We start from the raw sequence: 114084 nt of genomic DNA, 5'->3' as shown, positions 1-114084 counted from the left end.
TTGCGCTGCGGAACGCCACGGTCGGATTGCCGTGTTCGTCGACGAGCTCCTCGATGAAGCGCGCGGTCTGCCGGCCGGCGAAATCCCGGACGAACTCGGAATCATAGCGCTCCCGGCGACGGCTATTGTATCCGCGACTGTTCGTCGACCTGACTGCGGCGACCAGTGGGGGCGGAGCGAACATCTCCCAATTCGGAGGCGGCGCGGCGAACTGTTCGCGCGTCCGCGGCTGAAAGCCGGCCGCGATCAACTTCTTGCATTCGCGCTGGTACCGCGTCTCGACGCGGTCGTTCTTCCACGCCTCCAACGACGGGACTGGCTTTCCCGCCTTGTGCAGGCGCTCGCAGGCCCGCCGGTACATGGCGTCGAGCTTTTCAGACTTCTTCCGGCGGTGGTCTTCGACCACCTCACGGTCCGCCTTGGCGCGCGCCTTGGATGCCTCGGCCTGGGCGACGCCATGTGCCTGCAGGTCGCCGGCCCACTTCTGCCAGCCGATCTCGGTCTCTGCGGTAATCCTGGTGGTCGTGGCCACCGGTCCCCCGATGCGATGCGGCACGCCTCCGCGCATCAAAGTGATCGTCGGCACGTGGACGAACGGTTCCGCGGGCTTCTCAAATCGTGGCGTGGACTCGGGACGAGTTTCGACTACGTCCCCGACGCGCCAGTCGCGCGCGCGCACGTAGTCGCCGCCATCGTATGACTGGCGCGCGAGTCCTTGATCGGCCCTCGCGTCCAGCATGACTTGAATGCGCTCGAACGCAGTCATGCCGCCGGCGGTCGCCAGGGCGTGCGTCAAGGATTCGGAATCGGTCGGGGCGATGCTCATGCTGGTCTCGGTCGATCCAGCAGACAGCATCCAGCTGACGCCCGCAACATGCAAGCGAATCCTTGCGAGCGGCCGCCGAATTCGTTGGACGGCGGTGGATAGGATGGCACCAGCACCGGCGCTTGGCTCGCGGCCGCGCCGACGACGTTTCTAGATTCGTAATATCGACGTTTCTAGAATCGTAATGTCGCTTGCCACGGGCGCAGGCCGATATGATGGCAAGGAACCGAGACCGCGTTCGTTGATATCGCTAACGGATTTCCGCGGCGAATTCGAGTCTTTGAACATCAGGGAGTCGAATTGTTCAGGCCTCGTCTTCCTGTCCGAACCAGTGATCTTGCGGCTCGGAGACCCACTTCTCCGGCGCCGACTGGCCGAACAGCAGCGCGTAGAGGCGATTGAAATCAGCCCACTTTGCGCCGAATTTCATCGAATTCGCGTTCATCTGCTCAAGCGGCGACGGGGCGTTTTCCACAAGCTTTCCCTTGGAATCGACTTTCGGGTTGCGGGGATCGGCCTGCACCCAAGCGATGAGCAGCCCCTCGACGTAGGCCGATCTTGACATGTTCCGCTCGTCTGCGCGCTTCTGCAGGATCCTGATCAGGTCCGAATGCACCCTCAGCGTCAACCGTTCGTGCTTGATGTCCTCCTCGGCGACCTTCGGCCCCGGTTTTGCGCGCGTCCTGTTTTTCGAATCCTTAACCATGGCGACCATGAGTCCTTGATTTTTTGCGCATCTTGTTCGACAAATTACACCAATGATGGCAACTCGGCACCCGATGGATAACACGTCTCAAAAGGATTCGTCGAGGCCGCCCGGCCCCCATTTCCGAGCGTGGTTGCTGGAGCGTATCGCCGAGGACCGCGCCGAGACGGCGCCGCCGCCGGCAGAGGAGGACGACCGATGACGAAGCCAGATCACCCTGCCCTCGTCGCCTTGATGTCCGCGCGCTGGGACGATGCGTTCGGATATCTGCACCACGTCTCCGAAAAGACGCTCGGCCAGGACCGGGCCCAGCGGCTGCTCGACGTGTGCGGCGACCGCCGCCTGGTTCAAGCCGAGATCCATGACACCGTCGATGCCCTCTACGCGGTCGGCACCCGCGATGCGGGGCAACTGGCGCTGGCATGGGGAATGCTGACGTGCAATCCGCGGATCCCGGCGACGCTCCACCGCGTGCTGCCGCAGCTCCAGCATGCGCTCGATGCCGCCGATCTCGATGCAGATCTGGACGTCGACGTGCGCGAGCGCCTCAGGATCTGGTGGGCCGCTGGCGCCGGCGACTACGTTAAAGTGACGCGCTCGATGTTCGCCGTGGCCATCGCCGTGCTCGCGGGAGAGATCGAGAAGGAGTCCGCGCTGGAGCCGGCGCATGCGTTCGAGGCTGACGTGGAGAAGTGGCTCAGGACGACGTACCCGGGCGGCCCGACGCTGACGGTGATGACGGCGGCGAAGGCGACGAAGCTGAACGCCGGCAACAAGCAATTCAATGCAATCCTGGATAAAGCCCTGCCGCTGGTATGTGCGCGCAACCTGGCGGAAGCGCAGAAGCGCTTGGGATATGAGTTTCCTCACGCCGCTGCGGCGCTGACCGCGCTGTTCCGCGACCTGCGCGAAGGCGAGCCAATCAAGTTGCGCAACACGATCCTATTGGGCCCACCAGGCTGCGGGAAGTCTAGGCTCGTTCGCAAATGGGCGCAGGCCGTGTCGGGAGGACAGCAACATGTTCACCGCGTGGATGCCGCGGCGTCAGGAAACGATTCACATTTCGGGGGGGTGTCAAAATCTTGGTCATCCACGGAGGCGAGTGTGCCCGCGCGCGCGGTGCTGGCTTCGATGACGGCCAATCCGATGATCATGATCGACGAGCTCGACAAGGGTTCGCCGCGCGGCGGATTGAACGGCACTTTATGGGAAAGCCTTGCTGGCATGACGGACAGGGAGACCGCGTCACGTGTGCGCGATCCCTCGCTCGATGCCGAGCTTAACCTAGGCGCCGTGAATTTCCTCTGCACGGCTAACGAGGTCTCGCACCTGCCGGATTACCTCAAGGATCGCTTCCGCATCGTTCGCGTGCCGGCGCCGCGCCTGGTCGACCTGCCGCTGCTGGCCGCCTCGATCGTCGACGCCATGCTGCTCGAGGAAGGCGACGAATGGGCCGGCAGCGTGGCGCCGTTCGCCCCCGACGAGCTGCGGGTCATGGGCAAGGCATGGGCCGCCGGCGGGTTCTCGATGAGGAAGCTGCAAAAGATCGTCGCCGCGACGCTCGAGGCGCGCGACGCCTGTTCCATGAGGCACTGATGTCGAACACCGGATGGAAAGAAGACCTGGCCCGCGATCTCGAATCCTACGCCATCGGCGAGGAGCCGTCGGCGTTCGAGCAGCTCCGCGCGCCGACGATCGAGAACTGGACGACCGAGGTGCGGCGGGTCGGCAAGGAGTTCAAGCTCGTCGTCAAGGGCCAGGCGCGCAAGCATCCGGACTACGACGACGGTGAGGACATCTGCACGGCCGCCGCGTTCTGGTTCGATCGGAAAGAGCGCTTCGTCCGGACCGCGCATCGGCTCTACATGCTCGGCGAGCAGCGCGGCGACGAGATCCCGATCGACGGGATCGGCGCATGATGGTCGCCGCCCTGCTCGGATGTGCCGCCATGGCGCTGCTCGCGGTCGTCGCCGGCGTGCTTGCGGAGATGCCATGGCGGCGTCGCCTGGCGGACGCGGGCCGTTCGGATCGCCGATCTGACGGCCGACGAGCGGGCGCTGTTGCTTGGCATGCTCGTCAAGCACCACCGCGAGAGGATGGACTGATACAGATGACGATTGTTCGCAGAGACGGTGAGACCGACGAGGACTACATCGCTCGTAGCCGAAACCATGCCTTCCAAGCCGGGCATCGAGATCATCGTGGCATTCGACCCGGGCCCGGATGATCCGATCCTCGCCAACATCAGACTGGCGCCGGACGGCACGGTCCGCGCTTGGCAGGTCGTTGGCGATGGCGGCGAGATCGAGTTCAAGGCCACGCCGATTCCGGACTGGGAGGCGCTCGGCATGTTCGCGACGGTCGAGCTGCTCGCCAAGATGTGCTGCGTCGTTCAGGGAGGCTCCGCGTGAGCGAAGATTATCTCTCGCTGAAATGGGGCTCGCTGAAGTCGCTCCGCATGCGGACCCAGGCCGTCGAAGAGGCGTTCCGTTGCTACGACGAGACCGGGACGCACCACGGCAGCGCGATCCTGCATAAAGACAGCTCCGAGCAGAAGTCGGCGCTGTGCGACCTGATCGACGCCGTCGCGGCGGCCGGCGGCCAGATCCAAGACGAGTGGACCTGGAAGTTCATGACGGCGGACGAGGCGAAGCACTACGTGCTCGGCGACAAGGCTCGCGCGCAATCGCTCGCAGGGGAGGTCATCGCTCGGAACGTGATGCGATCACTCCTGAAGAAGGGCTCCGAGGAAGACGAATGAGCGCGCATTCAGTGAAAGTTGTTCACTCAGAAGTCGTGAACGGTCAATTGGTTATCGTCGTGCAAAGGCGAGGCATGATGAGGAACACTCTCGCGCAGATCGAGCGCGCGGTGTCGGAGGCGCTCGGCGGCGCACGCGTCGCCGTCCTAACCGAGCGCCAGTGGTCGGCGCCGTAGGGTACCGACGACGGCTTAGCTTCCCATTCGTTGCAGGGTTTCCGAAGAAGGAATTGGGACATCGCGCCCTCCCAAAGAAGGATTTGGGACCGAAAAGAAGGATTCGGGACGCCCGCGCTGTCGCTGAGGGGCGACTTTTCCCGGACCGCTCGCCAAACATTGTCAAAAAGTCGCCGCTTGGCAACATCACTTGCAGTCCTCCGTCTCCCGCAGAACCGCCGCCCACCAAGCCTCCTCGTCGTCGTCGGAAACGCGGCGCCGCTGCGCCTCCGCGATCCGGCGCGCCGTCTCCTCGATGCGCGCCTGCTTCGGCGTCGGAAAGCGCCAGTCCGCGGCCCGTCGAGGTCGCGGCCGCGCAGGCGCTCGAGGCGTGCGGCGGCGACATGCTCGCGGCCATCAAGGCGCTGATCGTGGGCCAACAGCATGCTCGAGCAGGAGCTGGCGGACGTCTACGCGAAGGCCTCGCATGCCTTCCTGCGCGGCCGGCGGCTGCCGAAGCGCAAGGTGTAGAACGGATCGTGAAATGGCGGCAGCGACCTCAATGAAATCAATGGTCCAAATGTCTGTTTCCTATTACGGCGCGTCCGGCCGGTGCCGAGGCGCACGTGATTTTCGCATGAAGAATTGGGCCCCGACATCATGCGAAAATCACAAGGACTCTTGGCTGGTGTAGAAATCGGTATCGAGTTGGAGAAATCCGTATTCTCGGTGGTTGCGGTCTAAAATTCCGCACCGAGATCTTCGCGCACTTTTCCCCCTGGCTGCCCCCGGAGCCACGGAGCGTGTCATCGCGAAGGATCGCCAAGCGGTTTAGTTCAATGATGTGAAGGAGATGCTTGGTGGGCGCACCAGGGCTCGAACCTGGGACCCGCTGATTAAGAGTCAGCTGCTCTACCAACTGAGCTATGCGCCCGAAAGGCGGTCAATGCCTTGCGAGGCCGGTCGTTTAGCAAAGCGATCCGGGTCTGGCAAGCGATGCGAGGCATGTTTTCCAAGGTTCTTCCACAGCCCCCGGAAAGGCTAAAAGCCGCTGGATTCCAGCGGCTTCGCAGAGGTTAATGCCCGGGAAATCCCGGTTCGCTCAGAGCCGGCCTTCCCGGTCGGCGCCCTCGTCCCGGTCGCCGCCGCGCATGTGGTCCATGCCGTGATCCATCATGCGGTCCATGCGCTCCCTGAAATGGTGGGGCGGGCCGTCTTCGCCGCCGCCGAACGGGCCGCGATGGCGGGTCAGCAGGGCAAGGCGGCGCTTCTGGCCGTCATCGAGGCTCTTGTAGAGCGGATCGGCGGCATCGGCGATCTTCTTCAGGGCTGCCGAGCTCGCGCCCATGTCTTCGGCGCGCTCGCGCAGGCGGGCGACCGGGTCATCCGGCTTGTCGGGATCGCCGGGACCGTTCATCCGCGCATTGGCGCGGTCGAGCCGCAGCTTGGCGAAGTCGCGGACCGCGGCCTCGACCGGCGGCCACAGCTTCTCCTGATCGGCGTTGAGCCTCAAGCCGGCATGGACGGCAGCGATACGCGCGTCGACCAGGGCGGCGCGGTCTTCCGGGTTCATGCGGATGTGGTGGAAGTGCTCCATCCACGGGCGATGAAATTGGGCATAGACCGCGCCCGAACCGGCGATGCTGAGCACGGCGATGGCGGCGATGGTGAACTTCTTCATCCGAACCTCCTCTGGAAGGATACCCTGAAGATGAGCGTCGGAAGGCCCGTGCGCAACTTACAACTTGGACAGGAAGGCCCGTTCTTACGGGATCTAACGCCTATTAATCTTGGTTCAGCCGCAACCGGAAATCGTTCGCAACAAAGAGCTTCCGTGCGGCTCGCACGGAAGCCTCGTCCATCGTTCATCCAGACTAGTTGGTCGTGCTGTTAATTAGTAGTGCTCCTGGCTTCCTTCTGGAATTCGTCGATCAGCGGCTGGCCGACGCGGCTCGCGGCGTCCTTGTAGACCGGCTCCATCGCCTTGCGCATCGCTTCGTCCTGCTCGCTGGTGAGCTTGATGATTTCGCTCTTGCCGCTCTTCTTGATCTCGGCGAGCGCGTCGTCGTTTTCCTTCTGCGACTGCGCGTTGTTGAAATCGGTCGCTTCCTTCATCGCCTTCGCGAGCTGGTCGCGGATGTCGGCCGGCAGGTCGTCCCAGAACTTCTTGTTCACGATCACGACGTAGCCGATATAGCCGTGATTGGTCTCGGTGATGTACTTCTGCACCTCGTGCATCTTCTGGGTATAGATGTTCGACCAGGTGTTCTCCTGCCCATCGACCACGCCGGTCTGCAGCGCCTGATAGACCTCGCCGAACGCCATCACCTGCGGCAGCGAGCCGAGCGCCTTGAACTGGGCCTGCAGCACGCGCGAGGACTGGATGCGGAACTTGACGCCCTGATAGTCCGCCGGCGCGATGAGCTTCTTGTTGGCGCTCATCTGCTTGAAGCCGTTGTCCCAATAGGCAAGGCCGGTGATGCCCTTCGGCTCGAGCAGCTTGAGCAGCTTTGCCCCGAGCGGGCCTTCCGTCACCTTCCGCAGCGTCTTCAGATCAGGGAGGATATAGGGCAGGTCGAACACCTCGAACTCGCGGATGCCGAGCGGGCCGAACTTGGAGTTGGACGGCGCCAGCATCTGCACGCTGCCGAGCTGAAGCGCCTCGAGCTCTTCCTTGTCCTTGTACAGCGTCGAGTTCGGATAGACCTCGACCTTGACCTTGCCATTCGTGTACTTCTCGGCGAGCTCCTTGAATTTTTCCGACGCCTTGCCCTTCGGCGTGTCGGTCGCGACCACGTGGCTGAATTTGATGATGATGGGGTCGGCGCTGGCTTGGCCGGCAAGGCCAAGTGCCAGTGCCGCGATGGACGCCGCGATCGCGAAGGTACGCATAATCTCTCCCTGTTGTTATTTGGGCCGCCCGCGCGCGGACGGCCGATCTTTATGCCGACAGCACCAATAGCGGCTCGCGCATCGAGCCGCTATTGGCCGTTCGCAGGGCAGCTATTCAACGCGAATGCCGCTGCACTCCCTCTCCCGCAAGCGGGAGAGGCGAAAGGCCACTCACAGCAGAGCGCTTCTCAGCTCGCCGCGGCCGTCGTCACGGTGTCGCGCTGGCGCTTCATGACGATCTTGTTGAGCGCGCCGAGATAGGCTTTGGCGGACGCCACCAGCGTGTCCGGATCCGCCGCGCGGGCCGTCATCGAACGTCCCTCCTGCGACAGCCGCACCGAGACTTCGGCTTGCGCGTCGGTGCCTTCGGTCACGGCGTGGACCTGATACAGTTCGAGCTTGGCCTCGTGCGGCACCAGGCGCTTGATGCAGTTGAACACCGCGTCCACTGGACCGTTGCCCTCGGCTTCCTCGATCTTGATCTGGCCGTCGACATCGAGCTTCATGGTCGCGCGCTGCGGGCCATGAGTGCCGGCGATCACGGTGAGCGAGGTCAGCTTGATGCGGTCGTGCGAGGCCGCCATCTCCTCGTCGACCAGCGCCTCGATGTCCTCGTCGTAGATGTCCTTCTTGCGGTCGGCGAGCGCCTTCATCCGCGTGAACGCATCTTCCAGCTGGTTCGGGCCGAGCTTGTATCCCATCTCCTCCAGCTTGTGCACGAAGGCATGACGGCCGGAATGCTTGCCCAGCACCAGCGAGGACTGCTTCAGGCCGACCATCTCGGGCCGCATGATCTCGTAGGTCGAGGCATCCTTCAGCACGCCGTCCTGATGGATGCCGCTCTCATGCGCGAACGCATTCCGGCCAACGATCGCCTTGTTGTACTGGACGGGGAACGAGGTTGCGGCCGACACCACCTTCGAGGCGCGAGTCAGCTGCGTGGTGTCGATCTTGTTCCAGTAGGGGAATTTGTCGTTGCGCACGTTGATCGCCATCACGATCTCTTCGAGCGCGGCATTGCCTGCGCGCTCGCCGATGCCGTTGATGGTGCATTCGACCTGGCGGGCGCCGCCGACGACGCCGGCCAGCGAGTTCGCGACCGCCATGCCGAGGTCGTTATGGCAGTGGACCGAGAACACGGCCTTGTCGGAGTTCGGCACGCGCTCGATCAGCGTCTTCATGAAGTGGGTGTATTCCTCCGGCACCGTGTAGCCGACGGTGTCGGGGATGTTCACCGTGGTCGCGCCGGCCTTGATGACGGCCTCGACGATGCGGCACAGATAATCCATCTCGCTGCGGGTGCCGTCTTCGGCCGACCATTCGACGTCGTCGATCTGGTTGCGGGCGCGCGCGACCATCGCGACCGAGGTCTCGATCACCTCTTCCGGGGTCTTGTTCAGCTTCACCCGCATATGCAGCGGCGAGGTCGCGATCACGGTGTGGACGCGGCCGCGTTTTGCAAACTTCACGGCCTCGGCGCAGCGGTCGATGTCGGCCGGGTGCGCACGGGACAGGCCGGCGATGACGGCATTCTTGGAGCGGCGGGCGATCTCGCTCACCGCCTGGAAGTCGCCCTCGGAGGTGATCGGGAAGCCGGCCTCGATGACATCGACGCCCATATCATCCAGCAGTTCGGCAACCTCGAGCTTCTCCTCGAAGGTCATGGTGGCGCCGGGGCATTGCTCGCCGTCGCGCAAGGTGGTGTCGAAAATGATGACGCGGTCCTTGTCGGACTTGTTCACGGAGGCCATTCTAAATTCCTTTTGAGCTTTCGCGCCGTCAGTCTTAGGGGCGCCTGAGGTGTCCGGTGATCTCGACCAACCCCTGAGTGCCCAGGCGCGCAGCGCCCAGCCGGCCCTCAGGGGCAGCTAAGAAGAAGCCCGCCAAGAAGCAGGGTGGGCAGCGCGGCCGGGATCGCGGCGGCGGCCAGAGCCACCTCCCCAGAAATCCCATCGATTTGGCCGCGAATCAGCATTGCCAGACCCTTTTGAGCCCCAAATCCTCGGTCAAAACCGTTGACGGTTGGTTGCCGGGAGGCTCAGTGCACCGTTTCTAGACGACAAATGGCAGCAACTGCAACGCCAAAAGATGGTCAGGGGGACTGACCTGGTTGGGGGATGATTGCGTCGGAGCGACCATATCGATCCCCGTCATCCTGAGGCGCGAGTGGCGCGATGCTAAAGCATCGCGCCGGGAGCTCGAAGGATGAACGGCCTAGCTGGCGCAGCCGGGCCGTCGCCCTTCGAGGCTTGCCCTGCGGCGCGTTGCGCCCCAGGGCGCGCACCTCAGGGTGACGGTCATGGTTGGTGGCTGCTCGCAATGACGGCGTGTGAGGCGGCAGCCTCGCCCCCCAAATGACGCTGTCATTCCCCGCGAAGGCGGGGAATCCAGTACGCCGCGGCTCCTCTGCTAATCATTGCTGTCTCGGAGTACTGGATCGCCCGGTCAAGCCGGGCGATGACGGCGGGTGTGTAGACGCAAACACACCCTCGCCTTCTCGCGGCGTGTTTCGCCCGAGTTTTGCTTCGCGCTCGCTCCCTCTGCAATCAAAGGGCGCAGGGAAGGCCGGGTGCCGGCAGGCACCCGCGGTCTGCTGCGCGAAGATGTAGCGCAAAGAGACCGCACAGCAGCATACAGGTGGTGCCGAACACACGGCCTTCCCTGCGCGATGGTCGGACGGCTTATGCCGTGCTCTCCCGGGAGCCGAATTCCTTCTGGCCTCCCTCGCCTTGCGGAAGGTACCGGCACCGCGCCGGTTGACGCTGCTGCCGCATCCGCAAGACTTGACCGTAGCGACGACGGCCGGGACCACACGGTTTTGCCGTACGCAAGCTTTCCTGTTCCGCCCAAAGGCGATGCAGGACATCAAGCGCCGTTCGTACAACGCGGCTTGCGAGATCCTCACGAGGCTCGGCTCAATCCACTGCCCCGCCCTGGTCCCACATCCGCGACGACGCTGCCCACGTCCACCGCAGCCCGATCCGCGGCTCGTGACGACGTACGACCGCCCCTTTTCGCCGGATCAGGATGGGCGAAACATACGACAAATCCGAATTTCGGTAAAGTGGAATATTTTGGGTGGGCGGGATTGACAGGCGAGCGAAACAGGGGCGAGGGCAGGCCCTCTCTCCGCCGTCATTCCGGGGCGCGCCGCTTGGCGCGAGCCCGGAATCCATTTGACCGCACAACATGAGGCAAAATGGATTCCGGGCTCGCGCTTCGCGCGCCCCGGAATGACGGCCGGATCTCTTGTTGGATTGCGCTTCCGCCTTCGCTCTGCGAGCTTCGGCGGACAAGTCGCGCGCACCGGATGACGGTCGAACCTTTTGTTGGGTTGCGCTTCCGGCGCCCAGCCTATCCCACCCGGCGCGCGCGGGCCCTGCTCTCCCAGCGATCCAGCATCAGACCGAGTTGACCAAGCTCGCCGGTAGCCCCATGCGCAATCTGATTGGCGGCGGTCGCGTCGTTGGTGTTGGCGGGCGCATTGGCGTTCAGCCAATCCGGCTGCGCGTAGTCGCTCCAACGGCGGGCTTCCGCACGGCGTTTGCGAGACTGCCGATCGCGCAGGAAATAGCCCGCCGCAAACGCAATCCCGAGCAGCACGATCAATATGACAACTTCCACAACCAACTCCGACCTTTCGCCCCAAACAGTTTTTGCGAAGCATCGCATGCGAGGTCAAGGCTTGACATGAGCGAAGCTCGCTTCCCGCGAACTGCAGAGACAGAACGAACTGCCGGCCGCCCAAACGCAGCCGCAATGCAGCCATGTTTCGACCTCGACACGCCAGATTGTCTCGTAGAGGATGCGAACCTTCCTCTCGCAACCAGGCGCGGACCGGACTAACCTTGCACCTGCTCGGCCGGATCAACCGGCCAGCCAACATGATCCGGGAGGACGCGAATGACACGCCAACAGCCGCGTGAGCAGGATGCTGCGCTTTCACGACGAACGCTGGTTCAGGGCCTTGCACTCGGAGCCGCGGCCACGATGGCCGGAACAGGCTCGGCGCTTGCCCAGAACGGCCCCGCCGCCCCGCCGACGACCATCACCACGCCGCCGCGCGACTTCAGCCCCCGCGGCGCACCGACCACTTATTTCTGGGACCCCGATATCATCGCGGTCGATCCCTCCTTCGAGGACCTCGCGCAGCCCAACACCGCGATCAAGCGGCTCCATACCGGCCTGTTGTGGGCGGAAGGCCCGGCGTGGAGCGCGCAAGGACGCTATCTGCTCTGGAGCGACATTCCCAACAACAGGCAGATGCGCTGGAGCGAGGATGACGGCCATGTCAGCGTATTCCGCATGCCCTCCAACAATTCCAACGGCAACTCGTTCGATTTCCAGGGGCGCCAGCTGTCCTGCGAACATCTGACCCGGCGGGTGACGCGCTACGAGCATGATGGCACCGCCACCGTGCTCGCCGATAATTACAACGGCAAGAAGCTGAACTCGCCGAACGATGTCGTCGCCCATCCTGACGGCAGCTACTGGTTCACCGATCCGCCCTATGGCGGCCAGCTTTACGAGGGCGAGCCCGACGGCCCGGGCGGACCGAGCAATGCGGCCGGCAAGCTCAATCCGAAAATCGGGCAGCCGGCCGGCTTCGCACCTGGCAAGCGCGAGCTGCCGACCAACTGCTATCGCATCGACCCCTCAGGCCGCGTGGATCTCGTCGTCACCGAAGATCAGGTGCCCGACCCGAACGGCCTCTGCTTCTCGCCCGACTACAAGAAGCTCTACGTGGTCTCGACCGGCAAGGGTCCCGGCGACACCGGCGCCGGCGGCAAGGGCGAAGTCTTCGTGTTCGATGTCGGCAGCGACAACAAGCTCTCGAACCAGAAGAGGTTCAGCGACTTCATGATCGACGGCGTGAAGTGCGGGCCGGACGGCGTGCGCTGCGACGTCAACGGCAATGTCTGGGCCTCCAGCAATGCCGGCCGCGCCGTCGGCTATAGCGGCGTGACGGTGTGGTCGCCGGAGGGCAAGCTGCTCGGCCGCATTCGCCTGCCCGAAGTCTGCGGCAATGTCTGCTTCGGCGGACCGAAGCGCAACCGCCTGTTCATGGCGGCGAGCCAGTCGCTGTACGCGGTATACACGGCGACGCAGGGTGCGGGACCGGGCTGAGCGGGTGTAAGCTGAAGTGCGACGAGGCGCCGGCGTGCCCCGCCGGCGCCGACTTGTTTCGAATGTTCATCACCGACGGGTGAACATAGAGGCAAGAGAGGTGACTTCCGCGCGAAGCGCGTGATAGTTGAAGCATGGCAGATAAAATTCGCGTCGTTGTTCTCTATGGCGGCAGGTCCGGTGAGCACGAGGTCTCGCTGAAATCGGCCGCCTCCGTGCTCCGGCATCTCGACCGTGCGCGCTTCGAGGTGATCCCCGTTTCCATCGACAAGACCGGCCGGTGGCAATGGAACGATCTTGCGGCGATCGACCCGGCGCAGCCGTCCTTGCCGATCCTGCTCGATGCACCCGAGATGCGGCTCGCCAGGGGCGCTGACGGAGGCGGCGTTCTCGTGCCTGTTTCCGCAGGCGCAGGCGGCCCGATCGAGATCGACGTCGTGTTTCCAGTCATGCACGGTCCCCTGTGCGAGGATGGCACCGTGCAGGGCCTTTTGGAGCTGGCCGAGGTCGCCTATGTCGGATCGGGCGTTCTCGCCTCCGCCGTCAGCATGGACAAGGACGTCGCCAAGCGGCTGGCTGAATTCGCCGGCGTTCCGGTCGCGCCCTATCGCGTGCTGACGCGTAAAGCCTTCGCCGCCGATCGCCCCGCCTCTCTCGCCAGGGCGATCGAGGGCCTGAGCCTGCCGGTGTTCGTCAAGCCGTGCAACATGGGCTCCAGTGTCGGCATCCACAAGGTGAAGACGCTGGATGCGCTTGGGCCCGCGCTCGATGATGCGTTTCGCTACGATCTCAAGGTGCTGGTCGAACAGGGCATCGACGCCCGCGAGATCGAGGTCGCCGTGCTCGATGGCGAGATGCTGTTTGCGAGCGTTGCCAGCGAGCTCAATCCCAACGCTCAGCACGAATTCTATTCCTACGAGGCCAAATATCTGGATCCCGACGGCGCGCGCGTCGATCTTCCGGCCAGGCTCGATGCAGCCCAGATGGCGCGCGTGCGCGCGCTCGCGGTGCAGCTGTTCGCGGCGCTCGAATGCAGCGGCCTTGCGCGCGTCGATTTCTTCCTCGATCGGCAAACCGGCGAATTCTGCTTCAACGAGATCAACACGCTGCCCGGCTTCACCTCGATCAGCATGTATCCGAAGATGATGGAAGCTTCAGGCGTGCCGTATCGCGAGTTGCTGACGCGCCTCGTCCATCTGGCGCTGGACCGCCATCAGCAGCGTCATGCGTTGGAACGCGGCTATTCGAGCTAGGTTGTTTTTGGCAGCCCCAGGCTTACGGCGGGAAACAGGCCATGCGCGTTGTGATCTGCGGCGGCGGCGTAATCGGGGCCTGCACCGCCTACTTCCTCCGCCGCCACGGCGCCGAAGTCATCGTCGTGGAGCGGACCGGAGTCGCGGCTGCGGCCTCCGGCAAGGCCGGCGGCTTTCTGGCGCGCGACTGGTGTGCGGGCACGCCGCTCGATGCGCTGGCGCGGCGCAGCTTTGCCCTTCACGCACAACTGCCCGGGGAGATTGCCGGCGATTGGGGCTATCGCCCGATGAATGCGTATAGCGGCTATGTCGCGACCGATGACGATGCGCGTCGGACTACGTCGTCCGCGCTCGACTGGCTGAGCGATAGTATCGTCCTCGCGCAACGCATCGGCACGCCCGAGTCGACCGCGATCGTTCACCCCAGAAAGTTCACCTCGGCCGTGATGAATGCGGCGATCGCGCAAGGCGCCGAGCTTCGCCATGGCCGCTTTACTGGCATCGCGCGCGACGCAGATCGCGGCGCTGTCAAGGGCGTCGGGGTGGAAGACGATGTCATCGAAGCGGATGCCGTCGTGATCGCAATGGGGCCCTGGTCGCTTCTCGCTGCAAGCTGGATGAGTCTGCCAGCCCTCCATGCCCAAAACAGCCCGAGCATTTTGTATGACACAGGCACAAAGGTCTCGGCAGACGCCTTGTTTCTGGATACGGAGATCCACGGCCACGCCACCAGCATCGAGGTGTTTCCTCGCCCGGACGGCAGCACCTATGTCACCGGCTTCCCCGACACCTCTGCCTTCCCCACTGATCCGGCCGACGTGAAGCCCGATCCGTACAGCATGAAGTGGTTGCAACAAATATCGGAGCAACTGTCGCCGCTGTTCCGGCCGGAGAAGATCATCGCGAAACAGGCCTGCTTTCGTCCGGTGACGGCGGACGGCTTGCCGCTGATTGGCCGCGTGCCGCAGGATGAAGGGCTCTATGTTGCGACCGGACACAGTGTCTGGGGTATCCTGAATGCCCCTGCAACCGGCGAAGCGCTGGCGGAGTTGATCGCCGAAGGCGCAACGCGCAATGTCGACCTCGCGCCATTCGATCCTGCCCGGCTCAAGCCACTCGATCTGCCGCGGCGGCGATGGCGATGAATGCCGGCGCGCCTGCGATACACGCGCATGCCCATCGACGAAATCTGCATGCCTGCGTGCGGAATAACGCTCTGTCCTGCCCGTTATTTACGCAGCTAGACTTTAGTCCCCATCGTACACTCCTGAATACAGTTCCACTTGCCGAGGATTCTCTCGCCGTTATAGTCGCGCACCAATAGCTCAAAGAAGCTTGGTTCAAAGGGAGAGAACAATATGAATAAAGCACTCTCTGGTGCATTGCGATGTGCGTTTGGTGCCGCCGCTGCGGGCGTGTTGTTGGCAGGCTCAGGTGCGGCCTTTGCAGCCGATCCGATCAAGATCGGCGTGATCGCGGAGGCGCAGGCCATCGCCGGCGCATCGATCCCGCAGGCGGCGCAGCTCGCCGCCGACGAAATCAACGCCAGCGGCGGTGTCGACGGCCGCAAGATCGAAATCATCGGCTACGACAATCACTCCTCCTCGGCAGATTCGGTGCGCGCGTTCCAGCGCGCAGTGAACGAGGACAAGGTCAATGTCGTCATCGCCAGCTATATCAGCGAAGTGGTGCTGGCGCTGGAGCCCTGGGCCTCGCGGCTGAAGACGCCGTTCGTGACGCCGGGTGCTGCCTCCAACGAGATCAGCAAGAGCGTCCACGCCGATTACGAGAAGAACAAGTACACCTTCCACGGCTATCTGACCTCGGCGGCACTGGCGCTTTCTGTGTGCGACGGCGCCAAGGATCTGCTCGTCGACAAGATGCACATGAAGACGGCGGTCATCATGAGCGAGGACGCCGCCTGGACCAAGCCGCTCGACGTCGGCTACGAGGAGTGCCTGCCCAAGGTCGGCCTGAAGGTGCTCGACCACATCCGCTTCTCGCCTGATACCACCGACTTCACCCCGATCTTCAACAAGATCGAGGGCGCCAAGCCCGACGTGATCATCACCGGCATCTCCCATGTCGGCGTGCAGCCGACGGTGCAGTGGAAGAACCAGCAGGTGCCGATCCCGATGTTCGGCATCTCCTCGCAGGCGACCAACGAAACCTTCGGCAAGGACACCAACCAGGCCGCCGAAGGCGTGCTCTATCAGGGGGTCTCCGGGCCCGGCGTCGCGGTGACGCCGAAGTCGGTGCCGTTCGCGGAGAACTTCAAGAAGAAGTACGGCAATTACCCGTCCTATGCCGGCTACACCGCCTATGACGAGGTCTATTACATCGCCGACGCCGTGAAGCGCGCCGGCTCGCTGGATGCCGACAAGCTGGTCGATGCGCTGGAGAAGACCGACTGGGAAGGCACGATCGGCCGCGTCCAGTTCTATGGCAAGGACGATCCGTTCACGCACTCGATCAAGTACGGCAGGGGCCTGATCACCGGGCTGATGCTGCAATGGCAGGACGGCAAGCAGAGCGCGGTCTGGCCCAAGGAGGTCGCCAAGGTCGACATCAAGTTCCCGAGCTTCATCAAGCTCAGCAACTGATCGGAACAGCTCCCGGGACCATCGCCCGGGAGCTTCCACTTGCGGCGCAGCACCTTTCCTCAAAGCGGCAGCCTGACTGCCAGCCCACAGACCGGATTGCCAATCTTCAATGCGAGCTTTCCAGATTCTGATCGATGGCTTTGCCATCAGCGCTCTCTACGCTCTCGGTGCCACCGGCTTCACACTGATCTTCGGCGTCTCCGGCGTGCTCAACCTCTCCCACGGCGCCATCATGGTGGCGGCGGCGGTGGCGGCATGGGCCGCCGCGAGCATTCTGGGCGTCGGCACCTATGCCGGCGCACTTGTTGGCGTCGGCGTCGCTCTCCTCACCGCTTTCCTCACCTACTTCGCCGTCGTGAAGCCGATCCAGGATTCCCGGCGCATCCCGAATGAGGAGAAGGAGATTTTCGTACTCACCGGCACCCTGCTCTGGGGCATCATGATCCAGGAGCTGATCGCCTATTTCTTCACCAACAACGCCAAGACCGTGCTGCCGATCGTCGAAGGCGTGGTCGATATCCTCGGCGTCCGTACGCCCACGAACGAGATCTTCACCGCGATCGTGTGCTGCCTCGTCATCGCGCTGTTGTGGCTCCTGGTGAACCGCACCCGCACCGGCAAGGCTGTGCTGGCGGCCTCGATGAATCCGCGCGGCGTGACCCTGCTCGGGCTCGAGCTCACCAACATCTATATCGTGGTGTGGGCGATCTACGGCATCCTCGCCGGCATCGCCGGCGTGCTGCTCGGCATGTTCTTGGGGGTCAGCTCCTACAGCGTCGGACCGTTGACCGCGAGCGCGTTCTCGATCGTGGTGCTCGGCGGCCTCGGCAGCGTCTCCGGCTCGCTGATCGCGGCCTTCGTGGTCGGCTATCTCGAAACGCTCACGGCCTATCTGGTCTCGCCGGCCTATCGCACCATTCCGGCGCTGCTGCTGCTCGTGTTCGTGATGTACATCCGGCCCCAGGGCCTGCTGGGGAGGCGCTGAGATGGCCGGATTCTTTACCTCGCGCCTGTTCTTCGTCTCGCTGGCGCTCGTCATCATCGCGGCGACGCTGCCGCTCTACGTCTCCGGCTACGTGCTCGGGCTGCTCACGGTCGCGTTCTATTTCGGCGTATTCGCGATGGCCTGGGACCTGCTGTTCGGCTTTGCGGGCGAGGTCAATTTCGGCCCGACCTTCCTGATCGGCGTCGGCGCCTACACGGCCGGCATCCTCAATGCCCAGCTTGGCTGGTCGGTCTATCTCTGCATCGTGCTCGGCGCGCTTGCCTCGGTCATAGCGGGCCTCGTGCTGGCGCTGCCGGCGCTGCGCGTGCGCGGACCGTATTTCGGCCTAACCACGCTGGTCGCGGTGCTGATGCTGCAAAACTTCGTCGTCGTGTTCGCCGACCTCACCGGCGGCGAGATCGGTCTCACCATCCCTGACGTCATCACCATCAATGCCGGCGCCAATTACTGGATCGCGCTCGGCTTCATGACGATCTCGGCGGCGATCCTCTACGGCCTGTCGCAATCCCCCGTCGGTCTCGTGCTGCAAGCCAGCGGCCAGGATCCGGTGCAGGCCGGCGCGCTCGGCTTCAACATCGTCAAGCACAAGCTCGCCGCCTTCATCGTCAGCGCGTTCTTCTCGGGGCTGTCAGGCGCGCTGCTGGTGTTCTACTTCGGCACCGCCTCGGTCGGCACCGTCGTCGACGTCGCGGTCGGCGTCAACGTCATCGTCTCGGCCGTGCTCGGCGGAAGGCGCACCGTGCTCGGCGCGGCGCTGGGCGCGATCTTCCTGATCGTCGCCGGCGAGTTTCTGCGCCCGACCGGCGAGCTTGCGACCTTCATCGTCTCGGCGGTGGCGCTGCTCGTCGTCCTGTTCTTCCCCGGCGGCTTCCTAGGAGCGGCCCTCTCGCGCGAGGCTCGCTCGTAATGGATCAGAGGCTTTCCAACCGGCCCGTGCTCGAAGTCCGCGGCCTCACCAAGCGCTTTGGCGGCCTGACCGCGGTGAAGAACCTCAACTTCGACGTCAACAGCGGCGAGATCTTTGGCCTGATCGGGCCGAACGGCTCGGGCAAGTCCACCGCGATGAAGAGCGTGATGGGCATCGAGCGCCCGACCGCGGGCGACGTCGTGTTCGAAGGCGAGAATGTCGCCGGCCTGCCCGCACACAAGATCGCGCGCAAGGGCTTTGGCATGGTGTTCCAGCACTCGCGGCCACTGAACCGGCAGACGGTGCTGGAGAACATCATGGTGGCGCTGCTGCCGGACAGCCTGTTCATGCTGTTTCCGGACAAGGCGCTGGTCGAGCGCGCCAAATGGATCGCCGACCGCGTCGGCTTGGGCTCCGTGATGAACCGCCGCCCGCCGACGCTGCCCTTCGCCGATCTGCGCCGGCTCGAGCTTGCAAAAGCGATCGCGCGCGACCCAAAAGTGGTGCTGGTCGACGAGCCCTTCGCCGGTCTCACCCGCGCCGAGGTGGACGTGTTCTCCGACCTGATCCGCAGCTTCCGCGATGACGGCCGCGCGGTGATGCTGGTCGACCACAACGTCAAGAGCGTCGCGGCCCTGGTCGACCGCGTGCTGGCAATGTATCTCGGCGAGGAGATCGTCACCGGCAGGGCCGACGAGGTGATGCGAAACGAGACCGTGCGGCGGGTCTATCTCGGCGGCGCCATCGAGACCCATGCGCGGCCCGAGACCACTTTCAAGGACAAGGTCCCGCTGCTCCAGGTCGAGAATGTCAGCGTCCATTACGGCAAGGCGCAGGCGCTGGAGAATGTCTCCATCCACATCCACGAGGGCGAGTTCGTCTCCATCGTCGGCCTCAACGGCGCCGGCAAGACCACGCTGTTCAACACCATCTCCGGCTTCCTGCCCTACACCGGCGAGATCGTCCGGGGCGGCGAGAAGCTGCGCGGCACCAGCCCCGCCAAGATCGCCCGCAGCGGCCTCGTGCAATGCCCGGAGTCGCGCGAGCTGTTCGGCGAGATGACGGTGCGGGAAAACCTCGATCTCGGCGGCCAGCATCTGGACGACGCCAAGCGCGCAGCACAGCTCGCCTGGCTGTTCGAGCTGTTTCCGATCCTGAAGGAGCGCCAGGGGCAGATGGCGCAAACGCTGTCAGGCGGCGAGCAGCAGATGCTGGCAATCGGCCGCGCGCTGATGATGCAGCCGCAAATCCTGATCCTGGACGAGCCGACGCTCGGTCTTGCGCCCGTCATCCTCGAGCTGCTCTCCAAGGCGCTGGAGAAGTTGCGGCAGACCACATCGATCACCGTGCTGCTCGGCGAGCAGAACGTGACCTTCGCGCTGCCCCATGCCGACCGCGTCTATGTGCTGGAGCACGCCAGGATCGTCTGGGAGGGCGATCCTGGCCGCTTTGCCGCGGAGGCCGGCGCCGATTTTCTTTGAGTTCGCGTCTCAACAAAAAACGAAAGGGAAACGACCATGCGATCATCGACGGCTTTGAGTTCCGCCTTCCTCACCTCCGCTCTGGCGCTATGCCTCGCAGCTCCCGCCTACGCGCAGTCGAACGACCCGATCAAGATCGGCGTCATCGCCGAGGTGCAGGCGATCGCAGGCGCGGCGACACCCGGCGGCGCGCAGATCGCCGCCGACGAGATCAACGCCAAGGGCGGCATCCTCGGCCGCAAGGTCGAGATCGTCACCTATGACAACAAGAGCTCCTCGGCCGACTCGGTGCGCGCGTTCCAGCGCGCGGTAAGCGAGGACAAGGTTTCTGCCGTGATCGCGAGCTACATCTCCGAGGTTGTGCTGGCGCTGGAGCCCTGGGCCGCGCGGCTGAAGATGCCGCTGATCACGCCGGGCGCCGCCTCGAACGAGATCACCAAGGCGATCCACAATGACTATGAGAAGAACAAGTACACCTTCCACGGCTATCTGACCTCTGCCGCCCAGGCCCAACTCGTCTGCGACGCGGCCAAGGATCTGCTGGTCGACAAGATGCACATGAAGACCGTCGCGATCATGAGCGAGGACGCCGCCTGGACCAAGCCGCTCGACGTCGGTTACGAGGCCTGCCTGCCCAAGGCGGGGCTGAAGGTCGTCGAGCATGTGCGCTTCTCGCCTGACACCACCGACTTCACACCGATCTTCAACAACATCGAAGGCAAGAAGCCTGATGTGATCGTGACAGGCATCTCCCATGTCGGCGTGCAGCCGACGGTGCAGTGGAAGAACCAGCAGGTGCCGGTGCCGATGTTCGGCATCAGCGCGCAGGCGCTGAGCCCGACCTTCTGGAAGGACACCAACGGCGCCGCCGACGGCGTGCCCTCGCTTGCGGTCGCGACGCCCGACGTCGCCGTCACCTCGAAGACCAAGCCGTTCGCGGCCGCGTTCAAGGCCAAGTTCGGCGCGCCGCCGGCCTATACCGGCTACACCGCCTATGACGAGGTCTACATCATCACCGATGCAATCAAGCGCGCGGGATCGACCGACCCGGACAAGATGGTCGCCGAACTCGAGAAGACCGACTACGAAGGCACGATCGGCAAGATTCAGTTCTACGGCAAGGATGACGAATTCACCCACGGCATCAAGTCCGGCCCGGGCGCGGTGACCGGCCTGGTCTTCCAGTGGCAGGACGAGAAGCAGGTCGTGGTCTGGCCGGAGAAGATCGCGGAAGGCAAGCTGAAGTTTCCGAACTTCGTGAAGCTGTCGCAGTAACAGGCCTAAACGCCAGATCACCTGCGCGATGCCCGGGCCCTCCCGGGCATTTCGTTTTTGTCCGTTGATGCGAACCATCTTGCAAATTCGACAAGGTCGATCAAACTAACGACCGCACGCAGGCCACCTCAAGAACTTGCGGCTCATCAAGGAGGACGCATGCTTCCCTATGTCGCTCACGATCCTCGCTTCGAGAAGCTGGTCATCGGCCATGTCAATCTCGAAAAGCTCTTCACCGGTTGCCGCTGGGCCGAAGGTCCCGCCTATTTTCCGGCCGGGCGCTACCTGATCTGGTCCGACATTCCGAACAACCGGATGATGCGCTTTGACGAGACCGACGGATCGGTGTCGGTGTTCCGCGCGCCGAGCTTCAATTCCAACGGCAACACCACCGACCGCCAGGGGCGGCTGGTGAGCTGCGAGCATTTCATGCGGCGCGTCAGCAGGACCGAGCATGATGGCTCGATCACCGTGCTGGCCGACGCGTTCGAGGGCCGCCGGCTGAATTCGCCGAACGACGTCGTGGTCAAGTCGGACCATTCGATCTGGTTCTCCGACCCGACCTACGGTATCGACAGCGACTATGAGGGCCAGCAAAGCCCGTCCGAGATCGGCGCCTCCAACGTCTATCGGATCGATGCCAACACCGGCGCCATCACGCGCGTCGTGTCCGACCGGGTGCAGCCGAATGGCCTCGCCTTCTCGCCGGACGAGACCCGGCTCTACGTCGCCGACACCGGCGCGACCCATGTGCGCGGATTGCCGCCGACGATCTGGTCGTATGAAGTGAGGGGGCAGACGGTCGGCGAAGCCTCGCTGTTTGCGACCTGTCCGGACGGGCTCTATGACGGTTTCCGCGTCGACGTCCATGGCAACATCTGGACCTCGGCGGGCCGCAGCGTGTTCTGCTACGCGCCTGACGGCACCCACATCGGCACGGTCCCGGTCGGCGAGATCGTCGCCAATGTCTGCTTCGGCGGCCCGCGCCGCAACCGCCTCTATATCTGCGGACAGACCTCGCTGTATTCGATCTATCTCAACACGCGGGCGGCTGTGTAGGGCGTGCGAGGCTACACAGCTTCTCTCGCTGCATATTGCTCGCGTGGGGCTGCCTGATACGTGCCAGCGTGCGACGCGCTCGATCGCGCCTCGATGTGGTCTGCCACAAACTCTGCATCACGCCCGATGCCGACGAACCGGCCCGAGCCCCAGGTGTAGAGCCAGGGCAGGCCGATCACATAGGCGCCGTCGACCGACGTGACGCCCCGCTTGTGGGTTGGATAACCGGTGCCGTCGAACATCGGCAGGTCGACCCAGGACCAGTCGGAGCGGAAGCCGGTCGTCCAGATGATGCTCGTGATGCCGCTCGCTGCGAGATCGAGCTCCGTGGGCACCGCGGCGGGGGTCCACACGGGCTCGTAGTGAGGCGTCTCGGGCGCGGCGATCCTGTTCCTTGCGATGTGCTCGTCGATCATCCGGCAGATGCCATTATAGACGCGATCGGCATTGTCGAGATTGACCTGGAGATCATCGCCAAGCTGCAGGCGCGTTCCACGACCGTCCTTGAGGCGACCGTAGAGCTTCATGCCCTCGAGCGCGAATTTGCGCAGATCGATGTCACGGCCGCCGTCCCTTCCGGTCAGGTAATGGTTGGCGTTCTTGCGGACCCCCTCTTTCAACGAATGCTTGTCGACCGGCAGGTCGTACTGGCCGAGATCGTCGAGCCAGTCGACGGCGTCGCGGCCGCGATAGAAACGCGGGCACCGCGGCGCGCTGCCGACGGCGAGATGCACCTTGCGGCCGGCCAGGTGCAGATCCTCCGCGATCTGGCAGCCCGACTGCCCGCTTCCCACCACGAGGATCTCGCCCGGCGGCAGCTGATCCGGATTGCGGTAGGCGGAGGAGTGGAGCTGCATGATCGACGAATCGAGCCGGTCGGCAAACGGCAGCACCTTGGGAACGTGATATCCGCTGACCGCCAGCACGACGCTGTCAGCAGCGATCTCGCCCATCGTCGTCTCGAGCGTGAAGCCGCGATCGGATTGCCTGAGTCGCGTGACGGCGACGCCTTCGCGGACCGGCGCATCGATGCGCCTGGCGAAATCCTCGATATATTTGACGATCTCGTCGCGCAGCATGAATCCATGCGGATCGCTGCCGGCATAAGGAAATCCCGGCAGCTTGCATTGCCAGTTCGGCGTCACCAGGCAAAACGCGTCCCACCGCTGCGTCTTCCAGGAATGCGCGATGGTGTTTTTCTCCAGCACAATATGCGCGATGCCATGCGCCTTGAGCTGCGCGCTCATCGCCAGGCCGGCCTGGCCGCCGCCGATCACGACGACCGGATAGTGAGTGTGAAGGTCGGACATGATCAGCTCCTGCTAGTCTTCAAACGAGACGATGGTGACGGAAGCGCCAGGCGTGGCCTCGAACTGTGCGGCCGCGGCCTCGATCCGGGCGAGTTGACCGAGCGCACGCGAGCAGAGGAAGCCGTACTTCTCGCGGACGCGCTCGGCCGCGATCGTCAGCGCGACGCGGCTGCGCTCGCGGAAATCGTCGAGCGCGTAGGTCGTGCCGGCGACGAAGTGGTCCTTAATGACGAGCGAGGGCGAATAGCAGGCCTCGATCCGCTCATCGGGCCAGCGCACGTGGAAGTGCAGCTCAGGCATAATGCACCTCTCGCATGTCCTGATAGGTCGTCATGTGGGCCTTGGCGGTGCGGCGCCAGTCGTGAAGCCGGGCGACCCTGGCGCCATTCGCGATCAGGCGCGAGCGCAGCGGCTCAGCGAGCGCGCTGAGGGCGGCATCCGCGATCGAGCCGGGATGATGCGGATCGCACCAGGCAACATCGTCCGCGCCGAGATATTCCGTGAACGGTGCGAGATGCGAGACCACCGCGGGCACGTTACTCGCCATCGCCTCCAGCACGGCCAGGCCAAAGCCTTCGCGCAACGACGGGAACAGCAGCACGTCGGCTAGACGAAACAGCGATGGCATCTCGGCATCCGCCAGCGGACCAGTTTCGATGACGGTATCAACAGGCAAGCCCGCATCGCGCAGCCGCGATTTGAACTGCTCTCGATACGTGCCATGATCCAGCAGAGAAGCCCCGCCGGCGATGACGAGCTGCGCGGACCGGTGCACGGCGTGCACCTGGCGGAAGGCCTCGAAAATGCCGAGCGTATTCTTGCGCTGCTCGACGCCGCCGATGGAGAGCAGGATCGGGCCTGCGCGAAGGCCGATCCGTGCACGCAACACCTGGTCGCCAGGAGCGACAGTGGGCGAATAGCGCGCCGTGTCGACACCATTGCCGACCAGCGTCGCCGCGCGCGACATCTCCGCCTGCAGCTGCGCCTGCCAGAACCGGCTGACGACGAACAGGCCGTCGGCGTGGACGATCGAGCGACGGTCGAGCTCGCTGAGCCGCTCGTCGGCGAATGCATCGATGTGATGAACGGTGCGGACATAGCGCTGGATCAGGCCGCGCTGTTTCAGCGTCGCGAGCGCATTGCCGGAGATGCCATCCTGGGCGTGGAAGACGTCGAACTGGCGGTGCGCTGGATCCTCGAAATAGCTGACATAGTCGGCGATACGCGCCTCCACCATCGCGACGACGTCGCCCGAGACTGATGATGCAGGCACCGAGCGCGTCGCGGCGACGCTGCGGCGGAAGAAGCCTTTGCCTGTCGGGTCCGGCGCATGCGCGACCGGCCTATGTCCGAGGTCGGCAAGGGCGTCCGCCAGCGCGAGCGCATGCACCACGCCACCTCTTGGATTGGTGGAGTGGGTAAGGATCGCGATGCGAAGCCGGGGCAAGTCGCCGCTCATGCCACGCTCCGCTGCTGATGGCTCTGGCCTGGCCCACAGCCGATCAGCGGCTGCGCCGCAAAATCCCAGACCGTCGCACGAGCGGAACCGGCGCTGATATCCACCGATGTCCCGGCGCTGACCTCTCCGATCGCGGCGGCCGCGATGCCGCGCCGCTGGAAGCGCGACAGGATCTCGTCGACGTCTCCGGGCCTGGCTGACAGCAGATAGCCGAAGCTCGGGAATGTCAGCAGCCAGCGCTCGAGCGGCGCGCTCGCGGGAATCGGAATCGCCTCGACGTCCAAGGTGATGGCGACCTGCGAGCACTCGGCCAGCATCGCCGCGGTCCCGACGATGCCGCCCTGGCTGATGTCCTTGGCGGCGAGTGCGAGCCCGCTTTCTGCGATCGACGGCAGGATCTCCAGATCGCCCCGCAATCGCTCCGCCGGCGCGTCGGTCGCCGCCTCCCAATTGGCGAACGGCTCGCGGTAGCGGCCGCGCAGATCGATCGCCGCGATGAGCTTGTCGCCGGGCCTGGCGTCGAAGCTGGTGAGAAGCCGCCTGGCGCGGCCGAGGATCGCGACGGCGAACTGGCTCTGGCTGCTGCGCACATTGGTATGCCCGCCGATGACGGGCACGCCGAATGTCTTCGCCGCAGCCTTCAATCCTGCGAGAATGGGCGCGGCCTTGTCCGCGCCATTGGACCAGATTGCATTGACGATGGCCGTCGGTCGTCCACCCATCGCGGCGACATCGGAGATGTTGACCATGGCGCCGCACCAGCCGGCGAACCAGGGATCGGCAGCGACGAATTCGTTCATGAAGCCTTCGATGGCGAACAGGGTGTAGCCGTCACCCTCCGGGATCGCCGCGCAATCGTCCCCCACCGCGATGGCGTCGCTGCCCGACAGGTCGAGAGCAGCTGCAACGGCCGCGATGTCGGCCTTGGCGGCGATGCCGCGGCTTTTGCGGAGCGTTTCGGCGAGGCTTGCGAGCGCGGCGTCCGTCAGCATGATCAGGCCGCCAGCTTTGCCAGTGACAGGAAGCCGGTTTCGGGCGTGCGGAACGGCGGGTAGTGATCGAGGTCGGCCTCCATGCGATGATGCGGCCGGCCGTGGAGCTCGAACTCGCCCAGGGAATGCCAGTGCATGTGCTGGAACAGCAGCGCGTTCTGACTTTGCACATTGGCAAGGAAGCGCCGGCAACCGCGCGCATGCGCGGAGGACACGGCGAGCCGGATCAGGCCGGCACCGACTGCGCTGAGACGCCGATAGCTCTTCGCAACGGCAAGGCGGGAGCCCCACCATACATCCGCCTCGTGCTCATCGGCGTGAATGCGCACGGTGCCGACGACCTCGTCCTCGGCGACACCGAGCAGCGACACGGCCACGAGCGGAATGGCTGAAACGTCGATCGCATCGCGATCATCGCCCGCAAACACGCCCTGCTCGTCGCAGAACACCTTGCGCCGCAGGGCTGCGGCAGCGTTGCGCTCCCAGGCTTCGGTTGCGAACTTCACCTGGAATTCCGGTGCAACGAACGGCTTGAACGGCTCGAACATCATGCGCTTGCTCCGCGTTCGTAGGTGGACAGGGCCGAGCAGGCGCCGCATTTGCCGCAGCCTGCCTTGATATCGGTGGCGCGCAGACCGCCGGCGCGCAGCATCTCGGCGAGCGGACGCAGGATGTCATGCATGAACGCCGCGGACGGCGTCGGATGACTCTCCAGCGGAGTGCCGGCGATCGGCACGAACGGCACGACGAAAGGATAGACGCCGAGATCGATCAGCCGGCGCGACAGCGCGAGAATTTCGGACGGCTCGTCGCCAAGTCCCGCGAGGATGTAAGTCGAGACCTGACCGCGGCCGAACACCGGAACGGCCGCGGCAAACGCGTCCATGTATTGCGCGACCTGGACCTGCGCCTTGCCCGGCATGATCCTTTGCCGCACGGCGGGCCCGATCACCTCCAGATGCATGCCGAGCGCGTCGACGCCGGAACTCTTCATGCGCTCGAACCAGGCAAAATCATCCGGCGGCTCGCACTGCGCCTGGATCGGCAGGTCGACGGCGGCTTTGACGGCCTGCGCACTCTCGGCAAGGATGCCGGCGCCGCGATCGGACGTGTGCGGCGTGCCCGTCGTCATCACCATGTGCCTGACGCCGTCGAGCTCGACGGCGACCTTGGCGACCTCGGCGAGCTGCGCCGGCGTCTTGCGCTCGACCGTGCGTCCGGCCGCGAGCGACTGGCCGATAGCGCAAAACTGGCAGGTCTTGGTGCGGCTCTGGTAGCGAATGCAGGTCTGCAGCACGGTGGTGGCGAGCACGTCGCGCCCGTGCAGGGTCGCGATCTTCCAATAGGGAATGCCGTCCTCGGTGGTGCGGTCGTAGAATTTCGGCCGCAGCGGAAACGAGACGTCGGCCAGCACCACGCCGTCGCGCGAGATGCGGCTGCGCCCGGCCGCGTCCGGGCGCTCGACGAGATAGGGACTCTCGAAGGCCGGCGCGTTGTGGACCGGGATCATCACGGTGGCGCCGTCGATCGTGAACGGCGTGTGATCCGACGGCCCGGCGCCGCCGCGGCGGCTGGTTCCCCCGGTCTTGGGATCAGCGAGCCGGACCCCGAAGGACTGCAATTCGTTGATCAGCTGCTCGGTCGGCATCGCCATCGGAATCGCCTTGGGCTGCGGCATCTGCGGTCTCATCTGATTGGTCTTTCGGAATGGGTGCGAGGCGGTTCGGGTGAAAGCCGTGCATCGGACGCGCAGGCGCGTCGTTCAGCACCAGCGACAGCAGCTCGGGCCGGGCGTAGTGGCCGACCGAGTCCATCATCCGCTTGCGCTTGGTGATCAAAGCGAGATCGAGATCGGCGACAAGGATGCCCTCGCCGCTGGTCAGTGGCGGCACCAGATGATTGCCTTCGGGTGAGACGATCGCGGTCATGCAGCCGCCGCGCAGGCCCTTGCGCAGGCCCTCCTCCGGCGAGATTTTGGCGATCTGCTCCTCGGTCAGCCAGCCAGTGGCGTTGACGACGAAGCATCCGCTTTCCAGCGCATGATGCCGGATCGTCACCTCGATCTGGTCGGCGAAGACCTGCCCGACCAGCGAGCCCGGAAACTGGGCCGCGTGAATCTCTTCATGCTGGGCCATCAGAGCGTAGCGGGCGAGCGGATTGTAGTGCTCCCAGCAGGCCAGCGCGCCGACACGGCCGACCGCGGTCTCGACCACCTTCAGGCCGGCGCCATCGCCCTGCCCCCAGATCATGCGCTCGTGAAACGTCGGCGTGATCTTGCGGCGCTTGAGGAGAAGCGCGCCGTTCGCGTCGAACACGAGTTGAGTATTGTAAAGCGAGCCGTGATCGCGCTCGTTGACCCCGAGCACCACCACCATGCCGTGGCGCTTGGCCGCCTGCGCAACGGCATCCGTCACCGGACCAGGCACGACGACGGCGTTGTCATAGAGCTGGATGTGCTCGGCGCCGCTGAGGACCGGCGGACGGACAAAGGAGAAATACGGGTACCAGGGAACGAACGTCTCCGGAAAAACGGCGAACTGGACGCCCTTGCCCGCCGCCTCCGCGATGGCCGCCAGAATCCGGTCGACCGTTCCGGTCGGCGTGTCCAGATCCGGCGCGATTTGAATCGCGCCAGCCCTGACCGTGCGTTTCGCTGTCACTGTATCCTCCCTCGTCCGTCGCGTGGGCCGACCGAGGTCAGACGGTCCAGGTGTGGAGCATGAACGCGTCGTCCCTGCGGTGAAGCAGGATGAGGTCGAGCACATCGAGCGGGTTGATCGGCCGGATGCCCGGAATCAGCGACGGCTCGCCATGGCCGTAGAGCGCCTGCAGCGCGAACCGGCAGGCATAGACCTTGCCGCCTTCGTCCATGAATTTCGCGAGCTGGTTGTTGAAGTTCTGCGCGCCGGGGAAGGCCTCGTCGCCGATCTTCGGAAAGCCGCGCTGAATGCCGAGCGTGACACCGGGACCGTAAAGCAGAACCGAGGTCTCAAAGCCCTTCCGCTTCAGGCGCAGCGCCTGCAGAATATTGACGAGGCCGATCGAGCCTTCGAACGCGACGGTGTGGAAGGTGACCAGCGCCTTCTCACCCGGCTTTGCTTTGACGTCCTCGAAAACCTTCTCTTCGTAGTCGACAAGAAAGTCGCCCTTCTGACGTGCGGGCATGTTCACTGCTGGCATAGACACCTCCTGTTCACGTCCGGCCCTCCCGGATCGAGATCAGGTTTTGCAATCAATGTGCCAAGCAGCGTTCTGCACTACAAATCATCAAACCATACAATATGCATTCACTTATCCATTCAATGTTGAATGGAGACCTGACTGGATTTGATGGTGCTCGCGTGATGATCAAAAAATATTGCCTTAAAAATACTGGGCAGCGCGCTCGATCTATGTGCAACGCGCGCAGCCGGAACGCCTCGCCAAGGTGATCAAAAAGCGCAATACAATTGCCTGGACGCTCGCAACAATATACAGTCAATTCTACTGACGTAATTGACCGGAACCGAGCAATGGCCGACTGGCGCCCCGATCTCTCGAACAGCGACAAGCCGCGCTATCTCGCCATCGCCGACGCGATTGCCGACGACATCGCGGCCGGACGACTGGTGATCGGCGACCGCCTGCCGCCACAGCGGAAACTGGCCAAGCGCCTCGACGTCGATTTCACCACCGTCGCGCGCGGCTATGTCGAGGCGCAAAAGCGCGGGCTGATTGAATCCAAGGTCGGACAGGGAACCTTTGTTCGCGACAAGCCGCGGCCGCGGCGTTCGGCGACAAGCTTTCCGCCCCGCCCCGTCGACCTCTCGATGAACCTGCCGCCCGAGCCCGACGATCCTGAATTGATCGAGCGCATGCAGGCCGGCGCTGAACATGTGCTGCGCGACATCGCATCGCTGCTGCGCTACCAGGGCTTTGGCGGCACGCAAGCCGACAAGGACGCCGCCTCGAGCTGGCTCGGCCGCCGCGCGCTGGTGCCGGCACAGAACCGTATTTTCGTCTCGCCGGGCGCCCATCCGGCGCTGCTCGGCATCCTCTCGATCCTCGCAAAGGCAGGCGAGGTGGTGCTGTGCGAGGCGATCACCTATCCCGGGATCAGGTCGATCGCCGCGCAGCTCGGCATCACCCTCGTCGGCCTGCCGATGGATCAGGATGGCATCGAGCCGCAGGCGTTGACCGATGCCTGCAAGAAGCTGAAGCCGAGGGCGATCTACCTCAATCCGACGCTGCAGAATCCGACGACGCTGACAATTCCGGATTCGCGACGGCGCGAGATCGTCGCGATCGCCCGCCGCTTCAAGCTGCCTGTTATCGAGGACGACGCCTATGGCTTCATTCCCGAGCATGGCCACGGCCACGCGCCCTTCGCCGCGATCGCGCCCGATCTGACCTGGCACGTCGCGGGACTGGCCAAGTGCATCGGAGCGGGCCTGCGCGCCGCCTATGTCGTCGTGCCCGATACGCGCTCGGCCTGGCCGTTCGCTTCGGCGCTGCGGTCAGCGACCGTGATGGCATCTCCCCTGACCGTGGCGATCGCGACGCGCTGGATCGAAGACGGCACCGCGGACACGATGTTGCGGTTCATCCGCGCCGAGACGTCGGCGCGGCAGAAGCTCGCCGCCGAAATCCTGCCCAAGGGGTCCTATCGCGGCGATCCCCTCAGCTTCAACCTCTGGGTCGAGCTGCCGACGCCCTGGAGGCGCTCGGCTTTCGTGGAGCATATGCGGCAAACCGGCATCGGCGTCGTCGCAAGCGACGCCTTCGTCGTGGGCGATCCACCGCCCGAGGCCGTGAGAATATGCATCGGCGGCCCGTCAACGCGAACGCAAATCAGGGGCGCGCTCGAATACGCCGCTCACGCGCTGGCCGAAACGCCGGCCCTGGCGTCGCCGTTCCTCTGATCGTGCAGCGTCAGCTCGTGACACGCTCGCCGCGGCCGTAGACCAGCAGCATGAAGATGATGACGAGGCCGTAGATCACCTGGCGGCCGGCCTCGGGCATGTCCATGATCGAGAGCACGCTGTTGAGCAGCACGATCAGCACGACGCCGATCAGCGTGCCGAGATAGCGGCCGCGGCCGCCCAGGATGTTGGTGCCGCCGATCACCACCGCGGCGATCGATGGCAGCAGATAGGCATCACCCATGCCCTGATAGGCCTTGGTGGAGTAGCCCGCGAGCAGGACGCCGGCGAGCGCCGCGGCGAGGCCGCAAAGCACGAAGCAGATCACCGTGACGCGGCGGGTGTCGACGCCGGCGAGATACGCGGCCGCCTCCTTGTTGCCGATGGCGTAGACGTAGCGTCCGAGCGCCGTGCGCTGGAGGATGATCGTGACGATCACAGATACTGCGGCCCAGACGAACAGGGCGTTGGGAATGCCGAGCGTGCGGTCGCCGGCCAGCATCCGCATCAGGTCTGTCGCAGCCGTCTGCGGAGCGTAGCCGCCGGTATGCGCGACCATCAGGCCGCGCATCACCGCATTGACGCCGAGGGTGAAGATCATCGAGGGCACGCGCAAGTAAGCGACCCCGATGCCGTTGATGAGACCGACCACGAGGCCGACGCCGAGCCCGACCGGAATGGCGAGCGGCCCGCCGATCGATGTCGCCATCATCGCGGCCGCGGCGAGCGTCCACGGCACCGACAGGTCGATCTGCGCGATCAGGATCACCATCATCATGCCGGCGGCGACAATGCCGAGGAAGGCGCCGATCTGGAGCTGCTGCAACAAATAGGTCGGCGACAACAGCGGCGCGCTGCCGAAACGGGCAACAGTATAGACCGTGCCGGCGACCAGGATGACGAGGATGAACAGCGCCGCGATCAGGATCGGACGGTCGTCGCGGGAGAGTCCGAGGGACGCGGTCGTCATCGAAACAGCTCCAGCGTATTCTTGACGCGCAGCACGCCGAGCGCGCCGATGCAGACCGCCCCCAGCAGGATCAGGCCCTCGAACAGCGGCTGCAACAGCGGCGCGATGTCGAAGATGCGGAAGAAGAACGAGATGACGCGCAGCACCATGGCGCCGAAGATCGAGCCGATGGCGCTGCCGGTGCCCCCTAACAGCGAGGTCCCGCCAATGACGACGGAGGCGATCGAGTTGAGCGTATAGGCGCCGGCCTGTGGGATGTCGGCATTGCCCGAGGAAGTCTGGATGGCGAGGAACAGCCCGCCACAGCCGGCAAAGAAGCCGGCGAGCGTGAAGGCCGCGATCTTGGCGCGGTCGATCGGCAGGCCGGACATGTAGGCGGCGCCCTCGGCCGAGCCGACCGCATAGACGGCGCGGCCGAGCACGGAGCGGCGGAACGGCACCCAGACCAGGAGCGCAATCAGGATCAGCAGCACGAACGGCACCGGGATCCAGGCCAGGGGCGCGAACCACGCCGCTGCGCCATCGTTGAAAATATGGACGGTCGCGGCGAAATCGCCGAGCGAGTTGGTCAGCGCCCAATTCAGATCCTCGTCGATCTTGCCGCCCGGCGTCGGCCGCAGGAACAGCGCGATGCCGATATAGACCGCGCCGGTCGCGAGCGTCGCGATGATCGGCTGGATGCGTCCATAGACGACGATACAGCCGTTGATGAAGCCGGCCAGCGCGCCGGTCGCAAGGCACACGACGATCCCGAGCAGGATGCCGCTCACCCCGCCGGGAAAGGTCCCGAGGCCGAGATGCAGGCCGAAAATGTCGAGATGCAGCGGCGTGCCGCCCGCCGCCCCCGTGAGCAGGTAGCTCGCAAAACACCCCACCATGGTCATGACGGCGCCCACGGAGAGATCCAGCCCCGACGCCAACACCGGCACGGTCTGGGCCATCGCCAGCATGGCGAGCGCAAAGATCTCGTCGCCGTTCTGCACCAGAACCGCCGACGAGAAGCCCTTGGGGTGCGCGAGATTGTAGAGCAGATAGAGGATGGTGAACAACAGGACGGCGGTGACGATGCCGATGTTCTGGCGAACCCGGATGGCGATATCGTCAAGCATGGGCGGCTCCGGCAGCGTCCGGCGTCGCCGCGTCGATATTCAGCGCGCTCGCGATGATGTTGGTCTCGGTGAGCTCGTCACCTTCGAGCTCGCGCACGATGCGCCCGTCATACATGATCGCCACCCGGTCGCAGCAGCCGATGAGCTCGTCATAGTCGGTCGAGTAGAACAGGATGGCGGCGCCCTGGTCGGCGAGCTCGCGCATCAGCCGGTAAAGCTCCTGCTTGGTGCCGACGTCGATGCCGCGCGTGGGATCGTTGAGCAGGATGAGTTTTGGCTCGGTCATCAGCCATTTGGCGAGAACGACCTTCTGCTGGTTGCCGCCTGACAGCGTGGAGACCGCATCGCCCGGCGCGCCGATCTTGATCTGCAGCCGCGCGATGGCGCGCTTGATCATGTCGCTCTCGCGCGCGCGGTCGACCAGAGGGCCGGTTGAGATCGCATCGAGCGAGGCGATCACCAGATTGTCCGCGATCGACATCGGCAGCATCAGGCCCTCGGTCTTGCGATCCTCCGGCACCAGCGCGATGCCGACCGACTTCGCCGCCGCCGGAGACCCCGGCCGCACCTCGCGGCCTTCGACGATGATCTGCCCGGTGACGCCGCGCAGCACGCCGAACAGCGCCAGCAGCAGGGATTTCTGGCCCTGGCCATCGAGCCCGCCGAGGCCGACGATCTCGCCGGCGCCGACGTGGAGCGAGATGCGATCGAGGCGCCGGTCCCAGCTCAAATTCTCGATATCAAGCACCGGCGGCGGCGATCCGCGCGGCGGCTTCGGCGGATATTGGGTCGCGATATCGCGCCCGATCATGAGCTGAACGATATCGGCGGTCGAACGCTTGCCCTTGTCGAAGGTCTCGATATGGCGGCCGTTGCGGAACACGGAGGCGCGGTCGGCCAGCGCCTCGACCTCGTGCATGCGGTGCGAGATGTAGAGAATGGCAACGCCCTCGGCCTTGAGCCGCGCCAGCATGGCGTAGACCTTCTCGACGTCGGCGCTGGTGAGGGCCGAGGTGGCCTCATCCAGGATCAAGAGCTGCGGCTTCTTGCCGAGCGCCTTGGCGATCTCCACCACTTGGCGGCGCGACAGCGGCAGGTCGCGTACGCGCATCAGGGGATTGACGTCCTCGCAGCCGATCTCGGCCAGCAGCTGTTCGGCACAGCGGCGCTGCGCCCGCGCGTCGATCAGGCCGAAGCGGCGTGGCGGCGATGCGATCGAGATGTTGTCTGCGACCGAGAGGTCGGGCATCAGCGACAGCTCCTGGAAGATGCAGACGACGCCGGCGGCATTGGCGGCGGAGGGCGTCGCAAAGCTGACGTCCTGGCCGGCAAGCCGCATGCTGCCGGAATCGGGCTGCACCACACCCGAGATGATCTTGATCAGCGTCGACTTGCCGGCGCCGTTCTCGCCCAGCACGGCATGGATCTTGCCGCGCTCGCAGGCGAAATCGACGCCTTCGAGCGCGCGCACTCCGGCGTACCGCTTGGAGATTCCTGACAGCGTGAGGAAGGCGTGACGGGTCAGAACGGCATCGGACATGGCGGGCTCACGCAGCGGCGGCCCGGCGAAGGCCGGGCCGCAACCGTGACGTCTCCAGCAGGCTCACTGGGTGTTCTTTTCGCTCTGCGACATGATCTCCGGCGCCGTGAAGTTGACGCCGCACGGCGTGAACTGGTTCGGCGCGAAGAAGTTTGCATTCAGTTCCGGCCAGTAGTTCTCACCAGGCTTGAGGTCCTTGTAGGTCGCAACCGGAATCGGAATCGAGATCAGCTGCGGCATGACATTGCCCTGCAGCGCCGAGATCGCCGCCTTGGTGGCGATCGCGACCAGCGCCGGCGACTGGCCGTAGGACATGCCCTTGAGCCCGTCCTTGGCGTGATCGGCGATCTGCTTGCGGAACTCGTTCTCACCCTCGCCCGACATCGGCACGAAGGGGTGCTTGGCCGCCATCATCGCCTGCACGGTGCCGTCGGAGCCGCCTTGCGTGAACACGCCGTCGAAATGGCCGTGCACCGCGAGCGCATCCGCCGTCACCTTCTGCGAGGTGCCGGTATCCCAATTGCCGACCACTTCGGTGATCTTGAAGCTGTTGCCCGGCGCTTCCATCACCTCGCGGAAGCCGAGATGGCGGTCGCGGTCGACGGAATTGCCCGGCAGGCCGCGCACCTCGAGAATGTCACCGCCCTTCTTGCCGCTCTCATCGATCAGCCATTTCGCCGACATGCGGCCCATTTCCTTCTGGTCCTCGTTGACCATCATCACCTTGTCGGTGTCGAGGACGTTGTCGAAGGGCACCACGACCACGTTGTTCTTGTCGGCGAGGCGGATGATGCGGTCGAAGCCGTCAGGGGCGACCGCGATGGTGACGATGGCGTCAAAGCCCTGATTGATGAAGTCCTCCATCGCGCCGAGTTGCGCTGCAACATCGGTGCCGGTGGAGACGACCTTGAACTCCTTGATGTTCTCCTTGATGCCCGGCTGCGCGGCGAAGGCCTTGGCGGTCTTCACCATCTGGATGCGCCAGGTGTTGCCGACGAAGCCGTTGACGAGGGCGATCTTGTAGGGACCGGGCTTCTTGTCCCACTGGAAGAACTTGGTCTCCGATGACCAGGGCTTGAAACATCCGGGATCGGCGCCCGGACCGGACACGACCTTGGGCCCTGCGAGGGCGCTGACGGAGGACAGCAACAGGCCAACGCAGGCGAGCCCCGTAAAACGAAGCGTCCAAACCATATCTCTTCTCCTGAGCTTTTGTTTCCACCCATAATGCGGCGCAATGGCCAAGCCGGGAATTGGGCTTCCCGTGCAATTTACCGCGCTAGGATGCCACGCAACCTCCGAGGCGCACAAGCCGAATGCCGGTCATGGGCCCTGCCCTGCTGCAACGCGTGAAGCGATGCCATCGCATCTGCGGAAAGCGATGTCGCGTCGCGGCGAAGCTGAAAATCCACGCGCGACAGGCGGATGTTCGCCTCCACCCCGATGCAATGCCGAGGAATGATTGCGAACCAAAGCACGGCACGGCGCAAAAAGAATGAGACTCAGGGAAAAATTCCGACGCGATCACGCTCGGCTGCATGCATCCGAATTGCCTAGTGCGGCGCATGTTGACTTTCGGAATCGCCCTCCAAATACTTGCGGAAAACATAAGACCGGTCGCAAATGACTGATCCGAGGGAGGATAGGATGCCGACTTCACGCAGGCAGCTGCTGAAGGGTACGGCGGCTGCCGCCGCCACGCTCAGCCTCGATTGGACCCGGGCCCAGGCGCAAGCCGAGACTCTGCGCATCGGCCTGATCTACGATCTCACCGGACCATTCGCCGCGGGCGGCTCGGTCGCCTCCTCGGTCGGCGCGCAGATCGCGATCGATCTCGTCAACGAGAAGGGCGGCATTGGCGGCAAGACCAAGATTGTTCCGGTCGCCGCGGATTCCCAGAGCAAGCCCGACGTGGCGATCAACGAGGCCGAGCGCCTGATCAGCCAGGAGAAGATCGACATCCTCAACGGCGTCTATGCCAGCGCGCATGCGGTGCCGCTCGCAGCCAAGGTCGAACAGCAGAAGAAGATCCTCTGGATCACGACCGCGGTGTCGACCGCCGTGTTCAAGGACAAGAACCTGCAATATGTGTTTCGCGCGCAGATCCATTCGGATCAATACGGCCAGGCCTTTGCTGGCTTCATGAGCGAGCATGCCAAGGCGAAGCTCGGCATGGAGCCGAAGGACGTCAAGATCGCGCTGATCCATGAGGACGGTCCCTATGGCGTCGGCGTCGCCGCTGCGGACGAAGCCTATGCCAAGGAAGCCGGTCTCCAGATCGTGCTGAAGGAGGGTTATTCGGCATCGGCCCCCGATCTTTCGGTGCTCGTCACCAAGATCAAGCGCGCCAAGGCCGACGTGATCTCGCATGCCGGTTACAACCCCGACATCACCCTGCTGCTGCGGCAGGCGCGCGAGAGCGGGCTGCGCTTCAAGATGCTGTTTGGCAACGGCGCCGGTTACAGCCAGCTCGACAAGTTGCGGGCGACCTTCGGCACCGACATCGACAATTTCTGCAACATCGATCCGGTGCCGGCGCAATTGCTGGATCCCTCGAAGCTGGCGCCGGGCTTGGGCGAGCTGATCAAGACCATGGTCACGCGCTACCAAGCCAAGACCAATGCAACTGATGTACCGCCGCACTGCTCGATGGGTTTTAATCAGACCTGGGTCTTGCTCAACAACGTGCTGCCGGTGGCGAAAGAGAAATACGGCAGCTTCGAGCCGGAAGCCATTCGCAAAGCCGCGCTCGACGTCGACATCCCGCCCGGCGGCACCATCCAGGGCTATGGCGTGAAGTTCTTCCCGCCGGGCACGCCGCTATCAGGCCAGAACGAACGCTCCACGCCGGTGGTGATGCAGAACGCCGGCGAGCACATTTCCGTGGTGTGGCCGACCAACATCAGGACACAAGACCCGGTGTTTCCGCTGCCGAAGGGATCGACCTACGGGGCGTGAAAGAGGCGACTTGCCCTCCGCAGATCTATCGCAGATGGATGCACGATGCGACGGCATCGGCACTGGGCTCCCTCTCCCGCTTGGCAAGCGGGAGAGGCGGAGCAAGCCCGCAGGTCGTCGTCAATTCCAATGGTGATTGCCCTGCCCGGAGGGGGAGAAGCGGCGTCGACAACACGTCGGCGCCGACCGCGTGCAAGCAGGAACACTTACACCCACCGGTCATTGTTTGCGCGCTATGGTTGGATTTTGGTCCGCCCGGCAACTCGCGCTGGTTGTGAGACGAAGTCGCTTTGAAACAAAAGCCATCTAGAGTGTGAACTGGGTTACTGGCGGCGCTCGATTTTCGTGCGTACAAACCGGACAACCAACGGCATTTCAGCTCGGGTTGGCCTCTCAGGCAAACCGGCTCGCATCTTCGAAGAAGCCGTGCAGCGGGATCAGATATTTCAGAGCTTGAATTGCAGCGATGGGGGTGACAATGCCCGCCATATTCGAACTGCTCTACAAGGAATTCTGCCGTGCCCGCCTTGCCGAGATGCGCAAGCAGCTTCTGCTCATCCGCAAGCATCCAACGCAGTTTCTCCCGGATGACGCTCCTTCCGACCCTGATGGGATGGACGAGCAACACGACGCAGAATTGAAGCGCTCGAGAGAATAGTCGCTTGGCGACAGCTACAGCACCACCCGCCGCCCCTCCTCCGCGGCCCAATAGCCGGCATAGTTGACCTTGATCGTCTCGTAGGCCAGCGCGAGGTCCGACAAAGGCTGTCGTCCCGTGGCGGCGCATTCCATGAAATCCTGGATCTCCTGGAGATAGCCTCGCGTCCATTCCTCCTCAATGCACACATATTGCCAGCCGGTTTTGCGGTCGACCTTCTCGGTGATGTAGACGCTCGCGAGCTTCTCCTCGGAGGTCTGGTAGCTCATCAGATGATTGTTCGGCGTGATGTTGGCGAACAGCGATCCGCCCGACGTGTAGGTCTCGATCAAATTGCGCACGCCGCCCATGATCATGTCACCGGAGAATATCGTGGCCTTGGTGCCGTCGGAGAAGGTCGCGGTCAGCGTGCCCCAATCCTCGACGTCGACGGGCTTGGCCTTGATGTAGGTGCGTTCGTCCGGCCTGAGGACGGCAGTGACATTGCCGATATCGCCGGTGACGCTGACGACATGGATTTTCTCCGCTCGCGTGCGCGCTTCGACCTGCTTGAGATAGAGCACCGCCGAGAGCGGATGGCAGCCCATCCGGATCAGCGAGCCGCCGCCGGTCATCGCCCATTGTGCGGCATGCGCGGCGTGCGAGCCGGAATGGCTCTCCTCGCCCTTCATGAACAGGATCTTGTCTTTGGTGGCCTTGAGGATCTCGGCGGTCTTGGTCACTGCAGGCGCGTAGATCCAGTCCTCGGCATACATGAAGAGTTTTCCGGTGCGCTCGATCGCGGCGCGGGTGGCGTCCATCTCCTCGATCAGGCGCTCATACATCAGGGCCTTTGGCACGTGCCTGCCGATCGGCTGCTGGTCGCCATCGCGGCCGAAATAGCCGGCAAACGGCTTTTCGCAGATGACGTGCTTGCCGGCCTGCATGCTGGCGACGATCATCTCGGCATGGAGATTGGGCGGCGTGCAGATGTCGATCACATCGAGCTCGCGGTCCGCGATCAGCTCCGCAAAGCTGCGATAGACGCGCGGGATGTTGTGGCGGCCCGCGAATGCGACGACATGATCGCCGCGCGCGGCGACCGCGGCCACCTCGACATCCACGCCATAGACGCGCCGGAATGCATACATATGCAGCTCCGACACGAAGCCGCAGCCGACGAGTCCCACCCTGATGCGAGCCATAACGCCCCCCTTGCCTCGGGCGGCACTATAGCGCGAAGGCAGAGCTATTCCACCGAGACCCGCACCACGCCTGCACTCATCATGCCGAGCGCACGGGCGGCGGGCACCGAGAGATCGACGATACGGCCGCGGATGAAAGGGCCGCGATCATTGACGCGGCACTGAATCGTCCGTCCGCTATAGGACACTTTCAGCACGCTGCCGAACGGACGCGTCCGGTGCGCGCAAGTCAGCTCGCCGCTCCTCGCGGCTTTTCCGTATCCATAGTATGAGGCAAGTCCGCTTTCGGCGTGGGCGACGGAAAATGCAGAAAGCGAGAAAATCGTCAGGCAATACAATAGCGTCGGCTGCGCTCGCACGGCACCGCTCCCGGTTCGCCCTGCCCGGCGCTGCAACGTCGTCCGGTTCCAATGGTTCCGGGAACTCCGCCGGGCCATGCCCGGCGGGTCCATCACACATTGTTACTGTTTATGAAAGACGAGGGTACGCACCTCGATGCTTTCGCGCGGCGGGGCATCCGGTGGCGTGGTCGGATCGACGAAGGCGGTGTGCGGCGCGAAGCGGGTGCGGCCGTCAGTTGCGGAATCATAGCATTTGAGCAGCAGCGCCTCGTCCGGTGTCATTTCGGGAACATAGAACCAGCGATGATCAGGATTGTATTTCACCGAATAGGTCTCACCGCGCCGATTGGGATAGATCAGGTCCGAAGCGACGAGATCTTCTGAAGCCACCGTCGTGCCGTCGGCCATGGCGAGCGGTGAATCGCGCAAGGGACCGCGGATCGGCCGCCACAGATTGATCACCTGCACGCGGCCCTTGAGCAGCTCCTCCGCCTCGTCAGGCAGATGCTCGCGCACGCGATTGGCGCCGGAGACGACGGTCTGGTCGACATGCACGCGCGTCGCAGGCTGTCGCGGCCCGCCGTCGCGAATGTCGGGAGCACCTTCGACGCGCTTGCGGACGGTATGGTCGAAGATGAAGACACGGTCGGCCTTCAATGTCGCGCGCAGGAAAGCCTCGACGGCAGGATAGTAGACGCTGCGGATTTCCTCATCGTTGTAAAAATCCTTCACTTGATGCGGATGGCGCACCAGCGCAAAACCTTCGCGATCGAGCGAGAAATTTTCTGCGATCAGCCGCGCATCGAAGATCGGCACCAGATGCGGCTCCGGCAGCGAGGTGCTCTTCGGCTCCCCCGGCGGTGGATCGAAAGCATAGGTGCGCGGCTTGCCTGACACAGGCGCGAGGTAATTGAGTTCAGCGGTGACGAAGGGAAGCGATTCGATTTTTGTTTCTTGCAGGCCCATGGCCGGTCTCCCGATGTGGTCGTCTGGATGATTTTTGAGGGGATGGAGTGGGCCGCAAGGGAGGTGGTGCAAATAGAAATGAGGGTGTTGTTGCGGACAAGAATGCAGAAAGAATCCTTCGAGGATTGTCGCCATGCGAGAAACCTCGTCCTCATCTCACAGGCGCTTGATGACCTCGTGAGATCTCGTGCCCCGGAGGCAGTATCGTAGGGTGGGCAAAGCGGAGCGTGCCCACGCAATCTTCACGATCGAAAGAGGTGGTGGGCACGGCGCAAGTGCGCCTTTGCCCACCCTACGAAACCGGACATGCGAAGAGACTCCCCTCATCCGGCAGTTACAGCCCGGCCTTCGCGATCGCGTCCGCAAAGGAGCGATCGACGATCTCGGCGGCATCGAGCTTCTGCTTGATCAGGCCCCAGCGGAAATAGAGATCGATCGTGCTCTGCTCGTCCGCAACCACGCCGTCATCGATCGGCGCGATCCGGATTTTTGCGCGCGAGAGCCAGTTCTGCGGCACGGCGGTCGGGATGTTCATCAACCTGCCCCAGGTCGCGGCATAGCTGTCGATGTTGTTCAGCGACCACGCCCGCGCCGCGGTGAGGCGGCGGACGAAGTCGGCCAGTTCGGCCCGCTTGTCGCGGATCGCGTCCGGCCGCGCCACCTGGAAGCTGAGGCCCGGCGTCAGGCCTTCCGAGGTGATGATACGGCGCGATTTGAACAGCACCTCCTCCTGGCTGACGTAAGGCTCCCAAGTCGACCACGCATCGACCGACCCCTGCGTGTAGGCGATCTTGGCATCGGACGGCGCCAGGAACGCGATCTGCACGTCGCCAGCACTCCAGCCGTTCTTTTCGAGCGCGGCGAGGATCAGCTGATGCCCGATCGAGCCGCGGCCGGTCGCAATCTTCTTTCCGCGGAGATCGGCGAAGGTCCTGATCGGTGAGTTCTCGGGCACGAGGATCGCAAGCCCCTCGCGGGTCTGCCGGATCGCCGCAATCGCCTTCACCGGCGCACCGGAGGCGGCGGCAAAGGTGAAGGGCGCATCGCCGACGAGCCCGGTCTCGATCGCGCCGGCGCTCAGCGCTTCCAGCAGCGGCGCCGCGGCCGGAAACTCCTTCCACTCGATCTTGTAAGGCACGTCGTTGAGCAGGCCTGCGGCTTCCATCACTGCCCGCGCGTTGCCCTTCTGGTCACCGACGCGCAGCGTCGTTTGCGCGACCGCGAGATCAGCGCCCGCAAGCGCGAGCGCCACAGCAACAATGAGCCGGATCATTCCGCCGCAATCCCCCGCTGCTGGTCGCGTTCGGCGATCAGCTTGCGCGTCAGCGGGATCAGCTCACGGCCGTAGTCGATGGCATCGGGCAGCGGATCGAAGCCGCGGATCAGGAAATGGCTGACGCCGAGGTCGTAATAGTCGGCGAAGACCTCGGCGACCTGCTCCGGCGTGCCGACCAGCGCGGTCGAGTTGCTGTTGGCGCCGGTGAGTTTTGCAATTTCGGTCCACAGCCGCTTGTCGATGCGCGCGCCCTGATCGGCCAGCGCAAGGAGACGCTTGGCGCCGTCGGTGGCGTGATTGGGCCGGCGATAGCCGGTCTGGTCCTGCAGCGCTGTGGCACGCTCGAGGATCCCTTCGGCCTTCTTCCAGGCCTTTTCCTCGGTGTCGGCGAGGATCGGCCGCACCGACAGGCTGAAGCGCGGGCTCGGCCGCCCATGCTTCGCGGCCGCCGCGCGGACCCGCGCGGTGACGTCGCGCACCTGCGCATAGGATTCGCCCCACAGCGCAAAAGTGTCGGCATGCTTGCCCGAGACCTCTATCGCAGCGTCCGATCCGCCGCCGACGAAGGTGTAGATGCCGCCCTTCTGCAGCGGCTTCACCTGCGAAAAGCCGTTCTCGACGGTGTAGTACTTGCCGCTGTAGTTGAACGGCTTCTCGCTGGTCCATTCCAGCCTGACAACGTCGAGGAATTCGCTGGTGCGGGCGTAGCGCTCGTCCTTGTCGTCGAGCGTATTGCCGTCCTGACGCAGCTCGATGGCGTTGCCGCCGGTGATGACGTGCAGCGAGACGCGGCCGCCATACAGCTGGTCGAGCGTGGCGAGCTGACGCGCCAGCAATGTCGGCGCGGTGAAGCCAGGCCGCTGCGCGATCATCACTTTGAGGTTCTTGGTGATGGCCAGCACGTGCTGGGCGACTTGGAGCGAATCCGGCGTGGTCGAGTGGAACGCCAGCAGCGCGCGGTCGAAGCCGGCGAGCTCGTGCGCCTTCGCCACCGTCTCGATATAGTGCGGGTCGAGGATCGGACCCTGGCGCACGATGGTCTCGGAAGCGTTGCTGTTGGCGACAAAGCCGATGAACTCGACCGACATGATGGTCTCCTTGTTGATTTTCTAAAGTCCGAGCGCGGCGCGGCCGAGGCCGGTGCGCGTGGCGTCGTCCTGCGGCGTATGCACGCGCCCGCACAGGACGTCGCGATAATGCCGCTCCAGCGGATTGCTGCGGGACAGGCCGTGATTGCCGGTCAGCGACAAGGCGTCCTCGACCACGGCAACCGCGTTGTTGGTCACTGTCAGCTTGATGACGTTGGATTCGCCGGCGGAGAGCTGGACCCCATCGTCGAAATCGCGGGCAAACGTGTCGAGCAGCCGTGCATTGACTGCGAGCCTCGCCTCGATCGCTCCGAGGATCTCCTGCGCGCGGGCCAGGGTCGCGAGCGGCGCGCCGAGGCTGGCGGGGACGCGCTGTTTCAGGAACTGGACGAACCAATCGCGCGCGGCGCGGGCGATGCCGTCATAGATCGCGGCGACGAAGACGGTATGCACGGTCGCCTGCGCGATATCGGGCGCGCGCCAGTCCGCCGGCTTGCGGACATCGATCTCCGCATCGAGCGGAATCACGACGTCGTCGAAGATGACGTCATGGCTGCCGCTGGCCCGCAGGCCGTGGTGGTCCCAGGTCTCGACGATGCTTGTGCCCGGCAGGCCCGCCGGCACCAGGAACTGGCCGACCCGCGGCTCGGCTTCGTCCGTGCGGGCCCAGACCAGATACCATTTCAGGATCGGCGAGCCCGTCGAATAGATCTTGTGGCCAGAGAGGCGCCAGCCGGTTTCGGTGCGGCGCGCGATCGTCGCCGGCAATCCGCCACGCGCCGGCGAGCCGAGCTCGGGCTCGACCCGCAGGGCGTTGATCAGCGCGACGCCTTCGACGGTCTCAATTGCGAGCTTGCGCGAGAGTTTCAACGGCCAGCTCGGGCTCCGTGCCATCACCAGATGGTTGATGTAGTGCATCGACAGCACCAGTGCCGTCGACGGGCAGGCCTTGCCGATGATGCCGAGGACGCGCGCGGTGTATCTTGCGCCCGCGCCCGCCCCGCCAAAGGCGGCCGGCACCGTCAGCGAGAGCAGGCCGGCCTCGGAGAGCGCGCGAAAATTCTCGAAGGGAAAGCTGCCGGCGCGGTCATGCTCGGCCGCGCGTGCGGCAAAGGCTGGCGCCAGCACCTCCGCGCGCGCGATATAGTCGGGTTCGCTACGGGCCACCCGTCCCTGAGCGACAGATGTCACCATGTGGCATCCAATCCCAGCAGGCCGAGGATCTGGCGGCGCAGATCGGCGAGATACGGATCGCCGCGATGGCGCGGATAGGGCCGGTTCACACGGATGTCGGCCTTCACGCGCGCGGGGCGCTCGCTGAAGACGATGACGCGGCCCGCGAGCACCAGCGCCTCCTCGGCGTCATGCGTGACGAGCAGCGTCGTAAATCCCTTGCGCTGCCACAGCGACATCAGCTCGGCCTGCATGGTGATGCGGGTCAGCGAGTCGAGCTTGCCGAGCGGCTCATCCAAAATCAGGATCTTGGGATCGTTGACCAGCGCACGCGCCAGCGCCACGCGCTGCGCCATGCCGCCGGAGAGCTGGTGCGGATAGGCATTGCGGAAGGATGCAAGCCCGACCAGATCGAGCGCGTCGTCGACGCGCTGGCGCTGGCTCTTGAGAATACCCTGGGCCTCGAGGCCCAGGGCGACGTTGTCCCAGACCGAGCGCCAGGGAAACAGGGTCGGATCCTGGAACACGACGACGCGTGACGGATGCGGCGCCCTGATGCGGCTCTCGTCCTCGCGCAGGCTTCCCGCTTTGGGCTTGTCGAGGCCCGCGACCAGCCGCAGCAAGGTCGACTTGCCGCAGCCGGAGGGGCCGAGCAGCGCGACGAATTCGCCGGGCTCGACGGCGATGCTGACGTCGCTCAGCACAGGCAGCTCGGCGCCGTCGATATCGAAGGCGTGGCTGACCTGCTCGATGTCGAGAGCGGCGCCGGCGGACGGATGCGTGATCGCTTCGGCGAGAGCAGCTACCATTTCACGGTCTCCTTCTGCCAGACCAGCAGGCGATCGCGGACCGCAAACAGCAGCGTGATCGCGCCGGAGCAGAGCAGCGACATCACGATCAGCGCCGCATACATATTGGCATAAGCCGCCCAGCCCTGCGCCCATTGCAGGTACCAGCCGAGCCCCGCCTTGACGCCGATCATCTCGGCAACGACAAGCACGGCAAAGGACGCTCCGAGCCCCATGAACAGGCCGACGAAGACGTGCGGCAAGGCGGCGGGGATCGCGACCTTCAGCACCAGGAAGGACGGCTTTGCCCCGAGGGTGCGCGCAACATCGTAATAGGCCGCGCTGACGCTCGCCACGCCCGACCAGGTCAGCACCGTGACCGGAAAGCCGGTCGCCAGCGCAATCAGGAAGGTCGAGGCGCTCCAGCTCGAGGGAAAGGTGAAGAAGGCGATCGGCAGCCAGGCGGTCGCCGGCAGCGGGCCGATGATGCGCAGCACGGGATGCACCCAATAGCCGACCGCGCGCGACCAGCCGATCGAGACGCCGGTCAGGAAGCCGACCACGGCGCCGATGACGTAGCCGCCGAGCTGGAGCTTGACCGATGCGAACACACTGTCGAGCAGCTTCGGCAGATCGTCGGTATAGACCTCGATGATCGCCTGCGGCGGCGGGAAGAACGGCAGCGGCAGCCAACCGAATTTTGCGGTGGCGACCTCCCACACCGTGAGGAATACCCCGAACGCGACGAGCCAGGGCGCGCGCTGGCGCAAGCCGCGACCCGCTGAACCCAGATAGTCGGCACCGACCGTCCCGAACAGGGCGACCGCCGCGATGATGAACGCCGCAATGCCGAGCGAATGCGTGCGCGACCAGTCGCCGACGTCCTCCCACCACAGGCAGGACAGACCGAAGGCAATCCAGGCGGCGCTGGCGGCAACACCGGCACCGGACTCCCTCAACCAGGCGGCAAGCCAGGGCGCGCGCGAAAGTCGCGGCGCGCCCGAGGCTAGCCCGTCAGACAGAGAATACGTCGACATAGATGCGCTCCGCGAATTTGGTCGTATCGGTGCTTTGCTTGAAGACCTGCACGCTCTTGAGATCGTCGGCATAGGCCTTCAACTCGCGCTTCAGCACCTCGCCGGTGGGGTGATGGTGATGCGTGTGGTAGTGCACCATGCCCTCGATATCGGCCAGCGTTGCGGCCTTCGGCGCATAGGGCTGGAACGACTTCGCCGCCACGGCCGGATTTTGCGAGGTGAACATCGCGGCATCGAGCAGCGCCTGCGTGATCGCACGCGCGACCTGCGGCTCCTCGCGCACCAGGCTGCCGCGCAGGCCGACGATGCAGCAGCTCTTGTCGCGATAGTCACCGTCGAGATTGGAGGCAACTTCCCTGTACTGCGTATCCTTCAGCCAGAGATAGGCGAGCGGATCGGAGGACAGGAAGGCCTGCACTTCGCCCTTCTGGACCGCGACATCGAGCAGATTGCCGGGATAGGCACGCCAGTCGACGTCCTTGTTCGGGTCGATACCGAGCTTGGCAAGCTGAATGGAAAAGAAGTTCTTGTCGGGGCCGGCGAGATCACCGACCGCGACGCTTTTGCCCTTGAGATCGGCGAGCTTAGCCACGCCGGAATCGGCGCGGCTCAGCACGCGCATGCAGCCGCCATGGGTGCCGGCCGCGATCTTGACGTCAAAGCCCTGCTCCAGCGGCTTCAGCCAACGCAGCGCCATGCCGAGGCCGGCATCGCTCTTGCCGGTGGCGATCGCCTCGAGCAGCTGGTCGGTCGAGCCAGAATAATTGACGAGCTCGACGTCGAGATTCTGCTTCTGGAAGAAGCCGTGCTCGATCGCGACCGGCAGCGGTGCAAGGCAGACCGCGCCGGCATTCCACGACAGTTTCAGCTTGCGCGGCGCGCCTGATAGCGCTGGCGCATCGGAAGCCGTCCGGCAAAGCGGGAATTCCGAGAAATCGATGCCAGATGCCGGCGCCGGCGGCACGAAGGCCTGCGCGCCCAACGCGCCGAGCGGCGCGGCGAAAGCCGCCGCCAGCCCCGCTTGAAGCAGATGGCGCCGGTCGAGCCCCGGTCCAGCGCGCTTGTCGTCGTTGCCCATCAGCCCCGCTCCTGAGTTGGCATGACTCCGCCGTCGGCGCAACGCATCGCGTTGCGCATGTTCCGTACGGAGCTGCGTTGAGAGAATATTTTCTCGCGAGCGCTTCCGGCACCGCGTTGATGCGATGCGCAAATCATGCGGCGCGGGTGCCGCATCGTCAATGAAATGGAATTTCGAATGTAGCGTGCCGCGAAGTCATTCTCTCCATTGGCGCGCGCTGCAACGATGAAAGGATTTTTCGCAGATTCATCAACTCGCGCGCACCTTCACGACTCTGCGAGAGGCGTCCCTGTCACGCAGTCCGGAGGTCAACGCGCCGCTTTTCTCGAAAGCACTCATTCGTTGAAACGTCCTTGCTCGATGCGCGCGCAATACGGTTGGCCATTTCATTGACTGAAGACCGCGCGATCATAGACTTGATCGCCTCGCTGCATCGTTCGCTCTCACGTCGTGAGCCAAAGTAACAAACAAGCAACAAGACAGATCACATGAGCCTCAACTCTTCGGACCATCCCATCACGCGCCGCCTGGCCGCCTCGCTGTTCGCCGCGGCCGTCACCCTGTCGACGGCGGCCGCATCGTTCGCGGCCGACAATGTCGTGCTGCGCGTCGGCGACCAGAAAGGCGGCAACCGCTCGCTGCTGGAGATCTCCGGCTATGCGAAGGACCTGCCTTACAGGATCGAATGGTCGGAATTCCCCGCGGCAGCTCCAATCCTGGAAGCGCTCAACGCCGGCGCGCTCGACGTCGGCTATACCGGCGATCTCTCCTTCCTGTCGGTCTACGCGGCCGGCGCGCCGATCAAGGCGATCGGCGGCACCAGGTCGGATGCGAAGACGCAGGCGATCCTGGTGCGCGAGGATTCGCCGATCAAGTCGGCCGCCGATCTCAAGGGCAAACGTCTCGCCGGCACGCGCGGCGGCTGGGGCCAGTTCCTGATCGACGCGACCTTGGAGAAGGCGCAGATCAAGCTGGAGGACGCGACCTTTGCGCCGCTCGGCCCTGTCGATGCCAAGGTCGCACTCGTCGCCGGCTCGATCGATGCCTGGGCGGTGTGGGAGCCCTACGTGTCGTTCGCGACCTTGAAGGACAAGGCTCGCGTCATCGCCGACGGCGACGGCGTGACGCCGACCATCACCTTCATCGTCGCCTCGGACAACGCCATCGCCACCAAGCGCGCAGCGGTGCAGGACCTCCTGCAGCGGCTGAACAAGGCCCGGCTGTGGTCGCTGGATCATATTGCCGAATACGCCAAGAGCACGGCCGGGCTGACGAAACTGCCCGAGGACGTCCTGCTATCGGCCTACACCGCGCAGCGCACCAGCCCGATTCCGATCGACGAGGTCGTGATCAAGGAGGTGCAGCAAGCCTCCGACCGCGCGACGCGCTACGGCATCCTGCCCAAGACGCTCGACGTCGGCAAAGCCGTCGACCGCAGCTTCACCGCCGCGGCGGCGGGGTCGAACTAACGCGGAGGCGGCGAGATGAGCAGGCTTCGCCTCAAGGCCGGCCCGCTTCATCTCGCCGCGATCGTGCTCGCGCATTTTGCCTGCATGAGCCTGATCGTGTGGCTGTCGCTCTAGCGCTCACCAATAGCGGCGGTAGTAGTGACGGTAGTACGGCCGATAGTAGCCGTAGCGATAGCCGTAATACGGACGGTAGGGGCGGTAGTAGCGAGGATAGGCCGGCCCGTAGCCGTAGCCATAATAGGCCGGCGCATAGCCATAGCCGTAAGCCGGATAGCCGTATCCCCCGCCATAATAGCCGTAGGGCGCGCCGGCGATGGCGCTGCCGATGATCGCACCTGCCGCGAAGCCGCCGAGGCCCCAGCCCCAGCCGCCACCACGCCAATGAACCTGGGTGACATCATCGCCGGCCGCGGCCTTCATGGTCGCGACATTGGTCGGCATCGGCGCCGCTGATGCCTGCCCGATTTGGCCGGCCATGACGCCTGCTGTCAACGAGCAGGCGATTGCCATCTTCCAGATACTCATCGTCTTACTCCCTGTCTGACGTTTCGTTTGAAACAGCATCGCATGCCATGATCTTGCATCCTTGCGCGAAGTCAAAGCCTCGAATTTGCGTGCAGCGCACAAGACGGCTCGGCATGCCTGATTTATGACCGCCGGGCGACGGCGCCGCAGGGCTGCCGCCGCGGCCAAAGCGTTAAGCTTCCCATGCGTTCGCAACCAACAAGCATCTTCACGATTACCTATTCGTACCGTTACTATCGGTTCCAATGATGCGCGGCCGCAAGGTACTTCGCGAAGCCTTCGGTTTACGCCAGAATTTGGCCAGCGCCAGATGAGTGGGAGGAAGACATGAGTGCTGCCGGAAATGAGCCGCTTGCCCGCCAGGCTTTGGCATTTGTCCTGGCGGGCGGCCGCGGCAGCCGGCTGCTGGAATTGACCGACCGGCGCGCCAAGCCCGCGGTCTATTTCGGCGGCAAATCCCGCATCATCGATTTCGCGCTGTCGAACGCGGTGAACTCCGGCATCCGCCGCATCGCCGTCGCCACCCAATACAAGGCGCATAGCCTGATCCGGCATCTCCAGATGGGCTGGAACTTCTTCCGTCCCGAACGCAACGAAAGCTTCGACATCCTGCCCGCGAGCCAGCGCGTCTCGGAGAGCATGTGGTATGTCGGCACGGCGGATGCCATCTACCAGAACATCGACATCATCGAGTCGCACAATGCCCGCTTTATCGTGGTGCTGGCCGGCGACCACATCTACAAGATGGACTACGAGGTGATGCTGCGTCAGCACGTCGACAGCGGCGCCGACGTCACGGTCGGCTGCCTCGAAATGCCGCGCGCAGAATCCTCCGGCTTCGGCATCATGCATGTCGACGAGAACGGCTGGATCCAGCAGTTCCTGGAAAAGCCCAAGGATCCCCCGCCGATGCCGGGCAAGCCCGACGTCTCGCTCGCCAGCATGGGCATCTACGTCTTCGACACGAAATTCCTGTTCGACCAGCTCAAGCGCGACGCCGAGGATACCAGCTCCAGTCACGATTTCGGCAAGGATATCATCCCCTATGTCGTCAAGAACGGCCGTGCCATCGCGCATCAGTTCTCGACCTCCTGCGTTCGCTCGGGCAGCGACCCCCGCTCCTATTGGCGCGATGCCGGCACGGTAGATGCCTATTGGGCCGCCAATATCGACTTGACCGACGTGGTGCCGGAGCTCGATCTGTTCGACCGTGCCTGGCCGATCTGGTCCTATGCGGAGATCACGCCGCCCGCCAAGTTCGTCCATGACGAGGAGAGCCGGCGCGGCCAGGCGGTGAGCTCGCTGGTCTCGGGCGGCTGCATCATTTCCGGCGCCTCGCTGCGTCGCTCGCTGCTGTTCACCGGCGTGCGCATCAACTCCTATGCCAATGTCGAGAACGCCGTGATCATGCCTTACGTCCATGTCGGGCGCGGCGCGCGTTTGAAAAATGTCGTGATTGACCGCGGCGTCGAGATCCCCGAAGGCCTCGTGGTCGGCGAGGATCCCGAGTTCGACGCCAAGCGCTTCCGCACCACCGAGCAGGGCATCTCGCTGATCACCCAGCCGATGATCGACAGGCTCAATACATGACGCCTGTTCGCGTCCTGGCGGTTGCTTCCGAAGTCTATCCCATCGTCAAGACCGGCGGCCTCGCCGATGTCGCCGGCGCACTGCCGCTTGCGCTGAAAGCGCATGGCGTCGAGATGCGCACCTTGATGCCGGGCTATCCCGAGGTGATGCGGCGGCTCGCGGGCGCGGATGAGATCCGGCTTTGGCCGGATTATTTCGGCGGGCCGGGACGCCTGCTTGCCGGTTCGCACGACGGCCTAGACCTGTTCGTGCTCGACGTGCCGCATCTCTATGCGCGGCCCGGCAACCCCTACGTCACCGCCGAGGGTGTCGACTGGCCGGACAATGGTGTGCGCTTCGCGGCACTGGCGCGCGTCGCGGCCGATATCGGCCGCGGTCTCGTCGCAAGCTTCGTCCCTGATGTGGTCCATGCCCATGACTGGCAGGCCGGGCTGGCGCCGGCCTATCTGCACTACGATGGCGGGGCGCGGCCCGGCACCGTGATGACGATTCACAACATGGCCTATCAGGGCAAGTTCGACCGCGCGCTGGCCGGTGCGATCGGCCTGCCCTGGAACGCCTCGTTCGACGTCCATGGCCTGGAATATTTCGGCGGCATCAGCTTCCTGAAAGCCGGGCTGCAACTGGCCGATCGCATCACCACGGTGTCGCCGACCTACGCACGCGAGATCCAGAGCGACGAAGGCGGCATGGGACTGGGCGGCCTGCTGCGCGAGCGCGCCGGCGTGCTCAGCGGCATCCTCAACGGCATCGACGTCGCCGTGTGGAATCCGCAAACCGATCCGCATATCGCCTATCGCTTCGGTGCGGAGGATCTCACGTTCCGGGCCGCGAACAAGGCGGTGCTGCAGCAACAGTTCAATCTCGATTCTTCCGACGAGGCGCCGCTGCTCGGCGTCATCAGCCGGCTGTCCTGGCAGAAGGGCCTGGACCTGCTGCTCGAGGCGATCCCGACGATCCTTGAGCAGGGCATGCAGCTTGCGCTGCTCGGCAGCGGCGACCGCGATCTGCAGGATCGCTATCAGGCCGCAGCGCGCGCCAATCCCGGCCGGATCGGCGTGATGATCGGCTATGACGAGATCCTCGCCCACCTGATCCAGGCCGGCTCCGACGCGCTGCTCGTGCCCTCGCGGTTCGAGCCGTGCGGCCTGACCCAGCTCTGCGCGCTGCGCTATGGCGCGGTCCCGATCGTCTCCCGTGTCGGCGGTCTGGAGGACACCATCGTCGACATCAGCGAGACCGGCCGCGACGCCACAGGCTTCAAGTTCGCTCCGGTGACGGCCGACGCCCTCACCGGCAGCTTACGGAAAGCCAACGCCGCCTTCCACGACAAGGCAAGCTGGCGCCGGCTGCAATTGAGCGGCCTTGCCACCGACGTGTCCTGGCGCAACCGCGCCGGCGAGTATGCGGCGCTGTATCGGGGCCTGGTGGCGTCGCGCAATGCGTAGGGCGGATTAGCCCGCGGCTACGCGTAGCGCAGTCCGCTGGCGTAATCCGCCACCTTTGCCGCGGCTCAACGGCGGATTACGCTTCGCTAATCCGCCCTACTTATTTATCCGAACACATACGACGCCATCGCGACGTTGGCGACCTCGTCGACGAAAACCCGCTTGCCGACGTCGCTGCCGGCAGCACCGGCCGCGACCATCAGCGGCAAGAGATGATCCTCGCGCGGATGCGCCAGACGCGCGCTCGGCGCATTCTCCCAGTCGACCAGCATGGCGTTGCGGCGCGCCGCGTCCGGATTGCTGATCGCCTCGTTCAAATAGGCCTCGAAGTCATACGACACCGGTTTGGACTCGGCGCGGCCAAAGCCTCGCATGTTGTGATAGGTGAGCCCGCTGCCGACGATCAGGATGCCCTCGTCGCGCAGCGAGGTGATCGCCTGCCCGACCTTGATGTGCTCGGCCGCATCATAGCTCGACTTCAGCGACAGCAGCACGATCGGCATGTCGGCATTTGGATACATCAACCCGAGCGGCACGAAGGTGCCGTGATCAAAGCCCTGCTTGGGATCTTCCCGGCAATCGAAACCGGCGCGCGCAAGCAGCGCCTTCACCTCTGCTGCGAGCTCGGGCCGGCCCGGCGCCGGATATGTGATGTGGTAGGTATGCTCGGGGAAACCATAGTAGTCATACACCATCGGCGGATGTGCCGAGGTCGACACGGTGAAGGCGTCGGCCTCCCAATGGCCGGTGATGACCAGCACCGCCTTCGGTCTTTCAGGAAGCAGCTGCGGCAGCCGGCCGAACTCCGCAGCAGTCTTGGCATATTGCACCCGCCGGTCCTCCATGAAAGGCCAGGGGCCGCCGCCATGCGACAGAAACAGGGTCGGAAATCGCGTCATGTTTTCAGGCTCGCCTCAAGGACATCTTACGCGGATGAGACCTCCGCGCGCGAGCATAGGCAAACCGGCATGGTTAGCAAGCCGTTAACGATTTGCCGCTCACAATCCTGATGTGGCCGCAGGAATCGGCCAGAAGACATGCGAGACGTTACGATGAAGAAGTTTGCGCTGGGGGACGTCGTCAACTCTGACAAGGGCCGCCGCGGCGTCGTTCGCGCCGCCTACCGGTCCAAGGAAGGCCAGCAGTTCTATGCCGTCGAGAAGGACGGCACGATGGACTATCTCGAAGAGGACCGCCTCACGCCGGCGCCGCGCGTCGAGCTCGCGGCCTAGCATCAACTCACTTCTCGCTTTCGCGCGCAAGCGGGTCCAGACGCTCCGATGAGGGGTCGTCGCCGCTCGCAATGCGATCGTTTGCGATCAGCAGCAGATGGTCGCGGTCGGCGGCCGCATCCCAACGCGGCAGCTCGGGCCCGTTGGGATCGCCCTTCTTCGCGAAGTTGATCCAGTAAGATCGCATGCGGCTTGCGACCTCGCGATCCCGTCGCGAGAAGATGCCCGCGCCTGGCACGCCCTCGACGCCGAAGATGAACTGCAACTCGCGCCCATGGCCTTCGTCGGGATTGGCGCGGCGGGCTTCCGGCACGTAGGTGAAGCGATAGCGGAAGGTGGGCGCGCCGGTTGCGGCATGAAGCCGGGCGAGCATTCGCACCGGCTCGGAGAAGACCTTGTCGGTGTAGAAGCTGGCGGCAATTTCAGAAGGAGTCCTGGCGTCAGGATAGAGCCTGCGCAACTCATCGAGGCTCGCGATGGAGGATGACAACGCCTCCTTGACTTCCAGCTCGCTGTCGAAACGGGTCTCGTCATCGTTCGAACCGATGATGAGGGGAATGCGGCTCTCGTGTCCTGCCGCAAATCCCGCGGCGATATCTTCGGTCACCAGGTTTCCGTCCATCGCCGGCGCAAATCTGCGCGGCGATTTCTCCAGCAGTTTTCTCTCGGCGGCCAGCAGCCGCGCCGGTTCGACGGCGCGCAAATCCGCCAGCTTCCCGAGCGCGGCGACGAATTGGCGCCCGGCAGCCTCGGCCTCCTGTGACGATGGCAGGCGCGCGCGGCCGGGCACCGATTGCAGGATCGCTTTCTGGAAGAGATCGCGGGATTGCGCGCACAGCATCAAGAGCGCGATCGACGTCGCGCCCGCGCCGTTGCCAAACAGCGTGACGTTGTTCGCATCGCCGCCAAAGGCCGCGATGTTGTCGTGCACCCAGCGCAGCGCTGCGATCTGATCCATCAAGCCGAAATTGCCGGAGCCGCTCTCCGTCAGCGCGGGATGCTCGAGCCAGCCGAGCGCGCCGAGCCGATAATTCACGGTGACGACGATGAGGCCGGCCTGGGCGAATCTTGCACCTTCGAACAGCGGATCGTTGGCGGTACCGCTGACAAAACCGCCGCCATGGATGAACACCATCACCGGCAGCGGCCCGTCGACGCCGAAGGGCCTGAATACGTTGAGCGTGAGGCAATCCTCGCGCGCGGCCGGCAGCGACGGCTGCAGACAGGGCGCGCCATAGTCGTAGGCCGTGCTCATCTCCGAACTCTCGGGCAGGTCCTGCGGTGGACGCCAGCGCAGGCTGCCGACCGGTGGCGCCGCATAGGCGAGCCCCTTGAAGGAGGCCACTTCGCCTTCGACCGCGCCGAGCATCTGGCCTGCGCGCGTCAGCGCAAATGGATACTGGCCGACCGGCTGGGCGACGGCGGGACCGGCGCAGAGCAATCCAAGAGCTGCAATGAGCGCAAGCAGGGATCGCATCTTCAGGGGATCTCGATGCGCGGAAATGGTCCCGGCAGGTTACGTCCGCAGGGCGCGGTCAGGCAAGCGTCGAAGCGTCAGCCAGAGCGCATACTCGTAAATTTCGGCGGCAAGGGTCTGCCAGACCGGCCACACCTTCGACAAGGACGGCCGGCACCGAGCGGGGTCACGGCTGCTTCCTGGCCATGGCCTTCTCGTCGAGCCGGAACAGCAGAAAATACCCCGCTGGCACGAAAAACAACGTGAACAACGACGCGACGGCAAGCCCGGACATCATGAGCACCGCCATCGGCTGCCACAAAGCGCCGCCCGCGATCGCCATTGGCGCCAAACCCAGGACCGTGGTCGCCGAGGTCAGCAGGATCGGACGCAGGCGCTTCTCCGACGCCGCGACAATGGCAGTGCGCAAATCCAGCTTCTCGCGCTCGATGTCGATCTGATCGATGAGCACGATCGCGTTGTTGATGATGATGCCGGAAAGGCTGATGATGCCGAGCGTGCCGAAGAACGAGAGCGGCTGTCCGGCGGCCAGCAGGCCGAAGGGGATGCCGATCAGGATCAGCGGTATGGTGATGAACGTCAGTAGCGTGCGGCGGAAAGAGTTGAATTGCAGGATGATCGCAAGAATCATCACGCCGAGGGCTGCGGGAAATCCCGCAACGAGCTTCTGGTTGGTTTCAGCGCTCTTCTGGATCTCGCCGGCGATATCGATGTGATATCCGCCGCTGAGGTCGAGCGACTGCAGGGCGGGGCGAATGGAGTCCAGCAGTTGCCCGGCCGTCAATGACGCGCTCCGCGCCGTCACCGTAATCGTCCGTTCCTGATTCTTGCGGCGGATCCGCGCCACGTCGAAGCCGGGTTTCAGCCTCGCGATCTGCGCAAGTGGAATGAGGGTCCCGTTTTTCGCAAAGGTTGCGCTGGTAAGACCTTCCAGACTCTCGGAGGTATGAGCGGTGGCCCGGAGCACGATCGGAATGAGGTTATCGCCTTCGCGATAGATCGACACCGCGGCTCCGCTGAAATAGGTATTGAGGAGCTGGGTGATTTCCTCCGAGGTAATTCCGAGCTGGCGCGCGCGATGCTGGTCGATATCGATCACCACCTTGATCAGCTTGTTGCCCCAATCGTCTTCGTTGTCGCGAATCCCGGGAGCGGCTTGAAACAGCGATCTCACGTTCCGGCTGAGCGCCAGCAGCCGGTCGCCGTCGGGTCCCGAAATCTCTACTTCGACAATGCCAGATTCCACCGAGCCCATCGCCAGCCGCTTGATCTTGAAACGCGCCTCCGGATGGTTGGCATAAAGATGGCTCCAGGCGCGATCCGCTGCTTTGACGGCGCTCCGATAATCGCCCGTGTTGATCAGGAAGAAGGCTGACGCGGGATCAGGCGCGATCGGCGTGAGCGTCAGATAGAATCTGGGGCCGCCGTCTCCGACGTAGAGGATATGGCTTGCGATCTCGGGATTCTGCGCCTTGTCGCCAAGCCATTTCGAAATGTCCAGCGCACGCGCTTCGGTTTGCGAAATGTCCGTTCCATCGGGCATGTTCATATAGATGAGGAACTGATTGCGCTCGCTCAGCGGAAACATCTGCTTCGGCAGACGGCCGAACTGCGTCAACGACAGCGCGACCAAGGCAACGCATCCGATCAACACGATAGGCGCATTGCGGAGCGCGATCTGCAATGCCGAACCATAGAGGCGCTGCAGACGGGACGGCGAAGTTTCCCCTTTGCGGGGAGCGTGCCCGCGGCCGATGAACCAAGCCGTGAGCGCAGGCAGGATGTAGAGCGCGGAAATCCAGGAACCGGCCAGTGTCAAGGCGACGACCGCGGCCAGCGAGAACGCATATTCGCCGGATGATCCCGGCAGCAGGAACAGCGGCAGAAAGGCCGCAATCGTCGTGATCGACGATATAGCAGTGGAAGGGCATACCGCTCGCCGGCCGCGAGACCCGCGGCTTGAGCCGGCACTCCCCGATCAATCCGGCTGACGATGTCCTCGACCATGACCACGCCATTGTCGACCAGAAGCCCAAGCGCGATGATGATGGCGGCGATCGAGACCTGCTCGAGCGCGATCCCGAAGACGCGCATACCGATGAGCGAGAACATCACGGCGAACGGGACGATCATCGCCGCGATGATCCCGGCGCGCAGGCCCAGAAACAAAACCACCAGCGCGGCAACGACGATGAAGGTCTGCCCCACGTTCGAAAGCGCCGAGTTGACGGATGCACGGACCTGCTCGGCCTGATAGGTCGCAAAATCGATCGCGTAGCCGATCGGAAGCTGCTGCTCGTAGTCGTGTGCGGCTGCGCGCAGTCTCCGGCCGAGCTGGGTGACGTCCTGATCGGGCTGCATGACCACACTCAGGACGACGGCGGGCCGTTCATCAAAGTAAACCGGCTTGATTTTGGGGGACGCATAGCCGCGGTGAACGGTCACGAGGTCAGCGAGCCGCACCAGATTGTCGCCCGCTCCGACCTTCGTCAGCATTGTCTCTATGGCGCGCACATTCGGAAAGTCGCCCGACGTCTCAAGCAGCAGGCGCGTACCATCCGCATTGATGGCGCCGGATGGCAGAACGACGTTCTGGCCCTGAAGGTCCTTGATCAGGGCATTCACCTGAACCCCGACCGCGGCAAGCTTGCGCGTGTCAAGCTCAAGCCAGACCCGTTCGTCCTGAACGCCCAACAGGTCGATCTTTGAGATTCCGGAGAGCAAATACAGCTTCTTGCGAAACTCCTCCGCGACATCCTTCATTTCGCGCTGGGAGAAGCCCTCGCCGGTGATGGCGATCGTGGCAATCGAAACATCGCCAAAGTCGCTGTTGACGAAAGGACCAATAACGCCCTCCGGCAATTCGACCTTGACGTCGCCCATCTTGTCGCGGAGACGCTGCCAGGCCGCGTTGACGTTGCCAACCTCATCCTTCAGGTCCACGTAAATCGTGAGGGCTCCTTCGGTTGCGAGCGTCCTGATGTCCTTGACCTCGGCAAGCTCGCGGATTTTGCGCTCGATCGGGATTGCAACGAGGTTTTCCAACCGGTCCGGCGCCATGCCCGGAAACAGCGCCGACACCACGGCGGTGCGGATGACGATGACGGGGTCCTCGCGCTTTGGGAAATTCGGATAGAGAACAACGCCGGCAAGCAGAAGGCAGATCATGACCGCGATGGTGAATCGCGACCGCGCAAGGCCAAATAGCGTGAGGAGATTCACGGTGCCTACTCCTGCACGGGGAGAAGCTTCACTTTTTGTCCGTCAGCCAGATAGGAAACGCCTGCGGACGCGACGATGTCGCCCGCGCCAAGACCCCCGGTCACGATCAGGCGATTGTCGCGAACTCCACCTACTGTGATATCGTGCCTTTTGACGGTCGAACTCTGGCCGTCATAGAGGAAGATGGTCGCCTTGCCCTGCAGCTCCTTTCCGCCCTCGGGCGCAAGAACGCTGAGCGGCAGCAGGAATCCACTTGATCCACCGGCGACCGGCTCTTCGAGAGTGACTTCGACCGACATGCCCGCGTTCAATCCGGGGGCGTTGTTATCGAGATGAACGACGACCGGAAATGCCGAGACCTGCTCCGCTTTCGAACCAAGTTCCTCGATCTCGCCCTTGAGCGAAACGTCGGGCATATCGGCGACCTTGACCGAGACCGGCTGGCCGACTTTCAGGCTCTGGAACGTCGGCGATGGCGCCAGAAAGGACATCTCGAACCGGTCGTCGCTGTACAGCGTCAGGATCGGCTGTCCGGCTGTGACCTGTGCGAACGACTTGACGTCGACGCGCGCCACCGTGCCTGAGAACGGCGCCACGAGCTTGCTTCGATCGAGATTGTGGTCTGCCAGCTCAAGTTGGCGCTTGGCCTGGTCGAGTTGTGCTTTGGAGGTCAACAGGGCGGCCTTGGATTGATCGTAGATCGCCTGCGTCGTGACGCCTTTCTTGAGCAGTTCGTCCTTGCGCTGGAAATCCGCCTCCGCATTGTCGGCCTGCGCCTGCGCCTGTTGCACGCCGGCGCTGGCCTGTTCAACCTGCGTCTGCAGCGAGCGCGGATCGATTTCCGCAAGCACCTCGCCCAACTGCACTTTCTGGCCGACGGCGAGGGTCAGAGCTTTCAATTGGCCCGCGATTTCGAATGAGAGGCTGCTCACGTCTGCTGGCTGCAGGACGGTGGGAAAGCGGCGAACCCGGCTTTCGGCCGCCGCGGAGACCTTATAGGCGCGAAGGCCGCGGACCGGCTGGTCGGAGGCCTGCGGCTCTTTCTGACCGCAGCCCGGCAAGCCTGGCATGAGCGCCGCGCAAATCAGGAATCGCAGGGGCGATCGAAGCATGGCCGGCTCCGTGCGGGGAGTTAACTTCGGCAGGTTGCATTCTTCCCCAAAGGAAGTCGCCTGCCAAGGGCGACTGGTCCGCTGCATGCCACCTTGGCGGGATCATCAACCAGCTTGGGCGTGGTGACCAGCGCCCGCCGGCTTCCGCCCCATCGGGCGCAATCCAAACTTGAAAAAGTCCGGCGGACGCGAGAGCATGACGCGCGCAATCCCATCGACCGCCCCCCAGTGGAGAGATCCATGGCTATCACGGAGGCTGACGTCAATGCGGCTCAACAGGCATGGTGCGATGGCCTGGTCGAGATCGGAAGAGTCCACAGAGCATCGGGAGATGTTCGGGCGACGGCCACAGCGTTGGTCGAAGGCCTTTACGACTATCGGGACGGTGTGGTGTTCTTCAAACCGACATTGGCACACGGCAAGCACACCTTTCGCAACACGGCGAAGGGCGCGCTGTCATACTTCATCGGCGGCGATCCCGACTTTCCCAACGACAAGGGTTTTGCCTTAAAGCCCTGGGCACGCGCCTGGTACGACAACAACGCTGCCGAAAATGGCATTCAGATCCACGGAACGATCGCCATCACGATGGGCAATGTCTATGCAGTCGACTATCAGGGCAACGAGATCATGGTCGACAAGACATTCGTGTTTCGCCTCTGTCGGGACGGTAAGCTCCGGCTTTGCGCCCACAAGTCCGCGCTGCCCTACGTTCCGGATGCCTGATTGAGCCCACGCCGCTGCCAGAGTGAACTCGCCGGCTCTGTCCGGGGAGTTGGAAAGGGGGGATGTTGTCAGCGTTCGCGGTCACGCGTGGCGATATTTTCGGCGGCCTCACTGCCGGCATCGTCGCCCTGCCGCTTTGCCTCGCGTTCGGCGTTGCCTCGGGCTTGGGGCCCGCCGCCGGATTATACGGCGGAATTATCCTGGGCATCGTTGCCGCGGTGGTGGGCGGCACGCCCGTCCAGATCTCCGGCCCGACGGCCCCCATGACGCTCATTGCAGCGAGCATTGTCGCGGCAAACACGCCATCGAATGGGCAGATGCAGCTTGGGCCGATTGTCGGCGTGTTCTGCCTCGCAGGTGCGTTGCAGGTGCTGTTCGGGGTCGCAAGGCTCGGCAATTACATTCGCTTCCTCCCCTACCCGGCGATCTCCGGCCTGATGACCGGCATCGGGATCATCATCATCATTCAGCAGATCTTCCCGATCGCGGGTCTGCAGTCGCCGTCGTCCAGTCCGGCCGAAATCCTGAAATCCCTGGGCGCTCTCACGCAAGGTGCTCGTCTCGATGCATTTCTGCTCGCGGCGGCGACCATTGCGATATCATTCGTTCTTCCGAGGTTTTTCTCGGCAGTGCCACCGTCTCTCGTCGCATTGATCTTGCTGACGAGCCTGGCGGTGGCTTTCGGCCTTTCTGCACCGACGATCGGAGATATTCCCAAGGGGCTGCCGGACTTCGTCCTGCCCCAGCTCAACTTAGCCGATCTCAAATTTGCTGTTGTCACCGCCTTTTAATTGGCATTCCTGGGCGCGATCGACGCTCTGACAACGTCGCTCGCCGCCGACAACATGACGAGGACGCATCACGACAGCAATCGAGAGCTCATCGGGCAAGGCGCCGGCAACATAGGGGCGGCGCTGTTTGGCGGCATTCCAGGCGCCGGTGCCTTCATGCGAACCGCCATCAATGTTCGCGCCGGCGGACGGCATCGCTCCTCGGGCGTGATTCATGGTCTTTTTCTGCTGGCCGTTCTCCTCGGTCTGTCGAGCGTGGTGCGGTACATTCCTCATGCCGTCCTGTCGGGAATTCTGGTCAGTGCCGGGCTAGGCATCATCGATTATCGCAGCCTCGGTCATCTGTTCCGCGCCCCGCGCGGCGACACCTGGATCATGCTGATCGTGGTTGTGCTGACGGTATTCACCGATCTGATCACCGCGATCGGCACCGGCGCCGTGCTCGCTTCGCTGATCTTCATGACCAAGATTGCGCGCGCAATGGAACAGGGCACGACCCTGACGCTGATCGAGGACGAGCTGTGGCAGGATGAAGTCGAGATTCCGGACGGCCTGAAGCAACGGCTGCTGATCAAGCACGTCAACGGGCCGTTGTTCTTTGGTTTTGTCTATGCGTTTCGGCGCATTGCCGAGCGGGCGACGGACGGCAAGATGCTGGTGCTGCGCATGGAGCGCGTAACCTACATGGACCAATCCGGAATCTATGCACTCGGGGACGTGCTGGTCGACCTGGAAGCCGCTGGATTGAAGGTGTTTGTCGTCGGGCTTGCTCGAGACCAGATCGACCAGCTCGAGGCGATGCACATTATTCCGGACCTCTTGTCCGAGGAGAGCATCTTCCCGAGTTTCGACAGCTTCAAACAGAGGCTCCCCGCCATAGTGGAGGAGCTAAGCCGCGCGAGCGACGCTGGACCGCCGCTGAAATCGATGACAGGCTGAGTCCACGCCCTAACCGCCCTTGGCGATGATCTCCGCGAGTGCGCGCCGCGCGATGATGCCGAGTTCGCCAAGGGTGGAATGGCCGGATTGTGCAGCCTGGATCAGGCGCTCGGCGATGAACCTGCGACTGTCGTGATTGCCGCCATGCGGCAATTGCCGGCACGTCTGCTCCAGGACGACGTCCATGTTGGCTTTGGTTCGCTCACTCAAATCTGTCATGACGCCCGGCTGCTACGCGTGGCTAGTAGCCGCAAGCATACACAGGCGGATCGTCCATGATTAGCCCGGGCAATCACGGCCATCGTGCATCGCATGCGTGCATCGAGGCAACGTTCGCGCCGCCATGATGCCGCAAATGGGACTACCGAAGATTGCACTTGTTCTGATGACAAGCCGAGCCTGCCGGACTAGCCTGCGGGCAAACAAAAGACACGGGAGGAATAACCATGCCGGAAGCAATGGTCGCCGCACGTCCGTCCGAAGGGGCTGATGGAACCGTCCAGCAAGTCGATGTTGCCGTGGTCGGCGCCGGATTTGCCGGCCTCTATCTGCTCCATCGCCTGCGCAAGGCCGGCCTGTCGGCCGTCGGGCTCGAGGAAGCCGGCGATGTCGGCGGCACCTGGTATTGGAACCGTTATCCCGGCGCGCGCTGCGATATCCAGACCATCGACTACGGCTACACGTTCGACCCGGAACTCGACAAGGCATGGACCTGGTCGGAGAAATACGCGACCCAGCCCGAGATCCTGCGCTATCTCGGCTTCGTCGCCGATCGCTACGATCTCAGGCGCGACATTCGCTTCGGGACCAAGGTCACCGCAGCCAAATGGGACGAGAAGGCCGAGCGCTGGCAACTCACCACGAACAACGGCGCCGCGGTCTCCTGCCGCTTCTACATCATGGCGACAGGCTGTCTCTCCGCGCCGAAACCGCCGGAGATCGACGGCGTCAAGGATTTCAGGGGCGAGGTCTATTTCACCGGACGCTGGCCGCATGACGGCGTCAACCTCGCGGGAAAGCGCGTCGCCGTGATCGGCACCGGCTCGTCCGGCATTCAATCGATCCCGGTGATCGCCGAGCAGGCCGCACATCTGACCGTATTCCAGCGCACGCCGAATTTCGCGCTGCCCGCCCATAACGGCCCCTCGCCGGCAGATCGCAGGGACCTGTTCCAGAGCGACCGCGCGGCCTATCGCGCACAGGCACGCCAGTCGATGTCCGGGGTGCCCTATCCGCAGCAGACCGTCGTCAGCTGGCAGCTCAGCGATGCCGAGCGTCGCGAGCGGTTCGAGCGTGCCTGGGCCGCCGGCGACCTCGTCCACATCCTGACGCAGCTCTGGGCCGACCAGGCGGTCGATGTCGACGGCAACAAGATCGTCCAGGACCTGATCCGCGAAAAGATCCGCGCCGCCGTCAGGGATCCCGAGACGGCGGCGGCGCTGATGCCGGACGATCATCCGTTTGGCGCCAAACGCCCCTGCCTCGAGACCAATTATTACGCGACCTACAACCGGCCCAACGTCACGCTGGTCAATCTGCGCCAGGAGCCGATCAAGGCGATCACCGCAGGCGGCATCACGACGGCCAAGCGCAGCGTCGACGTGGATGTCATCGTGTTCGCGACCGGCTTCGACGCCATGACCGGCGCGATCCGCGCCGTGCATCCGATCACCGGACGCGACGGCAAGTCGCTGACCGATGTCTGGGCGCAGGGGCCGCAGAGCTATCTGGGGCTCACGGTCGCGGGCTTCCCGAACTTCTTCATGATCACCGGGCCCGGCAGCCCGTCGGTGCTGTCGAACATGGCTGTTTCGATCGAGCAGCATGTCGACTGGGTCGTGGATCGGCTCAAAGCGCTGCACGAGGCCGGCTTCACCACGATCGAGCCGACCGAGACGGCGCAGGCCGGCTGGAACAGGCATATGGCCGACTGCTCGATGCTGACGCTGCACCGGCTCGCCAACACCTGGTACACGGGCGCCAACGTGCCCGGCAAGGTGCAGGGCCTGATGCCCTATACCGGCGGCGTCGGTCCCTATCGCAGCATCTGCGACGAAGTCGTCAGCCGCGGCATGCTCGGCTTCAGGCTGACCGGCCCCAACGTCGCAGCACAGTGCAATGACGGCGAGGTGGTGCGGCTGCAGCCGGACGTGCGGCTGGTGCTGAACCTGCTCGCCTCGCTGAACCTGCCGCCGATCGAATCGATGGGGGCGGCCGGCGCGCGCGCCTTCGTCAACGAATTCAACAAGGGTCGGCCTGCGGGACGGCCGATCGGCGACATCGTCGACGGCACGCTCCCCGGTGCCGACGGCCCGCTGCCCTATCGCGTCTACAAGCCGGCAACGCCGGGCCCGCATCAGGTCGTGGTCTATTTCCACGGCGGCGGCTGGGTGCTCGGCGATCAGCAGTCGGATGAGCCGTTCTGCCGCGACATGGTGCGGCGGACCGGCATGATGTTCGTCAGCGTCGGCTATCGCCACGCCCCGGAGCATCGCTTCCCGGCCGCGGCCGAGGACGGCTATGCCGCGACGCGCTGGATCTCGGAGCATCTGGCCGAGCTCGGCGGCATACAGAGCCCGGTGCTGGTCGCCGGCTGGAGCGCCGGCGGCAACATCGCCGCCGTCACCTGCCAGCTCGCGCGCGACCGCGGCGGGCCGCAGATTGCGGGTCAGCTGCTGGTGTGTCCGGTGACGGACAGCAGCTTCGACCGGCCCTCCTACAACGACAATGCGACCGGCTACTTCCTGACGCGGTCGCTGATGTACTGGTTCTGGGACCTGTACTGCTCACCTGATGATCGCACCGATCCGCGCGTCTCGCCGCTGCGCGGCAAGGTTTCAGACCTGCCGCCGGCCTTCATCGTCACCTGCGAGTTCGATCCGCTCCGGGACGAGGGCATCGCCTATGCCGAGGCGATGGCCGCCGCCGGCGTCCCGGTCGAGCAGCTCAAGGCGCACGGCCATTTCCACTCGTCCTTTGTGATGGTGGACGTGGTGATCACAGGCGTCCAGGGCCGCGTCCAGATGGCGCAAGCCCTGCGGCGCTTTGCAGGGCTTGCGCCGGAGGTCAGAAGCGACGACAGAACCCACGGCGATGTGAGCCCAGGGGACAAAATCGCAGCGGCCGCGAGTTGAGCAGCCATCGGCCGGGAACCTTTTCGCGGCCGCCGCGTTGTCGGTGCATGGCATTGAGATGCAGCGATGGGTAATGGGCCCTGGCACGCAAGGCTCGCGTGTCAGGGTTCTTTTTGCGTGAGGCGGGGCTATGGGGGACGCATCATCTTCGGCGACAAAGGTCGATTTCAGCGCGCTCGCCGTGCTGCAGAAATGGCCGTCTCTCGGAAATCAGCGCCGGCCGGACCGCGAACCCTATCAGGTCAGCGAGGGCACGCTCGATGCCTGCATCACGGCATTCATGCAGAAGCCGGCACCATCAAGGCATCTCTATGAAATCCGCACGGCGGCACAGCCGCCGCTGGTGACCGATATTCTCTCAGCCGAGCACGTCATCGAGCTGTCGCGCTTGAGAGAATTTCTCTGAACCGCAGGTGAACACCGCGGCCTGCCTTGCAACGAACGTCTTATCCGCATCCCGGAATCTGCAGGAACATTCTTCCTAATTTTCCCGTTAACGGAGATCGGAAAGCCGAGACGTGAGCAATCCAATGCTTGAAGCTGGCGTATCCTCCCCGGTCGTGCCCTATGGCGCCGACCAGACTCTGTTCGTGGTGATCGATCGCCTCGACGAGACCACTGAAATTCGCGTCGAGCGAAGCGATCTCGATGCAGCGATCAACGAGCTCGTCGCGGGCTGCTTCAACGATCCCATCAAGGTGATCTCGTTCAACACGCTCGAGCACTGGATGAAAGACATCTCGACCGATGTTGTCGATGAAATCCAGGCGCGCTGCGATATCGACGGCGTGACGCTGCCTGATTATCTCAGCGATTTCGTCGAGAGCCATAGCTGAGCGCGCGGCCATCGCGACAGGCTTGCGGCAACAAAAAGCGCCGCTTCCGCGGCGCTTTTTCGCGTCTGCATCACGCTCTCAATGATGCCAGAAGATTGCCAGCAGCAGGATGATCGGCAGCGGCACGCCAAGCAACCAAAGCAAAGCACCTCGTCCAAAGCCCATGATTTCCTCCTCCATGGTCATGACTGACATGACGCCGGAGCGAAGAAGAAGTTCCGCAGCTATCGGAGAGGGCAAATGCGTTCAGAGCATGGATCTAAAGCGCGATAAGATTGGGTTGAATCGTCAGCGCGCTTTGGCTCCTTGTTTGAGCATGATCTCCGCGCAAACACGTTCCGCTGATGTCGCGAGGGAAAACCGCTTCACGCTTTTCCGGATCATGCTCTCACGGCGTCAGCCGCGCCGTCTGGCGGCGATGACCTCGATCTCGCGGCGGCGCTCGCCGGCGAAGGTCAGCAGCTTTTCGATCGTGGGCGTATCCGTGATCCGTTTGGCAAGCCGCTCGGCGCGCGCCGCCTGATCTTCAAGATACTGGATCGTGTTCAAGCGGCGTCTCCCCCAAAGCCACGAATTGCAGGACGCCCATGGTGCGGGAGAGCCGCTAAAAGTCGGTTAAGCGCGGATCATGCTCTATCGCACGACATCGAGCCTGACATTGGCGAGGCCCTTGTCGACCATGCCGAGCGCCTCGGCCGCGGACGGCGAGATATCGACGACGCGCCCGCGCACAAAAGGCCCGCGGTCGTTGACCCTGACGGTCACGAAGCGGCCGGAGGAGACATCGGTGACGCGCAGCTTGGTCCCGAACGGCAGCGTGGGATGGGCCGCAGTCATTTCGTTCCTGTCGAACCTCTCCCCGCTCGCGGTCTCCGTGTCCGAATAGAAGCTCGCCAGGCCCTGCGCTCCCGTCGATTTGGCGTTCGCTGTCGCGCTGGACCGATGCGGCCTGTAGATCGGTCGTGGATGCAGCGCCGCGACGCGGTGCGGGTGCTCGATTGCAGCTTGCTTTGTGGTTGGAGCGAGATCGGCCCTCTGGCGGCCAACCGGTGATTGCGCGCAGGCGGCGAGCGATGCGGCCCCCATGATGGCGAGCAGCAACCGGGACGCGGTTGCCGGCGAAGCCAGGGTCGTTTCGGCACGTGCAATGCAAGACATGATGCGCCCTCCGAACACGCCCTGAGTTTCGGTGGGCAATGAGGGCAGAACCTTGGCTGAACAAAAGCGGCCTTGCGGCCGCCATCGTTTCGCGCCGGCTGTGATGAATCCACCACAGTCACCTGTCCTGAATCGAGACAAAATGGCGAGAAATCAGCCCGATACGACGCGCCAGACCACCATGTGCGGCTCCGGCGCCGGCTCACTGGTCTCGAGGTTCCCCCTGATGAGCCGCGCGAGCTCGCGTCGATAGAGCATCCGCCAGCCGGTTTTCAGGCTGACAAGAAAGTCGAGCTCCCGCTGCGTCAGCATGCACATCATGAACCCGATCCGCCTGCGGGCCGCACCTGAGGTCCCAAGTTGGCGGCTGTATCCTTTCGCGGCAAACTACCAAGCGTAGTGTTACACAACGTAACGCTTGCGGCGGGTGGGCGCAAGCCGGGATCGCCGGTCTCCCTCCCGATCACGGCAACGCGAACGCGCAGCTAGAAATTCGGCCCGAGCGCGATCTTGGTGATCGTCCCGTTCCTGACACCGATGCGCCATTCCGCCGAGCCGTTGGCGAACTGGGCGAGATAGATGTCGCTGTCGAGCGCGGTCACGCCACGGAACGAGACGGCACGGAGCGCACCGAGCCGCGCCAGGATCGCCTGGTCGAACGGAAGCTGCGCACGCGTGACGTTGGCGACCTCGGTCGTCATATGATCGTAGTCGGGCCGCCCCTTGCCGACACCCTCGATATACTGCCGCAGCATCGCCTCGCCATTGGCGATCGGAACGGCACGACGCGCGGCGCGCCCCAGCCGCGTCCCGAGATTCGCGGCCTCGACATTGTGGAAGCGCGTCTGCCGCCCCGGCACCAGGATCTCCACGCATTTCCCTGATTTGTCGGCAATGACCCACGGATTGTTCACGGTGGTCAGCGTCACCCAGGTCATGTCTGACCTGACGACGCTCTGCGCCTTGCGTTCGCCATTCGCATCGAGATTGAAGACCTGAATGTCGTCCTCGGTCTCGTTGTAGAGCATGATCCTGATCGGCGACGTGCCGGCACGGCCGCGCACATTCGCCTCTTCCGAACAGGGGACGATGCCGCCGAGCTCGTCATTGCCGTCGGGCCGGAAGATCACGTCACCTGCCTTGCCGTCGGGCTCGATCAGCAGACGGAACTCCGCGGTGCCGTTCTCGAACTTGGCGCCATAGATGTCGTAGCCACCGGGCCCGACGCCGCGGAAGAAGATCGACTCGACCGCGCCGAGCGCGGCGAAGGTCGCGCGCAATTCATCGAGGCGACGACGGATGTTGTCGGCGAGCGGCGCGCTCATCCGATCATAGCTCGGCGTGCCGCGGCGCATATCCTCGATCCCTTTCAGGATCATCTCCTTGCTGCCGGCCGCGGGGACCTGCTCCCTGAACCTGTCAGGCACTTCCGCGAGGCGGCGGGCGAAGTCGGCCTCGATCGCCTGGGCCTGCGCCGCGTCGATCCGCGAGGCCAGGCGCGCGCCGGACGCGACGTTCTGGACCAGCACGCGAGACACGCTCGCCTGTTCATCACGCAGGAAGATCAGGAGATGATCGCCGTGGACGGAGAAGGCGTCGGTGCCTTCAGGCAGCGCCAGTGATCGGCCCTGCCCGGTCTCCTGCACCTGCAGACCTTCGCCGTCGCGCCTGACGGTGAGCACGCGGTTCGGCGCGATCCTGTACCAGCCGACATATTGATCAAGCGACGCCGGACCTGTCGTCGGCGCCGGCATGGCGGCAACGTGGACGGCGCGCACGTCGCGGCCGTGCAAATGCAGCGTCAGCTCGGACGAGCGATGCTGCAGATCGATGGGAAACGTGATCTCGCCAAATGCCGCCGCGTAGGACGCGGTGCCGTCGCTCGCAACGGCCAAGGGCTGCCTGCGCTGGCCGGTGAGTTGACCGTAGAGCTCGTCGCCCTCGCGGAAGACCGCGAACACCGAAGCCGGACTCATGGCGTAGAAATTCACTGACGGATGGTAATGCTCGGCCGGCACGAGACCGAGATCAGCCCCGGCGGGTACAGGATCCGGCATGCGGTAGGCGATCATGCCGGCCGACACGATCACGACGGGCACGATCGACGCCGCGATCCACAGCCGCTTGCGCCAGCCGACCGCCGCGGGCATGGCAGCGGCAGCGATGATGCGCTCGACCCGCGCGCGCACGCTCGAGACCTGCGCCATCGCAAGCTCCATTGGCCGCGGCTTCACGGACGTCGCGACGTCGAGCAGGATCTCCGCATAGGACAGCCGGTCGTCGATCATCTCGATGGCGCGGGCGTCGCTGATGATCTCGGCAAGCTCGGCCAGACGCGCCAGCTGCCACCACGAGAACGGGCTGAACCAGAACATCGCGCGATTGAGCGAGGCCAGCAAAAGAACATAGAAATCGCCATTGGCAACATGCGCGCCCTCATGCGCGAGCACCGCGAGGCGCTTCTTGGCGTCCCAGCCGAAAAACTGCGGCGGCACCAGGATGGTCGAGCCGAAGGTGACGGGGCCGCCGACGTCGCGGCTGACGCGCACGTCCGCGCCGATCATGCCCTTCACCGGCTTTGCGGCGCGCACCAGACGCCAGGTCAGGCACAGGCCGATGGCGAGCCGCATCAGCAACAGGGCGGCGACGCAGGCATAAACGGTGGTGGCAACCGTCCACCCGTCGATCGAGATGCCGTGCTTCGCCATCGGAGCGATGGCAGTGCCAGGCGCGATCGGCAGGGACGGCGGCGGCCGGTCCAGCATCGCGATATCGGCCGGCCAGGCTTCATCCGTCACCGGCGTGGACAAGGGCAGCCGGTCGAGGGTGAGCGTCGGCCAGTGCATCACGAATGGCATCGCCAGCGATGCCAGCAGCACGACCACCCACACCGTCATGTGCACGTGCGGATTGCGCACGCGAAACACGGTGAGACCGATCCAGACGACGCCTCCCAGCGCAAAGGAGCGCAACGCCGCCTCAGCCAGAGCTGCGATCATTCCTTTTTACTCCCCTCGCCTTCTTCGCCTTGGCCACCTGGTCCGCCAGCGCGCGCAATTGCTGCTGGTCGAGCATCGCATTGTCCACCATGCCGACGAGGACTTCCTCCATCGAGCCGTTGCAGAACCAGTCGACGATGCGCTGCACCGCCTTGGCCGCGACCCGGGCACGCGCCTCGGTGGCGTGGTAGACGTAAGTGCGTCCGTCAACCGTGTGGCGAGCATAGCCTTTTTCTTCGAGGCGGCGCAGCACCGTCCGCACCGTGGATTCCTTCAGACGCCGCGACAGGCGCTCGCGCACGATTTCGGCCGTGACCGGCCCATGGGCCCATACTATCTGCATGACCTCGTGCTCGAGATCGCCCAGGTCGGGCAAACGATCGTCCATGGTGGCTGACCTATTGAGATTCTTGTAACGCTACGGAGCGTCGCACATAAGGCCACGACAGACAATCGCGATTCCGGGCGTGGCGGGCAGCTTGCTTTTCGGCCATCCTTCGAGACGCCCGCCTGCGGCGGGCCCTCAGGATGAGGTGGTGCTTGCGGCGAGATATGAGACCCTCATGGTGAGGAGCCCGCCAAAGCGGGCGTCTCGAACCATGCAGGCCGAGCTTTCCCGGCAGTCTCCAGCCGTCCCAGGCCTCAGTATTTCGGCTCGTACATCTGCGACTGGACCAGGCCCTTGACGTCGTTGGGCGCGGGCCCGTCCGCAAGCCCCCGCTGATAGGCGACATCAGCCACGGCCGCCGCGATGCGCGCCGAGACCTCCCGTATGCGCGGCAGCGCCGGATACAGGCTGCCCTGATCGAGATCCTCCTTGCCGACGCAATTGGCGAGCGTATGAGCGGCTGCCATGAACATTTCGTCGGTCACGAGCCGCGAGCGGCTGGCGATGACGCCGAGGCCGACGCCCGGGAAGATGTAGGAGTTATTGCCCTGGCGCGGCACGAAGGTGCGGCCATTGAGCGTGACCGGGTCATAGGGACTGCCGCAGGCGAACAGCGCCCGGCCCTCGGTGTAGCGATAGGCATCCTCCGCCGAGCACTCGGCCTTCGAGGTCGGATTGGACAGCGCGAACACGATCGGCTGCTCGTTGAGCTCGGCCATCGTCTTGAGCACCTCGGGCGTGAAGGCGCCGCCGACCGCGGCGACGCCGATGATGGCCGTCGGCTTCAGCGTCTTGATCGCGGTAAGGAAGTCGGCGATCGGCGCCTGGTCGGTGTGGGCATAGCGCAGCTTGTGGCCGGAGAGGCCGTCGCGGCCGCTGACGACGAGGCCGCGGGAATCCACCAGCCAGTTGCGCCGGAGTGCCTCGGCTTCCGTTGCGCCCTCCGCCATCATGGCGGAGACGACGAGATCGGCGATGCCGGTCGCTGCCTCACCCGCACCCAGGAACAGGATGCGCTGATCCCGGAGCTTGCCGCCGTTCACTTTCAGCGCCGAGAACAGGCCGGCGAGCGCGACGGCCGCGGTACCCTGGATGTCGTCGTTGAAAACGCAGGCCTCGTCCCGATACTTGTGCAGCAGCTTGAACGCCGAATGATTGGCGAAATCCTCGAACTGGATCAGCACGCCGGGGAAGGTCTGTCGCGCGGCGGTCATGAACTCGTCGACGAAGCTGTCATAGGCTTCGCCCGTAAGGCGCCGCTCGCGCAGGCCGAGATAATAGGGATCGCTCAGCAATTCCTCGTTGTTGGTGCCGACGTCGAGCACGATGGGCAGGCACGCTTCCGGATGCACGCCGGCGCAGGCCGAATAGAGCGACAGCTTGCCGACGGGAATTCCCATGCCATTGGCACCGAGATCGCCCAATCCCAAGATGCGCTCGCCATCGGTGACGACGATCAACTTGGCCTGATAAGGCCAGTTCTTCAGAACCTCGCCAATCTGACCGCGCTCGCGCGAGGAGATGAACATGCCGCGCGGGCGCTGAAAGATCAGGCCAAACTTCTGGCAGGCGAGCCCGACCGTCGGGGTGTAAATGATCGGCTGGATCTCATCGATGTTGTCGACGACAACACGAAAGAACAGCGCTTCGTTGCGGTCATGCAGCGCATTCAGGGCGACGTATTTTTCGAGGTCGGTCGGCAGCGAGCGTAGATTGATCAGCACGCGCTCGACCTGCTCCTCGATCGTCAGGACGCAAGCTGGCAGCAAGCCGCGCAGCCCGAGTGCATCGCGCTCGGCTTCCGTGAAGGCCGTGCCCTTGTTGAGCAGGGGATCGCGCAGCAGCGTCATGCCGTGCGTGGTGTCGGATGATATCGAATGGGCGCTGACCCGAGCAGGTCTATTCACGAATTCCCCCAGGGAGTTTCTTATTGAAGGGCAGGCATTGTCCGCCACCGTCCCTCTGAGATCAAGGACGTTGCCCCCTGGGCCGCGATTGTGATCTCGCACCGCAGCGAGACTTTCGCGGGGGATCCGCAGGTTATTCTCTCCCCTCGTCATTCCGGGACGCGACGAAGTCGCGGGCCCGGAATCCATCAGGCCGCAGAACTGTCGTGCGATGGATTCTCAGGTGCGCAATTGCGCACCGTAGTACGCGCTGACGCGCGCCCCGGAATGACCGGAAATCCTCAGGAGGCAAGCCGGAAAATCCTGCGCGGTTATCCGGCCGCCCGTCTCGGCGTCAGGTTGGCGGCAAGATCGGCCGGCGGCGCGACATGCATCAAAATGGTCTGGGTCGCGGATGCGACCTCGATGCCGTTCTGCTGGAAGCGCTGCTTCATGCGACGGTTGAATTCGCGCTGGACCGGCCAGCGGCCGGCCTCGGTGCAGCGGATCTGACCGACGATCGACACCATCGCACCATCGACCTTGTCGATGCCCCAAAGCTCGAGGTCACCGCGGATCAGCGGGCGGAATTCGCTCTCGCGGCGCATCTCCTCGACGATGTCCTTGAGGATCTGGCCGGCGCGATCGGTGTCCTCCTTGTAGGCGACATTGACGCTGACGGAGGCGTTGCCGGCGCCGCGGCTGGCATTGGTGATGGTCGTCACCGCGCTGAACGGCACGATGTGCAGGGCGCCGTCGCCCGCACGCAGGCGAATGGTGCGGATCGAGACGTTCTCGACCACGCCTGTGAGCCCCGACACGCTGACCGTGTCGCCGACTTGCACCGTGTTCTCCAGCAGCAGGAACAGGCCTGTGATGAGATCCTGCACCAGTTTCTGCGAGCCGAAGCCGATGGCGATGCCGACGATGCCGGCGCCCGCGAGCAGCGGCGCGACATTGACGCCGATTTCGCTGAGCGCGGTGAGGCCGACGACGGTGGCGATGAGGCACAACAGCGCCGTGCGCAGCATCGGCTGGAAGGTGCGCAGCCGCGCGGCGCGGGCATAGTGCCCGTCGCGCGACAGCGTGTTGATCTGGCGATCCAGCAGTGCATTGCTGGCCTCCCAGATCGCCGCGGCGATGACGACGGCGACGCCGATCGTCGCCACCGCCGACAGCAGCCGGCCGCCGATCTGGCCGCCATAGAACCAGACGATGGCGTCGACGCCCCAGACCTCAAGCACGGCGACGAAGCCGATGAAGGCAATGACGCCGGAGACGATCCTGCGCAGCAGCGGCAGATAGCGATTGGCGCGGATTTCCAGGCCAGGAAAGCGATGGAGAATTTCCGGCTGGATGCGGAAGCCGCGGTCGATCAGGCTCAGCGTCACCATGATGGCGACGCGTGTCATCAGCGCCACCACGACGGTCCCGACGAAATATTGCAGCAGCAGCGAATAGCCATTGCGGATGTTCAGCGCCCAGACCGCCCACAGCGCGAGGTCGAGCGCGATTGCAAGATAATGCCAGCCGCCGGCGATGCGATTGCGCAGACGCGCCGCAATGCCCTGCCGTTCGGCGGGCGAGCGAATGGCGTCGGCCACCTGACGGCGGCATTGCAGAATGATGACCACGATGAAGAGATGGACGACCAGCATCACCATGCGCAGCAGCGCGGCATAGCCGGTGCGGGGCAAGCCGAGCAGGAGGGCGACATTGGCAAGGGCGATGCCGGACACGCCAACGCCGACGATGCGGCGGGCCCAGATCTCGACATAGGCCGCGGTCTCGGCTCGGACCGGAAACAGGCCGAACGGTCCCGCCAGGGCACGGACGATGCAGATGAGCCCGCGTGAGAACGCATAGGCATTGACGACCGCGAGGATCACGAGACGGACCGTTGCGGGTTCGCCGATCTCTGTTCCGAGCAGCGCGGTCGAAAGACCGACGAAAACGAACGCCGGCAGCAACTCGAGCACGAGCCGTCCGAGCACCAAGGGCAGCCGCAGCAGCAATTGCCAGACGCGAGCGAGGCTGTGACGGTGCCTGTGCAATTCGGCCGCGGGAGTGACCTCAGTGACCGATGACGGCGGATCTGCAATGGGAAGCGACTGGGCCGACAGGCGTGCGGTCTGCGGCACTCGTCCTTCGAGGAAGGCAACGGGACGCCGGATCAGGCGGACAATCACCCATTCCGCCGCGAGCGCGCAGCCGAACACCAGTGCCAGCTTCCAGGCGATCTCGATCAGCAAATGATAGGCATCAGGGTCATTCGCGGTCCGCACGATCCAGTAATAGAATGCCGGGAAATTCGTGAGCGTCCGCGCCATGTCGGCAACGTCGCGCGAAATCTCGCCGATCTCCTCGGACACGGTCAGCAGAAGCTGTGCGCCGAGTCCATCGGACGAGAGCGGGATTGGCGACTTCTGCTCCGGCTCCGGCGCCGGCGGCCGCTGTTCGCCCGACGCATTGGCGATCGCGCGCAGTGTGTCGATCATCAGCGCGCGCTTCTTGTCGTCCTGAAGCGTCTCCAGCGCCCGCTTGGCCTCGTCGGGCGACAGTGAGGCCGCGCTCTTGGCGGCGGGCGCAGGCGGCTCTGCCTGGACGGGGGAGAAAGATGAGAGCGCGAGAAGGAAGGCTGCGACAAGCACCGAGGCGAACTTATGCGACACGCGGATTCCCTAAAAAATGACATGCGCTGGCAGCGGTCGAATCGTCGCCGCACCAAACGCATGCGTCATGTCGGAAGCCGCTATTCGCCCCGATCGTATGTCGGAAGTTTGCCGGTGAGGCGACGATCTCTAGGCATTTCATCTCATGCAGCGAACGCGTCGAAAACGCACAGCGCCGGGCAGGTAGGGGCTCTGCCTTACTGTCTGCAGCCCACTAAACCTTGACCCGGCGTGCCGTTCGCGGTTTCTGCCGCTATGCGATAGTCCGAACGAGCTCCATCGCACTTAACGCGGCTGGATTTGCGGAGGTGGAGTCATAGACCTCCCCTTGCTCATGAGGTGGACGTTACGCGTCGCGCTGATCGCGACCACAGCCATGCTCCTCCCATGACATAAAACTGTCAAGCGGGATCAATGTCGCCAAGGATCACATTTGCACAGCTGTTCCGGGACAGACTGACCGCATAGGAGCCGCGTAGGAGCGCGGAATAAATCCCTCTCCGCAGCGTTTGTGTGAAAGACGATCTCCGCCTCCCTCGCCCTCCCTTTTTCAGAAAGCCAGAGATGAAAGCATTATCCTGCATCGCCGCTCTCGCGGTCCTCGTCACCGGTTCAGCTCTCGCGCAGACGCCGCCGCAGACCTCGACGAAGAAAGTAGAGGGCACCGACAATGTCTACATCTTCCGCTATGGCGGCCATCAGTCGATGTTCGTGGTGACTCCGAAAGGCGTGATCGCGACCGACCCGATCTCCTATTTGCGTCCGGCAAAGCCCTATATTGACGCGATCAAGGCCGTGACCGACAAGCCGATCAAATACGTCATCTACAGCCACCACCATTACGATCACATCGCCGGCGGCCAGCCGTTCAAGGATCTCGGCGCCACCTTTATCGCGCATCGCCGCACCAAGGAGCGGCTGCTCGAGCTCAAGAAGCAGAATTCGCTTCTAGCCGATGTCGTGATGCCGGACCAGTTGGTCGACAACCAGAAGATCATCACGCTCGGCGGCACCACGCTGGAGCTCGACTATGTCGGCCGCAACCATTCCGACAATTCGCTGGTGATGCGGCTGCCGAAGGAGAAAATCATCTTCGTGGTCGATTTCGCGCCGATCGAATCCGTCCAGTTCCGCAACATCCCAGATAACGCCTCGCCGCTGGAATATATCGCCTCGCTGAAGAAGCTGGCCTCCCTCGATTGGGAGCGGATGATCCCCGGCCATCCCAGCGCCGGCGGCCGGCTCGGCACCAAGAAGGACGTCGAGGACGACATTGCCTACATGGAAGATCTCTCGGCGGAGGTGAAGAAAGCCGCCGATGCCGGCAAGTGCTTCGACACCGCGATGAAGGAAGTGAAGCTGCCGAAATACGAGAAATGGGCGAATTACGAGGCGGGCCTGCCCGCCAATGTCGAGCGCTTCTGCTACTGGTGGGGACGCGGCTATTAGGAGCTTGCACAGGCGCGACGAGCTTCGCTCGCGCTGAAATCGTAGGGTGGGCAAAGGCGCGCAAGCGCCGTGCCCACCATCCGTCTCGGATACAGAACGTGGGCACGCTTGCGCTTTGCCACCCTACGAGAGCTGTCGCGATGATGACATCATGCCCCTGTTTTGCCCGACGGATCAACCAATTTTTCTAAAAATCAGAATATCGAGCGCATGCACCGGCAAGCTATTGATTCCATGACCCAAGGCTACTGTGCATGGGGTTGTTTTCGAACTTTTTCTCGATGGCCGGCTCTCAGCGGCCTAGAGAAACATGTCCGTCAGGTCGACCGTCGAGGACTTTCCGATCCGGTCAAAGTTTTGCGTCAGCCAGCTTCGCGCGGCCTCGCGGCCCTCATCGCGCAGACGACACAACAGGCTCCATTCGGGATGGAACTGGGTCGCCGTTCCGAGCTGCGACATCAGCTGGTCGTTTCCGATCCAGTGCATGAACATGCGGCTGTGCGTGTTGGGATCGAGCTCGCCCTCGTCGATGAGCCGGGTCGCGAAGGCAATCGCGCGCATCTCGCGCATCAGTGACGAGTTGAAGCTGATCTCGTTGATGCGATGGAGGACGTCGGCGGCGCTTGCCGGAAGCTCGTCACGCCGGATCGCGGTCACCTGCACGATGATGACGTCGTGACTGCCCTTGCGATAGATCAGCGGAAAGATCGCGGGATTCCCCAGATAGCCGCCATCCCAATAGTGCTCGCCGTCGATTTCGACCGCCTGGAAATAGGGCGGCAGGCAGGCCGACGCGAGCACGGTCTCTGCGCTGAGCAGCGGCGTCTGGAACACCTTGATCTTGCCGGTTCGGACATTGGTGGCGTTGAGAAAGAGCTGCGGTGCGTCCGGCGACGAATTGAGCCGGTCGAAATCGATGACGCGTTGCAGCAAGGACCGGAGCGGATTGAAGTGGAACGGGTTGAGCAGGTTCGGTGGCACCGTGTGCGTCAGCGTATGGATGAAGGCGTGGACGGGGTGATATTCCGGCGGCAGCTTGAGGGCCTGGATCACCTGGTTGACTGGTGAAAACAGGTCATAGAGCTGGTCCATCCGCGAGACCTCGTACCAGAACGCATGCAGGTTCTGCCGCGCCGCCTCGGCTCCGCCGATGGCCATGCCCGAGGCGAGCGCCACCGCGTTCATCGCGCCCGCGCTTGTGGCGCTGATCGCCTCGATCGCGAGCCTGCCGTCCTCGAGCACCTGGTCGAGCACGCCCCAGACGAAGGCGCCGTGCGCGCCGCCGCCCTGCAGCGCGAAGTTGACGTTCTTCTGGTTCCTGGTCTCGGGAGCGGTCACTTCTTGCGCTTCCTTCCTCCCTTCCCCTCGCTCTCCAGCGCTTTGCGAACCTCGGCAAACTCACGCAGCGAAGCCTTGTCGGCACGGGGGAAGCGCAGGTCCAGCTTTTCAAGCTCCGCCACGATCACGGAGCCTATCACAACGCGGGCGAACCATTTGTGGTCGGCGGGCACGACATACCAGGGCGCATGCGGCATTGCGGTGTGGCGCACGATGTCCTGATAGACCGCCTGGTAGCGCGGCCACAGCGCGCGCTCCTTGATGTCGTCCATCGAGAATTTCCACTGCTTGCCTGGGTCCTCCAGCCGATCGAGAAAGCGCCTGCGCTGCTCCTCCTTGGAAACGTTGAGGAAGAATTTCAGCACCACGGTGCCGTTGCGCATCAGGTAGCGCTCCCATGCGGCGATGTCCTCGAACCGTTCCCTCCAGATGTTCTTGGTGACGAGCCGCTGCGGCAGTTTTTCCTTGGCGAGGAGCTCCGGGTGCACGCGCGTCACCAGGCATTCCTCGTAATGGGAGCGGTTGAAGATGCCGATATGGCCACGCTCCGGCAACGCGACCACGTGACGCCAGAGGAAGTCATGGTCCAGCTCCTTGCTGCTCGGCGCCTTGAAGGCGGAGACCTCGCAGCCCTGCGGATTGATGCCCTCGAAGATCGCCTTGATCGCACTATCCTTGCCGCCGGCATCCATGGCCTGGAACACGATCAGCACCGACCAGCGGTCCTGGGCGTAGAGCTTCTCCTGGAATTCGACGAGACGCTTCTTGTTGGCATCGAGAATCGCCTGCGCCTTATCCTTGTCCAGATCGCCCTTCTCGTTGGTCTTGTAGTCCTTCAGGTGAAACTTGCCGGACCCGTCATGGCGGAATGGCGTGATGTAGCGGTCAAGTTCCTGGGCGAGCGATTTGGACGGCTTTTTGCTCATGAGCGCGGGGCACCTTGCGTTGCGGCTTCAATCGATCGAGCAGGCTACCAAGGATGCCCTTGGGAAGAAATATGATGAAAAGCACCAGCAGCACGCCGTAGACGAGATTGTCCCAGCCGACCGCGTTGGTGCCGAAGCCGATCCGCAAGGTTTCCGCGAGCAGGATGGTGATGACAGCACCGACGGTGGGGCCAAGCGACACGAACAGGCCGCCGACAATGGCCGCGAACACCATCTGCAACGACACTGCGATGCCGCTGACCGTGTCGGGCGTGATGAACATCTGGTACTGGCAATAGATCGCGCCGGCGAGCGCGGTCATCAAGGCGCTGATCAGCGTGATCTTCAGTTTCTCCGCGGTGACATTGACGCCAGCGGCGGCCGCGGCGTCCTCGTCCTCCGAGATCGCCTCCAGCGCATAGCGGCTCATGCTGCGATCGATCAAATGCCAGACGACGATGCCGATAAGCCAGACCGCAAGCGCGATCAGATACCAGCTGGTCTTGTCGTCGAATTGCAGCGCCGCCAGCTTGTTGCCGGACGCCCGGTTCGGCGTGTAGCCGAGCGAGCCGCCGGTGTAATCGCGCGTCGCCGTGATGACCTGAAGCACGATGCCTGACAGCGCCAGCGTCACCAGCACGAAATAGTGCCCGGTGATGCGGAAGCGGAAGCAGGGATAGCCGACGATCAGCGCCAGCGCGCCGGCTGCGACCATGCTGACCGGAATGCCGATCCACGGCGACAGGCCGAGGTGATTCCACAGCAGCGCGGTGACATAGGCGCCGATGCCCATGAAGCCGCCGTGCCCGAGCGAGACCAGGCCGAACCGCCCCATCATCGACCATGATGTGTAGGCGAACGACCAGATCAGGATCAGCACCAGGATGTGCAGATGATAGGGATCGCGATAGACGAAGGGCAGCGCGACCAGCGCCGCCAATCCGATCCCCCATGCCGCAAGTCGTCCCTGCCCCGTCATCGCCGCCTCGCGAGCAGGCCCGCGGGCCGGATGAACATCATGACAATGAAGAAGGCAAAGGCGAGCACGTAGCCCCATTCGAGATCGGAGAACAGGCCGCCGAGCGAGATGATCTCGGCGAACACGAAGGCCGCGATGAAGCCGCCGATGAAATTGCCGAGACCGCCGAGCACGCAGATCAGGAAGGTGATCGGCCCGAAGGAGAGACCGACGAAGGGGTGCACGTCATATTGCAGCACCAGGAGGCAAGCGGCGAGCCCGGCCAGCCCGCCGCCGATCGCGGAGGTAATGAGATAGATGCGTTTGGTATCGACGCCCATCAGCGCCATGATCTGTCGGTCCTGCGAGATGGCGCGGATCGCGGTGCCGGTGAAGGTGCGGGTCATGAACAGATAGACCGCGACCATGCCGACCAGCGCCGCCAGGAACGAGAGCAGGCGCGCGTAACTGAAATTCATGTCGCCGAAGGCGAGCACCGGCAGGCGGATGCCAAGGTTGCGGAAGTCGATGCCGAAAGCGACAGTGGCAAAGCTCTGCAGCACGAACAGCACGCCACCGGTCGCGAGCAGCTGGTTGATCGGCGGCGCGGTGAGCAGCGGCGCGATCACGAGGTAATGCAAGAGTGCACCGAGGACCGCGACGAGCAGGATGGTCAGGGGCGCCGCGATGAAATAGCTGAAGCCGCAATACTGGACCATGAAATACATGGCGTACATGCCGATCATCACCAGTTCGGCGTAGCAGATCCAGGTGACGTCGATGACGCCGAAGATCAGGTTGAGCCCGAGCGCAAGCAGCGCCAGCACGCCGCCAAGCAGGATGCCGTTGATCACCGCTTCCAGCAGGTAGATGTCGAAAATGTCCAGGACCGCCTGCATATGCGCCTCATACCCCCAGATACGCTTCCTTGACCGTGTCGCTCGCCAGCATCTCGGCTGAAGTGCCTGAGCTGCGAATCGTGCCAGCCTCAATCAGATAAGCACGATCGACCACACGCAGCACCTGCTGCACGTTCTGCTCGACGATCAGCACCGTCAGCCCGCTGGCCCGGATCCGCTTCACCAGCTCGAACACCTGCTGCACCACGACCGGCGCCAGCCCGGCGGACGGCTCGTCGAGAAGCAGAAGTTTTGGGTTGGACATCAGCGCACGGCCGATCGCGCACATCTGCTGCTCGCCGCCCGACATGGTGCCGGCCATCTGATGGCGGCGCTCCTTCAGCCGGGGAAACAGGTCGAACACGACCTCCAGCCGCTCGGCATAGCGACCGCGCGCCTCCTTCATGAAGGCACCCATCTTGAGATTATCGTCGACCGAGAGCTGCGGAAACAGCCGCCGGTTCTCCGGCACATGCGCAATGCCAAGGCTGACGATCTGGTGCGCCGGCGTAGCAAGAACGTCGACGCCCTCCATCGCGATCGATCCGCGCGGAGGTCGGATCAGGCCGGAGATGACACGCATCAAGGTGGTCTTGCCGGCGCCATTGGGTCCTATGACGCCGACGGCCTCACCAGCCTTGACGTCGAGATCGACGTCGAACAGCGCCTGGAAGGTGCCATAGCCGGCGTTGACGCCACGCAGCTCCAGCATCATTGGCCTCCCGCGCGACGGCGGGCTTCGGCGGCCGCTGCCTGGGTGGTCTCGGCATCAGTGCCGAGATAGACCTCGATGACGCGGGGGTCGCCGGCAACCGCGCTCGGCAGCCCTTCCGAGATTTTTTCGCCGTGATCGAGCACCATGACGCGGTCGACGACGCGCATCAACACGCCCATGATGTGCTCGACCCAGATGATGGTGATGCCGAGCTCGTCGCGGATGTTGCGCAGCATGTCCGCCGCCTGGTCCATCTCGGTCTCGTCGAGACCGCCGAGGCTCTCGTCGGCAAGCAGAAGCTTTGGCGCGGTGGCGAGTGCTTTCGCAAGCTCGAGCTTCTTCAAACCGGCCGCGCCGAGGCCGTCGACGCTGGCCTGGCGATCGGTCGGCAATCCTACCATCCTAAGCGAGCGCTCGGCCGCCTCCTCGGCCTTGGCGCGGCTATGGCGGCCCTGGCCATAGAAGCCGGCAAGGGCGACGTTCTCGAAAATGGAGAGGCGACGGAACGGCCGCGGGATCTGGAAGGTGCGACCGATGCCGCGGTTGATGATCCGGTGCGGCGCGAGGCCTGCGATCTCCGAGCCATCGAACCGGATTGATCCGGCGCTCGGCGAAAGCGTCCCTGAGAGCATGTTGAAGATCGTGCTCTTGCCCGAGCCGTTGGGGCCGATCAGGCCGACAATCTCGCCCCGCCCGACCCTGAACGACACGTTGTTGACGGCGGTGAAGCCGCCGAACCGCTTCACCAATCCGTTCACTTCCAGCACCGCCCTGCTCCGCCGCTACTGGTTGCCGTAGGTGGTGCCCTTCGGCAGCGGCAACACGGCTTCGCGCTGCGCCTGACTCTTGGGCCACACCACCCAGGACTTGTCGTCGATATACTGGATCACGACAGGGAACGAGCGCTCGTTCTGCCCCGCCATTGGCGTGCCCTCACCGAAGAACTTGACGCCGAAGCCGAGCATGGTGCCGCCCTCGGGGATATCGGTATCGAGCGCAGCCTTGCGCAACGCCTCCGGATCAACCCCGCCATACTTCTTGATCGCGCGCGGCAGCACGTCATCCATGAAGACGTAGGTGTTGGACGCGCCGATGCCGACATGAGCCGAGCGGATAGCGACGCCGGGCTTGATCTTGTCGAACTCCTCGCCGACCATCTTGATGACGGGCGCGAGCTTCGGATCCATGGTCTTCTGGTTGGCGAGCCAGATCGAGATCGGATCGGTGTTGAAGATATAGCTTGCGTCAGCACCCATCCCTTCCTTGAGCTTTTCGTAGACGCCGTAGCCCGCGCCGTGGCCGACGAGCGCTGCGAACTTCAGCCCCTGCTCGCGCGCCTGCCGCAACAGCAGCGTGATATCGGGGTTGTAGCCGGTGTGGAAAATGACATCAGGCTTGGCACGCTTGAGCTTGGTCACAAGCGCGGAGAGATCCGGCGCGGTGGCCGAATAGCCCTCCTTCAGCACGATGTTGAAGCCGGCCTTCCTGGCGCCGGCCTCATTGCCCTTGGCGACGTCGACGCCATAGGAGCCGTCCTCGTGGATGATGGCGACGCGGAGGTCCTTCGGCTCCTTGCCCAACTTCGCCTGAGCGTTCTGCGCAATGAAATCCATCGTCATCGCCCCGAACTGATCGCCGCTGGCCTGCGGACGGAAGACGTATTTGTAGTTCTTGTCGGCGAACACGGCAGACGAGATGCAGGTCGTCATCCACATGAACTTCTTGAGCTGCTCGACGCGGGCGGCCACCGGCACGCATTGCGCCGAGGAGAAGAAGCCGAGCACCATGTCGACCTTCTCCTGCTCGAGCAGGCGAACGGATTCGTTGATGGCGATGTCGGGCTTGCTCTGTGCGTCGGCGTAAACAGCCTCGACCTTGTAGCCCTCGACGCCGGTCTTGGTGAAATGGTCGAGGATGATCTTGGTACCGAGATATTCGAGCTCAGAGCCGCCGCCCGCGAGAGGGCCGGTCAGGTCGAAAATCACGCCGATCTTGATTTTCTTGTCCTGAGCCTTGTCTTCAGCCTTGGCCGAAGCCGTCAGGCCCATCGTCGCAATTGCGATCAACAGCCCACGTACCAAGCGGGCAGCCATGCGCAGGCGCATCTAAACCTCCCTGGACGATTATGCGTCGTATTCTTGTTGCTTTTGCTTTTTGCCCATCACATGGGCTGCGCGCGGCGATGTCAAGCCTCGCGCTCAGCGCGAGGCGAACTGCTGCTCGACGAAGGCCGTGACAAATCGCGGCATGGCCGGCGTGAGATCGCCCATTCCGCGCACGAGATGAATGGCCGACAGTTCGGGCTCGGTCTCGCGTGCAAGATTGGCCTCGATCCGGGCGCGGGCCACGTCGCCCGGCACATCAAGGTTGAGGACCTGTATCATTGCAATCGAGGGGCCCGTGACGATGCAGTGCCAATCCGGCTCGGCCCAGTAGTCGGCCGTGGTCAGCCCGGTCTCTTCCCCGAGTTCTCGGATGACACTGCCGGGAATGTCGAGCACTCCCTCCGTGACGTCATCGAGGTCGGGCGTACCCGAGGGGAAATAGATGCGGCCGGCATTCGCAGTGTGGTGCGCCATCTCGCCCATAATGAAGGCGCCGTCCGAGGCGCGCAGCGCGCCCATGCCAAAGCCGTTGAACACGGCCTTGTCGGGAAAGCCCCAGTCGCGCCAGGCGAGGAAACTGGCGAAATCGGTCTCGAAATAGGTCGCGGCAAGATGACCGTCGCCAAACACGGCATCGCGCCCGAGCAGGACACGGCCGTTCCAGAGCTTCGGCCGCTCACGCTGCTTCTCGGCGAAATGCGCCGCGATCTCGGCGCGCCGTTCCTGCGCGAACGGCCAGACGACCGGCCGCACGGCAAGGTCGAGCGTCGTGACGCGATGAATGACCAATGACGTCATGACGCCTTGTTACTACGACTTCGCGTCAGTTATTTGGCGCTTCCCGTGGTCTTCTTGGCCTGGTCGACGAACTTGTTGGTAAATGTCTTGTTGACGTCGATCTTGGCGTTCGCGACCTCCGGCGAGCCGACGCTGAACACCACGAGCACGGCATCCGCGCCCTTCGGGTCCATCTTGCCGGTCTCGGAGAACATCGGGATCGTGTTCTTCAGCGCAGCGAGATAGAGGTCCTTGTTCTTGCCGACCATCTCCTCCGGCATCTTCGCCATGATCTCCTCGGGAGAGTGCGAATGGATCCAGGCGAGCGTCGACAGCATCGCGTTGGTGAGCGCCTGCACCTCCTTCTCGTGGCCAGCGACCCAGGCCACCGTCGAGTATAGCGCGCCACCCGGATATTCACCGCCGAAGGTCTCGAGCGTGTCCTTTTGTGTCCGGGTGTCGCTGAGGATACGCAAGTCCGGATGGCTGCCCTTGAGCACCGTGACGGAGGGATCGAGCATCACCGCGGCGTCGATTTGCCCCTGCTCCATCGCAGCCACCGCGGTGGCGCCGAGGCCGACGCCGATGACGGCGGTACCGGCGGGGTCGAGACCATTCTTCTTCAGGAGATATTTCAGGAAGAAATCGGTGGAGGAGCCGGGTGCGCTGACGCCGACCTTCTTGCCGGCAAGATCCTTGATCGACTTGATGTCGGCCGTATGCGAAGGCGCCACCACCAGCACGAGGCCGGGATAGCGGTCATAGACCACGAAGGCCTGCAACTCCTGCTTCTTGGCGGCCAGGTTGACGCAATGGTCGAAATAGCCGGAAACGACGTCGGCACTGCCGCCGAGCACGGCCTTGAGCGCGTCCGAGCCGCCCTTGAGGTCGACCAGATCGACATTGAGGCCGGCCTTCTCGTACTCGCCAAGCTGCTTGGCCAGCACCGTCGGCAGATAGCACAGGCACGCGCCGCCCCCGACCGCAACGGTGACTTTGCTTTGCGCTGCGGCAAGCGAGGTGGTGAGCGTCAGCGCAAGCAAGGCGCCGGCGAGCCTGGCAATCGTGTTCTTCATTGGTTTCCTCCGTTCGGCTGGCGGCACCATAGAGCAGCAGGGTGGGCTTGAGAAGGCGACTAACGGATACGCCTACCCGCGGCCGTCTACGGTCGGCCGCCAGACCAGTAGACGCCGCTCCACCAGCGTGACCCCGAAATCGATCAGGATGACGAAGGCCGACAGCACGAACATGCCGGCGAACACCCCGGCGACATCGAACACGCCCTCGGCCTGCTGAATGAGATAGCCAAGGCCGGCCGCCGACCCCAGATATTCGCCGACGACGGCGCCGACCACGGCGAAACCCACTGACGTGTGCAGCGAGGAGAACATCCACGACAGCGCCGACGGCCAATAGACGTGCCGCATCAACTGCCCCTCGCTCATGCCGAGCATGCGGCCATTGTCGAGCACGGTGCGGCTGACTTCCTTGACGCCCTGATAGACGTTGAAGAACACGATGAAGAACACCAGCGTCACGCCGAGCGCAACCTTGGACCAGATGCCGAGGCCCAGCCACAGCGCGAAGATCGGCGCCAGCACCACGCGCGGCAACGCATTGACCATCTTCACGTAAGGGTCGAACACGGCGGCAACCAGCGGCTGGCGCGCGAACCAGAAGCCGATGAGAACGCCGCCGAGCGATCCGATCACGAAGGCCAGGATCGATTCCATGAGCGTAATGCCGAGATGCTTCCAGATCACGCCGGAGACGAACCATTTGACGATCTGATCGAACACATCGATCGGATTGGAAAAGAAGAACGGCGGCAGCAGGATCTTGCCGAACACCGGCACCGTCGACAGCAACTGCCACAGCACGATGCCGACGATCGCGACCAGGAGTTGCAGCGCAAGCAGCGAGACGCGCGACATCAGACCGCCTCCGCCGCGTGGGTGGATTGCGCGTAGCCCTTCATCACCTCGTCCTTGAGCACGCTCCAGATCTCGCGATGCAGCGCATGGAACTCCTTGTCCAGCCGCACCTCGAAAATGTCGCGCGGGCGCGGAAGCGTGACGCGCCAATCGCCGATGATGCGCGAGGACGGCCCCGCCGACATGATCACGACGCGGTCGGCGAGCGCGATGGCTTCCTCTAGGTCATGGGTTACGAACAGCACGGCCTTGCGGTCGGCATTCCAGAGATCGAGCAGCAGATTGCCCATGACTTGCCGCGTCTGCGCATCGAGGGGCCCGAACGGCTCGTCCATGAGAAGAATTTTGGGATCGCGGATCAGGACCTGCGCCAGCGCCACGCGCTTGCGCTGGCCGCCTGAGAGCATGTGGGGATAGCGGCCCGCAAAGGCGCCGAGGCCCACGGACGTCAGCCATTTCTGCGCTTGGGGTAGCGCCTCGGCGCGCGCCGTGCCCCTGATCTCGAGGCCGATAGCAACGTTGTCGAGCGCGGTCTTCCAGGGGAACAGCGCGTCGGCCTGGAACAGATAGCCGGCATCCCGGTTCAGCCCCGCGAGCGGCCGATCAAAAATCCTGACGCTGCCGGCGGCCGGCTTGAGCAGGCCGGCGGCGACGTTGAGCAGCGTCGATTTTCCGCAGCCGGTCGGCCCGACAATGGCGACGAACTCGCCCTGGGCGACCGTGAGATGGGCCTTCTCCACCGCTGTATAGACCCGCCCGTCCCCCAGCCGGAACGCAACCTTGGCATCTTCCAGCGCCACTGCCGTGGGCGTTGTCATATGTTCCCTCCAAACTTCGCTTGATGCCTTAGCCGCTCGCGCGACCAAGTTCAATCAAGCGGCCAGGCGTGCTACGCATGGGCCTTGGCCCTGCTCTCACCCTCCCTGGAGGGGGAGGGTAAGAGAACAGCGAGCCCGTCAGCGATGCCTTCCAAGCCGGCGATCAGCTACCGAAACGTCAGCAAGAGCTTCGGCGCCCTCAGGGCCGTCGACGATGTGTCGCTCGACATCGCCGAGGGCGAGCTTCTGGCCGTCGTCGGCCGCTCGGGCTCGGGCAAGACGACGCTGCTGCGGCTCGTCAACCGGCTGATCGAGGCCGATGGCGGCACCATCACGGTCGAGGGCAGGAACGTGCAGGACATCGATCCGGTCGCACTGCGGCGCCGGATCGGCTACGTTTTCCAGAGCGGCGGGCTGTTTCCCCATCTGAGCGTCGCCGACAATATCGGGATCACGCCAAAACTGCTCGGCGCGCCCGCAGCCGAGATTGTCGCGCGCGTCGACGAGTTGATCGAGCTGATGCAGCTCGACCGTGCCTCCCATCGCGACCGACTGCCGGAAGCGCTCTCGGGCGGCGAACGCCAGCGCATTGGCGTGGCGCGGGCGCTGGCCGCCAAGCCCCGCATCATGCTGATGGACGAGCCGTTCGGCGCGCTCGACCCCCTCACCCGCGACGCCCTCGGCGAGGATTTTCGCGAGCTGCACCGCAAGCTCGGCCTGACCACTGTCATGATCACGCATGATATGACGGAGGCGATCTTGCTCGCCGACCGGATCGCGGTGATGCGCGGCGGAAGGCTGCTCGCGCAAGGTACGCCGGCGGAGCTGTCAGCGAGCAGCGATGCCTATGTGCTGGAATTGCTGCGCACGCCCCGCCGCCAGGTCGAGCGGCTGAACGCGCTGCTGCGACAGGGCGGTGCGGCATGAGCCTTTTCAACGATCCGCGTTGGGGCGAGGCGCTGTCGCATCTGCCCGACTATCTCGGCAATCATGTGCGGGTGAGCCTCGCCGCGCTCGCGCTTGGCCTCGTTGTCAGCCTGCCGCTCGCCATCCTGACGCGCAATCGTCCGGCGCCGCGCGCCATCCTGCTCGCCCTCGCCAGCATCGTGCAGACGGTGCCGGGGCTGGCGCTGCTCGCATTGTTCTACCCGCTGTTGCTGTTCGCGGCCTCGGTGACGCTGAAATGGTTCGGCGTTTCCTTCTCCGCGTTCGGCTTCCTGCCTGCGATGCTGGCGCTGGCGCTCTATTCGATGCTGCCGGTGCTGCGCAACGGCATCACCGGACTGAACGGCATCGACCCCGCATTGATCGAAGCCGCCAAGGGCGTCGGTATGACCCCACGGCAGTCGTTGGTCATGGTCGAGCTGCCGCTGGCGCTGCCGGTGATGATGGCCGGCATTCGCACCGCTGCGGTGTGGGTGATCGGCACCGCGACGCTGTCGACGCCGATCGGGCAGACCAGCCTCGGCAATTACATCTTTGCCGGACTCCAGACCCAGAACTGGGTGTTCGTGCTGTTCGGCTGCGTCGCCTCGGCCCTGCTGGCGCTCGCCGTCGATCAGCTGCTCGGCCTGATCGAGAGCGGCCTGCGTCAGCGCGGCCGCTTGCGTACCGCGCTCGGCGCGACTGGCATCGCGGCGCTGGTTGCGGCGACGCTGGTTCCGACGATGGGACGCTCGTCGTCCGGCTACGCTGTCGGCGCGAAAACCTTTGCCGAACAATATGTGCTCTCGGCCCTGCTTCGCGACCGCCTCCAGGCCGCAGGCCTCTCCGCAACGGCGCGATCCGGCCTCGGCTCGAGCGTGGTCTTCGGGGCGTTGAAGGCCGGGGATATCGATCTCTATGTCGATTATTCCGGCACGCTCTGGGCCAATCAGTTGCACCGCACCGATATCAAGCCGCGCGCAGAACTGGTGGCGGAGTTGAAGACGGCGCTCGCCAAGGACAACATCACCCTGCTCGGCGAGCTCGGCTTCGAGAATGCCTATGCGCTGGTGATGCCGAAAAAGCGCGCCGACGCGCTCGGCGTCCACACCATCGCCGATCTCGCCGCGCACACCTCGACGATGTCGATCGCCGGCGACTACGAGTTCTTCTCGCGACCGGAATGGGCGGCGTTGCAGAAGGCTTACGGCCTTCAGTTCGGCGCGCAGCGCCAGATGCAACCGGACTTCATGTATGCGGCGGTGGCGAGCGGCGAGGTCGACGTGATCGCGGGCTATACCAGCGACGGCCTGATCGCGAAATATGATCTGGTGGCCCTCGACGATCCCAAGCAGGCGATCCCGCCCTACGACGCGATCCTGCTGCTGGCGCCGAAGCGCGCCGGCGACGAGCGGCTCAAGGCGGCGCTGAGCCCGCTGCTCGGTAAGATCGACATCTCCACCATGCGCGAGGCAAACCTGCGCGCCAGTGGCAACGATGCGAACTCCTCGCCGGATGCGGTCGCGAAGTGGCTGTGGGAGAAGGTCGGCGGGCGATAAGGTGAGATTCGTAGGGTGGGCGAAAGCGCATAAGCGCCGTGCCCACGGTCTCTGGATGCGTGTGAGAAGTGGTGGGCACGCTTCGCTTTGCCCATCCTACGGATTCTCGGAATTTCGGTAAGGCTACAGCCCCCGGATCATCCCCGCATCGATCAGCAGCCGGTTCAGCCGCCGCGCCTCGGCGCCGTCCTTGCAGCCGTAGAAGATGCCCTTGCAGCGGAGCATGATCTCCTTCTGCTCCGCGAACGACGGATCGAGCGGGATGCCGGCAGCCTCCTGGATCACCAGCGGCAGATAGGGACCGTCGATCGTGTCCATCACGGCGTCGCTCTTTACCGGCTCGAAATTGACCGCGTCGATGGCGTAATAGGTGGCGTAGAGGCGCGGATCATAGGCGTCGAGCCTCTTGCCGATCGCGCCTTCGTCGAGCCCGGGCTCGAGGATAGCAGGGGCGAACTCCGGCTGGTGATCGCCATAGCGCACGATCAGGAACGGCTCGCCCGGAAAATTCTTGGTCAAGCCCGCGAGGAAGGCTTTGTATTGCTCGGCACTCATGGCCTGGCGGCGCAGATATTCGTCGATGGACGGCAGGTTGCCCGGCGCGCGCCAGTTCGGCAGCAGGTCGGGACGGAAGCGCGTCTCCCAGGGGAAATGGTTGGCGCCGAGATAGATGAAGGTGAACAGCGGCTTGTTCGGCGTGCGCTCGGCCATCAACCGCAGCGCCTTGTCGTAGAAGAAGCTGTCGGGCTCGACGTCTTTGGCGCCGAGATCGTGAGAATCGAGAAAGCGCTCGACGCCGGTCGTCATCTGGAAGCCGCGTGCGCTCATGAAGCCGCCATAGGCAGGGTAGAGCGACATGGTGTCATAGCCGCAACGGCGTAAGCTGAGCGGCAGGCCACGCTCGACGCGGCCCGACGCAAGGCGCGTCACGAAATAGGCAAAGCGGCCAAACGAGCGCGAGGACAGACCCGCCAGCACGTTGTATTCGGTGAACCAGCTCGGCCCGCCATTGCTTTCAGCCAGGAAGGTGCGCTCCTTGCCGTCCCAGGACTTGAAATGACTGCCGTAGCCCGATGGCACCTTGATGCCCTGCGCGGCGCGGATATCGAAGCTCGATTCATCATGGATCATGATGATGTTCGGTCGGCGGCCCGCCGGGTGGCAGGCGTCGACCAGCGGTATATTGAGCCGCTCATTGGTCGCGGCGGCCGACTCCATGAAGCCGTACTCCACGAAATCGGACACCGCAGTGACGCCGGAGCGGAAGAACTTCGAAAGATAGCCGTCGTCGTAATAGCCGCGCCAGGCCTCGTCCGGATGATAGGCGGAATAGAAAACCAGGGCGGCGAGACAGGCGAGCTTGCAGGCCAGCGCTGGAAGGCGGCGGATGCGGAACGGATCGAGCCACCACAGCGCATACATCAGCGGCAGCGTGACAAGGCCCGCCCCGATCACCGACCAGCGCAAATTCGGGAAGATCGTGAACAGGAACGCGACCGTGTCGCGATCGATCATCATCAGGTCGATGAAGTTCACCGTCATCTGCACGACGTCGTGCTTGAGCCGGGACAGCAGCACCAACACCACGACCATCGTCAGCGACAATGCGCCCGACAGTGCCGGCCGGCGCAGCAGCGTGATCCAGAAGAAGTTGAGAATGCCCCAGGCGAGCAGGAAGGACAGGCGCGAGCCGAAATCGGTCTCGGTCTCGTACATCAGCGCAAGAGCAGCGACATGCGGCGCGGCCACCGCCAGCAGCCGCCAGATGCCGAGCGCGGCGACGCTCGCCAGAACGGCGGTGGTGGCAGAAGGATCTGGATTGGGCGCGGACGCCATCGACGACACGCTGAACTTGGGACCGGCGCGGTGATGCCAAGCCGTCTGGCCAGCATCGAGGCCGCCAAGGCGTCCGGCGCAGCCGGCTGCACCGTGTCACAAAACTGTAATGGAACGGTCACGAACAGGCAACGCGCGCGGCGATCCGACCTTCGCTTAATGTTAGCGGACGGCGAAGGGCCGCACTTGGATGACCTAGCTCTTGGCGATCCCTGCGATGAACAGATCGATCACGCCCTCCGCCATCCGCTCGATCTCCCCCTCCTCGACGCCCCAGCGCGGGAAATGGCCGTCGAGGTTCATGCGGGCAAAGCCGTAGATCAGAGCGCGGCCGGCGATCAGGATACGTTTCAGATCCGGCGAGCGTAGCAGGCCCTGCGCGGCCGCCTCAGCCAACATTCGTTCGGTCAGCGCGACGAGCTCGGCGTTGTCGCGGAGCAGTTCGGCCGAGCTGCCATACGCGAAATAGCGTCCCGTGGAGATGATCTCGAAATGCGCGGGGTTGTGCATCGCCCAGCGCAGATAGGCGATGCCGAAAGCGCGGAAGCGCACCAGCGGGTCGGCGGAGGTCGCTTCCGCCAGCGCGGCCTCGATCTCGGCGCGAAAGCGCCGCTGCGCCTCCTCGGCCACCGCAGCCATCAAGGCGTCGCGGTTGGGAAAGTGCCGGAATGGCGCCCCCGGCGACACCGCGGCGCGGCGCGCGGCCTCGCGCACGGAGACCTCGGCTCCTTCGGCCGCCAGTTGCAACGCAGCATCGATCAGCACCCGGCGGAGGTCACCGTGGTGATAGGGCCGGGCTTCGGGTGCCTGGCGACGGGCGCGTGGCTTTGAAATCCGGGGCTTGGGGGACTGACGGGCGGGCATACCGCTTCCTAGCATCACCCGAACGTGAATGTAAGCATCGATTACACCGTTGACGAACGGGCCCTGTCGAAATGTAATCGATGATCACATGACAGGGGAGACCGCTACGATGTCGCAGCGCCACAACTGGTTCGAAGGCTGGCGGCTGCTTGCCGTGCTCACGCTGAGCCTGATCGCCTTGAGCTTCTGGATCGCCTCGATGCGCCAGTTCGAGGTCGAGGGCGTCCGCATGGTGATCCGCTTCACGGCGCGCAGCTCGCTGCTGCTGTTCTGTCTGGCCTTCAGCGCTGCAGCGGTGGCCCGACTCTGGCCCAACGCCTGGACGCGCTGGCAGCGGCGCAACCGCCGCTATCTCGGCCTGAGCTTTGCGGTCTCCCACGCCGTCCATGCGGTGGCGATCGTCGTCTTCGCCAGGATGGATCCAGCAGGCTTTGCGGAAGCCACTTCGCCGGCTTCCTACATCTTCGGCGGCATCGGCTATGCCATGATCATTGCCATGAGCGCGACCTCGTTCGATCGTGCTGCCGCACTGCTCGGACCGCGGGCCTGGCGCACGCTGCACCTCGTCGGCGGCTACTATCTCTGGGTCCAGTTCATGGTGTCGTTCGGCAAGCGCGTGCCGGCCATGCCGGCCTACGCCGCGTTCCTCATTCCGCTGCTCGTGGTCATGGCGCTGCGGATGATCGCAATGGCCCGCCACCCACGCGAGCAAGCCATCACGGCGAGCTGAGAGCGCGGCTAGCAAGAAGGCGTATCGGGTGTGCGTTCTTAAGATGAAGCGGCACGCGAACGTCGCAAATTGCGATTGATGACACCTTGAGAGTGCGGATGAAGAGCCGGGTCCTAGACTCTGAGGACACGGCACTTTTGCTGATCAGAACCTTTGAAAAAATCCTGAAAAACGACGCGAACTCAAGAATGTGGTTTAAGCGTCAGTTCTTCGCTCTGGGAAAGCACATCAAGGCGCGAAGAATTTGAATGAAGCAGCAATGCTTCGCGCGGGAAGGAAAGAGCGAGACCGCTGTTTGCGATCTCGCTCAGATTTAATCGCGAAGATTTAAGATTTGGTTTGGCAGGCGAAGCTTGTGCTTCATTCGTCATTCCGGGGCGCGCGTTAGCGCGAACCCGGAATCCAGAGGTTATAGGTCGAGATTCCGGGTTGCGCTTTCGCGAACCCGGAATGACGGCGCTGTCGTCAGTTCTTCGACTTGTCGACCAGCGCGCCCTTCTTGATCCAGGGCATCATGTCGCGGAGTTTTGCGCCGACTTCCTCGATCGGGTGCGCGGCGAGCTTGGCGCGGGTCGCCTTGAACGAGGTCTGGTTGACCTTGTTCTCCAGCATCCAGTCGCGGGCGAACTTGCCGCCCTGGATGTCGGCGAGAACGCGCTTCATCTCGGCCTTGGTCTCGGCGGTGACGATGCGCGGGCCGGTGACGTACTCGCCGTACTCCGCGGTGTTGGAGATCGAGTAGTTCATGTTGGCGATGCCGCCTTCATAGATCAGGTCGACGATCAGCTTCACTTCGTGCAGGCACTCGAAATAGGCCATCTCCGGCGCGTAGCCAGCTTCGACCAGAGTCTCGTAGCCGCCCTTGATCAGCTCGACCAGGCCGCCGCAGAGCACGACCTGCTCACCGAACAGGTCGGTCTCGCACTCTTCCTTGAAGGTGGTCTCGATGATGCCGGCGCGGCCACCGCCAACAGCGGAGGCGTAGGACAGGCCGAGATCATGGGCATTGCCCGAGACGTCCTTGGCGATCGCGATCAGGCAGGGCACGCCGCCGCCGCGCTGATATTCCGAGCGCACGGTGTGGCCGGGGCCCTTCGGCGCGATCATCAGCACGTCGAGATCGGCGCGCGGATCGAGCAGGTTGAAATGGACATTGAGGCCGTGCGCGAACACCAGGGCCGCGCCCTTCTTCATGTTGTCGTGCAGGTGCTCGCGATAGATGTCGCCCTGGAGCTCGTCAGGGGTCAGCATCATGACGAGGTCGGCCCATTTGGCGGCTTCGGCCACTTCCATCACCTTGAAGCCGGCGGCTTCGGCCTTCTTGACCGAGCTCGAGTCCTTGCGCAGCGCAATGGCGACGTCCTTGACGCCGGAGTCCTTCAGATTGAGCGCATGGGCGTGGCCCTGGCTGCCATAGCCGACGATGGCGACCTTCTTCCCCTTGATCAGGTTCAGGTCGGCGTCGCGATCGTAATAAACACGCATAGTCGTTTCCTCGTTGAGGGCCGGAAATCGGCCGATGGGTCAGGGTCCGAAGGGTGGAATTTGCGGATTTCGGGGGCTGTCTAGAGCATTTTCAGCCTTTAGGGAAACCCGTTTCTGCATGGAAATCCGCGACATCATGCATCCATGAAAACGGGGTAGAGGGAGGCGAGCAGCAGGAGCGCCATCAGGATATTGAAGGCGCGGACCAGCCGCTGCGAGGTCAGCACCGGCCTCAGTGCAGTGCCGAATAAAGCCCAGACCACGGTCGAGGCGGTGCCGACCAACAGGCTGATCAGGGTCTGGATCGCGATGTTGACCGGGAACTGGGCAATCGCCGCATAGGCGGTGATGGTGCCGATCACGATCACCCAGCCCTTGGCATTGATCCACTGAAACATGGCCGCGCCCCAGAACGACATCGGGCCGCGGCCGTCTGCCTCGCCCGGCTTGGCCGGACCGGACATGCCGATGATGGCGGCAAGATAGATCAGGTAGGCCGCACCGGCATATTTCAGGATGGTCTGGAGGATTGGATAGGCCAGAAAGACGGCGCCGAGCCCGAGGCCGACGGCACCGACCATGAAGGCGAAGCCAAGGACGATGCCCGCGATGTGAGGGATGGTGCGCCGGAAGCCGTAGGTCAGGCCCGAGGCCAGCAGCATGATGTTGTTCGGCCCGGGGGTGAAATACATCACCACCATGAAGGCGAGAAAGGCATAGAATAGCGAGTGGGTCATGCTCACCTCACGCGGTCTTCGGCAGGATTTGCGGACGCTTCGCCAGCACCATCACGGCGATACCGCCGATCACGGTGAGCATGCCGGCGAGGCGCAGTGGACCGAACCGTTCGCCGAACACGATGCTGGAGGCGGCTGAGCCGACGAACGGCACCAGCAGCGCGAATGGCACCACCTGCGCCGCCGGATAATCGCGCAAAAGGCGGCCCCACAGCCAATAGGCGATGCTGGTGGAAATGCCGCCGAGCATCAGCATGCAGAGCGCCGATCTCAGCGAGATATGCGTCAGCGACGTCAAGGTCGATGCCGACCCGTCGGCGATCAGCGCCAGCGCGAACAGCGGCACCGCGGCAGCGAGACACAGCCAGGCAAACAGATCGAACATCGGCACGCCGCGAGCGCCGCGCAGCAGCAGATTGCCGACGGCAAAACTGATCGGCGAGATCATCAGCACGGCGAATGCGGCAACGCTGAAATCATAGCCGACGGTGCCGCAGATCATCAGCAGGCCGATCGCAGCAATGACGATGCCCAGCGTCTGCATCGGCGTCGGCCGCTCGCCAAAGGCGAGCGCGGCAAAGCCGATCGTGAACAGCGCCTGGCTCTGCACCACGACGCTGGTCAGGCCCACCGGCACGCCGTGGGCGATGCCATAGGCCTGAGACAGGAACTGGCCGAGGAACAGCGTGAAGCTGATTGCGATGAGAAGTGACCAGGCGACCTTCGGCTTGCGGATGAACAGGCACGGCACCGCGGCGATCGCAAAGCGCAGCGCCGTCATCAGCTCCGGCGAAAGCTCGTCGAGCGCGATCCGGCTCGCCACGAAGGCGAGCCCCCAGATGATCGCCACCATGAGGGCGATGAGGATATCGGCCGGCTTCATTGTTGTTCTCGGTTCTGCCTCTGGTGCAGCCCTGCTTGTTCTTCTGTCTAGCCTTGCTCGCCGGCTTTGGGTTTGCGTAGAAGATAAGTGCCGTGCATCGGCGCGTGATAGTCGGCCGAGACCAGCGTGAAGCCGACGTCGGTCAGCATCCGCTCCATCACCCAGCCGAAGGTGGAATATTCGTCGCGCATATGCGTCACCACGCTTTCGCGCGAGAAGTCGTGGTTCTTGATCTGGTAGTCCGCCCACTGCTCGATGTCGCGCTCGACCGCGTCGGGCATCGACGCATAGACGATATCGCGCAGAAAGAAGCTCGCGCCGGGCTTGAGCGCGCGAAAGATCCGCGACATCGCCACGACCTTCCAGAAGTCGGGCAGATGATGCAGCGTGAACTCGCTCACGATGAGGTCATAGGACTCGGGCCGATAGGCGAAGCTGAGCAGGCCGGCGGACTGCGTGCGCACGGGCGCCTTGCGGTCGCGGGCGTAGATCTCGGCGAGCGCCAGCATCGCCGGCGAGATGTCGATGGCGTCGACATCGGCGCCCATCAGGGCGGCTTCGGTGGCGAGAACGCCGTTGCCGCAGCCGATGTCGGCGATGCGCCAGCCGCGCTGGACGCCAAGCATCTTCAGTGCGGCGCGCGCCCGCAGATCGGCATCATCGTGAGCATCGTAGATCGACGCCACTGCGGGCTCGATGCCCATACGGTTCCGCTCGTTGTAATACCAGTCGCGCGCCAGCATGGCTCACATCCCTTCAGGCCCGCGGCCGATCGCGGCAACACCGGTGCGCGACACCTCGACAAGACCGATCGGGCGCATCAGGTCGATAAACTGATTGATCTTGTCCGTATTGCCTGTGATCTCGAACACAAAGCTCTCGGTGGTGGCGTCGATCACGCGGGCACGGAACGCATCGGCCAGCCGCAATGCCTCGACGCGATGCTCGCCCTGACCTCGCACCTTCACCATCGCCAGCTCGCGCTCGATCGAGCGGCGGGTCTCGGTCATATCGACGACCTGGTAGACCGGGATCATGCGATCGAGCTGATGCTTGATCTGCGCGATCACCATCGGCGTGCCCGTGGTGACGATGGTGATGCGCGAGAGGTGCTTCTGGGCCTCGGTCTCCGAGACCGTCAGGCTCTCGATGTTGTAGCCGCGTCCGGAGAACAGGCCGATGACGCGCGCGAGCACGCCCGGCTCGTTCTGGACGAGCACCGCGAGCGTGTGCGTCTCATTGGGATCGTGGCGCTCTTCGATGAAGTAGGCGGATGCGGGCTGGTTCATTGTCGTCCCCCTTTATTCTTTCTCGTCATGCCCCGCGGAGGCGCGGTATGACGTAATCACCGACGTCGTGAGTCTCACGTCTGCCGCGGCGTACCGGATCGTCCGGTCGAGCCGGACGATGACAGTGGTGTACTTGGCTAGCGCTCGCGTCGTCATGCGACCACCCATTGCTTGAACAGATCGAAATCGATGTTGCCGCCGGACAGCACGAGACCGACGCGCTTGCCCTTCAGATTGCTCTTTTCCTGCAAAGCCGCGGCGAGTGCGGCCGCGCCGGCGCCTTCGGCAAGATTGTGCGTGTCCGTCCAGTAGGCGCGGATCGCGGCAGCGACCTCGTCATCAGTGACCTGCACAATGCGCGAGGCACCCTTGCGGATCAGCGCGAACGCGTCCGCGTCCGGAATCCGCGTCGCCATGCCGTCGGCCTGCGTGTTTGCTGTTTCTGTCGTCACGATCTTGCCGGCGGCAAACGACAACGCATAGGACGGTGCTTCCGTCGACTGCACGCCGACGATCTCGGTCTTCAGGCCGAGCAGATCGCGCGCCATGATACAGCCGCAGATGCCGGAGCCCTGCCCGATCGGCACGTAGAGAATGTCGAGATCAGGCGCAGAGCGGAACAGCTCCAGCGCGTAGGTCGCGACACCCAGCACCAGGTCCGGATGGAACGACGGCACCATGTGAAGGCCGGCGAACTGCGCGCGGCGCTCGGCTTCCTCGCGGGCGGCCTGAAAATCCTCGCCATGCTCGACGAGTTCGGCGCCAAAGGCCTTCATGGCACGGTTCTTTTCGACCGAGTTGCCGCGCGGCACGTAGATCACAGCCGGCACGCCGTGGCGGCTAGCAGCGAACGCCAGGCTCTGGCCGTGATTGCCACGGGTCGCCGAGATGATGCCGGGACCATTCGGCCGCTCGCGCTTCAGCCGTTCGAGATAGACCAGCCCGCCGCGCACCTTGAAGGCGCCGATCGGCGTATGGTTCTCGTGCTTGACCACGACCTGCGTGCCAAGCCGCTGGCTAAGCAGCGGCCAGGCATGCGCCGGCGTTGCCGGCACCGCCTGCCCCACGATCGCATGTGCGCGCTCGAGCTCCGTCAGGTCGAACATGGCCTCACACCAGCGCCTTGCCGCCGGCGAACGCCTTGGCGGTGGCCTCGTCGTTCGCCTGCTCGGGCAACAGCATCTCGTTGTGCGCCTTGCCGGAGGGGATCATCGGGAAGCAGTTTTCCAGCGCGGCGACACGACAGTCGAACAGCACGGGGCGCTTGACCGAGATCATCTCCTTGATGGCACCTTCGAGATCGGCGGGCTTGGTAACCTGGAGACCGACGCCACCATAGGCTTCCGCGAGCTTGACGAAATCAGGCAGCGCCTCCGAATAGGAATGCGACAGCCGGTTGCCGTGCAGCAACTGCTGCCACTGCCGCACCATGCCCATATATTGGTTGTTCAGGATGAAGATCTTGATCGGCAGCTCGTATTGAACCGCGGTCGACATCTCCTGCATCGTCATCTGCACCGAGGCATCGCCCGCGATGTCGATGACGAGGCTGTCCGGATGGGCGACCTGCACGCCGATCGCGGCCGGCAGGCCGTAGCCCATCGTGCCGAGACCGCCAGAGGTCATCCAGCGATGAGGCTCCTCGAAGCCGTAGAATTGCGCCGCCCACATCTGGTGCTGACCCACCTCGGTCGTGATGTAGGTGTCCTTGCCGCGCGTGGCCTCGAACAGGCTCTGGATCGCATGCTGGGGCAGGATGACGTCATTGCTCTTCTTGTAATAGAGCGAGTTGCGGGCACGCCATTGCGCGATCTGCTGCCACCAGCTCTTGACGTCGGGCTTCTTCGCCTCCGCCTTGAACACTTGCAGGATGTCGCCGAGAACGTTGCCGCAATCGCCGATAATCGGCACGTCGACGCGGATGTTCTTGTTGATCGAGGACGGGTCGATGTCGATGTGGATCTTCTTCGAGTTCGGCGAGAACGCATCGACGCGGCCGGTGATGCGGTCGTCGAAGCGCGCGCCGACGCACAGCATGACGTCGCAATCATGCATGGTCATGTTGGCCTCGTAGGTGCCGTGCATGCCGAGCATGCCCAGCCAGTTCTTGCCCGACGCCGGGTAGGCGCCGAGGCCCATCAGCGTCGAGGTGATCGGGAAGCCCGTGACCTCGACCAGCTCGCGCAGCAGCTTCGTCGCCTCGGGCCCGGAGTTGATCACGCCACCGCCGCTGTAGATCACAGGGCGCTTGGCGCCCGCGAGCAACGCCACAGCCTTGCGGATCTGCGTCGCATCACCCTTCACGCGTGGCGCGTAGGAGCGATGCACGTCGGATTTCCGCGGCGGATGATAGGTGCCGGTTGCGAACTGCACGTCCTTGGGAACGTCGACCAGCACCGGGCCTGGACGGCCCGTGGTCGCAACGTAGAAGGCCTCGTGCAGGACCTTGGCGAGATCGTTGACGTCGCGCACCAGCCAATTGTGCTTGGTGCAGGGCCGCGTGATGCCGACGGTGTCGCATTCCTGGAACGCATCGTTGCCGATCAGATGCGTCGGCACCTGACCGGAGATGCAGACTAGCGGGATCGAATCCATCAGCGCGTCGGTCAGCGGCGTCACCATGTTGGTGGCGCCGGGACCTGAGGTCACCAGCGCAACGCCGGGCTTGCCGGTCGAGCGCGCGTAGCCCTCGGCGGCGTGACCGGCGCCCTGCTCGTGGCGGACCAGGATGTGCTGGACCTGGCTCTGCTGGAAGATCTCGTCATAGATCGGAAGCACCGCGCCGCCGGGATAGCCGAAAATGTCGGTCACGCCGTGATCGATCAGTGCGCGGACGATCATCGCTGCGCCGGTCATCTGGTTCGGATCGTGGCTCTTGTCGCTCATTGGCTTGCTCCGGATGCGCTGTTGCCAGCGGCTTCGTTCGTGTCTGGTTCGGGAAATAAAAAAGGCCCCGAAGAGGGCCCATGCACACCGCCTGTCATGTGGGTGGCAGCTAGCCACCCCCGGCGGTGTGCCTGGGTACGACGGCGATAAGGAGTTTGGCAATAATGTTGCGCATGGTAGATGTTCGGCTTCCCAAAGGTTGCGCGAAACATAGCGACCAAAGCCTCGATGTCAAGGCAAAGCGGCCACTTCCGCGCGATTTTGGCAGTGTAACCGCGTTCCCGGGGTTCGGCGAGAGGTAAATTCGGGAAGCCGCGCACAAAAGCACGTCAACCGGGCTTCCCGGCCGCATCGGCGGCGGCTGACAGCCAGCCCCTCGCCTCCGCCGGCCTCACCCACTCGAATTCGGGCAATTGGTGCCTGAACCAGGTGAATTGCCGCTTGGCATAGTGGCGGGTATCGGCCCGGCCGATCGTCGCGGACTCCTCGAGGCTGAGCTCACCGCGCAGATGCCGGATCAGCGCCGGCACGCCATGGGCCTTCATGGCCGGCAGCAGCGGATCGAGGCCGCGGGCGGCAAGCTGCTCGACCTCGTTCAACGCGCCGGCCCTCAGCATGGCGTCGAAACGGGCGTCGATGCGGGCATAGAGCTCGTCACGCTCTGGGGCGAGAAACACTGCCCGAAAGCTGTCCTTGGGCAGCAGCGATGGCTGGGCCTCATGGTGCCAGTCGAGCAGTGAACGCCCAGTCGCCTCGACCACTTCGAGGGCGCGCGCGATGCGCGCGCGATCGCGGAGATTCAGTCGTTCCGCCGCGCGCGGATCGCAGCGCGCCAGTTCCGCATGCAGCGCCTCGACGCCGTTCCGCTCCAGCCGCGCGCGCACATCCTCGCGCACCTCGGCGGGGATCGGCGGCACCACCGAAAGGCCCGCCGTCAGCGCCTTGAAATACAGGCCTGTGCCGCCGACGAAGATCGGCAGGTGGCCCTCGGCCCGCACTTCGTCGAGCACCTTCGCGGCATCGCTCACCCAGGCGCCGGCCGAAAAATTCACGGCCGCATCGACGTGGCCGTAGAGGCGATGCGGCACCTGCGCTTCTTCGTCGAGCGTGGGACGCGCCGTGATGATACGGAGGTCACGATATACCTGCATGGAATCGGCATTAATCACGACTCCGCCTGCACGGCAGGCAAGCTCGAGCGCCAGCGCCGACTTGCCGCTGGCGGTCGGGCCTGCGATAAGCACGGCCTTGCCAACATGCTTTCTGCCGACTTGCCCCTCGTTCACGAAAACCTCAAATGTCCCTCGTCGCCACGCTGATCTGCAACCCCAACAATCCCGCGCTCGACTCTACCATCGTCGATGGCGCCCGCGCCGTGCTGCCCAGCGCAGCGCCCGCGCACTGGCTGTTCGACGGGGTTGCGGTCGACATTCCCTTCGGCGCTGACTGTAACCTCGAAGGCGACCGTCACGCCATCGAAGAGCGGCTGCGCGAGCTCCGCGGCGACCTGCCCATCGACATCGTGGTGCAGCCTGTTGGCTTCAGGCGCAAGAAGCTTTTTCTCGCCGACATGGATTCCACCATGATTGGCCAGGAATGCATCGACGAACTCGCCGATCTCGTCGGGATGAAGGCGCATGTCGCTGGCATCACCGAGCGCGCGATGCGCGGCGAAATCGAGTTCGAGCCGGCGCTGCGCGAGCGCGTCGCGCTGCTGAAGGACCTCCCCGCCAGCGTGGTCGATGAGGTGCTGGCCAAGCGCATCACGCTGACCCCGGGCGGCCGCGAATTGGTCGCGACCATGCGCGCGCATGGCGCCTATACCTGCCTCGTCTCCGGCGGCTTCACGCTGTTTACCAGCGCGGTCGCCGCCAGGATCGGCTTCCAGGAGAACCGCGCCAACGAACTCGTCGTGCGCGAGGGCAAATTCACCGGCGAGGTGAAGGAGCCGATTCTGGGTCGCGCGGCGAAGCTGGCGACGCTGGTGGATCTGATGGAATCGTTCGATCTCGACGACATCGACTCCGTCGTCGTCGGCGACGGCGCCAATGATCTGGCAATGATCCAGGCGGCGGGGCTGGGCGTGGCGTATCACGCCAAGCCGGCGGTGGCGGCTGCCGCCGCGGCACGGATCGACCACGGCGATCTCACTGCATTGCTCTATGCGCAGGGCTATCGGCGGGAGGAGTTTGTGGAGGCGTAGCTTCCGTTGCCCCATACTCCGCTGCCGTAGGGTGGGCAAAGGCGCCTTTGCGCCGTGCCCACCATCTTAGAAGTGGTGGGCACGCTTTCGCTTTGCCCACCCTACAGGATTTTCCGCGCCTACTGCACGCTCAGCGCCACGAAGCGCAATTCGCCGTCGCCGTTGGACACCAGCAGCAGCACGGACTTCTTGCCGTCCTTCTTGAGCTGGTCGATCCGCTTCTGGATGTCCTCGCCGCTCGAGACCGCTTCCTGTGCGACTTCGACGATGACGTCTCCCGCGGAGAGCCGCTTCTCGGCGGCATCCGAAGTGGCGTCGACATTGGTGACGACCACACCCTTGACGCTGTCCTTGATCTTGTAGCGCGCGCGCAGATCCTTGTTCAGCACGGCGAGATCGAGGCCGAGCGCCTTCTGCGTCACCAGCTTCTCCGGCGGCGGCTCGTCGGTCTTCACCGCGGCCTGCACCTTGTCGGGATCCTGCAGGCGGCCGAGCGTCACCTTCTTGGTCTGCTCCTCGCCCTTGCGGATCACGATGACGTCGACTTCCTTGCCGACCGCGGTGTCGGCGACGACGCGGGAGAGATCCTTCGGGTCCTTGACGTCCTTGCCGTCGAACTTGACGACGACGTCACCAGGCTCGATGCCGGCGGGCTTGGCCGGGCCCTTGTCGTCGACGCCGGCCACCAGCGCGCCGCGCGCCGGCTTGATGTTGAGGCTCTCGGCGATCTCGTCAGTGACGCTCTGGATGCGCACTCCCAGCCAGCCGCGACGCAGTTCGCCGAACTGGCGGAGCTGGTCGACCACGCCCGCAACCGTCTTTGACGGCACGGCAAAGCCGATGCCGATCGAGCCTCCGGAGGGCGAGATGATCAGCGTGTTGACGCCGATGACGTCGCCTTCGAGGTTGAACAGCGGACCACCGGAGTTGCCGCGATTGATGGCAGCGTCGGTCTGGATGTAGCTGTCATAGGGCCCGGAGGAGATGTCGCGGTTCTTGGCCGAGACGATGCCCGCCGTCACCGTGCCGCCGAGACTGAAGGGGTTGCCGATTGCGACCACCCAGTCACCCAGGCGCAGCTTGTCGGAGTCGCCGAACTTCACTGCAATCAGCGGCTTCGGCGGCTTGAACTTCAGGACAGCGAGGTCGGTCTTCTTGTCGACGCCAACCAGCTCGGCCTTGATCTTGGTGCCGTCGTTGAGAATGACGTTGATCTCGTCGGCATCGGCGATGACGTGATTGTTGGTGACGACGACACCTGAGGTGTCGATGATGAAGCCGGACCCGAGCGAGTTGGTCTTGCGCGGCGGGCTATTGTCGCCGCCCTTGCTGCCGCCACCCGGGCCTTTGCGGTTCTTGAAGAAGTCGTCGAAGAACTCCTCGAAGGGCGAGCCGGGCGGCAGTTGCGGCATGGTGTTGCTGCCGCCGCCTTTGGCCTCGACAGTCTGCGAGGTCGAGATGTTGACGACCGCGTCGATCACCTTCTCGGCGACGTCGGCGATGCCCTCCGGTCCGCGTGCATAGGCTGGCGAACCGAATGCGCTGACAGCGCCGATGGCGAGCGCAGCCAACCCAAATCGCAAGCGGGTCGGGACAATGGTGGCAGCGGTCATTGTGATCTCCAGAGAAAAGGATTCGGCGCCAAGACTGCGCTCGAACATGGGCACGGCGCAAGCACGGAGCTTAACGGGCCTCAAGACCCGGATAATACGGCGAAAACCCGCCGCTCGCCTTCACTTTGGCGTTGGCGCTGCGGCTAGATCGGGCGTCGCATGACCCAGATCAGGATCAAACCGGCCACGGCCGAGCCGATCCCCACCGCCCGCAGGATATTGTCCGGCGTGGCGATGGCGCTCTTCATGGCCTTGCGCATCCAGTTCGGACTTGCCGCGAACATCAAGCCTTCCAGCACAAACAGGATGCCTAAGCCGATGAGGAAGTCGGCGAACGCAATGGACCTCATCGGATTGGAACCTCCCGTGGTGCTGTTTTTGTCTGGACGAAGGGCGGCCAAACTTGCCGCCCTTGTCTAACTTACGGTTTCGCCGGCGTCTCGGTCGACGTCTTGCCTGAGGGGTTACCAAAATACCGGAAGAAATCCGAGTCCGGCCGCAGCAAATAGCGGGTGTCGTCCTTCTTCAGCCCGTTCTCATAGGCCGTCATCGACCGGTAGAACGCGAAGAAGTCAGGATCCTTGCCATAGGCTTCGGCGAACAGGCGATTGCGCTCGGCGTCGCCGACGCCGCGGGTCTGCTCGGCCTGCGAGTTGGCCTCGGCGACGATCACGGTTGCCTCGCGATCCGCCTTGGAACGGATTTCCTGCGCCTTCTGGCCGCCCTGCGCGCGGAACTCCGCCGCTTCACGCTGACGTTCGGTCTGCATGCGCTGATAGACCGCCTGACTGTTCTGCTCCGGCAGATCGGCGCGGCGGATCCGGACGTCGACGACCTCGATGCCGTATCCGTCGGCCTCGTGGTCAAGCTGCTCGCGGATGCGGCCCATCAGCTTCTCGCGCTCATCACGGACCACGGTGATGAAGGTGACTTCGCCGAGCACGCGACGGAGCGCCGCGTTCAGGAGCGATGTGAGCTGGAGATTCGCCGCCTGGATCGAGCCGACGCTCTGATAGAAGCGCAGCGCGTCCTTGATGCGGTAGCGCGCGAAGGCGTCGACCACGAGCCGCTTCTGGTCGGACGCGATGACCTCCTGCGAGGGATTCTCGAGGTCGAGAATCCGCTTGTCGATGTTGATCACGGAGTTCCAGGGCGCCTTGAAGTGCAGCCCGGGGTCGGTGACGACGTCCACCGGCTTGCCGAATTGCAGCACGATGGTCTGCTCGGTCTGCTGCACCGTGAACAGCGACATATAGCCGACGATAACGACCAGAAGCGCCGCAAGCAGCGCGACGATGCCTGTAACCGGAGACCTCATCGGGTGCCTCCGCCCGGTTGCTGGCCCAGCGTCGTAGGCTTCTTGGCAGACAATTCATTGAGGGGCAGATAAGGCACCACGCCTTGGCCCGATGAGCCACCGTCATAAATCAGCTTGTCCGAGCCGCCGAGCACGCGCTCCATCGTCTCCAGATAGATCCGTTCACGCGTCACGTCGGGCGCCTTCTTGTATTCCTCGTACACTTTCAGGAAGCGTGCGCTCTGGCCCTTGGCCTCGGCGACCGCCTGCTCCTTGTAGCCTTCGGCAGCTTGCAGAATCCGCGCCGCGTTTCCGCGCGCTTCCGGCACGATCTTGTTGGCATAAGTCTGCGCTTCGTTTTGCAGTTGCTCCAGATTGGCGCGCGCTGCCTGCACGTCGCGGAAGGCGTCGATCACCTGTGCCGGCGGATCGACCTTCTGCATCTGCACTTGCGTGATCTGGATGCCGGCGCCGTAGCCGTCGAGCGTCTTCTGCATCAGGTCCTGCACCGTGGTCTCGGTCTGCGTCCGCGCGCCGGTCAGGATCGGCTGGATGTTGGAGCGGCCGATCACCTCGCGCATTGCGCTCTCGGCCACCGCCTTCACGGTGCCTTCGGGGTTCTGGATGTTGAACAGGAAATTGCCGACGCCGTTGGGCTTGATACGCCACAGCACGGTGAAGTCGACGTCGACGATGTTCTCGTCGCCGGTCAGCATCAGGCTCTCTTCCGGCACGTCACGGATCGAGCGGCCGCGGCGGGCCGGATCGTCGATCAGCGTCATGCCGATGGAAATCGTGGAAACGCGCAGCGCTTTCGGCAGCAGCACTGTCTCGATCGGATAAGGCAGATGATAATTCAGACCCGGATCGACGGTGCGCACATGCTTGCCGAAACGGAGCACGACACCCTGCTCTTCGGACTGCACCCGGAAGAAGCCCGACAACAGCCAGAGCGCGACGATGATGAGCAGGATCAGCGTGATGCCGACACCGGAGAAATAGCCGCCCGGCATGATCTGCTGCAGCCGGTCCTGGCCACGCCGCAGAAGGTCTTCCAGATCCGGCGGCCTCGGCCCGACCGGTTGCGGGCCTGTGCCCCATGGTCCTTTCGGACCCGAGCCCCACGGGCCACCGCCCTGATTCTTCCACGGCATTCGACGTTCTCCTCGGCAGGCCGGGACTAGAACTAAAGCCGGCCCGCATTGTCCGGTCCGGCTTTATAGGGGACCGAAAGGGCCCTTACAACGCAAGCCTGACCGTCTCACGAGCTATGCTCGGGGGCGGAAAAGTCAATGTAAACATTGGCGAATGCAGTTAATGGGAGGGCCGCCGACGATATGTCACATAGGAGAAGTCGGCGCTGTCGTCCGGGCCGGCGGGATGGCGGACGCGCTCGGTCTCCTCCCACTTCGCCTTGTCGATGTCGAAATGCGTGTCGCCATCGGGCCGCGCATGCACTTCGGTGATCTCGAGGCGGTCGGCGCGGTGGAGCCATTGCCGATAGATTTCCGCACCGCCGATCACGGCGATTTCAGCGACCGAACGCCGCAGGGCATCGCCAAGGGCAACCGCGCCGGCGTCCTCCGCCGAGGTCGTGACGATGGCGCCGGCGGCGCGATAGGCCGCATCGCGCGTGACGACGATGTTGGTGCGGTTCGGCAGCGGCCGGCGCGGCAAGGATTCGAAGGTCTTGCGGCCCATGATCACGGGCTTGCCGATGGTGAGCGCCTTGAAGCGCGCCATGTCGGATTTCAAACGCCACGGGATCGCATTGCTTGCACCGATGATTCCGTTCTCCGCGATCGCAACGACGAACACGATCTCCATCAGGACGCGCTCCCCGCAAGGCGCGTCAGCGCAGGGCCGGAAACGCGGCACAACGTCCAGTCGTCGAGCATGACGGCACCGAGCGATTTGTAGAACGCGATCGACGGCGCGTTCCAGTCGAGCACCGCCCATTGCAGGCGCGACCAGCCGTGATCGACGCATTCCTGCGCCAGATAGATCAGCAGCGCCTTGCCGAGACCTTTGCCCCGATGCGAAGGCCGCACATACAAATCTTCGAGATAGATGCCGTGGCGGCCGCTGAAGCTCGAGAAATTCAGGAACCACACGGCAAAGCCGACAGGTTCGCCGCTCCACTCCGCAATCGCACAAAACAGCCTTGGATCGTGACCGAACAAGGCGTCCGCAATGTCAGCCTCGGTCGCCTCGACTTCATGCGAGAGCTTTTCGTACTCGGCAAGCTCGCGGACGAAATCCAGGACGAGCCCGGCTTCGCCGGGACGCGCGCGGCGGATGTTCAGCGACATCGACGCTAGACCGCGACTTCCGCCTTGATATGCGGATGCGGATCATAGCCGACGAGCTCGAAATCCTCGTAGCGGAAGGAGAAGATGTCCTTCACGTCGGGATTGATCCTCATCACCGGCAGCGCACGCGGCGCGCGCGTGAGCTGGAGCCGCGCCTGCTCCAGATGGTTCGAATAGAGATGCGTGTCGCCGAACGAGTGCACGAAATCGCCGGGCTTCAGCCCCGTGACCTGCGCCACCATCATGGTGAGCAGCGCATAGGAGGCGATGTTGAAGGGCACGCCGAGAAACACGTCGGCCGAACGCTGATAGAGCTGGCACGACAGTTTTCCATTGGCGACGTAGAACTGGAACAGGCAGTGGCACGGCGGCAGCGCCATCTTGTCGACCTCGGCCGGATTCCAGGCCGAGACGATCAGGCGGCGCGAGTCCGGATTGCGCTTGATCATGTCGACGACGTTGGCGATCTGGTCGATGCTGCGTCCATCAGGCGCGGGCCAGGAGCGCCATTGATGCCCGTAGACCGGGCCGAGATCGCCATTGGCGTCCGCCCATTCGTCCCAGATGGTGACGCCGTTGTCCCTGAGATATCTGATGTTGGTGTCGCCCTTCAGGAACCACAGCAGCTCATGCACGATCGCCTTCAGCGGCAGCCGCTTGGTCGTCAGCATCGGGAAGCCGGCGGACAGATTGAAGCGCATCTGATGGCCGAACACCGACAGCGTGCCGGTACCGGTCCGATCCGTCTTCTCGGCGCCGTCTGAAAGAATCCGCTCGAGCAGGTCCTGATACTGGTGCATGTGCGATTTAGCCTTTGGGGAAGCGGCGAACTTATCGGCCGCTCCGGCGCTGCGACAGCGGCGATTCGCCGTCCACCGAGATTATACCCGGAAAAATGAGTGTTCCCGGTCGAAACGACAAGGGCGGAACTCACCTTCCGCCCCTCCTCTATCGGCTTGATCCTTCTCACAAAAGGCCGGATCGAGAACCCGCGCCCCGTTTTCGCGCCCCTGCCGGAGACGCCGACGCGAGTGCACCTCCATCAATTCTCGGATTCGGTGAACACCTCGTCGCGCTTGGCGCGCAGCATGGGCAGCAGCGTCAGCACCAGCAGGAAGGCGGCGATCGCGAGCAGCACCGCCGAGAGCGGACGCGTCAGGAACACGCTCCAGTCACCACGCGAGATCAGCAATGCGCGGCGAAGGTTCTCTTCCATCAGCGGTCCGAGCACCATGCCGAGCAGCAGCGGTGCCGGCTCGAAATCATGCTTGATCAGCCAGTAGCCAACCAGGCCAAACACACCTGCGAGGATGACATCGACCGGCGCGTTGTTCACCGAGTAGATGCCGATCGCGCAGAAGATCACGATGGAGGGGAACATCAGCCGGTAAGGCACGCGCAACAGGCGCACCCAGATGCCGACCAGCGGCAGGTTGATGATGATCAGCATCAGATTGCCGATCCACATCGAGGCGATCATGCCCCAGACGAGGTCCGGCTGTTTCTGCATCACCTGCGGGCCCGGCACGATGCCGTGAATGGTCATCGCCCCCACCATCAGCGCCATCACCGCATTCGGCGGGATGCCGAGCGTGAGCAGCGGGATGAAGGAAGTCTGGGCAGCCGCGTTGTTGGCGCTTTCCGGCGCCGCCACGCCCTCGATCGCGCCGCGGCCGAACCGCGACGGGTTCCTGGCGAGCTTTTTCTCGAGCGTATAGGCGGCAAACGACGCAATCACCGCACCGCCGCCCGGCAAAATGCCAAGGATCGAGCCGAGCATGGTGCCGCGCAGGATCGCGGGCGTCGAGTCGATCAGGTCCTTTCTGGTCGGCATCAGGCCGGTGATCTTCTGCTGCACCAGATCGCGATTCATCTCGGCGCCATGGTCGAGATTGCGGATGATCTCGGCAAAGCCGAACACGCCCATCGCCACCGTCGCAAAGCCGAGCCCGTCGGCAAGCTCCGGAATGTTGAAGGCCATGCGCGAGGCCCCGGTCTCGATGTCGGAGCCGACCATCGACAGCAAGAGCCCGAACACGATCATCGCGATCGCCTTCAGCACCGAGCCCTTGGCGAGCACGACGGCGAAGATCAGGCCAAGCACCATCAGCGAGAAATACTCCGCCGGCCCGAACGCCAGCGCGAGCTTTGTGAGCGGCGCGCCAAGCACGGCGATGAGCACGGTCGCAACGCAGCCGGCGAAGAACGAGCCGATCGCGGCGATCGCCAGCGCCGGACCGGCGCGGCCCTGCTTGGCCATGGCGTGGCCGTCGATGGCGGTGACGACCGATGTCGCTTCGCCTGGAATGTTGACCAGGATCGAGGTGGTCGAGCCGCCATACTGGGCGCCGTAATAGATGCCGGCGAGCATGATCAGCGCGCCGACCGGCGGCAATCCGAAGGTGATCGGCAGCAGCATCGCCACGGTCGCGATGGTGCCGATGCCCGGCAGCACGCCGACCAGCGTGCCGACGAGCGCGCCGATCAGGCACATCAGAAGGTTGATTGGAGAGAAGGCGACGACGAAACCGTGAGCGAGGTTGGCAAAAAGCTCCATGACAGCCTCACTGAACCAGGAAACGCGGGAACATCGGCATCGGCAGGCCGAGCACGTAAGGGAAGAGCAGCGCGCAGCCGGCTGTCAGGCAGGCGCCGACGATGGCGGCCTCGGCCCATCGTGTTTCATGCGATCCCAGTGCGGCGATCATGAAGCTCATGAATGCCGAGACCACGAGGCCGAGCGGCCGGATCGCCAGGGCAAAGAACAGGATCGCGCACATCACGAACAGCGGCCCGCGCCAGGAATAATGTGCCAGCGCCGGTCCCTCGTTCAAAAGACCCGTCAGGGCGATCGCGGCAGACAGAGCCACCAGCAATCCGCCGAACATCCGCGGCGCGGTGCCCGCACCGAAGGAGAAGCCGCGCATGCCCTGCAAATCGCTCGAGGCCCACAGTGCGAACAGCGCCAGCGCCATCAGGATGACGCCGCCGATATAGTCCTGCGCCGACTTGATCGTCATGAACAGGGTGACGAATGCCACTGCGAACAACGGATAGGAATAGATCAGCGCCAGCAAGACATCCGATGACGCCTTCTTGGTCTCACCGCCGATCGCGCCAAGCAGCGCAGCGGGCGCGCCGGCGACGAGCGCCGTCGTGTGGCTGATCAGGACCGTGGCCGGACCGCGTCCAGCGCCCCAGCCGAAGATCGTCCCGATCGACCAGATCAATTCGAAAATCTGGGGTGCGAGCGCCAGCAGGCAGAAGCCGAGCGCCACCGAGGTGTTTCGGGTGGCTGTTGCCGAGTGGCCCATTGTGTCGGCCATGCATGTCTCCTCCGCGACCCGTAAGTCACGAGCACTGTTGTTCTAATCGGCTGGAAATGGATCCCCGCCCCGGATCATTGCCTAGCGATTTTCATCACACAATACCAGCAAAACCCAACAGTCCGCCCGCGAGCAGAAGCCACAGCGGATTGACGCGCGAGACGGAGGCGATCACCGCAATTGTCGCGGTCAGAAGCAGCGCAGCAATGCTGCGATCGATCGCCTGTGCGAGGATCAAGGCACTTGCCGCCATCAATCCGATCGACAGTGGAACCAGGGCAGCCTGGATCAGCGCCGGCCAGTGCGATTGGCTCGGCCGGTTCAGCAGCCGGGCGACACAGTAGGCAAGCAGGGCGGTCGGCAGGCACATCGCCAGTGTCGCGGCCAGCGCGCCTGGAATGCCGGCAACGGCATAGCCGATCAGCGTGACGATCAGCACGTTTGGACCCGGCGAAAGCTGCGCGATCGCATAGGCGTCCGCGAACTGCTTCTCGGTCATCCAGTGATGCACATCGACAGCGATGCGGTGCATCTCGGGCACTGCGGCAGCAGCGCCGCCGACCGCGAATAGAGACATCAGTCCAAAGGTGGAGATCAGCGCCCAGATCGGGTTCTGGCTGCTCATGCTGCTGCCTTCCGTCGCATCACATAGGTAGCCGCGATGCTGAACGGAATCGCGATGAGCAACACCGCCTGCAAGGGCCAGCGAAACACGCCAATGGCTGTGAACACGCCAAGCATCATGATGAGCACGACGACGTCCATCCGCTTGAGCAGCGGCGTCATCATCCTGAAGACCACGGCGATCAGCAGGCCGACCGCGGCGCAGGAGATGCCCGCGAGACTACGACGCAGCACCTCCGCATCGCCGAACCTGAAGTAGATGATCGCAAGCACCGTCATGATCAGCGTCGGCGGCAATAGCAGGCCGGTGAAGGCCGCGACACCGCCGGCGATGCCACGCAGCCGCGATCCGAACACCATCGACAGATTGACGATGTTGGGCCCAGGCAGGAAATGGCAGAGCGCGAAGGTCTCGTTGAACTCGTCCGCGGTCATCCAGCGGTGCTGGTCGACGATGGCGTGCCGGGCGAATACCAGGACGCCGCCGAACCCGGCCAGCGACATCCGGCCAAAGGCCAGGAACAGCGCTATCAGGCCGGGCGGAGGGACGTGAAAGGCGGGATGATCCGACGCTTGGGCGGCCGGCGCTGAATCCGTGGACATGTCAGGAGCTTAGAACGCGAGCCGGAGGGCGGCCAAGATCAGCTCCGGCCCATCTCGGACCTATCCAAAGGGAACCCGCCTTTCCGCTCGAAACCCCTGTTTTTTGAAACCTTTGCCCCCTATATTGGGAGTGCCGGTTCGCCGGCTATGGAAATAAACGGTCGTCGCAATAAACCATTCGGACCCGGGGGCGGTACCCGGCGCCTCCACCAAAGCCCACCAGCGGGCATACCCGAAAGCGGGCTTTGGCGGGGGCGAAATAGGATCGACGAGGGCGTAAAGGGCGTACTTTTTCCCGGTATTGTTCCGCCGTTATCGGGCTACTGCAATAGTTGCCAACGACAACTTTGCTCCGGTTGCTCAGGCTGCGTAACGCAGTTTGAAAGACCAACTTAAAGTCCTAACGGGTTAAGCTCCGTTAGGCGGGGTTCGGAGGCACCTGGCAACAGAAGCCTCCACTTAGCTCTGATTTCCTTCCCGGCGGGGACTCCTGCTGACCCGTCAGGCGCGGTACTATTGCGGCTTGGCGAGTCGGGGCCGACGGGGCCCGTCTGCTGGAATGCAACAGGACCACCATGGCGACCGATCACATCCGATACGACGTGCTGGCGAGCGAGGCGATGCGCGGCGTGGTCAAGAAAGTGCTGACTGACGCTGCGGCCCACGGCCTGCCGGGTGAGCATCATTTCTTCATCACCTTCGTATCGAAGGCTGAGGGCGTGAAGCTGTCGAGCCGGTTGCTGGCGCAATATCCGGAAGAGATGACGATCATCCTGCAGCACCAGTTCTGGGACCTGACCGTGCTCGAGGACCGTTTCGAGGTCGGCCTGTCCTTCGGCGGCATTCCGGAGCGGCTGGTGGTGCCGTTCAGCGCCATCAAGAGCTTCCTCGACCCGTCCGTGAAGTTCGGCCTTCAGTTCGAAACCTCCGACGCCGAAGTGGCGGGCGAGAATTTGCCGGCCGCCCCTGCCCCGTCGGCTGTGCCGATGCCCGCGCCTGCCATTGAGCCGACAGAGACCGCGGAAGAGCCGAGCCCGCCGAACCCAGGCGGCGCCGAAGTCGTGCGGCTCGATCGTTTCCGCAAGAAATGATCTAGGCTGGCCGCGAGACCGTCGCGTCTGGCCAAACTCCCTATATAGAAGAGCACATGAAGAGGCCGTGCGGCACCTCGCGCGGCGGAATGGATGTGCCCATGGCCAAAGCTGCGAAGACCGCTCGCCCCGCGACCCGCATCGAGACCGACAGTTTCGGTCCCATCGAGGTGCCCGCCGATCGTTATTGGGGGGCGCAGACCGAACGCTCGCGGCAGAATTTCCGCATCGGCATCGATCGCATGCCGATTTCGCTGGTCCATGCGCTCGGCATCGTCAAGCTTGCGGCGGCACAGTCCAACCTCGAGCTCGGCCTGCTCGACAAGCGCAGAGCCGGCGCCATCATCCGTGCCGCACACGAGGTGATCGAGGGCAAGCTCGACGATCATTTCCCGCTGGTGGTGTGGCAGACCGGCTCGGGCACCCAGAGCAACATGAACCTCAACGAGGTCATCGCCAACCGCGCCAACGAAATTCTGGGCAGCGAGCTTGGTGCCAAGAAGCCGGTGCATCCCAACGACCACGTCAATATGAGCCAGTCGTCGAACGACTCCTTCCCGACTGCGATGCATATTGCCGCGGCAAGCCGCATCAATGCCGATCTCGTCCCTGCCCTCGGCGAACTGCACCGCGCGCTGCGCAAGAAGGAGAAGGAGTTCGCCAGGATCGTGAAGATCGGCCGCACCCACACCCAGGATGCGACGCCGCTCACGCTCGGCCAGGAATTTTCCGGCTATGCCGCCCAGGTCGAAAGCGGCATCGCGCGGCTGAAGGTCGCAGTCAGGGATCTCTATCCGCTGGCGCAGGGCGGCACGGCCGTCGGGACCGGCCTCAACTCGAAGCCGCGCTTTGCAAAGCTGTTTGCAAAGCACGTTGCCGCGATCACGAAGCTCCCCTTCACCAGCGCCGCCAACAAGTTCGAGGCGCTCGCGTCCAACGACGCCTATGTGCTGGCGCACGGCGCCATCAATTCGGTCGCCACAGGCCTGTTCAAGATCGCCAACGACATCCGCCTGCTCGGCTCTGGCCCGCGCTCGGGGTTAGGCGAACTGATCCTGCCGGAGAACGAGCCGGGCTCATCGATCATGCCGGGCAAGGTCAATCCGACGCAATGCGAGGCGATGACCATGGTGTGCTGCCAGGTGTTCGGCAATCACACAACGATCACACTCGCCGGCAGCCAGGGACATTTCGAGCTCAACGTCTACAAGCCCGTACTCGCCTACAACATGCTGCACTCGATCCGCCTGATGGCCGACGCGGCGCGCTCCTTCACCGAACATTGTGTCAGCGGCATCCGCGCGGACGAAAAGCACATCAAGGAGTTGATGGAGCGCTCGTTGATGCTGGTGACCGCGCTCGCGCCGAAGATCGGCTACGACAACGCCGCCAAGGTCGCCAAGACTGCACATGCCAACGG

Annotated in this window: 106 protein-coding genes, 1 tRNA gene, 1 other RNA gene and 1 pseudogene (2 of these 109 running past the window's edge); 34 read left to right on the top strand and 75 right to left on the bottom strand. The window is 64.0% G+C overall.

The window, feature by feature from the left end; all coding sequences use genetic code 11:
* Both XH80_RS35930 and XH80_RS35925 read right to left on the bottom strand, forming a co-directional pair.
* On the bottom strand, window positions 1–826 hold the beginning of the coding sequence (locus XH80_RS35930; RefSeq protein ID WP_271602687.1) for a hypothetical protein. It extends 1529 nt beyond the left edge of the window; only the first 826 of its 2355 coding nucleotides appear in the window; its start codon is at window positions 824–826; its stop codon lies off the left edge, out of view.
* A gap of 304 nt (window positions 827–1130) precedes the next feature.
* Complete coding sequence (locus tag XH80_RS35925) at window positions 1131–1532, bottom strand: hypothetical protein (RefSeq protein ID WP_271602686.1); 402 nt, start codon at window positions 1530–1532, stop codon at window positions 1131–1133.
* A 198-nt stretch (window positions 1533–1730) separates the two neighbouring features.
* On the opposite strand from XH80_RS35925, the gene XH80_RS35920 reads away from it, so the two are divergent.
* The 4 genes from XH80_RS35920 to XH80_RS35905 all read left to right on the top strand — a co-directional run bounded on the left by XH80_RS35920 (window position 1731) and on the right by XH80_RS35905 (window position 4293).
* Entirely contained in the window at window positions 1731–3128 is a 1398-nt protein-coding gene (locus XH80_RS35920; protein ID WP_271602685.1) for an AAA family ATPase, read from the top strand.
* Entirely contained in the window at window positions 3128–3451 is a 324-nt protein-coding gene (locus XH80_RS35915; protein WP_271602684.1) for a hypothetical protein, read from the top strand. Before XH80_RS35920 ends, XH80_RS35915 begins: the two co-directional genes overlap by 1 nt.
* Window positions 3452–3703: 252 nt before the next feature.
* On the top strand, window positions 3704–3943 hold the full coding sequence (locus XH80_RS35910) for a hypothetical protein (RefSeq protein ID WP_271602683.1): 240 nt from the start codon (window positions 3704–3706) through the stop codon (window positions 3941–3943).
* A complete protein-coding gene (locus tag XH80_RS35905; RefSeq protein ID WP_271602682.1) occupies window positions 3940–4293 on the top strand; it encodes a hypothetical protein in 354 nt (117 codons plus the stop codon). Before XH80_RS35910 ends, XH80_RS35905 begins: the two co-directional genes overlap by 4 nt.
* A gap of 1013 nt (window positions 4294–5306) precedes the next feature.
* Here the strand turns inward: XH80_RS35905 and XH80_RS35900 are convergent.
* The 5 genes from XH80_RS35900 to XH80_RS35880 all read right to left on the bottom strand — a co-directional run bounded on the left by XH80_RS35900 (window position 5307) and on the right by XH80_RS35880 (window position 11012).
* Window positions 5307–5382, bottom strand: a tRNA-Lys gene (locus tag XH80_RS35900).
* 168 nt (window positions 5383–5550) lie between these two features.
* Entirely contained in the window at window positions 5551–6129 is a 579-nt protein-coding gene (locus XH80_RS35895) for a Spy/CpxP family protein refolding chaperone (protein WP_271602681.1), read from the bottom strand.
* A gap of 209 nt (window positions 6130–6338) precedes the next feature.
* Window positions 6339–7340 (bottom strand): TRAP transporter substrate-binding protein, encoded by a 1002-nt coding sequence (locus XH80_RS35890; protein WP_271602680.1) that lies wholly within the window; start codon window positions 7338–7340, stop codon window positions 6339–6341.
* 188 nt (window positions 7341–7528) lie between these two features.
* Window positions 7529–9091 (bottom strand): 2-isopropylmalate synthase, encoded by a 1563-nt coding sequence (locus tag XH80_RS35885; protein WP_057750443.1) that lies wholly within the window; start codon window positions 9089–9091, stop codon window positions 7529–7531.
* A gap of 1603 nt (window positions 9092–10694) precedes the next feature.
* Window positions 10695–11012, bottom strand: coding sequence for a hypothetical protein (locus XH80_RS35880; protein WP_271602679.1), 318 nt, complete (start codon window positions 11010–11012; stop codon window positions 10695–10697).
* Between the two features lie 231 nt (window positions 11013–11243).
* On the opposite strand from XH80_RS35880, the gene XH80_RS35875 reads away from it, so the two are divergent.
* From XH80_RS35875 to XH80_RS35835, 9 genes are all read left to right on the top strand, one after another.
* Window positions 11244–12467, top strand: coding sequence for an SMP-30/gluconolactonase/LRE family protein (locus tag XH80_RS35875; protein ID WP_271602678.1), 1224 nt, complete (start codon window positions 11244–11246; stop codon window positions 12465–12467).
* Window positions 12468–12601: 134 nt separating this feature from the next.
* Window positions 12602–13720 (top strand): D-alanine--D-alanine ligase family protein, encoded by a 1119-nt coding sequence (locus XH80_RS35870; protein WP_271602677.1) that lies wholly within the window; start codon window positions 12602–12604, stop codon window positions 13718–13720.
* 41 nt (window positions 13721–13761) lie between these two features.
* On the top strand, window positions 13762–14865 hold the full coding sequence (locus tag XH80_RS35865) for an NAD(P)/FAD-dependent oxidoreductase (protein WP_271602676.1): 1104 nt from the start codon (window positions 13762–13764) through the stop codon (window positions 14863–14865).
* A gap of 213 nt (window positions 14866–15078) precedes the next feature.
* Window positions 15079–16323 (top strand): ABC transporter substrate-binding protein, encoded by a 1245-nt coding sequence (locus XH80_RS35860; protein WP_271602675.1) that lies wholly within the window; start codon window positions 15079–15081, stop codon window positions 16321–16323.
* A gap of 109 nt (window positions 16324–16432) precedes the next feature.
* Window positions 16433–17308, top strand: coding sequence for a branched-chain amino acid ABC transporter permease (locus XH80_RS35855; protein WP_271602674.1), 876 nt, complete (start codon window positions 16433–16435; stop codon window positions 17306–17308).
* Between the two features lies 1 nt (window position 17309).
* A complete protein-coding gene (locus XH80_RS35850; RefSeq protein WP_271602673.1) occupies window positions 17310–18236 on the top strand; it encodes a branched-chain amino acid ABC transporter permease in 927 nt (308 codons plus the stop codon).
* The gene (locus XH80_RS35845) at window positions 18236–19717 is read left to right on the top strand and encodes an ATP-binding cassette domain-containing protein (protein WP_271602672.1); all 1482 of its coding nucleotides are present in this window, start codon (window positions 18236–18238) and stop codon (window positions 19715–19717) included. Before XH80_RS35850 ends, XH80_RS35845 begins: the two co-directional genes overlap by 1 nt.
* Window positions 19718–19753: 36 nt before the next feature.
* On the top strand, window positions 19754–20992 hold the full coding sequence (locus tag XH80_RS35840) for an ABC transporter substrate-binding protein (protein ID WP_271602671.1): 1239 nt from the start codon (window positions 19754–19756) through the stop codon (window positions 20990–20992).
* Window positions 20993–21151: 159 nt separating this feature from the next.
* A complete protein-coding gene (locus XH80_RS35835; RefSeq protein ID WP_271602670.1) occupies window positions 21152–22051 on the top strand; it encodes an SMP-30/gluconolactonase/LRE family protein in 900 nt (299 codons plus the stop codon).
* 11 nt (window positions 22052–22062) lie between these two features.
* On the opposite strand, the gene XH80_RS35830 is transcribed toward XH80_RS35835, so the two are convergent.
* Genes XH80_RS35830 through XH80_RS35795 form a run of 8 tightly spaced genes read right to left on the bottom strand, consistent with a single transcriptional unit; the run spans window position 22063 to window position 28992 of the window.
* Complete coding sequence (locus XH80_RS35830) at window positions 22063–23361, bottom strand: MSMEG_0569 family flavin-dependent oxidoreductase (RefSeq protein WP_271602669.1); 1299 nt, start codon at window positions 23359–23361, stop codon at window positions 22063–22065.
* Window positions 23362–23373: 12 nt separating this feature from the next.
* Entirely contained in the window at window positions 23374–23661 is a 288-nt protein-coding gene (locus XH80_RS35825; protein ID WP_271602668.1) for an MSMEG_0570 family nitrogen starvation response protein, read from the bottom strand.
* Complete coding sequence (locus XH80_RS35820; RefSeq protein WP_271602667.1) at window positions 23654–24820, bottom strand: MSMEG_0565 family glycosyltransferase; 1167 nt, start codon at window positions 24818–24820, stop codon at window positions 23654–23656. The genes XH80_RS35825 and XH80_RS35820 overlap by 8 nt, the downstream gene beginning before the upstream one ends.
* A complete protein-coding gene (locus XH80_RS35815; RefSeq protein WP_271602666.1) occupies window positions 24817–25812 on the bottom strand; it encodes a sll0787 family AIR synthase-like protein in 996 nt (331 codons plus the stop codon). Before XH80_RS35815 ends, XH80_RS35820 begins: the two co-directional genes overlap by 4 nt.
* 2 nt (window positions 25813–25814) lie before the next feature.
* The gene (locus tag XH80_RS35810) at window positions 25815–26363 is read right to left on the bottom strand and encodes an MSMEG_0567/Sll0786 family nitrogen starvation N-acetyltransferase (protein WP_220004475.1); all 549 of its coding nucleotides are present in this window, start codon (window positions 26361–26363) and stop codon (window positions 25815–25817) included.
* Window positions 26360–27490, bottom strand: a complete 1131-nt coding sequence (locus tag XH80_RS35805; protein ID WP_271602665.1) for an MSMEG_0568 family radical SAM protein — start codon at window positions 27488–27490, stop codon at window positions 26360–26362. The genes XH80_RS35810 and XH80_RS35805 overlap by 4 nt, the downstream gene beginning before the upstream one ends.
* Window positions 27405–28472 (bottom strand): Nit6803 family nitrilase, encoded by a 1068-nt coding sequence (locus XH80_RS35800; protein WP_271602664.1) that lies wholly within the window; start codon window positions 28470–28472, stop codon window positions 27405–27407. Before XH80_RS35800 ends, XH80_RS35805 begins: the two co-directional genes overlap by 86 nt.
* A 37-nt stretch (window positions 28473–28509) precedes the next feature.
* Window positions 28510–28992: an MSMEG_0572/Sll0783 family nitrogen starvation response protein gene (locus XH80_RS35795; RefSeq protein WP_188100874.1), complete on the bottom strand. Its 483-nt coding sequence runs from the start codon at window positions 28990–28992 to the stop codon at window positions 28510–28512.
* Window positions 28993–29324: 332 nt separating this feature from the next.
* On the opposite strand from XH80_RS35795, the gene XH80_RS35790 reads away from it, so the two are divergent.
* Complete coding sequence (locus XH80_RS35790; protein WP_271602663.1) at window positions 29325–30713, top strand: aminotransferase-like domain-containing protein; 1389 nt, start codon at window positions 29325–29327, stop codon at window positions 30711–30713.
* 10 nt (window positions 30714–30723) lie between these two features.
* Here XH80_RS35790 and XH80_RS35785 read toward each other — a convergent pair whose 3' ends face one another.
* From XH80_RS35785 to XH80_RS35770, 4 genes are all read right to left on the bottom strand, one after another.
* On the bottom strand, window positions 30724–31683 hold the full coding sequence (locus XH80_RS35785) for an ABC transporter permease (protein WP_271602662.1): 960 nt from the start codon (window positions 31681–31683) through the stop codon (window positions 30724–30726).
* The gene (locus XH80_RS35780; RefSeq protein ID WP_271602661.1) at window positions 31680–32792 is read right to left on the bottom strand and encodes an ABC transporter permease; all 1113 of its coding nucleotides are present in this window, start codon (window positions 32790–32792) and stop codon (window positions 31680–31682) included. The genes XH80_RS35785 and XH80_RS35780 overlap by 4 nt, the downstream gene beginning before the upstream one ends.
* A complete protein-coding gene (locus tag XH80_RS35775; protein ID WP_271602660.1) occupies window positions 32785–34332 on the bottom strand; it encodes a sugar ABC transporter ATP-binding protein in 1548 nt (515 codons plus the stop codon). The genes XH80_RS35780 and XH80_RS35775 overlap by 8 nt, the downstream gene beginning before the upstream one ends.
* 63 nt (window positions 34333–34395) lie before the next feature.
* Window positions 34396–35526, bottom strand: coding sequence for a sugar ABC transporter substrate-binding protein (locus tag XH80_RS35770; protein ID WP_271602659.1), 1131 nt, complete (start codon window positions 35524–35526; stop codon window positions 34396–34398).
* 453 nt (window positions 35527–35979) lie between these two features.
* Here XH80_RS35770 and XH80_RS35765 point away from each other — a divergent pair, with 453 nt between their 5' ends.
* Both XH80_RS35765 and XH80_RS35760 read left to right on the top strand, forming a co-directional pair.
* Complete coding sequence (locus XH80_RS35765) at window positions 35980–37290, top strand: ABC transporter substrate-binding protein (protein ID WP_271602658.1); 1311 nt, start codon at window positions 35980–35982, stop codon at window positions 37288–37290.
* Window positions 37291–37768: 478 nt separating this feature from the next.
* Window positions 37769–37948 carry a hypothetical protein gene (locus XH80_RS35760; protein ID WP_271602657.1) on the top strand — a complete coding sequence of 60 codons (180 nt, stop codon included), beginning with the start codon at window positions 37769–37771 and terminating at the stop codon, window positions 37946–37948.
* Between the two features lie 14 nt (window positions 37949–37962).
* Here XH80_RS35760 and XH80_RS35755 read toward each other — a convergent pair whose 3' ends face one another.
* The 9 genes from XH80_RS35755 to XH80_RS35715 all read right to left on the bottom strand — a co-directional run bounded on the left by XH80_RS35755 (window position 37963) and on the right by XH80_RS35715 (window position 46879).
* Window positions 37963–39132, bottom strand: a complete 1170-nt coding sequence (locus tag XH80_RS35755; RefSeq protein ID WP_271602656.1) for a Gfo/Idh/MocA family protein — start codon at window positions 39130–39132, stop codon at window positions 37963–37965.
* A gap of 44 nt (window positions 39133–39176) precedes the next feature.
* Window positions 39177–39491, bottom strand: a complete 315-nt coding sequence (locus XH80_RS35750) for a septal ring lytic transglycosylase RlpA family protein (protein WP_057750533.1) — start codon at window positions 39489–39491, stop codon at window positions 39177–39179.
* Window positions 39492–39593: 102 nt separating this feature from the next.
* Entirely contained in the window at window positions 39594–40439 is an 846-nt protein-coding gene (locus XH80_RS35745; RefSeq protein ID WP_271602655.1) for a CmcJ/NvfI family oxidoreductase, read from the bottom strand.
* Between the two features lie 334 nt (window positions 40440–40773).
* The gene (locus XH80_RS35740; protein ID WP_271602654.1) at window positions 40774–41712 is read right to left on the bottom strand and encodes an ABC transporter substrate-binding protein; all 939 of its coding nucleotides are present in this window, start codon (window positions 41710–41712) and stop codon (window positions 40774–40776) included.
* A complete protein-coding gene (locus tag XH80_RS35735) occupies window positions 41709–42803 on the bottom strand; it encodes an LLM class flavin-dependent oxidoreductase (protein WP_271602653.1) in 1095 nt (364 codons plus the stop codon). The genes XH80_RS35740 and XH80_RS35735 overlap by 4 nt, the downstream gene beginning before the upstream one ends.
* Before the next feature lie 21 nt (window positions 42804–42824).
* Entirely contained in the window at window positions 42825–43997 is a 1173-nt protein-coding gene (locus XH80_RS35730; RefSeq protein ID WP_271602652.1) for an acyl-CoA dehydrogenase family protein, read from the bottom strand.
* Window positions 43991–44785 (bottom strand): ABC transporter ATP-binding protein, encoded by a 795-nt coding sequence (locus XH80_RS35725; protein ID WP_271602651.1) that lies wholly within the window; start codon window positions 44783–44785, stop codon window positions 43991–43993. Before XH80_RS35725 ends, XH80_RS35730 begins: the two co-directional genes overlap by 7 nt.
* Entirely contained in the window at window positions 44779–45801 is a 1023-nt protein-coding gene (locus XH80_RS35720; protein WP_271602650.1) for an ABC transporter permease, read from the bottom strand. Before XH80_RS35720 ends, XH80_RS35725 begins: the two co-directional genes overlap by 7 nt.
* Window positions 45779–46879 carry an ABC transporter substrate-binding protein gene (locus XH80_RS35715; RefSeq protein WP_271602649.1) on the bottom strand — a complete coding sequence of 367 codons (1101 nt, stop codon included), beginning with the start codon at window positions 46877–46879 and terminating at the stop codon, window positions 45779–45781. The genes XH80_RS35720 and XH80_RS35715 overlap by 23 nt, the downstream gene beginning before the upstream one ends.
* Window positions 46880–47367: 488 nt before the next feature.
* Between XH80_RS35715 and XH80_RS35710 the strand changes: the two genes are divergently transcribed.
* Complete coding sequence (locus XH80_RS35710) at window positions 47368–48348, top strand: ABC transporter substrate-binding protein (RefSeq protein WP_271602648.1); 981 nt, start codon at window positions 47368–47370, stop codon at window positions 48346–48348.
* Window positions 48349–48465: 117 nt separating this feature from the next.
* On the opposite strand, the gene XH80_RS35705 is transcribed toward XH80_RS35710, so the two are convergent.
* Window positions 48466–48873 carry a hypothetical protein gene (locus XH80_RS35705; RefSeq protein ID WP_271602647.1) on the bottom strand — a complete coding sequence of 136 codons (408 nt, stop codon included), beginning with the start codon at window positions 48871–48873 and terminating at the stop codon, window positions 48466–48468.
* A 327-nt stretch (window positions 48874–49200) separates the two neighbouring features.
* Between XH80_RS35705 and glgC the strand changes: the two genes are divergently transcribed.
* Complete coding sequence (gene glgC / locus XH80_RS35700) at window positions 49201–50463, top strand: glucose-1-phosphate adenylyltransferase (RefSeq protein ID WP_057750542.1); 1263 nt, start codon at window positions 49201–49203, stop codon at window positions 50461–50463.
* A complete protein-coding gene (glgA, locus tag XH80_RS35695) occupies window positions 50460–51911 on the top strand; it encodes a glycogen synthase GlgA (protein WP_271602646.1) in 1452 nt (483 codons plus the stop codon). The genes glgC and glgA overlap by 4 nt, the downstream gene beginning before the upstream one ends.
* 104 nt (window positions 51912–52015) lie before the next feature.
* On the opposite strand, the gene XH80_RS35690 is transcribed toward glgA, so the two are convergent.
* Window positions 52016–52810 (bottom strand): DODA-type extradiol aromatic ring-opening family dioxygenase, encoded by a 795-nt coding sequence (locus tag XH80_RS35690; RefSeq protein ID WP_271602645.1) that lies wholly within the window; start codon window positions 52808–52810, stop codon window positions 52016–52018.
* A 153-nt stretch (window positions 52811–52963) separates the two neighbouring features.
* Between XH80_RS35690 and XH80_RS35685 the strand changes: the two genes are divergently transcribed.
* Entirely contained in the window at window positions 52964–53143 is a 180-nt protein-coding gene (locus XH80_RS35685) for a hypothetical protein (protein WP_128950411.1), read from the top strand.
* 7 nt (window positions 53144–53150) lie between these two features.
* Here the strand turns inward: XH80_RS35685 and XH80_RS35680 are convergent, their stop codons facing one another.
* The 4 genes from XH80_RS35680 to XH80_RS35665 all read right to left on the bottom strand — a co-directional run bounded on the left by XH80_RS35680 (window position 53151) and on the right by XH80_RS35665 (window position 58954).
* Complete coding sequence (locus tag XH80_RS35680; RefSeq protein ID WP_271602644.1) at window positions 53151–54620, bottom strand: carboxylesterase/lipase family protein; 1470 nt, start codon at window positions 54618–54620, stop codon at window positions 53151–53153.
* Window positions 54621–54786: 166 nt separating this feature from the next.
* Window positions 54787–56490 (bottom strand): efflux RND transporter permease subunit, encoded by a 1704-nt coding sequence (locus XH80_RS35675; protein WP_271602793.1) that lies wholly within the window; start codon window positions 56488–56490, stop codon window positions 54787–54789.
* Window positions 56436–57842, bottom strand: coding sequence for an efflux RND transporter permease subunit (locus XH80_RS35670; RefSeq protein ID WP_271602643.1), 1407 nt, complete (start codon window positions 57840–57842; stop codon window positions 56436–56438). The genes XH80_RS35675 and XH80_RS35670 overlap by 55 nt, the downstream gene beginning before the upstream one ends.
* Window positions 57843–57847: 5 nt before the next feature.
* Window positions 57848–58954 carry an efflux RND transporter periplasmic adaptor subunit gene (locus tag XH80_RS35665; protein ID WP_162268390.1) on the bottom strand — a complete coding sequence of 369 codons (1107 nt, stop codon included), beginning with the start codon at window positions 58952–58954 and terminating at the stop codon, window positions 57848–57850.
* A 240-nt stretch (window positions 58955–59194) separates the two neighbouring features.
* Here XH80_RS35665 and XH80_RS35660 point away from each other — a divergent pair, with 240 nt between their 5' ends.
* From XH80_RS35660 to XH80_RS35650, 3 genes and pseudogenes are all read left to right on the top strand, one after another.
* Entirely contained in the window at window positions 59195–59680 is a 486-nt protein-coding gene (locus tag XH80_RS35660) for a hypothetical protein (RefSeq protein WP_057750557.1), read from the top strand.
* Window positions 59681–59742: 62 nt separating this feature from the next.
* Window positions 59743–60843, top strand: a pseudogene (locus XH80_RS35655) (SulP family inorganic anion transporter); the annotation flags it as partial.
* 3 nt (window positions 60844–60846) lie between these two features.
* Window positions 60847–61410: an STAS domain-containing protein gene (locus XH80_RS35650; RefSeq protein WP_333968911.1), complete on the top strand. Its 564-nt coding sequence runs from the start codon at window positions 60847–60849 to the stop codon at window positions 61408–61410.
* A 9-nt stretch (window positions 61411–61419) separates the two neighbouring features.
* On the opposite strand, the gene XH80_RS35645 is transcribed toward XH80_RS35650, so the two are convergent.
* Entirely contained in the window at window positions 61420–61629 is a 210-nt protein-coding gene (locus XH80_RS35645) for a hypothetical protein (RefSeq protein ID WP_057750566.1), read from the bottom strand.
* A gap of 227 nt (window positions 61630–61856) precedes the next feature.
* Between XH80_RS35645 and XH80_RS35640 the strand changes: the two genes are divergently transcribed.
* The 3 genes from XH80_RS35640 to XH80_RS35630 all read left to right on the top strand — a co-directional run bounded on the left by XH80_RS35640 (window position 61857) and on the right by XH80_RS35630 (window position 65380).
* Window positions 61857–64544 (top strand): flavin-containing monooxygenase, encoded by a 2688-nt coding sequence (locus XH80_RS35640; RefSeq protein WP_271602642.1) that lies wholly within the window; start codon window positions 61857–61859, stop codon window positions 64542–64544.
* Between the two features lie 130 nt (window positions 64545–64674).
* The gene (locus XH80_RS35635; protein ID WP_271602641.1) at window positions 64675–64950 is read left to right on the top strand and encodes a hypothetical protein; all 276 of its coding nucleotides are present in this window, start codon (window positions 64675–64677) and stop codon (window positions 64948–64950) included.
* Window positions 64951–65074: 124 nt separating this feature from the next.
* The gene (locus XH80_RS35630) at window positions 65075–65380 is read left to right on the top strand and encodes a hypothetical protein (protein ID WP_271602640.1); all 306 of its coding nucleotides are present in this window, start codon (window positions 65075–65077) and stop codon (window positions 65378–65380) included.
* Between the two features lie 396 nt (window positions 65381–65776).
* On the opposite strand, the gene XH80_RS35625 is transcribed toward XH80_RS35630, so the two are convergent.
* The 7 genes from XH80_RS35625 to XH80_RS35595 form a co-directional block, all read right to left on the bottom strand.
* Window positions 65777–65929, bottom strand: a complete 153-nt coding sequence (locus XH80_RS35625) for a hypothetical protein (protein ID WP_167353988.1) — start codon at window positions 65927–65929, stop codon at window positions 65777–65779.
* A gap of 84 nt (window positions 65930–66013) precedes the next feature.
* Window positions 66014–66538: a septal ring lytic transglycosylase RlpA family protein gene (locus XH80_RS35620; RefSeq protein ID WP_057750610.1), complete on the bottom strand. Its 525-nt coding sequence runs from the start codon at window positions 66536–66538 to the stop codon at window positions 66014–66016.
* Window positions 66539–66691: 153 nt separating this feature from the next.
* The gene (locus tag XH80_RS35615; protein ID WP_271602639.1) at window positions 66692–66859 is read right to left on the bottom strand and encodes a hypothetical protein; all 168 of its coding nucleotides are present in this window, start codon (window positions 66857–66859) and stop codon (window positions 66692–66694) included.
* 164 nt (window positions 66860–67023) lie between these two features.
* Window positions 67024–69537, bottom strand: coding sequence for a M56 family metallopeptidase (locus XH80_RS35610; RefSeq protein ID WP_271602638.1), 2514 nt, complete (start codon window positions 69535–69537; stop codon window positions 67024–67026).
* Window positions 69518–69925 (bottom strand): BlaI/MecI/CopY family transcriptional regulator, encoded by a 408-nt coding sequence (locus XH80_RS35605; RefSeq protein ID WP_057750580.1) that lies wholly within the window; start codon window positions 69923–69925, stop codon window positions 69518–69520. Before XH80_RS35605 ends, XH80_RS35610 begins: the two co-directional genes overlap by 20 nt.
* 254 nt (window positions 69926–70179) lie before the next feature.
* Entirely contained in the window at window positions 70180–71832 is a 1653-nt protein-coding gene (locus tag XH80_RS35600) for an NAD-dependent malic enzyme (RefSeq protein ID WP_271602637.1), read from the bottom strand.
* A 311-nt stretch (window positions 71833–72143) separates the two neighbouring features.
* Window positions 72144–74483 (bottom strand): mechanosensitive ion channel domain-containing protein, encoded by a 2340-nt coding sequence (locus tag XH80_RS35595; RefSeq protein WP_271602636.1) that lies wholly within the window; start codon window positions 74481–74483, stop codon window positions 72144–72146.
* A gap of 564 nt (window positions 74484–75047) precedes the next feature.
* Between XH80_RS35595 and XH80_RS35590 the strand changes: the two genes are divergently transcribed.
* Window positions 75048–75932 (top strand): MBL fold metallo-hydrolase, encoded by an 885-nt coding sequence (locus tag XH80_RS35590; RefSeq protein WP_271602635.1) that lies wholly within the window; start codon window positions 75048–75050, stop codon window positions 75930–75932.
* Between the two features lie 300 nt (window positions 75933–76232).
* Here the strand turns inward: XH80_RS35590 and XH80_RS35585 are convergent, their stop codons facing one another.
* From XH80_RS35585 to XH80_RS35535, 11 genes are all read right to left on the bottom strand, one after another.
* A complete protein-coding gene (locus XH80_RS35585) occupies window positions 76233–77270 on the bottom strand; it encodes a patatin-like phospholipase family protein (RefSeq protein ID WP_271602634.1) in 1038 nt (345 codons plus the stop codon).
* Complete coding sequence (locus tag XH80_RS35580; protein ID WP_271602633.1) at window positions 77267–78196, bottom strand: polyphosphate kinase 2 family protein; 930 nt, start codon at window positions 78194–78196, stop codon at window positions 77267–77269. Before XH80_RS35580 ends, XH80_RS35585 begins: the two co-directional genes overlap by 4 nt.
* Window positions 78156–79175, bottom strand: a complete 1020-nt coding sequence (locus XH80_RS35575) for a branched-chain amino acid ABC transporter permease (protein WP_271602632.1) — start codon at window positions 79173–79175, stop codon at window positions 78156–78158. The genes XH80_RS35580 and XH80_RS35575 overlap by 41 nt, the downstream gene beginning before the upstream one ends.
* Window positions 79172–80053, bottom strand: coding sequence for a branched-chain amino acid ABC transporter permease (locus XH80_RS35570; protein WP_271602631.1), 882 nt, complete (start codon window positions 80051–80053; stop codon window positions 79172–79174). Before XH80_RS35570 ends, XH80_RS35575 begins: the two co-directional genes overlap by 4 nt.
* 7 nt (window positions 80054–80060) lie before the next feature.
* Complete coding sequence (locus tag XH80_RS35565) at window positions 80061–80765, bottom strand: ABC transporter ATP-binding protein (RefSeq protein WP_271602630.1); 705 nt, start codon at window positions 80763–80765, stop codon at window positions 80061–80063.
* Window positions 80765–81535: an ABC transporter ATP-binding protein gene (locus XH80_RS35560; RefSeq protein ID WP_271602629.1), complete on the bottom strand. Its 771-nt coding sequence runs from the start codon at window positions 81533–81535 to the stop codon at window positions 80765–80767. Before XH80_RS35560 ends, XH80_RS35565 begins: the two co-directional genes overlap by 1 nt.
* Before the next feature lie 15 nt (window positions 81536–81550).
* Complete coding sequence (locus XH80_RS35555; protein WP_271602628.1) at window positions 81551–82873, bottom strand: ABC transporter substrate-binding protein; 1323 nt, start codon at window positions 82871–82873, stop codon at window positions 81551–81553.
* Window positions 82874–82966: 93 nt separating this feature from the next.
* Window positions 82967–83671, bottom strand: a complete 705-nt coding sequence (locus XH80_RS35550) for an NUDIX hydrolase (protein WP_271602627.1) — start codon at window positions 83669–83671, stop codon at window positions 82967–82969.
* A 29-nt stretch (window positions 83672–83700) separates the two neighbouring features.
* On the bottom strand, window positions 83701–84726 hold the full coding sequence (locus XH80_RS35545; protein ID WP_271602626.1) for an ABC transporter substrate-binding protein: 1026 nt from the start codon (window positions 84724–84726) through the stop codon (window positions 83701–83703).
* A 72-nt stretch (window positions 84727–84798) separates the two neighbouring features.
* Window positions 84799–85584 (bottom strand): ABC transporter permease, encoded by a 786-nt coding sequence (locus XH80_RS35540; RefSeq protein ID WP_271602625.1) that lies wholly within the window; start codon window positions 85582–85584, stop codon window positions 84799–84801.
* A complete protein-coding gene (locus XH80_RS35535; RefSeq protein WP_057747262.1) occupies window positions 85584–86402 on the bottom strand; it encodes an ABC transporter ATP-binding protein in 819 nt (272 codons plus the stop codon). Before XH80_RS35535 ends, XH80_RS35540 begins: the two co-directional genes overlap by 1 nt.
* A gap of 144 nt (window positions 86403–86546) precedes the next feature.
* On the opposite strand from XH80_RS35535, the gene XH80_RS35530 reads away from it, so the two are divergent.
* Both XH80_RS35530 and XH80_RS35525 read left to right on the top strand, forming a co-directional pair.
* Entirely contained in the window at window positions 86547–87329 is a 783-nt protein-coding gene (locus XH80_RS35530; protein ID WP_271602624.1) for an ATP-binding cassette domain-containing protein, read from the top strand.
* Window positions 87326–88885, top strand: a complete 1560-nt coding sequence (locus XH80_RS35525) for an ABC transporter permease/substrate-binding protein (RefSeq protein ID WP_271602623.1) — start codon at window positions 87326–87328, stop codon at window positions 88883–88885. The genes XH80_RS35530 and XH80_RS35525 overlap by 4 nt, the downstream gene beginning before the upstream one ends.
* 123 nt (window positions 88886–89008) lie before the next feature.
* Here the strand turns inward: XH80_RS35525 and XH80_RS35520 are convergent, their stop codons facing one another.
* Window positions 89009–90721: a sulfatase-like hydrolase/transferase gene (locus XH80_RS35520; RefSeq protein ID WP_271602622.1), complete on the bottom strand. Its 1713-nt coding sequence runs from the start codon at window positions 90719–90721 to the stop codon at window positions 89009–89011.
* Window positions 90722–90916: 195 nt separating this feature from the next.
* Window positions 90917–91585, bottom strand: a complete 669-nt coding sequence (locus tag XH80_RS35515) for a TetR/AcrR family transcriptional regulator (protein WP_271602621.1) — start codon at window positions 91583–91585, stop codon at window positions 90917–90919.
* Window positions 91586–91694: 109 nt separating this feature from the next.
* Here XH80_RS35515 and XH80_RS35510 point away from each other — a divergent pair, with 109 nt between their 5' ends.
* Entirely contained in the window at window positions 91695–92315 is a 621-nt protein-coding gene (locus tag XH80_RS35510; protein ID WP_271602620.1) for a hypothetical protein, read from the top strand.
* Between the two features lie 182 nt (window positions 92316–92497).
* Here XH80_RS35510 and XH80_RS35505 read toward each other — a convergent pair whose 3' ends face one another.
* The 9 genes from XH80_RS35505 to miaA form a co-directional block, all read right to left on the bottom strand.
* On the bottom strand, window positions 92498–92686 hold the full coding sequence (locus tag XH80_RS35505; protein ID WP_271602619.1) for a hypothetical protein: 189 nt from the start codon (window positions 92684–92686) through the stop codon (window positions 92498–92500).
* A 94-nt stretch (window positions 92687–92780) separates the two neighbouring features.
* Window positions 92781–93800, bottom strand: a complete 1020-nt coding sequence (gene ilvC, locus XH80_RS35500; RefSeq protein WP_057747255.1) for a ketol-acid reductoisomerase — start codon at window positions 93798–93800, stop codon at window positions 92781–92783.
* Between the two features lie 134 nt (window positions 93801–93934).
* Window positions 93935–94537: a LysE family translocator gene (locus XH80_RS35495; protein WP_271602618.1), complete on the bottom strand. Its 603-nt coding sequence runs from the start codon at window positions 94535–94537 to the stop codon at window positions 93935–93937.
* 7 nt (window positions 94538–94544) lie between these two features.
* Entirely contained in the window at window positions 94545–95420 is an 876-nt protein-coding gene (locus tag XH80_RS35490; RefSeq protein WP_271602617.1) for an EamA family transporter, read from the bottom strand.
* 47 nt (window positions 95421–95467) lie between these two features.
* The gene (locus XH80_RS35485; RefSeq protein ID WP_271602616.1) at window positions 95468–96163 is read right to left on the bottom strand and encodes a class I SAM-dependent methyltransferase; all 696 of its coding nucleotides are present in this window, start codon (window positions 96161–96163) and stop codon (window positions 95468–95470) included.
* A 3-nt stretch (window positions 96164–96166) separates the two neighbouring features.
* The gene (gene ilvN, locus XH80_RS35480; RefSeq protein ID WP_271602615.1) at window positions 96167–96709 is read right to left on the bottom strand and encodes an acetolactate synthase small subunit; all 543 of its coding nucleotides are present in this window, start codon (window positions 96707–96709) and stop codon (window positions 96167–96169) included.
* A gap of 152 nt (window positions 96710–96861) precedes the next feature.
* The gene (locus XH80_RS35475) at window positions 96862–97815 is read right to left on the bottom strand and encodes a threonine dehydratase (RefSeq protein ID WP_271602614.1); all 954 of its coding nucleotides are present in this window, start codon (window positions 97813–97815) and stop codon (window positions 96862–96864) included.
* Window positions 97816–97819: 4 nt separating this feature from the next.
* A complete protein-coding gene (locus XH80_RS35470) occupies window positions 97820–99595 on the bottom strand; it encodes an acetolactate synthase 3 large subunit (RefSeq protein ID WP_271602613.1) in 1776 nt (591 codons plus the stop codon).
* 329 nt (window positions 99596–99924) lie between these two features.
* Complete coding sequence (gene miaA, locus XH80_RS35465) at window positions 99925–100881, bottom strand: tRNA (adenosine(37)-N6)-dimethylallyltransferase MiaA (RefSeq protein WP_271602612.1); 957 nt, start codon at window positions 100879–100881, stop codon at window positions 99925–99927.
* A gap of 11 nt (window positions 100882–100892) precedes the next feature.
* On the opposite strand from miaA, the gene serB reads away from it, so the two are divergent.
* A complete protein-coding gene (gene serB, locus XH80_RS35460; protein WP_271602611.1) occupies window positions 100893–101798 on the top strand; it encodes a phosphoserine phosphatase SerB in 906 nt (301 codons plus the stop codon).
* 119 nt (window positions 101799–101917) lie between these two features.
* Here serB and XH80_RS35455 read toward each other — a convergent pair whose 3' ends face one another.
* From XH80_RS35455 to XH80_RS35405, 11 genes are all read right to left on the bottom strand, one after another.
* Window positions 101918–103411 carry a Do family serine endopeptidase gene (locus XH80_RS35455; protein WP_271602610.1) on the bottom strand — a complete coding sequence of 498 codons (1494 nt, stop codon included), beginning with the start codon at window positions 103409–103411 and terminating at the stop codon, window positions 101918–101920.
* Window positions 103412–103554: 143 nt separating this feature from the next.
* Entirely contained in the window at window positions 103555–103761 is a 207-nt protein-coding gene (locus XH80_RS35450) for a DUF2065 domain-containing protein (RefSeq protein WP_057747247.1), read from the bottom strand.
* 71 nt (window positions 103762–103832) lie between these two features.
* On the bottom strand, window positions 103833–104729 hold the full coding sequence (gene hflC, locus XH80_RS35445; protein WP_057747246.1) for a protease modulator HflC: 897 nt from the start codon (window positions 104727–104729) through the stop codon (window positions 103833–103835).
* Window positions 104726–105862, bottom strand: a complete 1137-nt coding sequence (gene hflK / locus XH80_RS35440; RefSeq protein ID WP_057747245.1) for an FtsH protease activity modulator HflK — start codon at window positions 105860–105862, stop codon at window positions 104726–104728. The genes hflC and hflK overlap by 4 nt, the downstream gene beginning before the upstream one ends.
* 160 nt (window positions 105863–106022) lie before the next feature.
* The gene (locus XH80_RS35435; protein WP_271602609.1) at window positions 106023–106535 is read right to left on the bottom strand and encodes a dihydrofolate reductase; all 513 of its coding nucleotides are present in this window, start codon (window positions 106533–106535) and stop codon (window positions 106023–106025) included.
* Window positions 106535–107020 carry a GNAT family N-acetyltransferase gene (locus XH80_RS35430; protein WP_271602608.1) on the bottom strand — a complete coding sequence of 162 codons (486 nt, stop codon included), beginning with the start codon at window positions 107018–107020 and terminating at the stop codon, window positions 106535–106537. Before XH80_RS35430 ends, XH80_RS35435 begins: the two co-directional genes overlap by 1 nt.
* A 5-nt stretch (window positions 107021–107025) precedes the next feature.
* Window positions 107026–107820, bottom strand: coding sequence for a thymidylate synthase (locus XH80_RS35425; protein WP_220006870.1), 795 nt, complete (start codon window positions 107818–107820; stop codon window positions 107026–107028).
* A 242-nt stretch (window positions 107821–108062) separates the two neighbouring features.
* On the bottom strand, window positions 108063–109577 hold the full coding sequence (locus tag XH80_RS35420; RefSeq protein ID WP_271602607.1) for a tripartite tricarboxylate transporter permease: 1515 nt from the start codon (window positions 109575–109577) through the stop codon (window positions 108063–108065).
* 7 nt (window positions 109578–109584) lie between these two features.
* Window positions 109585–110346: a tripartite tricarboxylate transporter TctB family protein gene (locus tag XH80_RS35415; protein WP_271602606.1), complete on the bottom strand. Its 762-nt coding sequence runs from the start codon at window positions 110344–110346 to the stop codon at window positions 109585–109587.
* Between the two features lie 94 nt (window positions 110347–110440).
* Window positions 110441–110971: a chromate transporter gene (locus tag XH80_RS35410; protein WP_271602605.1), complete on the bottom strand. Its 531-nt coding sequence runs from the start codon at window positions 110969–110971 to the stop codon at window positions 110441–110443.
* A complete protein-coding gene (locus XH80_RS35405) occupies window positions 110968–111573 on the bottom strand; it encodes a chromate transporter (RefSeq protein ID WP_271602604.1) in 606 nt (201 codons plus the stop codon). The genes XH80_RS35410 and XH80_RS35405 overlap by 4 nt, the downstream gene beginning before the upstream one ends.
* Window positions 111574–111666: 93 nt before the next feature.
* On the opposite strand from XH80_RS35405, the gene ssrA reads away from it, so the two are divergent.
* The 3 genes from ssrA to fumC form a co-directional block, all read left to right on the top strand.
* Window positions 111667–112033, top strand: a transfer-messenger RNA (tmRNA) gene (gene ssrA, locus XH80_RS35400).
* Between the two features lie 115 nt (window positions 112034–112148).
* Window positions 112149–112664: an SspB family protein gene (locus XH80_RS35395; RefSeq protein ID WP_271602603.1), complete on the top strand. Its 516-nt coding sequence runs from the start codon at window positions 112149–112151 to the stop codon at window positions 112662–112664.
* 89 nt (window positions 112665–112753) lie between these two features.
* Window positions 112754–114084, top strand: partial view of a class II fumarate hydratase gene (gene fumC, locus XH80_RS35390; protein ID WP_271602791.1) — the 5' portion only. Its footprint extends 97 nt past the window's final position; the window shows 1331 of its 1428 coding nt (coding positions 1–1331); its start codon is at window positions 112754–112756; its stop codon lies off the right edge, out of view.

Source organism: Bradyrhizobium sp. CCBAU 45384 (assembly GCF_028128665.1).
Taxonomy (GTDB): domain Bacteria; phylum Pseudomonadota; class Alphaproteobacteria; order Rhizobiales; family Xanthobacteraceae; genus Bradyrhizobium; species Bradyrhizobium manausense.
Note: the sequence above shows the minus strand (reverse complement) of the source record. Positions and strands in the feature narration are given on the sequence as shown.

Excerpts from the sequence above, each read along its gene's own strand:
- XH80_RS35925 (WP_271602686.1), bottom strand. The coding sequence starts at position 1,532 with ATGGTTAAGGATTCGAAAAACAGGACGCGCGCAAAACCGGGGCCGAAG.
- XH80_RS35920 (WP_271602685.1), top strand. The coding sequence starts at position 1,731 with ATGACGAAGCCAGATCACCCTGCCCTCGTCGCCTTGATGTCCGCGCGC.
- XH80_RS35915 (WP_271602684.1), top strand. The coding sequence starts at position 3,128 with ATGTCGAACACCGGATGGAAAGAAGACCTGGCCCGCGATCTCGAATCC.
- XH80_RS35910 (WP_271602683.1), top strand. The coding sequence starts at position 3,704 with ATGCCTTCCAAGCCGGGCATCGAGATCATCGTGGCATTCGACCCGGGC.
- XH80_RS35895 (WP_271602681.1), bottom strand. The coding sequence starts at position 6,129 with ATGAAGAAGTTCACCATCGCCGCCATCGCCGTGCTCAGCATCGCCGGT.
- XH80_RS35890 (WP_271602680.1), bottom strand. The coding sequence starts at position 7,340 with ATGCGTACCTTCGCGATCGCGGCGTCCATCGCGGCACTGGCACTTGGC.
- XH80_RS35885 (WP_057750443.1), bottom strand. The coding sequence starts at position 9,091 with ATGGCCTCCGTGAACAAGTCCGACAAGGACCGCGTCATCATTTTCGAC.
- XH80_RS35880 (WP_271602679.1), bottom strand. The coding sequence starts at position 11,012 with ATGCGATGCTTCGCAAAAACTGTTTGGGGCGAAAGGTCGGAGTTGGTT.
- XH80_RS35875 (WP_271602678.1), top strand. The coding sequence starts at position 11,244 with ATGACACGCCAACAGCCGCGTGAGCAGGATGCTGCGCTTTCACGACGA.
- XH80_RS35870 (WP_271602677.1), top strand. The coding sequence starts at position 12,602 with ATGGCAGATAAAATTCGCGTCGTTGTTCTCTATGGCGGCAGGTCCGGT.
- XH80_RS35865 (WP_271602676.1), top strand. The coding sequence starts at position 13,762 with ATGCGCGTTGTGATCTGCGGCGGCGGCGTAATCGGGGCCTGCACCGCC.
- XH80_RS35860 (WP_271602675.1), top strand. The coding sequence starts at position 15,079 with ATGAATAAAGCACTCTCTGGTGCATTGCGATGTGCGTTTGGTGCCGCC.
- XH80_RS35855 (WP_271602674.1), top strand. The coding sequence starts at position 16,433 with ATGCGAGCTTTCCAGATTCTGATCGATGGCTTTGCCATCAGCGCTCTC.
- XH80_RS35850 (WP_271602673.1), top strand. The coding sequence starts at position 17,310 with ATGGCCGGATTCTTTACCTCGCGCCTGTTCTTCGTCTCGCTGGCGCTC.
- XH80_RS35845 (WP_271602672.1), top strand. The coding sequence starts at position 18,236 with ATGGATCAGAGGCTTTCCAACCGGCCCGTGCTCGAAGTCCGCGGCCTC.
- XH80_RS35840 (WP_271602671.1), top strand. The coding sequence starts at position 19,754 with ATGCGATCATCGACGGCTTTGAGTTCCGCCTTCCTCACCTCCGCTCTG.
- XH80_RS35835 (WP_271602670.1), top strand. The coding sequence starts at position 21,152 with ATGCTTCCCTATGTCGCTCACGATCCTCGCTTCGAGAAGCTGGTCATC.
- XH80_RS35830 (WP_271602669.1), bottom strand. The coding sequence starts at position 23,361 with ATGTCCGACCTTCACACTCACTATCCGGTCGTCGTGATCGGCGGCGGC.
- XH80_RS35825 (WP_271602668.1), bottom strand. The coding sequence starts at position 23,661 with ATGCCTGAGCTGCACTTCCACGTGCGCTGGCCCGATGAGCGGATCGAG.
- XH80_RS35820 (WP_271602667.1), bottom strand. The coding sequence starts at position 24,820 with ATGAGCGGCGACTTGCCCCGGCTTCGCATCGCGATCCTTACCCACTCC.
- XH80_RS35815 (WP_271602666.1), bottom strand. The coding sequence starts at position 25,812 with ATGCTGACGGACGCCGCGCTCGCAAGCCTCGCCGAAACGCTCCGCAAA.
- XH80_RS35810 (WP_220004475.1), bottom strand. The coding sequence starts at position 26,363 with ATGATGTTCGAGCCGTTCAAGCCGTTCGTTGCACCGGAATTCCAGGTG.
- XH80_RS35805 (WP_271602665.1), bottom strand. The coding sequence starts at position 27,490 with ATGCCGCAGCCCAAGGCGATTCCGATGGCGATGCCGACCGAGCAGCTG.
- XH80_RS35795 (WP_188100874.1), bottom strand. The coding sequence starts at position 28,992 with ATGCCAGCAGTGAACATGCCCGCACGTCAGAAGGGCGACTTTCTTGTC.
- XH80_RS35790 (WP_271602663.1), top strand. The coding sequence starts at position 29,325 with ATGGCCGACTGGCGCCCCGATCTCTCGAACAGCGACAAGCCGCGCTAT.
- XH80_RS35785 (WP_271602662.1), bottom strand. The coding sequence starts at position 31,683 with ATGACGACCGCGTCCCTCGGACTCTCCCGCGACGACCGTCCGATCCTG.
- XH80_RS35780 (WP_271602661.1), bottom strand. The coding sequence starts at position 32,792 with ATGCTTGACGATATCGCCATCCGGGTTCGCCAGAACATCGGCATCGTC.
- XH80_RS35775 (WP_271602660.1), bottom strand. The coding sequence starts at position 34,332 with ATGTCCGATGCCGTTCTGACCCGTCACGCCTTCCTCACGCTGTCAGGA.
- XH80_RS35770 (WP_271602659.1), bottom strand. The coding sequence starts at position 35,526 with ATGGTTTGGACGCTTCGTTTTACGGGGCTCGCCTGCGTTGGCCTGTTG.
- XH80_RS35765 (WP_271602658.1), top strand. The coding sequence starts at position 35,980 with ATGCCGACTTCACGCAGGCAGCTGCTGAAGGGTACGGCGGCTGCCGCC.
- XH80_RS35760 (WP_271602657.1), top strand. The coding sequence starts at position 37,769 with ATGCCCGCCATATTCGAACTGCTCTACAAGGAATTCTGCCGTGCCCGC.
- XH80_RS35755 (WP_271602656.1), bottom strand. The coding sequence starts at position 39,132 with ATGGCTCGCATCAGGGTGGGACTCGTCGGCTGCGGCTTCGTGTCGGAG.
- XH80_RS35745 (WP_271602655.1), bottom strand. The coding sequence starts at position 40,439 with ATGGGCCTGCAAGAAACAAAAATCGAATCGCTTCCCTTCGTCACCGCT.
- XH80_RS35740 (WP_271602654.1), bottom strand. The coding sequence starts at position 41,712 with ATGATCCGGCTCATTGTTGCTGTGGCGCTCGCGCTTGCGGGCGCTGAT.
- XH80_RS35735 (WP_271602653.1), bottom strand. The coding sequence starts at position 42,803 with ATGTCGGTCGAGTTCATCGGCTTTGTCGCCAACAGCAACGCTTCCGAG.
- XH80_RS35730 (WP_271602652.1), bottom strand. The coding sequence starts at position 43,997 with ATGGTGACATCTGTCGCTCAGGGACGGGTGGCCCGTAGCGAACCCGAC.
- XH80_RS35725 (WP_271602651.1), bottom strand. The coding sequence starts at position 44,785 with ATGGTAGCTGCTCTCGCCGAAGCGATCACGCATCCGTCCGCCGGCGCC.
- XH80_RS35720 (WP_271602650.1), bottom strand. The coding sequence starts at position 45,801 with ATGTCGACGTATTCTCTGTCTGACGGGCTAGCCTCGGGCGCGCCGCGA.
- XH80_RS35715 (WP_271602649.1), bottom strand. The coding sequence starts at position 46,879 with ATGGGCAACGACGACAAGCGCGCTGGACCGGGGCTCGACCGGCGCCAT.
- XH80_RS35710 (WP_271602648.1), top strand. The coding sequence starts at position 47,368 with ATGAGCCTCAACTCTTCGGACCATCCCATCACGCGCCGCCTGGCCGCC.
- XH80_RS35705 (WP_271602647.1), bottom strand. The coding sequence starts at position 48,873 with ATGAGTATCTGGAAGATGGCAATCGCCTGCTCGTTGACAGCAGGCGTC.
- glgC (WP_057750542.1), top strand. The coding sequence starts at position 49,201 with ATGAGTGCTGCCGGAAATGAGCCGCTTGCCCGCCAGGCTTTGGCATTT.
- glgA (WP_271602646.1), top strand. The coding sequence starts at position 50,460 with ATGACGCCTGTTCGCGTCCTGGCGGTTGCTTCCGAAGTCTATCCCATC.
- XH80_RS35690 (WP_271602645.1), bottom strand. The coding sequence starts at position 52,810 with ATGACGCGATTTCCGACCCTGTTTCTGTCGCATGGCGGCGGCCCCTGG.
- XH80_RS35685 (WP_128950411.1), top strand. The coding sequence starts at position 52,964 with ATGAAGAAGTTTGCGCTGGGGGACGTCGTCAACTCTGACAAGGGCCGC.
- XH80_RS35680 (WP_271602644.1), bottom strand. The coding sequence starts at position 54,620 with ATGCGATCCCTGCTTGCGCTCATTGCAGCTCTTGGATTGCTCTGCGCC.
- XH80_RS35665 (WP_162268390.1), bottom strand. The coding sequence starts at position 58,954 with ATGCTTCGATCGCCCCTGCGATTCCTGATTTGCGCGGCGCTCATGCCA.
- XH80_RS35660 (WP_057750557.1), top strand. The coding sequence starts at position 59,195 with ATGGCTATCACGGAGGCTGACGTCAATGCGGCTCAACAGGCATGGTGC.
- XH80_RS35650 (WP_333968911.1), top strand. The coding sequence starts at position 60,847 with ATGCTGATCGTGGTTGTGCTGACGGTATTCACCGATCTGATCACCGCG.
- XH80_RS35645 (WP_057750566.1), bottom strand. The coding sequence starts at position 61,629 with ATGACAGATTTGAGTGAGCGAACCAAAGCCAACATGGACGTCGTCCTG.
- XH80_RS35640 (WP_271602642.1), top strand. The coding sequence starts at position 61,857 with ATGCCGGAAGCAATGGTCGCCGCACGTCCGTCCGAAGGGGCTGATGGA.
- XH80_RS35635 (WP_271602641.1), top strand. The coding sequence starts at position 64,675 with ATGGGGGACGCATCATCTTCGGCGACAAAGGTCGATTTCAGCGCGCTC.
- XH80_RS35630 (WP_271602640.1), top strand. The coding sequence starts at position 65,075 with ATGCTTGAAGCTGGCGTATCCTCCCCGGTCGTGCCCTATGGCGCCGAC.
- XH80_RS35620 (WP_057750610.1), bottom strand. The coding sequence starts at position 66,538 with ATGTCTTGCATTGCACGTGCCGAAACGACCCTGGCTTCGCCGGCAACC.
- XH80_RS35615 (WP_271602639.1), bottom strand. The coding sequence starts at position 66,859 with ATGATGTGCATGCTGACGCAGCGGGAGCTCGACTTTCTTGTCAGCCTG.
- XH80_RS35610 (WP_271602638.1), bottom strand. The coding sequence starts at position 69,537 with ATGATCGCAGCTCTGGCTGAGGCGGCGTTGCGCTCCTTTGCGCTGGGA.
- XH80_RS35605 (WP_057750580.1), bottom strand. The coding sequence starts at position 69,925 with ATGGACGATCGTTTGCCCGACCTGGGCGATCTCGAGCACGAGGTCATG.
- XH80_RS35590 (WP_271602635.1), top strand. The coding sequence starts at position 75,048 with ATGAAAGCATTATCCTGCATCGCCGCTCTCGCGGTCCTCGTCACCGGT.
- XH80_RS35580 (WP_271602633.1), bottom strand. The coding sequence starts at position 78,196 with ATGAGCAAAAAGCCGTCCAAATCGCTCGCCCAGGAACTTGACCGCTAC.
- XH80_RS35575 (WP_271602632.1), bottom strand. The coding sequence starts at position 79,175 with ATGACGGGGCAGGGACGACTTGCGGCATGGGGGATCGGATTGGCGGCG.
- XH80_RS35570 (WP_271602631.1), bottom strand. The coding sequence starts at position 80,053 with ATGCAGGCGGTCCTGGACATTTTCGACATCTACCTGCTGGAAGCGGTG.
- XH80_RS35565 (WP_271602630.1), bottom strand. The coding sequence starts at position 80,765 with ATGCTGGAGCTGCGTGGCGTCAACGCCGGCTATGGCACCTTCCAGGCG.
- XH80_RS35555 (WP_271602628.1), bottom strand. The coding sequence starts at position 82,873 with ATGCGCCTGCGCATGGCTGCCCGCTTGGTACGTGGGCTGTTGATCGCA.
- XH80_RS35550 (WP_271602627.1), bottom strand. The coding sequence starts at position 83,671 with ATGACGTCATTGGTCATTCATCGCGTCACGACGCTCGACCTTGCCGTG.
- XH80_RS35545 (WP_271602626.1), bottom strand. The coding sequence starts at position 84,726 with ATGAAGAACACGATTGCCAGGCTCGCCGGCGCCTTGCTTGCGCTGACG.
- XH80_RS35540 (WP_271602625.1), bottom strand. The coding sequence starts at position 85,584 with ATGTCGCGCGTCTCGCTGCTTGCGCTGCAACTCCTGGTCGCGATCGTC.
- XH80_RS35535 (WP_057747262.1), bottom strand. The coding sequence starts at position 86,402 with ATGACAACGCCCACGGCAGTGGCGCTGGAAGATGCCAAGGTTGCGTTC.
- XH80_RS35530 (WP_271602624.1), top strand. The coding sequence starts at position 86,547 with ATGCCTTCCAAGCCGGCGATCAGCTACCGAAACGTCAGCAAGAGCTTC.
- XH80_RS35525 (WP_271602623.1), top strand. The coding sequence starts at position 87,326 with ATGAGCCTTTTCAACGATCCGCGTTGGGGCGAGGCGCTGTCGCATCTG.
- XH80_RS35520 (WP_271602622.1), bottom strand. The coding sequence starts at position 90,721 with ATGGCGTCCGCGCCCAATCCAGATCCTTCTGCCACCACCGCCGTTCTG.
- XH80_RS35515 (WP_271602621.1), bottom strand. The coding sequence starts at position 91,585 with ATGCCCGCCCGTCAGTCCCCCAAGCCCCGGATTTCAAAGCCACGCGCC.
- XH80_RS35510 (WP_271602620.1), top strand. The coding sequence starts at position 91,695 with ATGTCGCAGCGCCACAACTGGTTCGAAGGCTGGCGGCTGCTTGCCGTG.
- XH80_RS35505 (WP_271602619.1), bottom strand. The coding sequence starts at position 92,686 with ATGACGAATGAAGCACAAGCTTCGCCTGCCAAACCAAATCTTAAATCT.
- ilvC (WP_057747255.1), bottom strand. The coding sequence starts at position 93,800 with ATGCGTGTTTATTACGATCGCGACGCCGACCTGAACCTGATCAAGGGG.
- XH80_RS35495 (WP_271602618.1), bottom strand. The coding sequence starts at position 94,537 with ATGACCCACTCGCTATTCTATGCCTTTCTCGCCTTCATGGTGGTGATG.
- XH80_RS35490 (WP_271602617.1), bottom strand. The coding sequence starts at position 95,420 with ATGAAGCCGGCCGATATCCTCATCGCCCTCATGGTGGCGATCATCTGG.
- XH80_RS35485 (WP_271602616.1), bottom strand. The coding sequence starts at position 96,163 with ATGCTGGCGCGCGACTGGTATTACAACGAGCGGAACCGTATGGGCATC.
- ilvN (WP_271602615.1), bottom strand. The coding sequence starts at position 96,709 with ATGAACCAGCCCGCATCCGCCTACTTCATCGAAGAGCGCCACGATCCC.
- XH80_RS35475 (WP_271602614.1), bottom strand. The coding sequence starts at position 97,815 with ATGTTCGACCTGACGGAGCTCGAGCGCGCACATGCGATCGTGGGGCAG.
- XH80_RS35470 (WP_271602613.1), bottom strand. The coding sequence starts at position 99,595 with ATGAGCGACAAGAGCCACGATCCGAACCAGATGACCGGCGCAGCGATG.
- serB (WP_271602611.1), top strand. The coding sequence starts at position 100,893 with ATGTCCCTCGTCGCCACGCTGATCTGCAACCCCAACAATCCCGCGCTC.
- XH80_RS35455 (WP_271602610.1), bottom strand. The coding sequence starts at position 103,411 with ATGACCGCTGCCACCATTGTCCCGACCCGCTTGCGATTTGGGTTGGCT.
- XH80_RS35450 (WP_057747247.1), bottom strand. The coding sequence starts at position 103,761 with ATGAGGTCCATTGCGTTCGCCGACTTCCTCATCGGCTTAGGCATCCTG.
- hflC (WP_057747246.1), bottom strand. The coding sequence starts at position 104,729 with ATGAGGTCTCCGGTTACAGGCATCGTCGCGCTGCTTGCGGCGCTTCTG.
- hflK (WP_057747245.1), bottom strand. The coding sequence starts at position 105,862 with ATGCCGTGGAAGAATCAGGGCGGTGGCCCGTGGGGCTCGGGTCCGAAA.
- XH80_RS35435 (WP_271602609.1), bottom strand. The coding sequence starts at position 106,535 with ATGGAGATCGTGTTCGTCGTTGCGATCGCGGAGAACGGAATCATCGGT.
- XH80_RS35430 (WP_271602608.1), bottom strand. The coding sequence starts at position 107,020 with ATGTCGCTGAACATCCGCCGCGCGCGTCCCGGCGAAGCCGGGCTCGTC.
- XH80_RS35425 (WP_220006870.1), bottom strand. The coding sequence starts at position 107,820 with ATGCACCAGTATCAGGACCTGCTCGAGCGGATTCTTTCAGACGGCGCC.
- XH80_RS35420 (WP_271602607.1), bottom strand. The coding sequence starts at position 109,577 with ATGGAGCTTTTTGCCAACCTCGCTCACGGTTTCGTCGTCGCCTTCTCT.
- XH80_RS35415 (WP_271602606.1), bottom strand. The coding sequence starts at position 110,346 with ATGGCCGACACAATGGGCCACTCGGCAACAGCCACCCGAAACACCTCG.
- XH80_RS35410 (WP_271602605.1), bottom strand. The coding sequence starts at position 110,971 with ATGAGCAGCCAGAACCCGATCTGGGCGCTGATCTCCACCTTTGGACTG.
- XH80_RS35405 (WP_271602604.1), bottom strand. The coding sequence starts at position 111,573 with ATGTCCACGGATTCAGCGCCGGCCGCCCAAGCGTCGGATCATCCCGCC.
- XH80_RS35395 (WP_271602603.1), top strand. The coding sequence starts at position 112,149 with ATGGCGACCGATCACATCCGATACGACGTGCTGGCGAGCGAGGCGATG.